Source organism: Streptomyces sp. NBC_01390, assembly GCF_045040105.1.
Taxonomy (GTDB): domain Bacteria; phylum Actinomycetota; class Actinomycetes; order Streptomycetales; family Streptomycetaceae; genus Streptomyces.
This window is the reverse complement of the sequence record NZ_CP109551.1, coordinates 4930193-5041211: the sequence shown is the minus strand read 5'-3', so window position 1 is coordinate 5041211 and position 111019 is coordinate 4930193. Positions and strand designations below refer to the sequence as shown.

General features: G+C 68.0%; 116 protein-coding genes, 4 tRNA genes and 1 riboswitch (2 of these 121 cut by a window edge). Of the genes, 76 read left to right on the top strand and 44 right to left on the bottom strand.

Translation table 11 applies throughout. The annotated features are described in order from the left end of the window. Nucleotides 1–91, bottom strand: the beginning of a protein-coding gene (locus OG241_RS22700) for a hypothetical protein (RefSeq protein ID WP_405817335.1). 551 nt of this gene lie to the left of the window's left edge; the window shows 91 of its 642 coding nt (coding positions 1–91); the start codon lies at nucleotides 89–91; its stop codon lies beyond the left edge, outside the window. A gap of 309 nt (nucleotides 92–400) precedes the next feature. On the opposite strand from OG241_RS22700, the gene recQ reads away from it, so the two are divergent. After that, complete coding sequence (gene recQ / locus OG241_RS22695) at nucleotides 401–2455, top strand: DNA helicase RecQ (RefSeq protein WP_405826372.1); 2055 nt, start codon at nucleotides 401–403, stop codon at nucleotides 2453–2455. 223 nt (nucleotides 2456–2678) lie between these two features. On the opposite strand, the gene fahA is transcribed toward recQ, so the two are convergent. Further along, complete coding sequence (gene fahA, locus OG241_RS22690; RefSeq protein WP_405817334.1) at nucleotides 2679–3893, bottom strand: fumarylacetoacetase; 1215 nt, start codon at nucleotides 3891–3893, stop codon at nucleotides 2679–2681. A 223-nt stretch (nucleotides 3894–4116) separates the two neighbouring features. Between fahA and OG241_RS22685 the strand changes: the two genes are divergently transcribed. The 3 genes from OG241_RS22685 to OG241_RS22675 all read left to right on the top strand — a co-directional run bounded on the left by OG241_RS22685 (nucleotide 4117) and on the right by OG241_RS22675 (nucleotide 7880). Continuing rightward, nucleotides 4117–5361, top strand: coding sequence for an ATP-grasp domain-containing protein (locus tag OG241_RS22685; protein ID WP_405817333.1), 1245 nt, complete (start codon nucleotides 4117–4119; stop codon nucleotides 5359–5361). A gap of 125 nt (nucleotides 5362–5486) precedes the next feature. Further along, the gene (locus OG241_RS22680) at nucleotides 5487–6821 is read left to right on the top strand and encodes an NAD(P)-binding domain-containing protein (RefSeq protein ID WP_405817332.1); all 1335 of its coding nucleotides are present in this window, start codon (nucleotides 5487–5489) and stop codon (nucleotides 6819–6821) included. 237 nt (nucleotides 6822–7058) lie between these two features. Beyond that, nucleotides 7059–7880, top strand: a complete 822-nt coding sequence (locus OG241_RS22675) for an HAD family hydrolase (protein WP_405817331.1) — start codon at nucleotides 7059–7061, stop codon at nucleotides 7878–7880. Between the two features lie 169 nt (nucleotides 7881–8049). On the opposite strand, the gene OG241_RS22670 is transcribed toward OG241_RS22675, so the two are convergent. Continuing rightward, nucleotides 8050–8541: a transglycosylase SLT domain-containing protein gene (locus OG241_RS22670; RefSeq protein ID WP_405817330.1), complete on the bottom strand. Its 492-nt coding sequence runs from the start codon at nucleotides 8539–8541 to the stop codon at nucleotides 8050–8052. A 3-nt stretch (nucleotides 8542–8544) separates the two neighbouring features. Beyond that, nucleotides 8545–8711: riboswitch (cyclic di-AMP (ydaO/yuaA leader) on the bottom strand. 651 nt (nucleotides 8712–9362) lie between these two features. Here OG241_RS22670 and OG241_RS22665 point away from each other — a divergent pair. The 4 genes from OG241_RS22665 (at nucleotide 9363) to OG241_RS22650 (ending at nucleotide 13931) form a co-directional block, all read left to right on the top strand. Then, on the top strand, nucleotides 9363–10373 hold the full coding sequence (locus OG241_RS22665) for a polyprenyl synthetase family protein (RefSeq protein ID WP_405817329.1): 1011 nt from the start codon (nucleotides 9363–9365) through the stop codon (nucleotides 10371–10373). Nucleotides 10374–10611: 238 nt separating this feature from the next. Continuing rightward, nucleotides 10612–11946: a LolA family protein gene (locus OG241_RS22660; RefSeq protein ID WP_405817328.1), complete on the top strand. Its 1335-nt coding sequence runs from the start codon at nucleotides 10612–10614 to the stop codon at nucleotides 11944–11946. Between the two features lie 46 nt (nucleotides 11947–11992). After that, nucleotides 11993–12976, top strand: coding sequence for an ATP-binding cassette domain-containing protein (locus OG241_RS22655; RefSeq protein WP_405817327.1), 984 nt, complete (start codon nucleotides 11993–11995; stop codon nucleotides 12974–12976). Continuing rightward, complete coding sequence (locus OG241_RS22650) at nucleotides 12963–13931, top strand: ABC transporter permease (protein ID WP_405817326.1); 969 nt, start codon at nucleotides 12963–12965, stop codon at nucleotides 13929–13931. Before OG241_RS22655 ends, OG241_RS22650 begins: the two co-directional genes overlap by 14 nt. Nucleotides 13932–13995: 64 nt before the next feature. Here the strand turns inward: OG241_RS22650 and OG241_RS22645 are convergent, their stop codons facing one another. Then, a complete protein-coding gene (locus OG241_RS22645) occupies nucleotides 13996–15435 on the bottom strand; it encodes a hypothetical protein (RefSeq protein ID WP_405817325.1) in 1440 nt (479 codons plus the stop codon). 145 nt (nucleotides 15436–15580) lie between these two features. Next, entirely contained in the window at nucleotides 15581–16564 is a 984-nt protein-coding gene (locus OG241_RS22640) for a M28 family metallopeptidase (RefSeq protein WP_405817324.1), read from the bottom strand. A gap of 305 nt (nucleotides 16565–16869) precedes the next feature. On the opposite strand from OG241_RS22640, the gene OG241_RS22635 reads away from it, so the two are divergent. The 6 genes from OG241_RS22635 to OG241_RS22610 all read left to right on the top strand — a co-directional run bounded on the left by OG241_RS22635 (nucleotide 16870) and on the right by OG241_RS22610 (nucleotide 23587). Further along, nucleotides 16870–18654: a recombinase family protein gene (locus tag OG241_RS22635; protein WP_405817323.1), complete on the top strand. Its 1785-nt coding sequence runs from the start codon at nucleotides 16870–16872 to the stop codon at nucleotides 18652–18654. A 694-nt stretch (nucleotides 18655–19348) separates the two neighbouring features. Next, on the top strand, nucleotides 19349–19696 hold the full coding sequence (locus tag OG241_RS22630; RefSeq protein WP_405817322.1) for an HNH endonuclease: 348 nt from the start codon (nucleotides 19349–19351) through the stop codon (nucleotides 19694–19696). A 98-nt stretch (nucleotides 19697–19794) separates the two neighbouring features. Continuing rightward, a complete protein-coding gene (locus tag OG241_RS22625) occupies nucleotides 19795–20292 on the top strand; it encodes a hypothetical protein (protein WP_405817321.1) in 498 nt (165 codons plus the stop codon). Nucleotides 20293–20339: 47 nt separating this feature from the next. After that, complete coding sequence (locus OG241_RS22620; protein ID WP_405817320.1) at nucleotides 20340–20600, top strand: HNH endonuclease; 261 nt, start codon at nucleotides 20340–20342, stop codon at nucleotides 20598–20600. Nucleotides 20601–21447: 847 nt separating this feature from the next. Continuing rightward, the gene (locus OG241_RS22615) at nucleotides 21448–21909 is read left to right on the top strand and encodes a phage terminase small subunit P27 family (protein ID WP_405826370.1); all 462 of its coding nucleotides are present in this window, start codon (nucleotides 21448–21450) and stop codon (nucleotides 21907–21909) included. 40 nt (nucleotides 21910–21949) lie between these two features. Next, complete coding sequence (locus OG241_RS22610) at nucleotides 21950–23587, top strand: terminase large subunit (RefSeq protein WP_405817319.1); 1638 nt, start codon at nucleotides 21950–21952, stop codon at nucleotides 23585–23587. Here OG241_RS22610 and OG241_RS22605 read toward each other — a convergent pair. After that, entirely contained in the window at nucleotides 23584–24201 is a 618-nt protein-coding gene (locus tag OG241_RS22605; RefSeq protein WP_405817318.1) for a hypothetical protein, read from the bottom strand. The two genes, OG241_RS22610 and OG241_RS22605, sit on opposite strands and share 4 nt — an antisense overlap. Before the next feature lie 188 nt (nucleotides 24202–24389). Here OG241_RS22605 and OG241_RS22600 point away from each other — a divergent pair, with 188 nt between their 5' ends. The 8 genes from OG241_RS22600 to OG241_RS22565 all read left to right on the top strand — a co-directional run bounded on the left by OG241_RS22600 (nucleotide 24390) and on the right by OG241_RS22565 (nucleotide 30132). Next, nucleotides 24390–25784, top strand: coding sequence for a phage portal protein (locus OG241_RS22600; RefSeq protein WP_405817317.1), 1395 nt, complete (start codon nucleotides 24390–24392; stop codon nucleotides 25782–25784). A 122-nt stretch (nucleotides 25785–25906) separates the two neighbouring features. Continuing rightward, entirely contained in the window at nucleotides 25907–26764 is an 858-nt protein-coding gene (locus OG241_RS22595; protein ID WP_405817316.1) for a hypothetical protein, read from the top strand. Nucleotides 26765–26775: 11 nt separating this feature from the next. Continuing rightward, a complete protein-coding gene (locus OG241_RS22590; RefSeq protein WP_405817315.1) occupies nucleotides 26776–27369 on the top strand; it encodes a hypothetical protein in 594 nt (197 codons plus the stop codon). A 76-nt stretch (nucleotides 27370–27445) separates the two neighbouring features. Then, complete coding sequence (locus tag OG241_RS22585) at nucleotides 27446–28402, top strand: major capsid protein (RefSeq protein ID WP_405817314.1); 957 nt, start codon at nucleotides 27446–27448, stop codon at nucleotides 28400–28402. A gap of 191 nt (nucleotides 28403–28593) precedes the next feature. Further along, nucleotides 28594–29127 carry a hypothetical protein gene (locus tag OG241_RS22580; protein WP_405817313.1) on the top strand — a complete coding sequence of 178 codons (534 nt, stop codon included), beginning with the start codon at nucleotides 28594–28596 and terminating at the stop codon, nucleotides 29125–29127. Continuing rightward, nucleotides 29124–29468, top strand: coding sequence for a hypothetical protein (locus tag OG241_RS22575; RefSeq protein ID WP_405817312.1), 345 nt, complete (start codon nucleotides 29124–29126; stop codon nucleotides 29466–29468). The genes OG241_RS22580 and OG241_RS22575 overlap by 4 nt, the downstream gene beginning before the upstream one ends. Continuing rightward, nucleotides 29465–29716 carry a hypothetical protein gene (locus tag OG241_RS22570; protein WP_405817311.1) on the top strand — a complete coding sequence of 84 codons (252 nt, stop codon included), beginning with the start codon at nucleotides 29465–29467 and terminating at the stop codon, nucleotides 29714–29716. Before OG241_RS22575 ends, OG241_RS22570 begins: the two co-directional genes overlap by 4 nt. 17 nt (nucleotides 29717–29733) lie before the next feature. Continuing rightward, nucleotides 29734–30132: a hypothetical protein gene (locus tag OG241_RS22565; protein ID WP_405817310.1), complete on the top strand. Its 399-nt coding sequence runs from the start codon at nucleotides 29734–29736 to the stop codon at nucleotides 30130–30132. Here OG241_RS22565 and OG241_RS22560 read toward each other — a convergent pair. After that, nucleotides 30122–30625: a hypothetical protein gene (locus OG241_RS22560; protein WP_405817309.1), complete on the bottom strand. Its 504-nt coding sequence runs from the start codon at nucleotides 30623–30625 to the stop codon at nucleotides 30122–30124. The genes OG241_RS22565 and OG241_RS22560 overlap by 11 nt on opposite strands. Before the next feature lie 89 nt (nucleotides 30626–30714). On the opposite strand from OG241_RS22560, the gene OG241_RS22555 reads away from it, so the two are divergent. The 7 genes from OG241_RS22555 to OG241_RS22525 all read left to right on the top strand — a co-directional run bounded on the left by OG241_RS22555 (nucleotide 30715) and on the right by OG241_RS22525 (nucleotide 37882). Further along, nucleotides 30715–31257, top strand: a complete 543-nt coding sequence (locus tag OG241_RS22555) for a hypothetical protein (RefSeq protein ID WP_405817308.1) — start codon at nucleotides 30715–30717, stop codon at nucleotides 31255–31257. Nucleotides 31258–31300: 43 nt separating this feature from the next. Further along, nucleotides 31301–31612, top strand: coding sequence for a hypothetical protein (locus tag OG241_RS22550; protein WP_405817307.1), 312 nt, complete (start codon nucleotides 31301–31303; stop codon nucleotides 31610–31612). 385 nt (nucleotides 31613–31997) lie between these two features. Next, nucleotides 31998–34385 (top strand): phage tail tape measure protein, encoded by a 2388-nt coding sequence (locus tag OG241_RS22545; RefSeq protein WP_405817306.1) that lies wholly within the window; start codon nucleotides 31998–32000, stop codon nucleotides 34383–34385. 90 nt (nucleotides 34386–34475) lie between these two features. After that, complete coding sequence (locus tag OG241_RS22540; protein WP_405817305.1) at nucleotides 34476–35204, top strand: hypothetical protein; 729 nt, start codon at nucleotides 34476–34478, stop codon at nucleotides 35202–35204. 73 nt (nucleotides 35205–35277) lie between these two features. Beyond that, the gene (locus OG241_RS22535) at nucleotides 35278–37443 is read left to right on the top strand and encodes a hypothetical protein (protein WP_405817304.1); all 2166 of its coding nucleotides are present in this window, start codon (nucleotides 35278–35280) and stop codon (nucleotides 37441–37443) included. A gap of 9 nt (nucleotides 37444–37452) precedes the next feature. Continuing rightward, a complete protein-coding gene (locus tag OG241_RS22530) occupies nucleotides 37453–37626 on the top strand; it encodes a hypothetical protein (RefSeq protein WP_405817303.1) in 174 nt (57 codons plus the stop codon). Beyond that, a complete protein-coding gene (locus tag OG241_RS22525; RefSeq protein WP_405817302.1) occupies nucleotides 37619–37882 on the top strand; it encodes a hypothetical protein in 264 nt (87 codons plus the stop codon). The genes OG241_RS22530 and OG241_RS22525 overlap by 8 nt, the downstream gene beginning before the upstream one ends. Nucleotides 37883–37892: 10 nt before the next feature. Here the strand turns inward: OG241_RS22525 and OG241_RS22520 are convergent, their stop codons facing one another. After that, complete coding sequence (locus tag OG241_RS22520) at nucleotides 37893–38279, bottom strand: hypothetical protein (protein WP_405817301.1); 387 nt, start codon at nucleotides 38277–38279, stop codon at nucleotides 37893–37895. Between the two features lie 201 nt (nucleotides 38280–38480). Here OG241_RS22520 and OG241_RS22515 point away from each other — a divergent pair, with 201 nt between their 5' ends. From OG241_RS22515 to OG241_RS22470, 10 genes are all read left to right on the top strand, one after another. Next, entirely contained in the window at nucleotides 38481–39239 is a 759-nt protein-coding gene (locus OG241_RS22515) for a peptidoglycan-binding protein (RefSeq protein WP_405817300.1), read from the top strand. Nucleotides 39240–39330: 91 nt separating this feature from the next. Beyond that, nucleotides 39331–39549, top strand: coding sequence for a hypothetical protein (locus OG241_RS22510; protein WP_405817299.1), 219 nt, complete (start codon nucleotides 39331–39333; stop codon nucleotides 39547–39549). Further along, nucleotides 39546–40127: a hypothetical protein gene (locus OG241_RS22505; RefSeq protein ID WP_405817298.1), complete on the top strand. Its 582-nt coding sequence runs from the start codon at nucleotides 39546–39548 to the stop codon at nucleotides 40125–40127. The genes OG241_RS22510 and OG241_RS22505 overlap by 4 nt, the downstream gene beginning before the upstream one ends. A gap of 146 nt (nucleotides 40128–40273) precedes the next feature. Next, nucleotides 40274–41107, top strand: coding sequence for a hypothetical protein (locus OG241_RS22500; RefSeq protein ID WP_405817297.1), 834 nt, complete (start codon nucleotides 40274–40276; stop codon nucleotides 41105–41107). A 76-nt stretch (nucleotides 41108–41183) separates the two neighbouring features. Continuing rightward, entirely contained in the window at nucleotides 41184–41882 is a 699-nt protein-coding gene (locus OG241_RS22495; protein WP_405817296.1) for a hypothetical protein, read from the top strand. 63 nt (nucleotides 41883–41945) lie between these two features. Next, nucleotides 41946–42458, top strand: a complete 513-nt coding sequence (locus tag OG241_RS22490) for a DNA cytosine methyltransferase (RefSeq protein ID WP_405826368.1) — start codon at nucleotides 41946–41948, stop codon at nucleotides 42456–42458. A 1034-nt stretch (nucleotides 42459–43492) separates the two neighbouring features. After that, the gene (locus OG241_RS22485) at nucleotides 43493–44044 is read left to right on the top strand and encodes a hypothetical protein (protein WP_405817295.1); all 552 of its coding nucleotides are present in this window, start codon (nucleotides 43493–43495) and stop codon (nucleotides 44042–44044) included. Continuing rightward, nucleotides 44031–46466, top strand: a complete 2436-nt coding sequence (locus OG241_RS22480; protein ID WP_405817294.1) for a phage/plasmid primase, P4 family — start codon at nucleotides 44031–44033, stop codon at nucleotides 46464–46466. The genes OG241_RS22485 and OG241_RS22480 overlap by 14 nt, the downstream gene beginning before the upstream one ends. 67 nt (nucleotides 46467–46533) lie before the next feature. Further along, nucleotides 46534–48381, top strand: coding sequence for a DNA polymerase (locus OG241_RS22475; RefSeq protein ID WP_405817293.1), 1848 nt, complete (start codon nucleotides 46534–46536; stop codon nucleotides 48379–48381). Nucleotides 48382–48845: 464 nt separating this feature from the next. Next, a complete protein-coding gene (locus OG241_RS22470) occupies nucleotides 48846–49649 on the top strand; it encodes a hypothetical protein (protein ID WP_405817292.1) in 804 nt (267 codons plus the stop codon). Between the two features lie 1153 nt (nucleotides 49650–50802). Here OG241_RS22470 and OG241_RS22465 read toward each other — a convergent pair. Both OG241_RS22465 and OG241_RS22460 read right to left on the bottom strand, forming a co-directional pair. Then, nucleotides 50803–51012: a DUF397 domain-containing protein gene (locus tag OG241_RS22465; RefSeq protein WP_405817291.1), complete on the bottom strand. Its 210-nt coding sequence runs from the start codon at nucleotides 51010–51012 to the stop codon at nucleotides 50803–50805. Continuing rightward, nucleotides 51009–51839 (bottom strand): helix-turn-helix domain-containing protein, encoded by an 831-nt coding sequence (locus tag OG241_RS22460; RefSeq protein WP_405817290.1) that lies wholly within the window; start codon nucleotides 51837–51839, stop codon nucleotides 51009–51011. Before OG241_RS22460 ends, OG241_RS22465 begins: the two co-directional genes overlap by 4 nt. A gap of 355 nt (nucleotides 51840–52194) precedes the next feature. On the opposite strand from OG241_RS22460, the gene OG241_RS22455 reads away from it, so the two are divergent. The 4 genes from OG241_RS22455 (at nucleotide 52195) to OG241_RS22440 (ending at nucleotide 55324) form a co-directional block, all read left to right on the top strand. After that, nucleotides 52195–52464: a hypothetical protein gene (locus tag OG241_RS22455; RefSeq protein WP_405817289.1), complete on the top strand. Its 270-nt coding sequence runs from the start codon at nucleotides 52195–52197 to the stop codon at nucleotides 52462–52464. Nucleotides 52465–53101: 637 nt separating this feature from the next. Beyond that, nucleotides 53102–53290, top strand: coding sequence for a hypothetical protein (locus OG241_RS22450; RefSeq protein ID WP_405817288.1), 189 nt, complete (start codon nucleotides 53102–53104; stop codon nucleotides 53288–53290). Beyond that, nucleotides 53287–54150, top strand: a complete 864-nt coding sequence (locus OG241_RS22445; RefSeq protein ID WP_405817287.1) for a radical SAM protein — start codon at nucleotides 53287–53289, stop codon at nucleotides 54148–54150. Before OG241_RS22450 ends, OG241_RS22445 begins: the two co-directional genes overlap by 4 nt. 292 nt (nucleotides 54151–54442) lie before the next feature. Further along, the gene (locus OG241_RS22440; protein WP_405817286.1) at nucleotides 54443–55324 is read left to right on the top strand and encodes a methyltransferase domain-containing protein; all 882 of its coding nucleotides are present in this window, start codon (nucleotides 54443–54445) and stop codon (nucleotides 55322–55324) included. A 504-nt stretch (nucleotides 55325–55828) separates the two neighbouring features. On the opposite strand, the gene OG241_RS22435 is transcribed toward OG241_RS22440, so the two are convergent. Further along, complete coding sequence (locus tag OG241_RS22435) at nucleotides 55829–56104, bottom strand: GntR family transcriptional regulator (RefSeq protein WP_405817285.1); 276 nt, start codon at nucleotides 56102–56104, stop codon at nucleotides 55829–55831. 182 nt (nucleotides 56105–56286) lie between these two features. Between OG241_RS22435 and OG241_RS22430 the strand changes: the two genes are divergently transcribed. Genes OG241_RS22430 through OG241_RS22420 form a run of 3 tightly spaced genes read left to right on the top strand, consistent with a single transcriptional unit; the run spans nucleotide 56287 to nucleotide 57294 of the window. Further along, complete coding sequence (locus OG241_RS22430; RefSeq protein ID WP_405817284.1) at nucleotides 56287–56598, top strand: hypothetical protein; 312 nt, start codon at nucleotides 56287–56289, stop codon at nucleotides 56596–56598. Next, entirely contained in the window at nucleotides 56595–56825 is a 231-nt protein-coding gene (locus OG241_RS22425; protein ID WP_405817283.1) for a hypothetical protein, read from the top strand. The genes OG241_RS22430 and OG241_RS22425 overlap by 4 nt, the downstream gene beginning before the upstream one ends. A gap of 37 nt (nucleotides 56826–56862) precedes the next feature. Continuing rightward, complete coding sequence (locus tag OG241_RS22420) at nucleotides 56863–57294, top strand: hypothetical protein (RefSeq protein ID WP_405817282.1); 432 nt, start codon at nucleotides 56863–56865, stop codon at nucleotides 57292–57294. A 72-nt stretch (nucleotides 57295–57366) separates the two neighbouring features. Here the strand turns inward: OG241_RS22420 and OG241_RS22415 are convergent, their stop codons facing one another. The 3 genes from OG241_RS22415 to OG241_RS22405 form a co-directional block, all read right to left on the bottom strand. Beyond that, the gene (locus OG241_RS22415; protein WP_405817281.1) at nucleotides 57367–57843 is read right to left on the bottom strand and encodes a VOC family protein; all 477 of its coding nucleotides are present in this window, start codon (nucleotides 57841–57843) and stop codon (nucleotides 57367–57369) included. A gap of 69 nt (nucleotides 57844–57912) precedes the next feature. Then, complete coding sequence (gene rarD, locus OG241_RS22410; RefSeq protein ID WP_405817280.1) at nucleotides 57913–58893, bottom strand: EamA family transporter RarD; 981 nt, start codon at nucleotides 58891–58893, stop codon at nucleotides 57913–57915. 176 nt (nucleotides 58894–59069) lie between these two features. After that, a complete protein-coding gene (locus OG241_RS22405; protein WP_405817279.1) occupies nucleotides 59070–59921 on the bottom strand; it encodes an NAD(P)H-binding protein in 852 nt (283 codons plus the stop codon). Between the two features lie 90 nt (nucleotides 59922–60011). On the opposite strand from OG241_RS22405, the gene OG241_RS22400 reads away from it, so the two are divergent. After that, complete coding sequence (locus OG241_RS22400) at nucleotides 60012–60419, top strand: winged helix-turn-helix transcriptional regulator (RefSeq protein ID WP_405817278.1); 408 nt, start codon at nucleotides 60012–60014, stop codon at nucleotides 60417–60419. Between the two features lie 21 nt (nucleotides 60420–60440). Here the strand turns inward: OG241_RS22400 and OG241_RS22395 are convergent, their stop codons facing one another. The 5 genes from OG241_RS22395 to OG241_RS22375 form a co-directional block, all read right to left on the bottom strand. Then, a complete protein-coding gene (locus OG241_RS22395) occupies nucleotides 60441–61526 on the bottom strand; it encodes a 2-oxoacid:ferredoxin oxidoreductase subunit beta (protein ID WP_405817277.1) in 1086 nt (361 codons plus the stop codon). Then, complete coding sequence (locus tag OG241_RS22390; RefSeq protein WP_405817276.1) at nucleotides 61519–63492, bottom strand: 2-oxoacid:acceptor oxidoreductase subunit alpha; 1974 nt, start codon at nucleotides 63490–63492, stop codon at nucleotides 61519–61521. The genes OG241_RS22395 and OG241_RS22390 overlap by 8 nt, the downstream gene beginning before the upstream one ends. A gap of 185 nt (nucleotides 63493–63677) precedes the next feature. Continuing rightward, nucleotides 63678–64337, bottom strand: coding sequence for a response regulator transcription factor (locus OG241_RS22385; protein ID WP_319090702.1), 660 nt, complete (start codon nucleotides 64335–64337; stop codon nucleotides 63678–63680). Nucleotides 64338–64599: 262 nt separating this feature from the next. Then, nucleotides 64600–65973: a sensor histidine kinase gene (locus tag OG241_RS22380; RefSeq protein WP_405817275.1), complete on the bottom strand. Its 1374-nt coding sequence runs from the start codon at nucleotides 65971–65973 to the stop codon at nucleotides 64600–64602. 170 nt (nucleotides 65974–66143) lie between these two features. Then, entirely contained in the window at nucleotides 66144–67355 is a 1212-nt protein-coding gene (locus OG241_RS22375; protein WP_405817274.1) for a sensor histidine kinase, read from the bottom strand. Between the two features lie 263 nt (nucleotides 67356–67618). Between OG241_RS22375 and OG241_RS22370 the strand changes: the two genes are divergently transcribed. The 13 genes from OG241_RS22370 to OG241_RS22310 all read left to right on the top strand — a co-directional run bounded on the left by OG241_RS22370 (nucleotide 67619) and on the right by OG241_RS22310 (nucleotide 79606). Then, a complete protein-coding gene (locus OG241_RS22370; RefSeq protein ID WP_405826366.1) occupies nucleotides 67619–68041 on the top strand; it encodes an NADH-quinone oxidoreductase subunit A in 423 nt (140 codons plus the stop codon). Further along, a complete protein-coding gene (locus OG241_RS22365; protein WP_405817273.1) occupies nucleotides 68032–68658 on the top strand; it encodes an NADH-quinone oxidoreductase subunit B in 627 nt (208 codons plus the stop codon). Before OG241_RS22370 ends, OG241_RS22365 begins: the two co-directional genes overlap by 10 nt. Then, on the top strand, nucleotides 68655–69803 hold the full coding sequence (locus OG241_RS22360) for an NADH-quinone oxidoreductase subunit C (protein WP_405817272.1): 1149 nt from the start codon (nucleotides 68655–68657) through the stop codon (nucleotides 69801–69803). Before OG241_RS22365 ends, OG241_RS22360 begins: the two co-directional genes overlap by 4 nt. Beyond that, nucleotides 69800–70768, top strand: a complete 969-nt coding sequence (locus OG241_RS22355; RefSeq protein ID WP_319289712.1) for a complex I subunit 1 family protein — start codon at nucleotides 69800–69802, stop codon at nucleotides 70766–70768. The genes OG241_RS22360 and OG241_RS22355 overlap by 4 nt, the downstream gene beginning before the upstream one ends. A gap of 2 nt (nucleotides 70769–70770) precedes the next feature. Further along, nucleotides 70771–71391, top strand: coding sequence for a NuoI/complex I 23 kDa subunit family protein (locus OG241_RS22350; RefSeq protein WP_405817271.1), 621 nt, complete (start codon nucleotides 70771–70773; stop codon nucleotides 71389–71391). Next, a complete protein-coding gene (locus OG241_RS22345) occupies nucleotides 71388–71993 on the top strand; it encodes an NADH-quinone oxidoreductase subunit J (protein WP_405817270.1) in 606 nt (201 codons plus the stop codon). The genes OG241_RS22350 and OG241_RS22345 overlap by 4 nt, the downstream gene beginning before the upstream one ends. Next, the gene (gene nuoK / locus OG241_RS22340) at nucleotides 71993–72385 is read left to right on the top strand and encodes an NADH-quinone oxidoreductase subunit NuoK (RefSeq protein WP_405817269.1); all 393 of its coding nucleotides are present in this window, start codon (nucleotides 71993–71995) and stop codon (nucleotides 72383–72385) included. The genes OG241_RS22345 and nuoK overlap by 1 nt, the downstream gene beginning before the upstream one ends. Continuing rightward, nucleotides 72382–74376, top strand: coding sequence for an NADH-quinone oxidoreductase subunit L (locus OG241_RS22335; RefSeq protein ID WP_405817268.1), 1995 nt, complete (start codon nucleotides 72382–72384; stop codon nucleotides 74374–74376). Before nuoK ends, OG241_RS22335 begins: the two co-directional genes overlap by 4 nt. 6 nt (nucleotides 74377–74382) lie before the next feature. Beyond that, a complete protein-coding gene (locus OG241_RS22330) occupies nucleotides 74383–75960 on the top strand; it encodes an NADH-quinone oxidoreductase subunit M (RefSeq protein WP_405817267.1) in 1578 nt (525 codons plus the stop codon). Continuing rightward, nucleotides 75957–77480, top strand: coding sequence for an NADH-quinone oxidoreductase subunit N (locus OG241_RS22325; protein ID WP_405817266.1), 1524 nt, complete (start codon nucleotides 75957–75959; stop codon nucleotides 77478–77480). The genes OG241_RS22330 and OG241_RS22325 overlap by 4 nt, the downstream gene beginning before the upstream one ends. 164 nt (nucleotides 77481–77644) lie before the next feature. Continuing rightward, nucleotides 77645–78508, top strand: a complete 864-nt coding sequence (gene htpX / locus OG241_RS22320; protein ID WP_405817265.1) for a zinc metalloprotease HtpX — start codon at nucleotides 77645–77647, stop codon at nucleotides 78506–78508. After that, on the top strand, nucleotides 78505–78900 hold the full coding sequence (locus OG241_RS22315) for a YccF domain-containing protein (protein WP_405817264.1): 396 nt from the start codon (nucleotides 78505–78507) through the stop codon (nucleotides 78898–78900). Before htpX ends, OG241_RS22315 begins: the two co-directional genes overlap by 4 nt. Nucleotides 78901–79027: 127 nt before the next feature. After that, a complete protein-coding gene (locus OG241_RS22310) occupies nucleotides 79028–79606 on the top strand; it encodes an SMI1/KNR4 family protein (RefSeq protein WP_405817263.1) in 579 nt (192 codons plus the stop codon). A 22-nt stretch (nucleotides 79607–79628) separates the two neighbouring features. Here OG241_RS22310 and OG241_RS22305 read toward each other — a convergent pair whose 3' ends face one another. Further along, on the bottom strand, nucleotides 79629–80909 hold the full coding sequence (locus tag OG241_RS22305; RefSeq protein WP_405817262.1) for an APC family permease: 1281 nt from the start codon (nucleotides 80907–80909) through the stop codon (nucleotides 79629–79631). A gap of 174 nt (nucleotides 80910–81083) precedes the next feature. On the opposite strand from OG241_RS22305, the gene OG241_RS22300 reads away from it, so the two are divergent. Continuing rightward, complete coding sequence (locus OG241_RS22300; protein WP_319090700.1) at nucleotides 81084–81350, top strand: GlsB/YeaQ/YmgE family stress response membrane protein; 267 nt, start codon at nucleotides 81084–81086, stop codon at nucleotides 81348–81350. Between the two features lie 78 nt (nucleotides 81351–81428). Here the strand turns inward: OG241_RS22300 and OG241_RS22295 are convergent, their stop codons facing one another. Then, complete coding sequence (locus OG241_RS22295; protein WP_319090444.1) at nucleotides 81429–81917, bottom strand: YajQ family cyclic di-GMP-binding protein; 489 nt, start codon at nucleotides 81915–81917, stop codon at nucleotides 81429–81431. A gap of 235 nt (nucleotides 81918–82152) precedes the next feature. Here OG241_RS22295 and OG241_RS22290 point away from each other — a divergent pair. After that, nucleotides 82153–82234 (top strand) — tRNA-Tyr (locus tag OG241_RS22290). Nucleotides 82235–82388: 154 nt separating this feature from the next. Here OG241_RS22290 and OG241_RS22285 read toward each other — a convergent pair. From OG241_RS22285 to OG241_RS22205, 17 genes are all read right to left on the bottom strand, one after another. After that, complete coding sequence (locus OG241_RS22285) at nucleotides 82389–83753, bottom strand: tyrosine-type recombinase/integrase (RefSeq protein ID WP_405817261.1); 1365 nt, start codon at nucleotides 83751–83753, stop codon at nucleotides 82389–82391. Beyond that, on the bottom strand, nucleotides 83750–83959 hold the full coding sequence (locus tag OG241_RS22280) for a helix-turn-helix transcriptional regulator (RefSeq protein WP_405817260.1): 210 nt from the start codon (nucleotides 83957–83959) through the stop codon (nucleotides 83750–83752). The genes OG241_RS22285 and OG241_RS22280 overlap by 4 nt, the downstream gene beginning before the upstream one ends. 289 nt (nucleotides 83960–84248) lie before the next feature. Next, the gene (locus OG241_RS22275; RefSeq protein WP_405817259.1) at nucleotides 84249–85793 is read right to left on the bottom strand and encodes a YfjI family protein; all 1545 of its coding nucleotides are present in this window, start codon (nucleotides 85791–85793) and stop codon (nucleotides 84249–84251) included. Next, nucleotides 85790–85954 (bottom strand): hypothetical protein, encoded by a 165-nt coding sequence (locus OG241_RS22270; protein ID WP_405817258.1) that lies wholly within the window; start codon nucleotides 85952–85954, stop codon nucleotides 85790–85792. Before OG241_RS22270 ends, OG241_RS22275 begins: the two co-directional genes overlap by 4 nt. Beyond that, on the bottom strand, nucleotides 85951–86847 hold the full coding sequence (locus OG241_RS22265) for a bifunctional DNA primase/polymerase (RefSeq protein ID WP_405826364.1): 897 nt from the start codon (nucleotides 86845–86847) through the stop codon (nucleotides 85951–85953). Before OG241_RS22265 ends, OG241_RS22270 begins: the two co-directional genes overlap by 4 nt. Before the next feature lie 107 nt (nucleotides 86848–86954). Further along, entirely contained in the window at nucleotides 86955–87344 is a 390-nt protein-coding gene (locus OG241_RS22260) for a hypothetical protein (RefSeq protein ID WP_405817257.1), read from the bottom strand. Nucleotides 87345–87361: 17 nt separating this feature from the next. After that, the gene (locus OG241_RS22255) at nucleotides 87362–87667 is read right to left on the bottom strand and encodes a hypothetical protein (protein WP_405817256.1); all 306 of its coding nucleotides are present in this window, start codon (nucleotides 87665–87667) and stop codon (nucleotides 87362–87364) included. Further along, nucleotides 87664–88272 carry a hypothetical protein gene (locus tag OG241_RS22250; RefSeq protein WP_405817255.1) on the bottom strand — a complete coding sequence of 203 codons (609 nt, stop codon included), beginning with the start codon at nucleotides 88270–88272 and terminating at the stop codon, nucleotides 87664–87666. The genes OG241_RS22255 and OG241_RS22250 overlap by 4 nt, the downstream gene beginning before the upstream one ends. A gap of 14 nt (nucleotides 88273–88286) precedes the next feature. Then, nucleotides 88287–88481 (bottom strand): hypothetical protein, encoded by a 195-nt coding sequence (locus OG241_RS22245; protein WP_405817254.1) that lies wholly within the window; start codon nucleotides 88479–88481, stop codon nucleotides 88287–88289. After that, nucleotides 88478–88753: a hypothetical protein gene (locus tag OG241_RS22240; protein ID WP_405817253.1), complete on the bottom strand. Its 276-nt coding sequence runs from the start codon at nucleotides 88751–88753 to the stop codon at nucleotides 88478–88480. The genes OG241_RS22245 and OG241_RS22240 overlap by 4 nt, the downstream gene beginning before the upstream one ends. A 140-nt stretch (nucleotides 88754–88893) precedes the next feature. Beyond that, nucleotides 88894–91155 carry a cell division protein FtsK gene (locus OG241_RS22235; RefSeq protein ID WP_405817252.1) on the bottom strand — a complete coding sequence of 754 codons (2262 nt, stop codon included), beginning with the start codon at nucleotides 91153–91155 and terminating at the stop codon, nucleotides 88894–88896. Nucleotides 91156–91341: 186 nt separating this feature from the next. Continuing rightward, entirely contained in the window at nucleotides 91342–91659 is a 318-nt protein-coding gene (locus tag OG241_RS22230; protein WP_405817251.1) for a hypothetical protein, read from the bottom strand. 2 nt (nucleotides 91660–91661) lie between these two features. Next, on the bottom strand, nucleotides 91662–92060 hold the full coding sequence (locus tag OG241_RS22225) for an RRQRL motif-containing zinc-binding protein (protein WP_405817250.1): 399 nt from the start codon (nucleotides 92058–92060) through the stop codon (nucleotides 91662–91664). Next, nucleotides 92057–92707, bottom strand: a complete 651-nt coding sequence (locus OG241_RS22220) for a GGDEF domain-containing protein (protein WP_405817249.1) — start codon at nucleotides 92705–92707, stop codon at nucleotides 92057–92059. Before OG241_RS22220 ends, OG241_RS22225 begins: the two co-directional genes overlap by 4 nt. Next, entirely contained in the window at nucleotides 92704–93726 is a 1023-nt protein-coding gene (locus OG241_RS22215; protein WP_405817248.1) for a DUF2637 domain-containing protein, read from the bottom strand. The genes OG241_RS22220 and OG241_RS22215 overlap by 4 nt, the downstream gene beginning before the upstream one ends. Then, on the bottom strand, nucleotides 93723–94013 hold the full coding sequence (locus OG241_RS22210; RefSeq protein ID WP_405817247.1) for a hypothetical protein: 291 nt from the start codon (nucleotides 94011–94013) through the stop codon (nucleotides 93723–93725). The genes OG241_RS22215 and OG241_RS22210 overlap by 4 nt, the downstream gene beginning before the upstream one ends. 550 nt (nucleotides 94014–94563) lie before the next feature. Then, nucleotides 94564–94713, bottom strand: coding sequence for a hypothetical protein (locus OG241_RS22205; protein ID WP_405817246.1), 150 nt, complete (start codon nucleotides 94711–94713; stop codon nucleotides 94564–94566). A 678-nt stretch (nucleotides 94714–95391) separates the two neighbouring features. On the opposite strand from OG241_RS22205, the gene OG241_RS22200 reads away from it, so the two are divergent. After that, entirely contained in the window at nucleotides 95392–96399 is a 1008-nt protein-coding gene (locus OG241_RS22200) for an XRE family transcriptional regulator (RefSeq protein ID WP_405817245.1), read from the top strand. On the opposite strand, the gene OG241_RS22195 is transcribed toward OG241_RS22200, so the two are convergent. Next, a complete protein-coding gene (locus OG241_RS22195; protein WP_405817244.1) occupies nucleotides 96383–97171 on the bottom strand; it encodes an NUDIX domain-containing protein in 789 nt (262 codons plus the stop codon). The two genes, OG241_RS22200 and OG241_RS22195, sit on opposite strands and share 17 nt — an antisense overlap. 352 nt (nucleotides 97172–97523) lie before the next feature. Here OG241_RS22195 and OG241_RS22190 point away from each other — a divergent pair, with 352 nt between their 5' ends. Continuing rightward, entirely contained in the window at nucleotides 97524–97766 is a 243-nt protein-coding gene (locus OG241_RS22190) for a hypothetical protein (protein WP_405817243.1), read from the top strand. Between the two features lie 13 nt (nucleotides 97767–97779). Here the strand turns inward: OG241_RS22190 and OG241_RS22185 are convergent, their stop codons facing one another. Together OG241_RS22185 and OG241_RS22180 are read right to left on the bottom strand one after the other, a co-directional pair. Beyond that, entirely contained in the window at nucleotides 97780–98436 is a 657-nt protein-coding gene (locus OG241_RS22185; protein ID WP_405817242.1) for an SDR family oxidoreductase, read from the bottom strand. Between the two features lie 115 nt (nucleotides 98437–98551). Further along, nucleotides 98552–99805: an amidohydrolase family protein gene (locus OG241_RS22180; protein WP_405817241.1), complete on the bottom strand. Its 1254-nt coding sequence runs from the start codon at nucleotides 99803–99805 to the stop codon at nucleotides 98552–98554. Between the two features lie 311 nt (nucleotides 99806–100116). On the opposite strand from OG241_RS22180, the gene OG241_RS22175 reads away from it, so the two are divergent. From OG241_RS22175 to OG241_RS22155, 5 genes are all read left to right on the top strand, one after another. Beyond that, nucleotides 100117–100189 (top strand) — tRNA-Thr (locus OG241_RS22175). Nucleotides 100190–100235: 46 nt separating this feature from the next. Continuing rightward, nucleotides 100236–100308: transfer RNA gene (locus tag OG241_RS22170), tRNA-Met, on the top strand. A gap of 88 nt (nucleotides 100309–100396) precedes the next feature. After that, nucleotides 100397–100561 carry a 50S ribosomal protein L33 gene (gene rpmG, locus OG241_RS22165; protein WP_003948671.1) on the top strand — a complete coding sequence of 55 codons (165 nt, stop codon included), beginning with the start codon at nucleotides 100397–100399 and terminating at the stop codon, nucleotides 100559–100561. Between the two features lie 140 nt (nucleotides 100562–100701). Then, nucleotides 100702–101154, top strand: coding sequence for a MaoC family dehydratase N-terminal domain-containing protein (locus tag OG241_RS22160; RefSeq protein WP_405817240.1), 453 nt, complete (start codon nucleotides 100702–100704; stop codon nucleotides 101152–101154). A 3-nt stretch (nucleotides 101155–101157) separates the two neighbouring features. Next, a complete protein-coding gene (locus OG241_RS22155) occupies nucleotides 101158–101607 on the top strand; it encodes a MaoC family dehydratase (protein WP_405817239.1) in 450 nt (149 codons plus the stop codon). Between the two features lie 49 nt (nucleotides 101608–101656). On the opposite strand, the gene OG241_RS22150 is transcribed toward OG241_RS22155, so the two are convergent. After that, nucleotides 101657–102928, bottom strand: coding sequence for an MFS transporter (locus OG241_RS22150; RefSeq protein ID WP_405817238.1), 1272 nt, complete (start codon nucleotides 102926–102928; stop codon nucleotides 101657–101659). A 38-nt stretch (nucleotides 102929–102966) separates the two neighbouring features. On the opposite strand from OG241_RS22150, the gene OG241_RS22145 reads away from it, so the two are divergent. The 4 genes from OG241_RS22145 (at nucleotide 102967) to OG241_RS22130 (ending at nucleotide 106988) form a co-directional block, all read left to right on the top strand. Beyond that, nucleotides 102967–103635, top strand: a complete 669-nt coding sequence (locus tag OG241_RS22145) for a CGNR zinc finger domain-containing protein (RefSeq protein ID WP_405817237.1) — start codon at nucleotides 102967–102969, stop codon at nucleotides 103633–103635. A 16-nt stretch (nucleotides 103636–103651) separates the two neighbouring features. Next, the gene (locus tag OG241_RS22140; protein ID WP_405817236.1) at nucleotides 103652–104212 is read left to right on the top strand and encodes a TetR/AcrR family transcriptional regulator; all 561 of its coding nucleotides are present in this window, start codon (nucleotides 103652–103654) and stop codon (nucleotides 104210–104212) included. Between the two features lie 219 nt (nucleotides 104213–104431). Further along, nucleotides 104432–105799, top strand: a complete 1368-nt coding sequence (locus OG241_RS22135; RefSeq protein ID WP_405826362.1) for a DHA2 family efflux MFS transporter permease subunit — start codon at nucleotides 104432–104434, stop codon at nucleotides 105797–105799. A 133-nt stretch (nucleotides 105800–105932) separates the two neighbouring features. Next, the gene (locus OG241_RS22130; protein WP_405817235.1) at nucleotides 105933–106988 is read left to right on the top strand and encodes a UDP-N-acetylmuramate dehydrogenase; all 1056 of its coding nucleotides are present in this window, start codon (nucleotides 105933–105935) and stop codon (nucleotides 106986–106988) included. Between the two features lie 19 nt (nucleotides 106989–107007). Here OG241_RS22130 and OG241_RS22125 read toward each other — a convergent pair whose 3' ends face one another. Then, nucleotides 107008–108039, bottom strand: coding sequence for an adenosine deaminase (locus OG241_RS22125; protein WP_405817234.1), 1032 nt, complete (start codon nucleotides 108037–108039; stop codon nucleotides 107008–107010). A 123-nt stretch (nucleotides 108040–108162) separates the two neighbouring features. Continuing rightward, nucleotides 108163–109389: a pyridoxal phosphate-dependent aminotransferase gene (locus OG241_RS22120; RefSeq protein WP_405817233.1), complete on the bottom strand. Its 1227-nt coding sequence runs from the start codon at nucleotides 109387–109389 to the stop codon at nucleotides 108163–108165. A 294-nt stretch (nucleotides 109390–109683) separates the two neighbouring features. Here OG241_RS22120 and OG241_RS22115 point away from each other — a divergent pair. The 3 genes from OG241_RS22115 to nusG form a co-directional block, all read left to right on the top strand. Beyond that, a tRNA-Trp gene (locus OG241_RS22115) sits at nucleotides 109684–109756 on the top strand. Nucleotides 109757–109865: 109 nt separating this feature from the next. Next, entirely contained in the window at nucleotides 109866–110153 is a 288-nt protein-coding gene (gene secE / locus OG241_RS22110) for a preprotein translocase subunit SecE (protein WP_405817232.1), read from the top strand. A gap of 77 nt (nucleotides 110154–110230) precedes the next feature. Next, nucleotides 110231–111019: the 5' portion of a transcription termination/antitermination protein NusG gene (nusG, locus tag OG241_RS22105; RefSeq protein ID WP_405817231.1), read on the top strand. 120 nt of this gene lie beyond the right edge of the window; only the first 789 of its 909 coding nucleotides appear in the window; its start codon is at nucleotides 110231–110233; its stop codon lies off the right edge, out of view.

The window sequence follows — 111019 nt, the reverse complement described above, 5'->3', positions numbered from 1 at the left end:
TCGGCGCCGAGTGTGCGGGCGCGACGGCCAGGGAGAGGGATGCGGCGGCCGTGGCGAGGGCGACGGTGAGCTTGAGTCGGCGGCGGGGCATGTGGGGACTCCTTGAGCGGGAGAGGCACCTGGAGGGGCGCCGGTCCGAGAGGCGCGCGAGGCGCCGGTCCGGTGTGCGGGCCTCCTCTCGTCCCGCCCGAGCAGCGTGTCCCGGGCCGTTCGGGGGCGCCACGCGAAGGGGCCCATTGGGCTGAGCACCCCGCTTCGGCCCAGGGGCCCGGCGACACGGACAAGGTGGGACGGGCGCGGCCTGTGGATAACTCCGGGGCTGTCGGTGCGGGCCCCTATGGTGGACGCAGTGGTCGAGGCGCGACGTACGGGGGACACGACGATGAGCGCGATGAGCGTGATGGGCGGGTCGGGTGTGATGACGGAAGCGGACGAGGGGCTGGGAGCAGTCGCGGTGTCGGCCGCGGCGGAGGACAGCGAGGCGCTGGCCACGCTGCACCGAGTCTTCGGGTACGACTCCTTCCGCGGTGAGCAGGCGGCCGTCATCGAGCATGTGGTGGCGGGCGGCGACGCGGTCGTTCTCATGCCGACCGGCGGCGGAAAGTCGCTGTGCTACCAGATTCCGTCCCTGGTCAGACCGGGTACGGGGATCGTCGTCTCGCCGCTCATCGCGCTGATGCAGGACCAGGTGGACGCACTGCGGGCGCTCGGCGTGCGGGCCGGGTTCATGAACTCCACGCAGGATTTCGACGAGCGGCGGGTGGTCGAGGCCGAGTTCCTCGCCGGTGAGCTGGACCTTCTGTACCTGGCTCCGGAGCGGCTGCGTCTGCAGTCGACCCTTGACCTGCTCTCCCGGGGGAAGATCGCTGTCTTCGCCATCGACGAGGCGCACTGTGTCTCGCAGTGGGGGCACGACTTCCGGCCCGACTACCTGGCGCTGTCGCTGCTGGGCGAGCGCTGGCCGGACGTTCCGCGGATCGCTCTCACGGCGACGGCCACGCACGCGACGCACCAGGAGATCACCGAGCGGCTGGGCATGCCGGACGCCCGTCACTTCGTGGCGAGCTTCGACCGGCCCAACATCCAGTACCGGATCGTGCCCAAGGCCGACCCCAAGAAGCAGCTGCTGTCCTTCCTGAAGGAGGAGCACGCGGGCGACGCCGGCATCGTCTACTGCCTCTCGCGCAACTCGGTGGAACGCACGGCGGAGTTCCTGTCCGCCAACGGTGTGCAGGCGGTGCCGTACCACGCGGGACTGGACGCGGGTACGCGCGCGGCGCACCAGTCTCGCTTCCTGCGGGAGGACGGTCTCGTCGTCGTCGCGACCATCGCCTTCGGGATGGGCATCGACAAACCCGACGTCCGGTTCGTCGCCCACTACGACCTGCCCAAGTCCGTCGAGGGCTACTACCAGGAGACGGGCCGCGCGGGGCGCGACGGACTGCCGTCCACGGCCTGGATGGCGTACGGACTGAACGACGTCATACAGCAACGGAAACTGATCCAGGGCAGTGAGGGTGACGAGGCCCATCGGCGCAGGTCCGCCGCGCACCTGGACGCGATGCTGGCACTGTGCGAGACGGTGCAGTGCCGGCGCAGTCAGCTGCTCGCCTACTTCGGCCAGGACCCGGAGCCGGGCGGCTGCGGCAACTGCGACACCTGCCTGGTGCCGCCCGACACCTGGGACGGCACGGTCGCCGCGCAGAAGGTGCTGTCGACGGTGTGGCGGCTGGAGCGTGAGCGGCGGCAGAAGTTCGGTGCGGTGCAGATCGTGGACATTCTGCTGGGCCGGCGCACCGCGAAGGTGATCCAGTTCGATCACGACCAGCTCTCCGTATTCGGCATCGGGGAGGAGCTGGCGGAAGGCGAATGGCGCGGGGTGGTCCGGCAGATGCTGGCGCAGGGACTCCTCGCGGTCGAGGGGGAGTACGGAACGCTGGTGCTGACCGAGGAGAGCGGGTCGGTACTGCGGCGCGAGCGGGACGTGCCGATGCGGAAGGAACCGAAGAAGACGGCGACCTCGCGGTCGGCCGGTGGCGGCGGCCGGGGTGAGCGGAAGGCGAAGGCGGCCGTGGTCGAGTTGCCCACGGAACTGCAGCCGGCGTTCGAGGCACTGCGGGCCTGGCGGGGTGAACAGGCCCGTGAGCAGGGCGTTCCGGCGTACGTCATCTTCCACGACGCCACGCTCAGGGAGATCGTCAGCGTGTGGCCCGAGTCGGTCGCTGAGCTGGGCGGAATCAGCGGGGTGGGCGAGAAGAAGCTCGTCACGTACGGGGAAGGCGTGCTGAAAACGCTCGCGGAGCTGGGCGGGGCGCCGGAGTTCGGGGCGGGGGCGGCACCCAGCTCCGCGGTCAGTGACGTCGAGGGCGTGAGATCCGGGCCGGGGCCGGACCGTACGGGCCCGGACGACTGGCCCGAGATGGAGATGGAGCCCGAGCCGGAGGACTGGATGTAAGGGGCGAGTCCAGGAGCTGGAGTCCTGGAGGGGCTGCGTGTAAGGGAGGAGACCAGGCGGGCTGCCGAGCCGGGACCGGCATCAGCCCGCGTTGGTTGTCGCCCCTTCGGGCGCCGACGTCTTGCGGGGCTGGGTGCGTCGGCTTCCTCCGGGTCGGCGGCAGGGTGGGTGTCCAGGTCAGCGTCGGACAGCGCGCCCCGCTCGCAGCTCCCCGGCGTTCCGCTCAGCTCGGCGGAGCGATCCTGCCTGTCACCTCGCCCAGGCCTACGCGGGTGCCGTCCGGGCCCGGGGCCCAGGCGGTGAGGGTGACCTCGTCGCCGTCCTCCAGGAAGGTGCGCTTGCCGGTGGGGAGGTCGAGGGGCCGGGTGCCGTTCCAGGTGAGTTCGAGGAGGGAGCCGCGTTCTCGTTCGGTGGGGCCGCTGACCGTGCCCGAGCCGTAGAGGTCACCGGTGCGCAGGGATGCACCGTTGACGGTCATGTGGGCGAGTTGCTGGGCGGCTGTCCAGTACATGGTGGAGAAGGGGGGCTCGGAGACGGTGTGGCCGTTCACGGCGACGGAGATACGCAGGTCGTAGCCGCCGGGCTCTTCCTCGGCGTCGTCGAGGTAGGGAAGCAGCGGGTGGGTGCGGGTGGGCGGGGAGAGCCGGGCATCCTCCAGGGCGTCCAGCGGGGTGATCCACGCCGAGACGGACGTGGCGAAGGACTTGCCGAGGAACGGGCCCAGAGGGACGTACTCCCAGGCCTGGATGTCGCGAGCGGACCAGTCGTTCAGGAGGCAGAGGCCGAAGACGTGGTCCCGGAAGGCGGACAGGGCCACGGGGTTGCCCATGGACGACGGCGTACCCACCACGAAACCGACCTCCGCCTCGATGTCCAGGCGGACCGACGGGCCGAAGAGCGGGGCCGGGTCGGTGGGGGCCTTGCGCTGACCCGAGGGGCGTACGACCTCGGTGCCGGAGACCACGACCGTGCCCGAGCGGCCGTGGTAACCGATCGGCAGGTGCTTCCAGTTGGGGGTCAGGGAGTCCGCGGCGTCGGGGCGGAAGATCTGGCCGACGTTCCGGGCGTGGTTCTCGGAGGCGTAGAAGTCGACGTAGTCCGCGACCTCGAAGGGGAGGTGCAGCGTCACCGAGGAGAGGGGGTGCAGGAGCGGGGCGACGGCGTCCTGGTGGGACGGGACGGTGACCCAGGCGGTGAGGGCACGTCGGATGTCGGACCAGGTCGTGCGGCCGGCGGCGAGAAGGGGGTTGAGAGTCGGGCGGGCCAGTACGGATACATAGGGGGAGCCGAGTGCGGCGGCTGCGGCACCCGCGTCGAGGACGTGGTCGCCGAGCCGGACGCCGACCCGGCGTTCCGTGGAGCCGGCCGGGGAGAACACACCGTACGGAAGGTTGTGCGGGCCGAAAGGGTCGCCCTCGGGGACATCGAAGGGGGGCATGGGGTGCTGCCTCGCTCTCGTGTGGCCATGTGGTCGCGCCACAGGTTACGGGTGAGTCGCCGACTCAGGGCAGTGTTCCCAGTGTCTAAAGAGTTCGTAATGTCCGGATAAGTGTTGTCCGGAGTCGATGATTCCGGCTTAGCGTCCTTTGGGGGGACACGGGCGGGGTGGGTCCGGTCCGTAGGGGGGACACGTGGGGGGACCCGTGGCCAGGAACAGCAGTGTGCCGTTTTCGGCCGACCATGCCGTGCCGGCGCTGATCGTGAAGTTCGGTGACTATCCACTGCACCACGGAGGCGTCGGGGCCATCCGCAGTCTGGGACGGCTGGGCGTTCCGATGTACGCGATCACCGAGGACCCTTACACGCCCGCGGCATCGTCGCGTTATCTGCGGCGTGCGTTCGTCTGGCCGACCACCGGGACCGAGGAACCGGAGCGGCTCGTCGAGGGGTTGCTGCGGATCGGGAAGCGGATCGGGCGTCCCGCTGTCCTCGTTCCCACGGACGAGGAGGCGGCCGTACTGATCGCCGAGCGGCAGGAGGAGCTCGGCGGCGCGTTTCTCTTCCCGCGCGTGGAGGCGGGGCTGCCGCGCCGGCTCGCCAGCAAGCAGGGGCTGCACGAGTTGTGCGTGGAGCACGGCATACCGACTCCGTCCGCCGCCTTTCCGCGGTCGTACGACGACATCGAGCGGTTCGCGCGGACGGCCAGGTTCCCGGTGGTGGCCAAGAACCGGGAGGCGTTCGTGCGGCGCGCCCGGCCTGCCGTCAACGGCACTACCCGCATCGCGAGCCGGGAGGCGCTGCTGTCCCTGGCCCGTGACTGGGGTGAGCGTCCCGGCGTGATCCTTCAGGAGTACCTGCCCCGGGAGGAGGCCGAGGACTGGATCGTCCACGCCTACTTCGACGCGGACTCGAATCCGCGGGCGCTGTTCACGGGGGTGAAGGTCCGTTCCTGGCCGCCGCACGCAGGAATGACGGCAAATGCGTACGTCGTCGACAATCCGGAACTCGCGGACCTCGCCGCACGTTTCATCAAACAGATCGGCTTCACCGGAATCATCGACCTCGACCTGCGCTTCGACCGGCGCGACGGACAGTACAAACTCCTCGACTTCAACCCGCGGATGGGCGCCCAGTTCCGGCTCTTCGAGAGCGAGTCGGGAGTGGACGTCGTGCGGGCCATGCATCTCGATCTGACCGGGCGTGCCGTTCCGGAGGGGGAACAGCGCGCCGGGCACCGGTACATCGTGGAGAACATCGACCTGCCCGCCCTCCTCGCCTACCGACGCAGCGGCTACACGACGCCGCACGCGCCGACCCGGGCGAGCGGGACGGAACTGGCCTGGCTCGCGGGTGACGACCCGCTGCCGTTCCTCACGATGCTCGCCCGGTTCGTGCGGCCGGGCGCGAAGCACCTGTACCAGCTGTGGCGGACCAGCCGCCGTGGCGTCGCCGGTGGCGTCGGCTGAGAGCCGGAGCTGCCGACGGGGGCCGGGGTGCCGGTGCGGTGCGGGCACGGGTGCGGTGCGGTGGCAGTGAGTACAGAACACAGAGCAACACGAAGTGGCGAAGCAGCGTCCTGGGGAGGGACTTCGTGAACCATCCAGTAGCGATTATCGGCGCGGGACCGTTCGGACTGTCCACGGCCGCGCATCTGCGGGCGCGTGGCATCCCGGTGCGGGTGTTCGGCGAGCCCATGGTGAGCTGGCGGGACCACATGCCCGCCGGGATGCTCCTGAAATCCACACCGTCGGCCTCCAGTATCGACGCCCCGCAGCGTGGTCACACCCTGGCGGACTACTGCGACGCGGTGGGGGCGCCCCGGCTGGTCACCGACGAGGACATCATCCCGGTGGAGACGTTCATCGCGTACGGCGAGTGGTTCCAGCAGCGGCTCGTGCCCGAGTTGGAGCGGGTGCGGGTGGTGTCCGTGGACCGGCGCCACAAGGGCACGGGCAGCGGGGGCGGCTTCGAACTCAAGCTGGACTCGGGCGAGTTGTTCACCGCACGGGCGGTCGTGGTGGCCACGGGGCTGTCAGGGCTCGCGCATCTGCCCCCGGAGCTGGCGGCCGCGGCGCCGGACGGGCCCTCGCCCACGGGACCGGTGTCCCACAGTTCGCAGCATCATGACCTGAGCCGATTCGCGGGCAGGGAGCTGATCGTCGTCGGGGCGGGCCAGTCCGCGCTGGAGACGGCGGTACTGGCGGCGGAGGCGGGGGCACGGGTACGGGTGGTGTCGCGGGGGAGCGGTCGCGTCGCCTTCGGTGCGCCCCCTTGGCGGCAGCCCAGGCTGCGACCCGAGTCGCCGTTCGGCAACGCGTGGTCGCTCTGGGCCCTCACCTACTATCCGCACCCCTACCGCTACCTCCCGGCCCGGGCCCGCCACTACCTGGTCCGCCGGGTTCTGGGACCGCTCGGTGCGTGGTGGCTGCGCGACCGGTTCGAGGGCAAGGTGCAGGTGAGCGAGGTCGCACGGATCGTCCGGGCGGGAGTCACCGGAGTAACGGGAGTAATGGGGGCTGTGGAGGTCGCGGGCTCGGCTGAGGCGGAGGGCGCGCAGGGCGCCAAGAGTGCGCCGAAGGGGGACGGTTCGGGGAGCGGGGTGGGCTTCGTCGGGGGGCACCCGGTGCTGACTGTCCAGGAACCCGGCGGCCGTACGCGGGAGTTGTCGGCCGACCATGTGATAGCCGCGACCGGCTACCGCGTCGACATCGCCGCGATGGACTTTCTCGGGCATGAACTGCGTACGGAGCTGGCGGTGAGCCGGGGGACGCCGAGGCTCGGTGCCGGGTATGTGTCCTCGGTGCCCGGGCTGTACTTCACCGGCTTGCCGGCGGCCGCTTCGTACGGCCCGGTGATGCGGTTCGTGTGCGGTACGGAGTTCGCGTCACCGCGGCTGGCGGGGCATCTGGCGGCGGCGCACGGGTAGGGCTCGGGTATGGCTCGGGTTTCTGGTCCCGTGGGTCAATGCGGGGCGCGCTCGATCTTGTGAACCGGCGGCTCGCCGTACCGCGTCGTCGTGTGGCTCCCGTCCCCCTGCGCCAATGCCCGCCCCGTGCCTGCGGCAGGAACTGGCGTAGGCACGGGGGGTGTTGCTGGAGAGAGGCCGAACGTCGTCCGGTTCGGACGGAGACCGATGGGCCGAACGATCCGTATTCTCTGGATCATGGCCGCTCCCACCGCATACGCACTTATCGCCACCGACCTGGACGGAACGCTTCTGCGTGCCGACGACACGCTCTCCGACCGGTCGCGCGCCGCGCTGGCGCTCGCCACGGCCGCCGGCGCCCGGCATCTGGTCGTGACGGGACGGCCGGCGCCGAGAGTCCGGCCGCTGCTCGACGACCTCGGTGCCGGGGGGCTCGCGGTGTGCGGGCAGGGGGCGCAGGTGTACGACGCCGGCGCGGACCGTCTGCTGTGGTCGGTGACCCTGGACCAGGAGCTGGCGGAGACCGCGCTCGGCAAGATCGAGGCCGAGGTCGGGCAGGTGTACGCCGCTGTCGATCAGGACGGTGTGGACGGGCTCACGCTCATCGAGCCGGGCTATCTGATGCCGCACCCGACGCTGCCCGCGGTACGGGTACGGCACCGGGACGACCTGTGGGCCGAGCCCATCAGCAAGGTACTGCTGCGCCACCCGTCCCTGTCCGACGACGAGTTGGCGTCGGCGGCGCGCGGAGCGGTCGGTTCCCTCGCGACGGTCACCATGTCGGGGCCGGGCACGGTCGAACTCCAGCCATGCGGCATCACCAAGGCGACGGGGCTCGCGCTGGCCGCCGAGTATCTCGGGCTGACCTCGGCCGCCACCATCGCCTTCGGTGACATGCCCAATGACATCCCGATGTTCGACTGGGCGGCCCACGGAGTCGCCATGGCCAACGCCCATCCCGAACTCAAGGCCGTGGCGGACGAGGTCACCCTCTCGAACGAGGACGACGGCATCGCGGTGGTGCTGGAGCGGTTGTTCGGGGGCGGGTCGGTCCGGTAGCGCCGGTAGCGCCGGTAGCGCCGGTAGCCCCGGTAGCCCCGGTAGCCCCGGTAGCCCCGGTAGCCCCGGTAGCCCCGGGGCTACCGCCCTCCGGTCCGCCCAGGCCCGGGTCTACCGGACCTGGGCCTGGGCGGCTACTGGTCTTCGGGCGAGCCGGCCCGGGGTCGGACTAGTAGGCCCCGAACACGTTGTCGATCGATCCGTAGCGAGCCGCCGCGTAGTTGCAGGCGGCGGTGATGTTCGCGATCGGGTCGTAGGGATCGAACGAGGTGCCGGCGACGTGGTACGCGGCGAAGGTCGGGTCGATGACCTGGAGGAGGCCCTTGGAGGGGGTGCCGGCTGCCGCGTTCGAGTCCCAGTTGTTGATGGCGTACGGGTTGCCCGACGACTCGCGCATGACGTTGCGGTAGATGCCGTCGTACGTTCCGGGGATGCCGTGCTGGGCCATGATGTCGAGCGACTCGCGGATCCAGCCGTCCAGGTTGTTCGCGTAGTACGTCGTCGTGGACGACGTGGCCGACGGGGCGGCCGATGCCGCCGTCGCGGTCAGGAAGGGGAGGGCCAGGGCTACGGCGGCCGTTCCGGTGATGGCGACGGTGCGCGTGAGCCTGAACGGGCGGCGTGCGGCTCTCGCGGGGTGGTGCTGACCTCGTACGGGCATGGTGGGTCCTCTCCGGCGCCTGCGAGGTGAGCTGTCGGGTTCGGGCGGGAGATGCCCGGCCGGGCGCGCGGTCGGCGCACGGCTTCACCCCGAGCCGGACCGGCGCGAACGCCCGGACCGGCGGCTTACCTGGGTCCCCCGCTCCTGCCTGCGTGAGTCATGTGTGTGGGTGGGTTTGCTGCTCTGCGGGCGGTGGCAGGATTCGGCGGTCCGCCCGGTGTGGCGCGAAACGTATGCGAGAGCACATGGATCGAACAAGGGGCAGAAATGCAGGACTTACCCATTTGGGGTGCTCATTACGGATAAAAGGGGCAAGTGGGAGATGGTGCCTGAGAGGCAACTTGCCTTTAGCGAATGGGTAGTTTGCGAAGTGCGGGCGAAGGGAGGTCGCCGTGGGCGTGACTCGAATCACGGGCCGGGGGTAGTCGTGACACGAGTGGGATGAGCAAGGGGTTTGGGGTATTTGATGCAGCTTGAAGGCTCATGTCCATTGCGTGGTACTGCGACATGTTGCGAGGCGTTGTGGGTGGCGGAACCTCTGGCGCGGTCCGTGACGTTGTTGTGGTGACGGTCGCGGTGAACGGTGGGGATGAGGTGACACATGCGCGTGAGAGCCCGTCGGCGGGGCGCGGGATGCTTATAAATGTCCATGCTTTGGACTGATCAAAAACATTCCGGTCGTGATCCGATAACGCCTGGCCTGGACGGGCGGGCGCTAGCGGTGATCGAAACGTGACCGGATACGCTGACTCGAGTGATGGCAGCGATCTATCGACACACCGTGTGACCGCCAGTAGACACCAGCAGACAGGAGATCCCTCGTGACCGTCGTCGGGCCGTTCGGGCTGAGCGTGCGGGACCAGGCTCTCGAAGCCGATGTCCAGGCCGGATTGGCGGCTGTCGAGGAAGGGTTGCTCGAAGCCACCAAGAGCGAGGTCCCCTTCATCACGGAGGCCGCGCAGCATCTCGTGCGTGCGGGCGGGAAGCGGTTCCGGCCACTCCTCGTGATGCTCGCGGCACAGTTCGGGGACCGGCACGCGCCGGGCATCGTGCCGTCCGCGGTGGTGGTGGAGCTGACCCACCTCGCGACGCTGTATCACGACGACGTCATGGACGAGGCCGAGGTTCGCCGAGGTGTGCCCAGCGCCAACACACGCTGGGGGAACTCCGTCGCGGTCCTCACCGGGGACTTCCTGTTCGCGCGGGCCTCGCACATCCTCGCCGACCTCGGGCCCGAGGCGGTTCGGGTGCAGGCGGAGGCGTTCGAGCGGCTGGTGACCGGGCAGATCCTGGAGACGGCGGGACCGTCGGACGGCCGGGACCCCGTCGAGCACTATCTGGACGTGCTGGGCGGGAAGACCGGGTCGCTGGTGGCCGTGGCCTGCCGGTTCGGGGCGATGATGTCCGGGGCCGACGACAGTGTCGTGGATGTGCTCACCCAGTACGGGGAGCGGCTCGGGGTCGCCTTCCAGCTCGCGGACGACGTGCTGGACATCGCGTCCGACTCCCACGAGTCGGGCAAGACGCCCGGGACGGATCTGCGGGAGGGCATTCCCACGATGCCCGTGCTGCGGTTGCGGGAGCGGGTGGCCCGGCTGGGGCTCGCCGAGGACATCGCGTTGTGCGAGTTGCTGGACTCCGACCTGAGTGACGACGCCCGGCACGCGGAGGCGCTGGCCCGGCTGCGGGCGCATCCGGCGCTGGAGCAGGCCCGGCGGGACACCGTGCGGTACGCGGAGGATGCCCGGGCCGCGTTGGCGCCGCTGGTGGAGTGCGACGCGAAGGCCGCCCTGGTGGAGATGTGCGACGCGGTGGTGCATCGGGCCGGCTGAGGAGTCGGGCCCCGTCGGCCCTCACCGAGCCCTGGCCCCCTAGGGGTCAGGGGAAGCTACGCCTCCTCATGTCATCCCGTAGCAGTACACGGAGTTGAGCCCAAGGTCTGACGATTCCTCCTCGTCGATTTGGTGAGATGGAAACCAACCACTCCTCACCGGTTCGGGTGAGAATGGCGGCTCAGGGTGGACAAGTGTGGGACGGACAGCCGCCGCCGACGACGGAGGTAAGGCACACATGGCACCGTACGAAGAGGCCAAGGCCGGTAACCGGATCGAGGCCGAGATCGAGGCCGAGGACGTGCCGTCCCGGCGCCGCAAGGCCGCGCGGTACGCCGCCCCGGCCGCGGTGATCGGTCTGACGGTCGCGACGATCGGGCTGGTACCGGCGTTCGCCGGCTCCGGTGACCCCGATCTGCCGAAGATCAGCGCGCAGCAGCTCATCGAGAAGATCGCCGCGTCGGACGTACAGCAGTTGTCCGGCACGGTGAAGATCAGTACGGATCTGGGACTGCCCGACCTCGGCGGCCTGGAGAGCGGCCTTCTGTCGGGCGGTGGCCTCGGCGGGGCTTCCGACGGCTCGGGGTCGGCCGCCGATCCGAGCGCCAAGCTCCTCGCACTGGCGTCCGGCACACACACGATCCGCGTCGCCGCGGACGGCCCCGACAAGCAGAAGCTGTCGCTGCTGGAGAAGGCCGCCGAGTACAGCGTGATCCACAACGGCGACGAGGTGTGGGCGTACGACAGCGCGTCGAACGAGGCCTACCACGCCACGGCCCCCGCGTCCGAGAGCGGCAAGGACAAGGGCGACAGCAAGGGCAAGGACCAGCTCCTGCCCGGTGACGACACGGGCGCCACGCCCGGGGAGCTCGCCCAGGAGGCACTGAAGGCGGTCGACGGCACGACCTCAGTGACCGTCGACGGCACCGCCCAGGTCGCCGGCCGTGACGCCTACAAGCTGGTCATCAAGCCGAAGGCGTCCGGGTCCACGGTCGGGGCGATCAGCATCGCGGTCGACTCGAAGACCGGGACCCCGCTGAAGTTCACGCTCACCCCGGCGAGCGGCGGTGCCGCTGTCGTGGACGCCGGTTTCGTCGACGTCGACTTCGCCAAGCCCGCCGCCTCGACCTTCGACTTCACCCCGCCCAAGGGCACGAAGGTCACCGAGGAGGGCGCGGGCAACGCCGAGGAGGCACCGAGCACGGAGCGCGGCAAGGAGTTCGGCAAGGGCTTCGGCAAGGAGTTCGACGGCGACCACAAGGGACCTGAGGGTCACGGGTCGGCGGACGGCCTCGAAGGCGATGGCGGCAAGGTCATCGGCGAGGGCTGGAACTCCATCCTCACGTTCGACTCGGGGGCCGAGAGCGGTGTGCCGTCGGGCGGCGGCTCGTCCGACGCCGGTGCCTTCGGCGGCTTCCTCGACTCCTTCGGCGACAAGGTCACCGGCGACTTCGGCTCGGGCACGGTCTACAAGACCCGCCTGATCAACGCCCTGGTGACGGACGACGGCAAGCTCTACGTCGGCGCCGTCACGAAGGACGCCCTGGTCAAGGCGGCGAACGCAGCCCAGTAACGCCCGTACGGGAACCGTCGTACGCGCTTGACGATTGAGGGAGCCCATGGAGGAACCGTCCGCCACGGAGCCGCAGGAGGTGCCCCCGGGTGACGACGCGGTCATCGTCACCCGGGCCCTCACCAAGCGCTACCGCGGCGGACAGCTCGCCGTCGACGCCCTCGACCTCACCGTGCCGGCGGGCAGCGTCTTCGGCTTCCTCGGGCCCAACGGCTCCGGCAAGACGACGACCATCCGCATGCTGATGGGCCTGATCGAGCCGACGTCGGGTACGGCGCGGGTGCTGGGGCGGCCGATGCCCCGCGCCACCCGCGCCGTCCTGCCCCACGTCGGCGCGCTCATCGAGGGTCCCGCGCTGTACGGCTTTCTCTCCGGCCGCGACAACCTCGTCCGGTACGACGCCGCCGACCCGACCGCCGATCCGCGCACCCGGCGAGCGCGCGTCGCGACGGCGCTGGACCGGGTGGGCCTGACGGCCGCCGCCGGCAAGAAGGCCAAGGCGTACTCGCTGGGCATGAAGCAGCGGCTCGGCCTCGCGGCGGCACTGCTCCAGCCGCGCCGACTGCTCGTCCTCGACGAGCCGACCAACGGGCTCGATCCGCAGGGGATGCGCGAAATCCGCTCCCTGGTACGGGAGCTGGCGTTGGACGGCACCACTGTCTTTCTCTCCTCCCATCTCCTCGACGAGATCGAGCAGGTCTGTACGCACGCGGCCGTGATGGCGCAGGGGCGGCTGATCACCCAGGGCGCGGTGGCCGAGTTGGCCGCCGGGGCCCGTGGCCGACTGGTCGTGACGACGCCCGATCCGGCGGACGCGGCCCGAGTACTCAAGGAACAGGGCGTCGGCGACGTGGTCGTGACCGACGACCGGGTGACCGGCGAGGTGCCGGAACGCGACCGTGAACTGGCCGAGCTGAACGCCGCACTGGTCGGGGCGGGCATCCGCGTCCGGGGCTTCGGTGTAGAACGGGCGTCCCTCGAAGACGCGTTCGTGGCGCTGACGGGGGAGGGCTTCGATGTCGCGGGCTGAGACCGAGACCGAAACCGGGACCGAAACCGGGACCGGGACCGGGACCGAGGCCGAGGCCGAAATCGAGGTGACGCCGCCGCGGGCGCAGAGGGCGCCGTCCCGGCCCAACCTCCTCTGGAGCCTGAGCCTGTTCCGCAGCGAGCTCGTCATCACCTTCCGGCGCTGGCGGACCCTCGCGCTGCTCGCCGTGCTCGCCGCCGTACCGATCGTCGTCGGTATCGCCGTGAAGATCGAGACGAGCGACGGTTCGTCAGCCGTCGGCGGCGGCCCCGGGGGCGGCGGGGGACCGGCATTCATCTCGCAGATCAGCAACAACGGTTTGTTCCTGGTGTTCACCGCACTGGCCGCGACCCTTCCCTTCTTCCTGCCGATGGCCATCGGAGTCATCGCGGGCGACGCGATCGCCGGCGAGTCGAGCGCGGGCACGCTCCGCTATCTCCTGGTCGCCCCGGCCGGCCGCACCCGCCTGCTGCTCACCAAGTACGCGACCACGATGACGTTCTGCCTGGTGGCGACGCTGGTGGTGGCGGTCTCGGCGTTCACGGTCGGCGCGGTCCTCTTCCCGCTCGGCGATGTGATGACGATCTCCGGTACGAGCATCAGCTTCTCGGAGGGACTCGGGCGGGCGCTGCTGATCGCGCTGGTCGTCGCCGCGTCACTGATCGGACTGGCGGCGCTCGGCCTGTTCGTCTCCACTCTGACGACCAGCGGCATCGCGGCGATGGCGACGACCGTCGGGCTGCTCATCACCGTCCAGATCCTCGACCAGATCCCCCAGCTGCACGCACTCCAGCCCTACTTCTTCTCCCACTACTGGCTGTCCTTCGCCGACCTCATGCGCGAACCGGTCTACTGGGACGACCTGGTGAAGAACCTCGGCATCCAGGCCGTGTACGCGGCGGTGTTCGGCTCGGCCGCCTGGGCACGCTTCACGACGAAGGACATCACGGCCTGAACCCCGGCCCCAAAACGTGGCAGACGCCCACGGGGGCGCCCGCCGCGCCGCCCCCTGACCGGGCTCAGCCCTCCACGCGGCCCGAGACCAGAATCCCGCCGCCCTGCATCCAGGTGAGGAAGACACCGGCGCCGGCCGGTGTGTACGCGGGTATCTCGGTCCCGGTCGGCAGGGCCTTCGGAGTGCCCGTCGAGGCCGGGATCTCGACGGCGACGCGCGGGTCCGAGCCGGGGACGGTTCCGTACGCCGTGCCGTCGTCGCGCACGGAGTCGATCACCATGTCCTTGCGACCCTCGTCCCCGCCCACACCCTTGGCGAGACAGGCCGCGCTGCCCTTCTGGATGTCGAAGAGCATCCAGCCGTAGGCGAGATAGCGGCCGCTGGGGGAGACGGACGTCAGGACACTGTCGCCGAGGACGGTGTCATCGCTGTCGAACGTCTGCGTGAGCGTGCGGTCACGGCACTCGGTGCGCAGCAGGACCTTGCCGGTCGCGGCGTCGTGCACGGTCCGCACAGTGTCCTCGGAACCGTCCTCGTTGGCGTCCCCCGAGGGAGCCCAGGAGGCGACCACCTTGCCGTCGGCGACCGTCTCGGCGGTGCCGTTGACCAGCTCAGTGCCGAAACCGCCGGACTGTTCGGCGGCGGCGCCCTCGGGAGCCACATCCCTGCTGGACCAGCCGCCGGGCACGCCGAACCCGCCGCCGGACGCGTTCGCCACGGGCCCCTGCCCGCTCACCCCGACGACTGTGCCCTTGTCGTCGTACGACGTGACCTTGCCGCTCGTGACATCGATCGCCGCGGAGTGGTGGTCGGAGCCGTCGGCCCAGCTGACGAGGGCCTGGCCCGCGCCGCCGTCACGGACGACGGCCTCGCCCTGGGCGGTGCCGTCGTTCGCCGTCACGGGGACGTCGACGGTACGCAGCGGCGCGACCGTGTTCCCGGAGGCGTCGGCCGGGTACACCACGGCCTGGACGATCTCCTTGCCGTCGTGCAACTCGTCCTTGCCGTCCAGCCCGTGTGCCCACGCGACGAAGTACTCGCGCCCGCCCGCGCCGACCGCGGTCACCGAAGCGGGGGCGATGGCTGCGGGGTCGTATCCCGCGGAGTCGTCCAGCGACCCCGGCGGGGTCCAGGGGGCGCTGGTCCACAGCACCTTGCCCGTGGTGACCTTGCGTACCTGCACATACATCTCCGCCTGGTCGGCGACCACGTACGCGACGGTCCCCGAACCGGGTGCGACGGCGACGGGCGCGGTCTCGGAGCCCTCTCGCACCCAGGACAGCTCCTGGTCCCAGCCACGGTCGGCGTCGTAGCCGGCGGGGACGGTCAACTCGACGAGCGAGCCGCCCGGTTGGGCGTCTCCCTCGGCATCACCGGAGCCGCCGGCTCGGTCGGCCCTCTCGGGCTGCGCCGACCCGCCGCAGCCGACGAGGACCAGCCCCGCCACGACGGCCGCGGCCGCAACTCTCGTACCCGTACGCGCACTCGCACGTGAAACGTGCATGGAACGTTCCTTCCCCCGTACCGAATCGACGACCTGCCGGCCTGCCGACCCGCTCACCGATCTTGCCGATCTTGACATCCGTACGATGCCATCGCCAGTGCGGTACGGGGGAGTTGGACCATGAACCATGTGCGCTTTACGCGCTTTACTCCGACAACTCCCACACGGCGTACGCGGCGGCGTCGCTGTTGCGGTCGAGGGCGGTGTCGTTGATGTTGGCCGAGGTGTCGCAGGACGAGTGGTAGCAGCGGTCGAACGCCAGGCCCGACGTACCGCCCCACTTGGTCGCCTGCGCCGCCGTCTTGATGTAGTCGGCGCCGCTGAACAGGCCACCGACGGGGATGCCCACGTTCTTGAAGGGCGCGTGGTCGGAGCGGCCGTCGCCCTCGGTCTCGATCTCGGTCGGGACGCCGATGCCCGCGTAGTAGTCCTTGAAGGTCTGCTCGATGGTCGGGTCGTCGTCGTAGACGAAGTAGCCGGGGTTCGGCGAGCCGATCATGTCGAAGTTCAGATAGCCCTTGATGCGCGAACGGTTCGCGGAGGAGAGGTTGTTGACGTAGTACTTGGACCCGAGCATGCCCAGTTCCTCCGCTCCCCACCAGGCGAATCGCAGGTGCTTGGTCGGCTGGTACTGGGCGCGGGAGACGGCGAGCGCGATCTCCAGAATGCCCGCCGAGCCGCTGCCGTTGTCGTTGATACCGGCGCCGGCGGTCACGCTGTCGAGGTGCGAGCCCGACATGATCACCTGGTTGGTGTCGCCGCCGGGCCAGTCGGCGATCAGGTTGTAGCCGGTACGGCTGGACGCGGTGAACTGCTGGATGGTCGTGGTGAACCCGGCCGCGTCCAGTTTGGCCTTCACGTAGTCGAGCGAGGCGCGGTAGCCGGTTCTGCCGTGCGCCCGGTTGCCGCCGTTGGCGGTGGCTATGGACTGCAACTGGGCCAGATGCGCCTTGACGTTGGCCACGGGCAGGTCGGGTGCGGCGGCGAGGGTGACGGCCGCTGCGGAGTTCGCGGAGTCGGGGGCGGAGACCGCGCCTGCTGCCGTGCCCGTGGTGAGGAGCGCGGTGGAGGCGAGCACGGTGACGGCGACAGCGGTGGCTGCGGCGCGTCCGGGAACCGAGAGCTTCATGTGGGGGGGCTCCGAATTCCTTTGGGAATCACAGGGATTCCACAGTGGATAGGTGCCTGGATGGTGAAGCTCTGGCTAACGGTTCGTCAAGAGCGCTATCTGGACAGCGAGTTCGCATATCGGATGAACATGGACATGACCAGTGTCATGATCGGTGGCATGACCAGCGACATGACTAGTGCACGCAGAATTCGTTCCCCTCCGGATCTCCCAACACTCCGTTCTAGCGGTTCTGGAGTGTCGGCATGGTGGCATCGGTCCTGGTCAAGCCCCGTAGCGGGGAACCGTCCGTCCCTACCGAGGGGATGACGACCACTCGCAACCCCCTAGCCGGGACGGTCTACACCGAGACGCTACGGGGCGTGCGGTGCGTCCGACTCTCGGTACTCACGGACGAGACCACCAGCCCCGAGCGGCAGCGCGAAGCCGACGACATAGCGGCGGGCTCGCTCAATATCGCGTTCGGCGAGGGTGACGGGCTCCGCGAAGCCGTGGACCTTGACGTGTCCGCGAGCAAGGTTTCCCCGTTCGACCGTCCCGCGCTCGGGCAGTGGCTCGCCCGTCCCGACGAGTTCGACGCGCTTGTCTGGTGGCGCTTCGACCGTGCCATCCGGTCCATGAGCGACATGCACGACCTAGCGAAGTGGGCGAAGCAACACCGAAAGATGCTCGTCTTTGCCGAGGGCATCGGCGGGGGTCGGCTGGTGTTCGACTTCCGCAACCCCATGGACCCCATGTCCGAACTCATGATGATGATGCTTGCCTTTGCCGCCCAAGTGGAGTCGCAGAGCATCAGCGACCGAGTAACCGGAGCCATGGCAGCCATGCGCCGGATGCCGCTTCGGTGGCGGGGTGGCGGCAAGCCCCCGTACGGCTGCATGCCCGCCCCCATGCCCAAGGAACACGGCGGGATCGGCTGGACGCTCGTGCCCGACCCGGACGCCGTACTGATCATTGAGCGAATCGTTCGAGAGCTGTTGGAAGGCAAGACCGCTTCCGCCGTGGCAATCGGGCTCAATGAGGACCAGGTCCCGAGCCCGCGTGATCACTGGGCAGTGAAGCAGAACCGTGCCAAGGGTGGACGGCCCGGCGGAGCCAAGGGACTCATCCGAGACGCGTTCAACTGGAACCCCACCGTGCTAACCCGGATGCTCAAGAACCCGACGTTGCTCGGGTGGAAGATGCACCAGGGCAAGCCCGTCCGGGACGACCAGGGCAACCCGATCATGAGCACCGAAACACCGATCATGACCCGCGAGGAGTTCGACCGTATCGGGGCGCTGCTCGGCTCCCGCAGCATCGAGAACGGGGACCGCACGGATACCGACGCGCTTCTGTTGCGCGTGATCCACTGCGACTCGTGCGGGGGCCGCATGTACCTGAACAAGCAGAAGAGCAAGAAGAACCAAGCCCCTGTCTACAAGTGCAACTTTCACGCGCGGGGCGGCAACTGCGACGCTCCCGCGCACATCCGGGGTGACTGGGTGGACGAGCACGTAACCGCCGAGTTCCTGCGACTGGTCGGACCGATCCAGACGAAACACGTAGTCGAGATTCCAGGCTATGACCCCGAGCCCGAGCTACGCGCCACCCTCGCCGAGTTCGAGGAACACCAGAAGCAAGAGGGACGCCAGAAGTCCCGGCACGCGCGGCAGGCATGGCAGGAACGTGCGGACGCGTTGGACAACCGCATAGCCGAGCTGGAGACCCGCGAAAAGGTAGAACCGCGACGCGTCGTGACCCCCACGGGCCGCACGTTCGCGGACGAGTGGACAGCCGCAGACACAGCGAGCCGGCGAGCCATGCTCATTGAAGCGGGGGCGCGGCTGGACGTCCGGCGCGGCACCCGTGGCGGATGGCGGAAGCTGGACACGTCCCGCGTGGACTTCACCATGACGGGCGAACTGGACCCCGCAGCGGAAGGCGTGGCCGTAGCCGCTGCGGACACCGAAGCCGAAGTCAACGGGACTGACGTTCTCCCGGTGCCCGGTTCCGTGGCACGGCTCGCGGAGACCACGGCCGAACCGGTGCACAGCCTCGCCGAGCCCGCTGCCGAGCTGGTGCCCGAGCGGGCTCCGGTCCTCGCGTAAGACCCCTGTACTGCCCTGAGTCAGCCCCGGCAGTCCATGTGACCGCCGGGGCTGACTTGTGCCCGCACTCGGACGCTCGGGGCTCGGGACGGGCAGCGCGACCAGCGGACAGCCCATGACGGTATGACGGATAGACCTACTTTTTTGAATGCACATAGAAAAATAGAGAGAAAACCAAAACGGCATCCGAACCGTCATCCCGTCATAGCCCCGAACGGCGCGGGGAGACCTTCCGTCCTTACTACTCCCGGAAGCAAGTGGACGAGCGGGACCAACGCCCCGAGGGCGGGAGACCTTCCGTCCCTACTACTTCCGAGAGAGGGACCAGGGACTACCGCGCACCCCGCTAGCCCGGAAACGGCGGACCGAGTGCCCACCCTCACCAACAGCTCTGCCCGTGCACCACGCACCCGTTCGGGGTGGCCGCAGGGGTCGTGAGGCAGAGCGCGGGGAGATCACACCGCCCATGAGTAACCGGCTCGTCCGCGAGTCGCTGAAACGGGTTGTAAGCCCGTGTGGTCTCCCCACCTTGTCCGGACCGGTCTCGCCGGCGAGGACGACCAGCCCACTGACCCAACGGTAGAGGTGCGCGGTACCGGCCCCGGATCGGGGATGTCGGCCGCAGAGTTCCCCGGTTCAAGTCCGGGGGTGGGCACGCAACGACGAGCACCAGGACGACGACCAGGGGGTGAGCATGCGGTGTGTTGACTGCACCGAGCCCGCCACTCACCGGGGCCGCTGCGAGGGTCACCACCAGATCTACGAACGGCGTGCTTCGGTACGTGCTCGGCGGGTCCGTCGCGCGGTGCTGGTCCGGGTGTTCTCGGGGGCCGCTCGGCTCCGTGCTCTGGTCGGTGCCCGTGGTGGTGCCCGATGTGCCCGGTGCGGGTCGCTCGTCCTCGCGGACGTGGTGGACGTGGACCATGTACAGCCGCTCGCCCTCGGTGGCGAGGACACGGACACGAACGTTCAACCCCTTTGCCACGGATGCCACTTGGCCAAGACCCGTGAGGACTTCGGGGTCACGTCGCCCCCGTTCTGACACTGCGCCGGATCGCACCGCGATGGAGGCTCGCCCTAACTCCTCAGCACGTGATACGACTTCCGCCCGAAGACCGAGTCTCAAAGGTGGGGGCACACATGAGTACCGCAGCACAGGAAGTGCCATGGACCAGCGTGGTACTTGCCGCAGTGGGGGTGTCCACACTCGTCTCCACACTGGTGGCGCTGTCCTGGCAGTTCGTCATGTGGAGATGGTCCGGGGCGCGCATCGTCCCGACACTGACTCCGCTTACCGCCTACCAAATCGGCGCGAAGCCTGTTCCTGTGATCTCCATTCAGGCAGCCAACAGAGGCCGCGGAGCGTGCGAGGTCACACAGTGGTACTTGGAAGATGGCTCCGACAAGGGCATGGTCATTCTCAATCACGTGATCGGTTCGGCGGAACTTCCGGTGAAGCTGGAAGGGCTGCATTCGCGCTCATGGATGGTGCAGCAAGTGCCCGTCGTTAAGGCACTGAGAGAGGGTGGGAAAGACCGTGTCCGACCGGTTGTGATCATTGGTTCGGGTAAGAGATTCAAGGGTAAATGGGTGGCTGTCAGTGACTTCAAGGAAGTCGATACGGCAACGACAGCTTGATTCCGAGCGCATCAGCCCCGGCTAGTAATGGTAGTCGGGGCTTTTGTGTGCCCACCCCATGCCGCTGGGAAGTGATCCCCCATGCCCCGGAAGCCTCGCCCCCCTTGCTCTGTCCCCGGCTGCCCCGAACTCACCACGGGTGCCCGCTGTGTGCACAGTGCGGGTCGCTCGTCCTCGCCGACGGGGTCGACGTGGACCATGTGCGGCCCCTCGCGATGGGAGGGACCGACACGGACGGCAACGTTCAAGTGCTGTGCCGGGGGTGCCACCAGCTCAAGACCGCAACGGAGTTCGGGCGCGCGGTCTAGCGCTGTACCCACCACATTCCCGCTGACCCGCCGGCTGTGGTGACCAGGGTGACGAGCCACCCGGGGATGCGCTGAACGGTCAATTGCAACACGCCAACACGAAGTTCGAGCGCTGGACGGGGGTCAATCTCGGATTTCATGACGTCCTCTCTCACTGGTCTTGGTCTGACTAAAGCGCAATTCCCTGCATTGTGCAATTTTCTGCATAAAGGTTGCAATGCATCGTGCAATTTTCTGCATAAAGGTTGCAATGGAAGAAGACAATTTCCGGAGGTGTATTAATGCCTCATAAACCCCGCCCCCCGTGCTCGGTACCCGGGTGCCCCGAGTTGACCCGAGCCGGCGGGCGCTGCCCGAAGCACCAGAGGGAAGCGGACAAGGATCGGGCGTCACGTGGTGGCGCTGTCTACACCACGCGGTGGCAGCGCATCCGGAAGGCGTACCTGTACGCCAACCCGTGGTGTGTGCTGTGCGGTCGCGCGGCGAACGTGGCGGACCACTTCCCGCTGTCCCGACGCGAGTTGATTGCGAGGGGCGAGGCGAACCCGGATGCGGCGAGGCATCTTCGCCCTCTGTGCGTGACGTGCCACAACGGCGAGACCGCACGGAACCAGCCCGGTGGGTTCGCTGCTGAGGCTCGGTCTCGGCGTGAGTCGTTCGAGCGTCCGCCGTTCTGACCAGGGGGTGACCCCCGCCCCCTCCGCTAGCTGAGCGGCAGGGAGGCAAAAAACTCGCGCCGCAGCTACCGCCCTTTGCGCGGGGCTCTGCGCTGCCCACATGACCAGCTCACGACCCATGGGAGGGGTGAGGAATGGCAGACCCAACGCGTAAGACACCGCCGTTGCAGGTGATCCGCGAGGGGAACCCCGGCAAGCGCCCCGTTTCCGAGGGGGTGCGGGTTCCGCCCGCCGAGCTGTCCGAGCCCGATTGGCTGGACACGTTCGGGGATGCTGGTGGAGATCAGCGCGCGGTGAACGCCCGGTGCCGGGAAGTCGCTTCCCGCGAGTGGCAACGCGTCGTCCCCGTGCTGGAGTTCACGGCCGGTATCGGCACCGTGGACACCGCCACGCTTACGGACTACTGCATTTGCGTCGCCCGTATCGACCAGTGCGAGCGCGAGATTTCCGCGAACGGGATTCTCATGCAGGGCGAGCGCGGGATGCAGAAGAACGGCGCTACCACGATCGTCGGGCAGTACCGCACTCAGCTTGCCCGGTACATCGGGGAACTCGGCTTGTCCCCGTCGGCCCGTGGCCGGCTGACACCGCCGGATGACCGCGGGGGCGAGGATGACGGGATCTTCGACTGACGCTCTTCCCGTCCCGCTGGACGCTCTGCACGAACTCGGCTTGTCCGAGGACGAGATAGCCGAAGCGCTGGAGTCCCGCCCGCTGGTCGTTGCTCACCAGGCAGCCGACGCACCGGGCGCGTATTTCGACGTGGCAGCCGCTCGGCGAGCCATCGACGCTATCCAGTCGTTCAAGCACACCAAAGGCCGTTGGGGTAACGCGAGGCTGCGGCTAGCACCCTGGCAAGTGGTGTGGGTGATCGCTCCGATCTTCGGTTGGCTCGCCTACGACCCCGAATTGGGGCGCGCGGTGCGGGTCATCCGCTCGGCGTGGATCGAGGTTCCGCGGAAGAACGGCAAGTCCACCTTGTCCAGCGGCATCGGTCTGGTGCTGTTGCTCGCGGATCGGGAGATCGGGGCGGAGGTATACGCGGCTGCCGGATCGCTTCCACAAGCCGAACGTGTCTTTGACGACGCTAAGCGCATGGCGCTGACGTCCCGCGCTGTACGGGGCCGCGTAGAGGTTCTGCGGGGGCTCATCCGTGTTCCGCGGACCGGCGGCATTTTTCGTGCGCTGTCCAAGATTGCCGAGACTGCCCACGGGTTGAACGTGTCCGGGGCGATCGTCGACGAGGTCCACGTGCACAAGCGCCGGGACCTTATCGACGCCATCGAGACCGGTACCGGCGCGCGTGATCAGCCGCTCGTCATCTACATCACGACCGCTGATGAGGGCACCGAAGGCAGCATCTACGACGAGAAACACACGTACACCCGCCGCTGTGCGGACGGCATCGTGTCCGACCCCGGTCACTACGGGGTCATCTGGGCAGCGGAGGAGGCAGACGATCCGTTTGCCGAGAGCACGTGGCGTAAGGCCAACCCCGGATTGGGTGCCTCTCCGTCGCTTGCGTACATGCGCCGTGAGGCCAACAAGGCCCGGAGCACGCCGAGTTACTTCCCCACGTTCTGCCGCTTGTCCCTCAATCGGCGGATGCGGGCCGCTTCACGGTGGCTGCCGCTGTCGCTGTGGGACGAGAACAACGGACGAGTCAACGACACGTCGTTTCGGTACCGCCGGGCATGGGGCGGGGTCGACCTCTCCGCAGTGTCCGACCTGTCTGCGTGGGTGCTCGCGGTCGAATCCCGTGTGCCCGGTGTCGAGTTGGAACTGATCTCGCGGTTCTGGCTGCCCGAGGAACGCGCGGACGAGTTGGAACAACAGCTACAGGTTCCCATCCGGCAGTGGGCTGCCGATGGTCTACTCACCCTCACCGAGGGCGACGCCATCGACTATGACGCCATCGAGAAACAGATCATTGCCGACTGCCGCCGGCTGGACGTCCAGCGCATCAGTTATGACCGGATGTTCGCCGGGCAGCTCGTCCAGCGCATCGAGGCCAAGACGCGCGGGGTCGACGTGGTTCCGATCGCGCAGACCTACTTGGGCATGTCGCCGGGCTGCAAGGAACTTGAACGGCTCTTGCGCGAGGGGCAGATACGTCACGGCGGTAACCCGGTGCTCCGCTGGAACGCGTCAGTGGTGGAGGTCTACCGGGACGGCAACGACAACATGCGACCGGTCAAGCCGGACCGCGGGAAGTCATCCGCCCGTATCGACGGCATCGCCGCTGCGGTGATGGCGCTGGACGGTTACGTACGAAGACCGCTGAAACGTCCTCGTGCTGCGAGTGCCTAAAATTCCGATGGCAGTGCTAAATAGAGAGCGCTACCTAGATCCATGAATACGCTTGACAGCGGAAGCACAGTTATTGTGCGTCCCGGTGGCGGCGCATCCAGGGAGATAATTGGGTCATTCTCTACCATCCACATGACGCGCATAAAATTGGAGGTCGGACTAGGGGGAAGACTCCTTTGTGCGCGTTGAAATGCAGACTCCGCGTCCCTAACTCGGCGCGCGGCTGACCAGCCGTCTTCACCAATTCCTACATAGAGCGCTGCCGCGAGCATGGAAAGGTCAGCCTCTTCCGAAGCCCGTGCACCGTTGCGTGCAGAAATGCGGGCTTCTTCGACTATGGGCATCACAATAGTGAACTTGCTGACGAGTGCAGCCCGACTGCGCACGCAGCCCGCGTCCTGCATTAGTGCCCGTATGGTGTCACGGCGGTCGCGGTTTACCTGCTCTACTGCAGTGGCGGCCGCAGGGGCTATCAGAGCCTGTCCAACCCGAGTAACCAATTGCTGGTTGAACTGCCCCTGCCGCCTGCGATTTTTGAATATTCCGGCGGCCGTGTTGGCTGCCGAGAAAAGTGACTTGGCGATGGCGATAGCCGCAGGTAGAACAAGACTCATGCGCTCAGGGTGACCGACTCGCTAGATTAATTCCAGCCCGGGATCGACCCTTGTTACAAACGGTTACATTCACCTGCGCCCCAATAGTCACAAGTAACTCGAACATGCCACCATGTCAACTTCATGTTGATGCACGTGTTTCGCTAGAGAGGGTCGAGGTGAGTGGAGTTAGTGAGAAGCCGCTACAGATGACGGTCCGGCTCCGCGCGAAGATCGAACGGCGCAAAAACGAAGCCCGCAAGTGGTCGGACGCGTACGAGGGTAGACGGCCGCTGCTGTTCGCGAGTCCCGAGTTCAACGCCCAAGCCGGGGAGCTGTTCAAGGACTTTTCCGATAACTGGTGCGCGACCGTACCGGACGCCACCGTTGAACGGCTTATGCCGATCGGCTTCCGGCTGGAAGACGGGTCCATTGATCATGCTGCGGGGAAGGCGTGGCGACGCTCGGAATGTGATGTTGAGATCGGTCTAGCGCTGTTGGAAGCGCTGATTACCGGTCGGTCCTATGCCCTGGTGTGGAAGCCGGACGGCATCAACACAGAGATCACGTTCGAGCATGCCGCGAATGCGATTGTCGAGTATGTGCCTGGTCGTCGTCGGCTCCGCTCGGCGGGTCTCAAGACGTGGCGTGACGGGCAATGGGAGTTCGCAACGCTGTTCACCCCGGACATGGTGTACCGGTGGCAGCGGCGGGGACGTAGTCAGGAGTGGACGGGCCGCACCGTGGGACTGTCCCGCGGCGAGCCGTCGCACATTCCCAACCGGCTCGGCGTGGTGCCGCTGGTCGAACTCCCCAACCGGGCACGGCTGCACGGAAACCCGCGCTCCGAGCTTGTGACGGTGCTGCCGCTACAGGATGCGGTCAACACCTTGTGGGCCCACCTGATGACCGCGAGCGACTACCTAGCGCTTCCGGCTCGCGCTGTGCTCGGCATGGACCGACCCGTACGGGAGATCGTTGACCCGGAGTCCGGCGAAGTCGTCGGCGAGGAGGACGAGCCGCTAGACCGGTTCCGTTCGGACCGTCTGCTGTGGCTGGAGAAGGACACCGCGCGAATCGCGGAGTTCTCTGCCGCTGATCTCGGCAACTACCTCAAGGTCATTGACGCTGCGGTTGAACACATCGCTTCGCAGACTCGCACCCCCGCCACTTACCTGACGGGGCAGCTCGTCAACGTCTCGGCGGACGCTCTCGCGGCTTCCGAAGCCGGTCTAGTCGCAAAGGTCATGGAGCGCCAACGGCACTTCGGTGCGGGACTCCGCGAGATCATGCGGCTTGAAGCGCTGGCAGCCGGCGAGGACAAGCGCGCGGCTTCCCTCGCGCTCGGCTCTGTGGTGTGGCGTGACCCTCAGTTCCGTTCGGACTCGCAGTACTCGGATGCCCTGGTCAAGTTGAAGTCCATCGGGGTCCCGGACGAAGCGCTGTGGGAGCGGATTCCCGGTGTCACCCCGGACGAGATCGACCGGTGGAAGCGGATGCGCAACGACCAGGCCGCGGCAATTCTCGGCGGAAGCATCGCCGATCTGTACGGCCCGAAGCGCGACCAGGACGAGCCCGCGGACGAGCTGCCGGACGCCGCGTAATGAGCCGTGCGGCAGAGCTAGCGGCAGCCCGGTACGTGGAGACGCAGAGCATTGCGCGGAGCGTTGTGGCAGCCGTGCAAGCCCTTTGGCGGGACGTGACTCCGGACCGCATCTTGTCCGCCATGCAGGGCGAGACCGGACGGCAGATCCTCGCCGCTGTCATGGCGGGGCAGCTCTCCGCAGCACAAGGGGCGCAAGCCTTTGTCACGGCGTCCATGCTCGCCCAAGGTGCGGCAGCCGGACCGGTCGCCATGCTCAATCCGGGGGCTCTGGTCGGTATCGCGTCGGACGCTCGTCCGCTCGCAACTCTGCTGTACCTTCCGGCGATTCGCACCGCGCAAGCCCTCGCGGCGGGACAGTCCGCGGAAGTCGCTTCGCTTGCCGGGCTGAATCAGATCGCAACCATGGTGGGGACGCAGATAGCGGACACCGCGAGGGCGGCAACGTTCGTGTCCATGGCTGCCGAGCCCCGGTGTATCTCGTATGTGCGGGTGGTGAAGCTGCCCGCGTGCGTCCGGTGCATTCTGCTGTCCGGTCGTCAGTACAGCTACTCAACAGGCTTCAAGAGGCATCCCCGCTGTGACTGCGGTATGGAGCCCATGACGGATGCCGAGTGGAAGCAGACGAGCACCCCGGAAGCTCTGGTGCGGCAGATGAGCCCCGAGGAACAGCGGAAGCGGCTCGGACCCGCAGGGGTCAAAGCCCTTGAATCCGGGGCGGACTTGGGGCAGATAGTCAATGCCCGCCGAGGAATGGCTACGGCTGTCACCGGACGGGGACCGCTAAAGGTCACCACGGAAGGCACCACGAAACGCGGGATCGGCGGCAAAGCGCTCAACTCGGGTTTTGAAAAGACCCCCGGCAACCGATACGAGCGGGCTAAGGAAGCCCGGTTGATGCCGGAAACCATCTTCAAACTCGCTGGTGACAACCGCGAGCACCAAATAGCCATGTTGAAGAAACACGGATACATCACATAGGAGGGGCACCCATGCCCAACGACCCGAACCCGAACGGTCCGGAGCCGAAGCCCGGCGAGGGCGACCAGGGCGAGCCCAAGAACGACCAGGGCACCAAGCCCGGCGACCAGGGCGAGCCGAAGCCGAGCGACCAGGGCGGGGACGAGCTGTCCGCCGAGCGCACCGCGCGAACGGCTGCCGAGAAGCGCGCCGAGACCGCCGAAGCGGAAGCAACTCGGCTCCGCCGGTCGAACGCTGCACAGAAGCCGGGCGACCTTGACGCGCTCCGCGAGGAGATCCGAACCGAGTTCACCGGGCAGCTCGTCCGCGCCGAGATTCGAGCGGCTGCCGCTGGTCGGCTCCGTGATCCTGCGGACGCTCTTGCCCTGGTGGACGTGGCCGGACTGGTCGGCGAGGGCGGGGACGTGGACACCGCCGCGGTAACTGCCGCGCTGGACCAGCTCGTCAAGGACAAGCCCTACCTTGCGCTCGCTGCGGACACCGCATCGACGAGCCCGGCCCCGTGGGGTGACGTGGGCTCGGGGCAGCGCGAGAGCACCGAAGCGAAGGACGAGCCCGCCACCCCGTTTGACCGGCTCCGGAACGCGTATGGCGCGGCCGGCTGACCCCGCACCACACCTATTCCAAGGGTCACACGCAACGTGTGCCTCTTTTTTTCATGCCCAAATGGAGGGGTAATCCATGGCGCTTTCGCTCGCCGAGTCCGCCAAGCTCAGCACCACAGATCTTCAGCGCGGTGTCATCGAGACGTTCGTGCAGGAGTCCAGCATTCTGGACCGTATCCCGCTGATGCCGATCGAGGGCAACAGCTACAGCTACAACGAAGAGGCCACGTTGCCGGGCGTGGCTTTCCGAAGCGTCAATGAGGCGTACACCGAGAGCACCGGCACGGTAAACCAGAAGTCGGAAAGCCTGGTCATTCTCGGCGGGGACGCCGACGTTGACCGTTTCATCGTCCAGACCCGCGGCAACCTGAACGACCAGCGAGCCGTACAGACCCGCATGAAGGTCAAGGCAGCCGCGTACAAGTTCCAGGACACGTTTTTCAACGGTGACGTGGCGACGGACGCCAAGTCCTTTGACGGTCTGCGTAAGCGGCTGACCGGTGCTCAGGTTGTCTCCGCGGGCACGAACGGCGCTCCGATCATCGGTGCGGGGGCCGAGGACTCGCACAAGTTCTTCGACCTGATGGACGGTCTCGTTGCCGCTGTGCCTGGTCTGAACAGCTCCAACGGTGCCATCTACGCCAACCGGCTGGTGATCGCCAAGGTACGTTCCGCGGCTCGTCGCATCGGCGGCTTCGAGATGGTCAAGGAAGCGCTGACCGGAAAGCTGGTCGCCACGTACAACGGCATTGCGCTGCTCGACCCCGGCCAGAATGCGGCGGGTGCGGACATCCTTCCGCAGACCGAGACGCAGGGCTCGGCAACGGACGCGTCCAGCATCTACGCCGTGCGCTTCGGCCAGACCGAGGACGACCAGGCCGTGACCGGTCTCACCAACGGCGGGGTCATGGTCGATGACCTCGGGCAGCTTGAGACCAAGCCCGCGTACCGCACCCGCATCGAGTTCTATTGCGGGCTCGCGGTGTTCGGCGGCAAGGGTGCCGCGCGCCTTAACGGCGTTCTCGCCAAGTAGCCGGAAGGGGTTCGGAATTGCCGCCGCGTAAGCGTGCCGCAGCGTCCGCCCCGAAGATCCCGCACACGGATTCGTGCAGCGCCCCGACCCGGATCGAGAGCTTCCCGGTTCTCGACTCGGACGGGGTGGCACGGACCGTCACGCGGTGTCTGGCGTGCGCCGCTCAGACAGTCAAGTAAGAGGGGGCCGGTATGGAACTGCCCGCCCTCGCCACGTCGGACCAGTTGGCCGCGTGGATGCAACGCGAGCCGGACGAGCTGCCCGCGTCGGCTCCGATGGTGCTGGACGTGGCGTCCGCCATCGTGCGCCGCGAAGCCCGGCAGTCGTTCACCAGGGGCACCAGCTCGGCACTGCTGTACCCGCGCGAGGGGTGGGCGGTACTTCCGCAACGTCCCGTGGTCTCCGTACAGGGGGTCACGGTTGCCGGTAAGCCGCTCGCCCCGGACCGGTGGCAGCTCGTCCGGGACCGGTTGCGTGTGCCCGACGACCTACCCGTGACCGTCACCTACACGCACGGGTATGCAGCCGTGCCCGGTGACGTCCTCGCGGTCGTGCTCACCCTCGCCGGCCGAGTGCTCACGAACCCCGCCGATCTCCGTCAAGAGTCGGTCGGCTCCGCGAGCGTCACCTACTCCGCCGAGACCATAGGGGCATCCCTCGCCCCCGCGGACCGGGACCTACTCGCCCGGTACCGCAAGCGCGTATCGGTGGTGGGGCTCCGGTGAGCGTCCACTACTCCCAAACCGTCGTGCTCGTACGCGCGCCGTTCCTGGTGGACCGGTACGGCAACACCACGTCCGTACGTGATTGGGCGAACGCCACCAGGACGACCGTCCGGCGGGTTGCTGTCCAGCCCGATGCGTCCACCGAGGACGGCGGAGATCGCTCCGTTGTGGTCTCCGGATGGCGACTGATCACCCGCCGCGGAGTCGACGTCGACCTAGCACCAGGGGACCGGGTGGTTGCGCTCGGGCGGTTGCTGGACGTGGACGGAGATGTTGCCCGCTGGACGCTCTCGGGCCGACACCACCACACCGAAGCCCGCCTAAAGGAGGTGTCCGGATGAGTCGACGCTTTCGCCCGAACCGGTCCGGGATCAACAGCCTTATGCGCACGCCCGAAACAGGGGCCGAAGTGCGCCGTATCGCCGAGCGCATCGCAGAGTCTGCGGGCTCGGACGGGGGCGACTTCCGCACCGACTCGGCACTAGGCACTCGCCGTTGGCGTGCTGCCGTGATCGGCAACTACGAGAAACAGAACGACGCGGAAGGCACTCGGCGGGCACTGCTCCGCGGGTTGGACGGTGCCGATTGAGCCGCCCCGTCATCGTCATGCCCGACGCCGTGGCCGTGGTGACGGGTTATCTCCGCTCTGCCCTCGCGGCAGCCGGCGACCCCGTCCCCGTGGTGTCCCGCATTCCCTCGCCCCGTCCCTCGCGGTTCGTCCGCGTGGAACGGCTCGGCGGGCTGCAACAGACGGTTGTGTCGGACCGTGCCCGGCTGGACTTCCACGCGTGGGCAGCCACCGAATCGGACGCGCACGACCTTTGCGCCCTGGTGCGCGCCCTGGTCCACGTCATCCCCGGAGTGCGCGGCGGGGTCACGGTCTACCGCGCAACCGAAGTAGGCGGCCCGCAGTGGCTACCAGACGACGAGACTTCACAGCCGCGCTATGCGTGCGCCGCTGAAATCCATATGCGCGGTCGCGTGCACGAAATTCCTATCTCCTGAACCGGCGCCTTGATCCGTCATCGTCTAGGGCTGACTGAGCAGCACTCATGAAGTCCGCAAGGTGCTGAAAAATTTTCTCATTCACATCCGTAACCCATCTGTGAGGGGTTTCGAAATTTGCCTTCGCGCGCTCTCTCACAGTGACCTTGTAAAGGGCGCTCTCGTAATACAGTTTGTCGGCTGGTTTGGCGACCCTTGCGGGGCCTGCTAGCGCTACGTCCACGTACGCTTTCTGAATTCTTAGCAAATATGGTTCCAGCTCCGCATCTTGATTCGGCTCGTCATCGTAGTACTCCCATTCGGCTAAAGCAAGCGCCGCATCAATAAGTTCCTTGTATGCGGCTTGACGGGGATCGCGGCGATTCTTTCGATGCTCTGCTCGGGCCGCGATTTCCGCGCCAGCCCTCTGAGCACGTCCGGCAGCGAAAGCCGCGCCCATAGTCCCTACAGAACCCGCCAACGCGCCGAGAACTGCGGCCATTCCTGCATCCATAGCGGGGACTCTACAGCCACCAGCCAGGCGCCGCGGCTCTTCCACCAAATTACTCCGAGGGGACACCCATGCCTCTAAACGCTAACGCCGTGCGCGTTGCGATTACCGGTGCCGCGTACGTGGCTCCGCTTACCTCCGTCAAGCCGACCGACGCAACAACCGCATGGCCGAGCACCGCAACCGATATCGGCTGGATCTCGGATGACGGAATTACCGAGTCCAACTCTGCCGACACCACGGAAATCAAGGGATGGCAGGGCGGGCAGACCGTCCGAAAGGTCATCAGCTCGTCCGAGATGACTTTTCAGTTCACCGCCATCGAGACGAGCAAGACCGTACTTGAGCTGTACCACAAGGGTTCCAAGGTGGTCACCACGTCCGGCAAGTCCGTGCTTGCGGTCAAGGCACCGGGACCGGACCGGCGACAGTTCGGATTCGACGTGATCGACGGCAATTCGCACGTCCGCATTGTTGTACCGGATGGCGAGGTTACCGAGACCGGCGATATCACGTACAAGGGTGACGAAGCCATTGCGTACGAGCTGACCATTACCGCCTATCCGGGTGCGGATGGCGTGGTGGCAATCAAGTACAGCGATGACCCGTCCTGGGGTGCGGAACCCGAAGCGTAAGCAACCCGCCGAAACGTTCCTTTACCCGTAGGAGAAAAGCACAGTGAGCGACACTTTCAACCTTGACGTATGGATCAGTGAGGCTCGGCGCGAGCCTTTCCGGTTCGAGGTTTCCGGCCGTACCTTCGCGCTTACCCCGGCGGGTGAACTGGACAAGAGCATTCTTAAGAGTGTCAACGTCAGTGCACCGAGCCCCGAGGACATTGAGTCCTTGCTTACGGCGGGTCTCGGTGACCAGTGGGCCCGCTTCGATGAACTGCCCCTTCCCCTCGCTGCACTCGGTGAGCTGTTCCGGCAGTGGCAGAACCATGAGGGTGCCCCGGTGGGGGAATCGCTGGCCTCTGCCGACTCCTGACAGAGCACGGGGAGGCCATAGAAGCCGACTTCCAACGCTACTACCGCACCGATATTCGGGACCTGTTTCGGTCCGATTCCGGGCTCACATGGCGGCGGGTGCGCGCCCTGGTGGTGAACCTTCCCGCCGAGTCTGCTCTAGGTCGGGAAATGGCCGGAGAAGATTCCGGCTGGACCCTGGAAACACAGCTACTCGCCGCGCTGCATGACCGGCTCGCCGAAGCAAATTGGCAGCGAGGGAATGCCGGGGTTAAGTCCCCGAGCCGTCGCCCCCTGCCGATTCCGCGGCCCGGTATCCGTTCTGATCGCATCGGCCGGACCACGCGAAGCCCCCAGGAAGTTGCCGCATATCTCGTGCAGTTCCAGCCGGGAACGGGGGGTGACTAATGGCTGTGGAAGTCGGAATGGGCTATGTGTCGCTCGTTCCGGAAGTGCAGGGATTCGCCGGGGAGCTGCAAAGGCAGGTAACCGGCCCGTCCGAAGCGGCGGGACAAGAGGGCGGGCAGTCAGCCGGCGAGGGCTTCACCGGGAAAATGGGTGGAGTCCTAAAGGGCGGTCTTGCTGCCGTAGGTATCGCCGCTGCGGCAGTCCTCGCAAAAGGGTTCATGGATGCGCTGGACCAGACAGCCATTAACGGCAAGATCCAGGCATCCCTAGGCAGCACACCAGCCGAAGCGAAACGTTACGGCGAAGCCGCGGGACAGCTGTACGCCCATGGCATCACAGATTCCGTGGAGGATGCCGCGGCGGCGGTCTCCGGAATCATGCGAGCGGGCATCCTACCGCCGGAAGCGACTAACGCCCAAATCGAGGAAATCACCGGCAAGGTGTCCAACCTCGCCGACACCTTCGAACTGGACCTAGGGCAGACCAGTAATGCCGTCGGGCAGATCCTTAAGAACGGTCTGGCAAAGGACGGCACGGAAGCCCTGGATATCCTCACGGCGGGGATGCAAAAGATGGGTCCGCGTGCCGATGACATGGCGGACACGTTCAACGAGTACAGCACCAAATTCCGTGATCTCGGGTTGTCCGCTGCGGATGCCGTGGGGCTCATGTCCCAAGGAATGCAGGCGGGTGCGCGGGATACGGATACGATCGCTGACTCGCTGAAGGAATTTCAGATCCGGGCGACGGATGGCAGCGCGTCCAGCACGGCGGCATACGAGGCAATCGGACTTAGTGCCGAGGAAATGACCCGCAAGATAGCCGCGGGTGGTCCCGGTGCCCGCGAGGGATTGCAGCAATTCCTAGACGGCATCAAAGCCATAAAGGACCCCGCCGAAAAGAATGCGGCGGCCGTTGGGCTTTTTGGAACGAAAGCCGAGGATCTTGGGCAAGCCCTTTTTGCTCTGGACCCGTCCACTGCTGTCAAGGCAATGGGTGAAACCGCCGGGGCTGCCGACCGAATGGGTGACGCGCTACACAACAACGCGTCAGCCAAGATTGAACAATTCAAGCGGACTGCCCAAGTTGCTCTGTCGAATTTCATCGGCAACGAAGTATTGCCGCCGCTCATATCCTTTGCGACGACCGCCAGAGATGTACTAGGACCCGCTCTCAGCACCGCAAAGGATGTGGTCGGGGGTTTCCTCGGCTCGTTCGCTTCGGGTGCCGGGGGTGCGTCCATAGCCGGGCTCGGACAGACGGTCATGGGACTCGGTATCTCCATTCGCGATACTCTCGCACCGAGCGTGTCCGCGCTGGTAACGCAATTCCAAACCAGCGTTCTCCCCGCTCTACAGGGCGTTTGGTCCGTCGTGTCCGGGCAGATTATCCCGGCAGTCATGGCACTTTACGGGGCCATTTACGGGGCGCTCGCACCGGTCTTTACGAACCTCGCCCTGATCTTCACACAGTACCTTTACCCCGCCGCTATGCGGATCTATACGGCGATCCTGGAAAACCTACAGCCGATCCTTGTGGCACTGGCCAAATTCGTGACCACACGGGTTGTGCCCGCCGTGCAGATGATCGGCCAGAAGCTTTCTGATCTCGTACAGAAAGCACAGCCCGTCATTGCCGTGATGGCCACGATCATTACGTGGGTCGCACAGCTCGCGGCCAAAATTCTTGGGGCCGCTATTCCGGTCCTGCTGCGGCTCGCCGGCCCGGTGTTCTCAGCGTTGTTCACAGCGTTGGGCACCGGTATCGACTGGATCGGCAACGTCATCGGGTTCGTTGGAAAGCTCGGCACGGCGTTCGTCGACAGCGTTCGTTTCATTGCCGAGTTCGGACGGCAGTCCCGTAAGAAGATCGGGGAGTTCACGGACTATATGCGCGGTCTGCCGGGCCGGATCGGAAAAGCGCTCGGCAGCTTCGGGCGACTCCTGGTCGACCAGGGCGCGGACCTGGTGCGCGGTCTGTGGGAAGGCGTCCGCAACATGGGCGGATGGCTCCGGGACAAGCTGATCTCTTGGGCCAAGTCTTCCATCCCCGGACCGATCGCCGACGCACTTGGAATCAACTCTCCGTCCACGCTCATGCGGGACCAGATCGGAAAGTGGATTCCCGCGGGTGTCATCGACGGAATCGACCAGGGGCAGCGGAAATTGGACGCTCGCGTTCGCATGATGGTGCAAGCCCCGAGCCACTTCCGCGTGCCGAAGTGGACAGCCCCCGCACCGAAGTACGACCCCACGCAGCATGAAGATTTCTGGGACTTCCTGACAGAGGTCAAGAAGCTGAATATGCGGGACATCGTGTTGCGCGTCGGGGAGCAGGAACTAGCCCGCGTTGCGGCGCTCGGAAAACGTCAACTCGACAGGAGGTGAAGGCAGTTGAGTATGTGGATCGGTCGTCCCGGAAGTCTGCGTGAGATCCGGGACGGCGCGTCCAGGTTCGAGCGTTCGCCCGATCTCGGGGTGTCTGAGTTCCGGGCGCTGGGCGGGAGTGTGACCACATGGGTTGCGCCCGTCAAGCCCCGGCGGCTGGTGCTGTCCTGGTCGGCCATGGAAGGGGACGACGTGGCGCACCTTGACCGGCTCGCCCGGCGGATCGGCGGGAACGGTCCGATAGCCGTGCTGGACCCGCTCGCCGCGAATCTGTTCAAGCCCGCTCAGGCGGACGCCACTACGGACGCGTTGATCACGGCGTGGTTCCTGGCGTCCGCTGCGGGAACGGGCTCGGTCGCATTCGACCCCGGGGCGCTGGTGTTCACGTTCAAGCCCACCACGGCAGACGGGTCGGTCGGATGGGCGGGGACCGTGTTCGGCAACTATCCGGCTGCCCCCGGCATGCGGGTCAGTCTCGCGGCTCCGCCCGCCTTTCCTGCCACGTCCGCAGTCAAGATCGATTGGAAGACGAAGAGCGGAACCTACGTCGCCACGTCGTCGGCAGTCGGACGGGTGCTGAACGCGGTTGCCCCCGCGGGGGTGGGCTCGTTCACGCCCGTGGTGGTGCCCGGAGCCGTAGGGACGTACTCGCTCGCGGGTGCGTGTCTGGCCGTCGACAGTACGGCCGTGGCGGGCCGACCGGGCGAGGGCTGCCCCGCCTACAGCATTACCGACTACACCCATGCGGCAACACCGGGGAACGGCGCTTACCGGGACATCGGGCTGACTCTGGTGGAGGTGACCGGTGCGGCCGGCTGACAGTGCACTGATCGCCGCGTTGAAGACGGGCGAGCGGCAGCTAGCACAGCAGACGCGATTGGGCGGCAAGGACATGTCCGCGCAAGTCCAGTCGTGGTCTTTGGAACAGAGCTACGGCACCGATCTGCCCGACGCGATGCGCGCATTCAGCGGCTCGTCCAGCGCGTCACTGTCGCTGACGCTCGCCGGGACCGACACCACCAGTGCACCCGCGCTGTACGGGCCGTGGGCTCCGCGCTCGTCGGGGGATGCGGTGCGCCCGGGACAGTCGGTCGTCCATCGTTGGGGACTCGGGGGCAGCACGATTCCGGGCTTCCGTGGCAGTCTCCGGGCCCGCTCGGCACAGTCCGGATCGGACGCCGTACAGGTGTCTGCGCTGGACGGAGCCGAGCGGCTACGGATGCCCGCACAGCTTCCACGCCCCTCGGGCGGCATCGACTCAGACACGCCGTTCGGGGCGTCAACCAACTGGGTTGCCAGTCCCGGATGGTGCGTGGACCACCTGCTACGCAACGCGGGAATTCACACGTGCCCGCCCCCGCGTACGGGTGCACTGCTGTACGCGAGTCTGCACGGGGGTGCAGCGGCCAACGTCGGCTATCTCAAGAGCCTTTCGGGCGACTGGTCGCAGTGGACCAAGACGAACGCACCGTGGGAGTGCGCCGTACAGGGCTCGTCCGCCGGGACGACCAAGGCGGAGTATGCGCCGCTGGTGCGGGCGGTCAACCGCAACCACACGGACGGCTTCTGGTACGAGGTGTGGATAGACAACACCGGTGTCACGTCCGGAGACCGCAGCATCGACCTTTCTCTGTCGTGGGTGCCCGCCAGCCTGACCCCCGTTTACACCACGCTCCGAGCCGACTTCGCCGCTGGAACGGTGACGTTCTTCAACGGCACCAACGCCACCCCGGCAAGCAACTCGTCAACGACCTGGACGGTTTCCGCGCTGACACAGCAGTCCGGGCGCTGGCACTTCGGAATGTGGCTCACGTTCTCGTCCACGGGCGTTCCCACCGTTGAAGGGACGGTGCAGTACCCGAACGGCAGCGGTCTCATCCTGCTGCCGGGAACCATTGGCAGCGCCGTGCCCGCGGGCACCATGGGAAACGTGATCCTGCGTATCGGCGGGATGCGGGTGGAAGCCCTACAGGTCTCGCAGTTGGCCGCGAAGCCGGCGACGCGTGACGAGATCATGCAGAACGGGACGTGGAAGAAAACGGCGACGCTCGATGCGCCGGACATCCCGTTGCGCGTGGTTCCCGTGATCAGCGGAAGTGCGTGGGAAGCGATCACGTCGATTGCTCGGGCCACGCTGTCCACGGCGGAGTTCGACGGGGACGGCATCTTTCGGTGGCGTAGCCGTAGCCGCTGGTCGACCGCCCCGAGCGCGGAGAACCTCACGGTGACGTCGGAACGCGAGTTGGCGTCACTGACGATCACGGAGGAGATTGACGCGTGCCGTAACCACTGCTCGGTGAAGTGGGCGAACTGGTCCAAGGTCAAGGCCAACAAGTCATGGACCAAGGCAGCCGCGAACGTCGTTCAGATTCCCGCCGGGGGCTCGTTCAGCATCGCGTGGAGCATCGGGGACGACGAGTTGGACACTCCGCCCCCGTTCACGTACACCGATGCACTGCCCGACTGCATCCGGTTCGTCAACGCCAACACCGACACCGCGGCCATGGTCTATGGGGCGGTGGAAGTGGGGACGCGTCGGGAGAACGGCACGCTTGTGCTCTCGATGCGCAACCGCAGTGCGTCCGCGGTGTGGCTGCGGGGAGCGACCAGCGGCGGGGCTTCGGTCGTGCTGCTGACACCGGGCATCGACAGCGGGCAGGCTCCTGCGGACAACTGGTCCGCAGCGTGGAACACGACCAGCCAACAGGTGTACGGGGTGCAGGCATTCGAGCACGACCCCGGCGGTTGGGTGCAGGACTCGGCTTCGGCCGCATCCCTTGCCACGGCGTTGCGCACGGCGGGGGCGTATCCGTATCCGCTGCTCGGCAACGTCGAGATCCTGCCGGACCCCCGGCTACAGCTCGGGGACGTGGTGCGCGTGGTCGACACGACCGGGGCCGCGCTGAACACCCTTGCGTGGGTGATCGGGATACGGACAGCCGGCGAGGGGACCACCGTGCGGCAGACGCTGACGCTGCGGGCAACCGCGTACAACGGGGTTCCCGTGGATGCCGGGCTGACCCCGGACCCGCCCGTTGATCCGGCGGTGACTGTGTAAGGGGGATGGATGACAGAGGAAGAGATAGAGGCACTGGCCCGGCAGATTGCCGCGTTGCTGCCCGGCTATCTGCTGTACCGGGACCCGCCGCAAGTGGCGGTGGGCTCGCCGGAATCGGAAGTTGGGGCGGGTTCCACGGAGATCACGGCCGTGGCCGTGGACCAGGTGGCGCCCGATGAGTGACGACCAGGACGAGCCGCTAGGGGTCCGGATCGGTGCGCGTGAGATCTATGACGAAGTGGTGGGGCTCCGCGAGGACGTGCGTTCTCTCGGGCAGGCAGGGGAGAACGTGACCGAGACGCTAGAGGATCACGAGACGCGGATTCGGGACCTGGAGTCCGAGCGGGGGAAGTTCGTTCTTCCCGTCGCTGTGGTGACCGCCGTTGCGACCGTGGTTGCGGCCGGTCTGACCGTCGCAAAGGCAACCGGCAAGGGCTAGGCAGAGCCCATCATGGAGTGGTGTTCTTCGCTTGACCATTATTTCCGTTCGATGGCCCAATACACGCCAAGATAATCACGTGAATAATTCCCGCGAAGGGCATTACGATCAATCCGGCGATGCTCCAGCATGCATTGGTATTAGATGGCGAGCCCGTAAATAGTGCTCGGAGGCATGCAATTTCCCCTCCGATAGCGGCACCAAGAGTGATTAGCGGAGCAAGCGCCCCGAAGAGAATGACCCACCACAAGTGCGTATTGGCCTTGTGTTTATCAACCATCATTTGGAGAGCATCGATGGCTTTCATGCTGAAGAGATAGGCAATTAGCAGCAGCGGGATGACGCCCGCTGTAGCGAGATAATACTCAACGGTTCCATTTTCGGAGACTGCATTCACTTGGATTCCCCTCACGTGAAAGACGCTCTCCGATCTTTCCGGACCTCGATGTCTTGATCGTTTAGGCGCGCATGCGATTACCGCGCTTGAGTGAACAGTGTGGGCTATTTGGCTCGCATGTCCATCGTTATTCAATACGAACGCAGCCCCGTTCGGGCGATATCCGGGCGGGGCCTTTTTTCATGCCCTGGAGGGGACAGCATGGCCAAGTTTTCGGGTGCCACGTGGCGACCGATTCCCATCAACTACACCGAGGGCGGACAGAGTTCGGTCCGTGGCCTGGTGGTGCACATCATGGCGGGCACCCTCGCCGGAACCGACTTGTGGTTCCGCAACGCCGAGGCGCGCGCGTCCAGCCACTTCGGCACCGGTAAGGCGGGTGCGCTCTATCAGTGGGTGGACACCGCGGACCGGGCTTGGGCTCAGGCGGGCGGCAACACGTCGTGGCTGTCCATCGAGAACGAGGGGCAGGGCGGGGACGCGCTGACGTCCGCGCAGATGGACCGGATTGCGGCGGTGTTCGCATGGGTCCACAAGACGTACGGCGTGCCGCTTCAGGTGGCGTCCGGCCCGAACGGCAAGGGGCTCGGCTACCACGCCATGGGCGGTTCCGCATGGGGCAGTCACCCGAGCTGCCCCGGTAGCCGGATCGTCGCTCAGCTTCCCGAGATCGTGACGCGCGCCAAGCGCATTGCCGCCCCCGCGGCCCCGACGCTCGCCGCGTTCCCCGGTGCTGCGTTCTTCAAGAATGCGCCCCGTTCGGCGCTGATCACGGCCATGGGCAAGCGGCTGGTGGCCGAGGGGTGCGGCAAGTACGCGACCGGTCCCGGTCCGCAGTGGACCGAAGCCGACCGGAAGTCGTACGCGGCTTGGCAGCGCGAGCGCGGGTTCACCGGCTCGGCTGCCGATGGCTGGCCCGGCAAGACCACGTGGGACGCACTGCGGGTTCCGCGCGGCTGACAACTCCCCGTGAGCGGTGCCCCGTCCGGCGGGGACCAGCTCGGGAACGCAAATCCAAAACGTTCACGCACAGCAACAACAGGGGGAACCCATGCCGCAGTTCATCAAGACCCATCCGGCCCGTATCTACGCCGTGTTCGTCGCCGGGCTCGCGCTCGTCGTCCACTACGCGCCGGATCTCCCGTCCGCGCTGATTCTCGGTCTCGCCGCTGCGGTGCTCGGTACCGGTGAGGCTGTCCAGCGCACCGAGGACGCCAAGACCGCCACGGCCGGCGAGCACCAGGACGACGACCAGGCGACCGCCGAGTGACCTACCGCCATGTAGCGCTCATGGGCCGGGCGGGCTCCGGTAAGGACGCCGTGGGGGCTCGGCTCGTCTCGCGGTTCGTGTTCGCTCGCATCGCGTTCGCGGACCCGTTGCGGGACATGGCTCTGTCCGTGGACCCGTTCATTGGTTACGAGCCCACGGGTTACGGGCCACTGCCGATCTGGCTGTCTGACGACGTGCGCCGCCATGGGTGGGACCGAGCCAAGCAACGGCCCGAAGTGCGACGCACGTTGCAGCGGCTCGGGCAGTCCGTCCGGGACCAGGACGAGGATTTTTGGCTTCGGCTCGCCCTCGCGAAAGTGGACGTGGCCGAGCGCTGGAACCTGCCCGTGGTCGTGACGGACTGCCGGTACGAGAACGAAGCCGAAGCGCTCACCGCTCGCGGGTTCCTTCTGGTCCGCGTGGACCGTCCGGGCGAGCACGGACCAGCCGGCGAGGACGAGCGGCAGCACACCAGCGAGACCGAGCTAGCCGACTATCCGGCGGACGCCGTGCTCACCAACGGGGGCACCCTCGCCGAGCTGCACGCACTCGCGGACCAACTCGCAGTTCCCCGCTGACACCAGCGCGAGGGATGACGGGATGACGCTCCGACCCCCTCTTTGGTTTTCTCTCTATTTTTTTAGACGCATACCAAAAAAGGGTCCTAACCGTCATCCGTCATCCCTCGCCGATCACCCACCAGAACGATTACGAGGGGACAGCCATGCCCGGAGCCATCCGGACTATCAAGCGCGGGGGCTCGCGCTTCTACATAAGCCCCGAGACCGCCGAAAAAGTGCCGGGCGTAACGTCCGTGGTCGGAATGCTTCCCAAGCCGTTCCTGACCTTCTGGGCGGCTCGCATGACCGCAGAAACGGCAGTCGAGAACCTGGACGCCGTACGGGCTATCGCCGAGCGTGACCCCGCCGGGGCTGTTGACTTCCTGCGGAACAGTCACACCCGATACACCAATCTGCGGGCAAAGGTCGGCTCGGATGCGCACGACCTTTTCGAGCGCATGATCCGGCTGGAGGAGATCGGCCGAGTCCATCCGGACATGGAGCCGTACCGGCTCGGTTTCGCCGAGTTCCTGCTAGCTGTGCGCCCCGAGCTGATCAGAGCCGAAGACGTGTGCTGGTCGGACGAGCACGGCTACGCGGGCAGCTTTGACGCAATCATTCGGCTACGGCTCGGCGAGGACGGAAAGCCCGACCACGAAAACGGCGAATGGCACACGCTGTTGGTGGACTGGAAGACGAGCAAGAGCGCATATCCGGACGTGGCACTACAGCTCTCCGCGTACGCCCATGCCGACCGGGTCATTTCTGCGGACGGACAGTCCGAGCCCATGCCCAAGGTGGACGGCGCGGCGGTTCTCCACATCACACCGGACGGTTGGGTTTTCAAGCCCGTTCGCATTGACGAGGAAATCTTTAACGTGTTCCTCACGCTGCGGCACGTGTTCCAGTGGGACCGCGAGATCTCCAAGACCGTGTTCGGCAGCCCGATTGCGCAGAGCGTCCGACGACTCATCACGGGAACACAGCGGCGCGGCTAAGACCTACACCAGCACCAGGACGAGCAATCAAACGGCTCGTCCTTTTTTATGCCCAAAATCAGGAGGAATTCACAGTATGGCTATTCGCATCTTCGAGACCGACCCGGACGCACTGCCGAAGGGCACGTTTTCGGATGACACTGTGGGCCGATTCCACTCGGGCCGATCGGTCAACGGTATTCCGGAAGCTCTCGCCGACTGGAAGGTGACGACCGGTGACCCGGACGTTGCCGCGGCTATCGCTCAGCTCATGGGCGGGCAGCCGGAAGAGACGGACAACACGTCGGAAAACTACATCGAGATTCTGACGGGTACGAACCGCGTCAAGGTGGTTCTGTCCGGGGCTTCGGCGGTCTCGTCCGATATGAAGCTCTGGAACGGCAACGTCCTTATCCACCACTGTGACGGGGTGGAGTTCCTTTCCCCGGAGACCGACATGGGTAAGCCGTGCGGTTGCCCGCCGCTCATGGAGGACCGGAAGGCGGCTCACAAGGCAAAGCGGGGTCCGGGGCCGAGCATTTCGGTTCTGTTCCGGCTCGCCGAGGATTACGACCTTGGCCTTTTCCGGTTCCAGACGGGTTCGTGGAAGCTCGCCGAGGTCCTGCACGAAATCGCGAACTCGCTGGACAAGGTGGGCGGTGAAGCCCTCGCCGAACTGTCCATTGAGCTGGTGGAGTACACCACCAAGAAGGGGCGGGACGTCTCGTACTTCAAGCCGGTAATCAAGGTTCTGAAGTCCTGGAACGACGCCATTGCCGAGCCCAAGACGCTCTGACCGGGCGGCCGGCTAGGGGGCTCCGGGACGTTCTCGGGGCCCCTTCAATGGGGGAGAAATCACATAGCAATTCTAGAACTGTGCGCCGGTTACGGCGGGATCGGTCGGGCTGTCGAGGCTCTGACCGGCGACAGGATCAAATACGTTGCGGAAATCGACCCGTACGCGTCCCTGATCCTCGTGACCCGCTACCCGCATGCACCGAACATCGGGGACATTACCGAATTCGACTGGTCCACCCTCGCGGGAAAGGTGGATATCATCACGGCGGGGTTTCCCTGCCAGGACATCAGCAATGCAGGGAAGCGGGCGGGGATTCATGGCGAGAGGTCGGGTATTTGGGAAAGCGTCCTCGGGGCCGTTCGCGTTCTTCGACCACGGCTCCTTTTCTTGGAGAACGTATCCGCCATCCGAAACCGGGGCTTGGCGCACGTACTCGCGGGATTGGCCGCGAGCGGGTACGACGCGCGATGGTGTTGCTTCCGCGCGTCCGCAACTGGAGCCGCCCACCATAGAGATCGATGGTTCTGCATCGCTACCCCTTCTGCCGACTCCGTTGGCATCCGACGCGTCTAAGGGTCCGGATTTCGCGCGAGACGCGAGACAGGGAAGCGGCGGGCAGGATCTCGTTACCGCAGTGGCGAGGCTTTTCGACAAGGACCGTGCAACACGGCTTTTCAAGACACCCACAGCCAATTTGGGAACCAATGGAGCCCCACAGCATCCGGACAAGCGCCGCGAAGGTGGGCACGGGCCGACACTCGATGACGAGGTTTCATTCCTTCTGCCCGTTGACCCGGAAGTTGCCGAGGAAACCCCAGGGGCTTTCCATTCCCCGCCGGAATGGTGGGCCGAGTTTGGGCCCGCAGTACACCGCTGGGAAACCCTCATGGGCTCGCCGGCTCCGATTCCGGTGGAGTTCGGCCCCCGTGGCGGTCGTCGGCTCTCATCTGTTTTCGCGGAATGGCTCATGGGATTGCCGCGGGGCTGGATCACACACATTCCGGGACTCAACCGTGCCAGGCAGCTAAAGGCAGCCGGTAACGGTGTCGTGTCGCAACAGGCTTTCACGGCGTATCTGCATTTGCTGAATCACAAGGAGGGAAAGACAGATGGGTAAGCGGGGGGTCGTTACCGATTACGCGGGCGAGGAGGTTTACCGGGGTGACCTGGTGGCCTACGCGGCACGGCAGGGAAACCGCGTGCGGCTTACGGATGCCGTGGTTGACAAGGTGACTACGCGGCTTGTGGACGGACGCTTGCGCGCCATGCTGCGAGTCCAGCCGACCGGAGTGGAGTCGGGTTTCACCAAGCGTCGCTCTCTCCGTAAGGAGTGGATTTCCGCCGAACACGTCCGGCTCATCATTCCGAGCGTGACGGACGAGCGCGTTTAAGCAACAGACCAGGCGAGGGCCGGGCGACCGATACGGGTTGTCCGGCCCTTTGCTGTGTGGGGGGACCAATGGAACTTGAGATAACTGCCGACCGTGCCCCGGCACTTGGGGACGTGCGGCAGCTCGGGCGGGGCGACACGCTTCGACTCCGGGCCGGATGGATGACTCGGGCGGACTGGCTGCGCTACCTCGCGGCAGCCGCTCACGCCGTGGCACGTGGTGCACGCGTCCACCAGGGGGCCGACCATGGCTAACCCGAACAAGGCGCGCGGGACCATGTGGGAATCCGCCGTGCGGAACTTCCTTAACGCGTTCCTTGACCTGGTCGACAACAACGGGGTGTTCCGCGACCCGTTCGACGGCATGAACGTCCGCAGACCCGCGCAGGAAGGCGCACGCGATATCGGGGACGTGCACGCTGCCCCGTTCATTCTCGAATGTAAGGACGTGCGGAGCCCCGCCGTACCGACGTGGCTTCGGCAAGCCCGAGTGGAAGCCGTGCATGCGGGCTTCCCGTATGGCGTGGTCGTGCACAAGGTGCGCGGGCTCGGTGTCCGCTCGGGACGTGTGCATTTTGACGTACGTACGTGGACCCGGACACGTACAGCGCTCGGGCTGTCCTCGCGGGACATGCACGACCGGTACGGGTTCACCGCTTCGCTGCGGGGTCTCGACTCGGGCCGCTGGTATCTGACGACCGATGTTGAGCGGTTCGCGCGGCTACTCGCCGACATACGGGCGGGGGTGGCTGGTCGTGCTGTTCAATGATCTACTCTCGCGCTTCGGCTCCGCCGACGAGCACCAGGACGGCGGATACTCCGCGCTCTGCCCCGGACACCAGGACTCGCGCCCGAGCTTGCGGATATGGCGCGGCGAGGACAACAAGGTTCGGATCACGTGCCGGGCCGGCTGCCGCACCGAGGACGTCATCACAGCGGTACGGCTGTCCTGGTCCGATCTGTTCGACGTGACCGGCCCCGGTGCCACGGTGTCCGCCGAGCGTCCCGAGCTGGTCCCCGCGCGACTGGTCGCCGGTCTCGCCGCGTACACCGACCGAACGTCGGAAGCTCTCGGGGACTACTCCGCCGAGTGGGCCGGGAAAGCTCGGGCCTACCTCGCCGACCGGTTCGGGCTCGACCTGGAGACCGCCGCAGAGCTTCGGATCGGCGTGGACCCCGGCGACCAGGGCGACGGCTTCCCCTACCTCTCTCGCCAGTACCGGGCACACCCTCGCGTGACCGTGCCCCTGTACGGGTTCGACGGGATAGCGCGAGGGCTACAGGGACGGGACCTTTCCGGGCAGTGCCCGGCACGGTGGCTGTCTCTGATCAATCCACGCGGTCACCGCTGGTCCCCGTTCGGGGTGTTCCGCGGTGCTGGTGGATACGGGACGGTCCTGGTCTGCGAGGGACCGGGGGACGCGCTCACCGCTGTTGCGTGCGGCTACGACGCCGTGGCGATTCGCGGGGCTGCCCTCGCCGGCTCGCCCGAGCTGGTTGCCGAACTCGCCGAGGGTCTGCGGGGCTCGCTCGTCATCCTCGCCGGGGACGCCGATACGGCGGGCAACGGCTTCTCTGCTCGGCTCGCTGCGGGTCTGGCCGAACACGGCGTGCACGCGCTACGGCTCGAACTGCCCCGCGAGGGCGACGACTTGACCGCATGGCGCGAGCGTGACCCCGAGCGGTTCGCGCCCGAGCTGCACCGTGCAGTCAAGGCAGCAAAGCCCGTCCGGGACACCGCCGATGCGGAAGCCGAAGCACGCTCCGCCGAGCTTGCCGAGCGCACCGGGGCCGACACCGTCACGCGCGACCAGGGGGCCGAAGCCGCGGAGATCCTTGCCCGCCTGGTGGGACAGCTCGGCGAGTCCGACGCGATGAACGCTCACGCGCTCGTCGCCTGGTGCGGGGGCCGCATCCGCTACGCCCCGGGGCTCGGCTTCTATTCGTGGGACGGCTCGGTGTGGGTGCGCTCAGACACCCGCGTACGGCAGGAAATCCACCGTATGGGGGCCGCGCTCGTCCTCGCCGGGCAGACGCAAGCCGCCCGCGGGTTCACCATGACGAGCCGAATCGACGCGCTCATGACGGAACTTCGGTCGGTGCCCATGGTCCGTGTGGAAGCCGTGGATTTCGACAACCGGCCCGATCTGCTCGCGTTCCGCAACGGCGTGGTTGATCTCCGCACGGGGCACGTCCGCCCGCACGACATGCGCGACATGCTCACGTACGGACTGGATATCGACTACCGGCCCGAAGCCGCGTGCCCGCGGTGGGAATCCTTCCTCGCCGAGATCTTCCCCGGCATGCCGGACATGCCCGCCTACATTCAGCGGCTCATCGGCTACGGCATCACCGGGCATGTCACGGAACAAGCCTTTGCGGTCATGTGGGGGAAAGGGGCGAACGGTAAGAGCGTTCTGGTGGACACGCTCACGGCCGTGTTCCGGGCTATCAGCAAGACCACGCCGTTCGCCACGTTCGAGGCCAAAGCGAGCGGCGGAATTCCGAACGATATTGCGTCGCTCCGCGGTGCCCGGCTCGTCATGGCGTCCGAGGGTGAGAGCGGGGCACCCATGTCCGAAGCAATCTTGAAGCGGGTCACCGGTAAGGACATGATCAGTGCCCGCTATCTCCGCCGTGAGTTCTTCGAGTTCAAGCCGAGCTTTCTTCTGTTGCTCGCCACGAACCACAAGCCCAAGTTCAAGTCACAGGACGAGGGGCTTTGGCGACGCGTCAAGTTGCTGCCGTTCGTGCGTTTTTTCGCACCCCATGAGCGGGACCACTCGCTAGACGTGCGCCTGTTGGCGGAAGCCGAGGGCATCGCAGCGTGGGCCGTACGCGGCTCCGTCCAATGGTACGCGGGCGGGCTGCAAGACCCGCAGGTCATCACGAGTGCAAGCCGCGAGTACCGCGAGACGTCGGACCAGCTCGCCGGCTTCTTTCCGGGAGTGTTGGAGCGCACCGACGACGACCAGGTGATGAACGGGACCGAAGCGTTTAACACCTATTTGGAGTGGTGCGAAGCCGAGAACCTTCCGGCTCGCGAGCGCTGGACTCGGCGCACCTTTTACGACGCCATGGAAGAGCGCGGGGTGTCCCGAAGAAAGACCATGCGGGGAATCTCTTTGGTCGGTCTCCGCGCTGCCGACGAAAGCCCCGACGTCGCCGGTCCGGGAATCTTCGGAAGCTGATCACTGACCATTAACACGGGTCGTCCACCTATTCCGGTGGGCGGCCCGTTTTGCTTTAGGGGGAGGAATGCGCGAGTTTCGCCATGACATAGCCGGCGAGCGGGTCACGGTCCACGTTCCCGAGGACACCGAGGACCTGAACAAGTTTTGGGAATGGCTGTACCAGGCGCGAGAGCGGGGACCGATCGCGCTGGACACCGAGACAACCGGGCTGGATATCTACTCGCCCGGCTACAGGCTCCGGACCGTCCAGTTCGGGGACGCACACGATGCGTGGGTTCTGCTGTATGAGCGCGGGGGTTACTTCGCGTCGTACGCGCGAGACGCTATCCAGCGTTGCCGTCAAGCGCTCATCCATAACGCCGCGTTCGACTGGTTGGTTTTGGATCGGCACGCGGGCATTCCGCTGGAAGATCTCGCACCGTGGACGGTTGACACCCGCATCTTGGCAAGCCTGGTGGACCCGCGGCAGCCCCAAGAGGGCGGCATAGGAACGGGGTTGAAGCCGCTTTCCGCTCACTGGGTTGACGCTGCGGCCCCGGACACACAGAGCGGGCTCACAGCAGTGTTCCGCTCCCTCGGGCTCACCAAAGAGACAGGGTGGGCGGGCATCCCGCTCACAGAGCCGACGTACCTCCTGTACGCGGGGCTGGACGTGATCCTGACGGCTCGTCTCGAACCGGTGCTACGGCGAGAGCTTGCCCGGCTGGAAGTGCGGGACCAGCTCGTCACATACGAGCACGAGATAGCTCGGCTCTGCGCCGTGATGATGCGCACGGGCCTGGTGCTCGATACGGAGTACACAGCAGACCTTGACCGCCGGCTCGGCGAGGACGCGAGCACGTACGCGGACCGGGCCCGGCGGTACGGAGTCGAGAACGTCAACAGCACGGCCCAACTCGCCGAAGCGTTCGCGGGCATGGGGGAAGTACTCACCGAGCACACCGCGAGCGGGTCCGTGAAGGTGGACAAGAACGTCTTGCTCGCCCTCGCGGACATGTCGTTGCAGTGGCAGCCGCTCGACACCCGCACGCCCAACCCGCTCGCCCTCGCCGTGCTCCGCAGCAAGCGGGCCGGGAAGTGGCGCAAGGCGTACACACGGACGTTCCTGGAGACCGTGGACGGCTCGGGCCGGGTTCACCCGTTCATCAACTCGCTACAGGCGAGGACGGGCCGCATGTCGATCACCCGCCCCGCACTCCAGACCCTTCCGAGTTCCGATTTCATGATCCGTCGGTGTCTGCTCGCCGACCCCGGACACGTGATCGTTTCAACGGACTTCAAGGCTGTTGAAATGCGGGTTCTCGCCGCTCTCGCTGACGTCCGGCGCATGAAAGAGGCAATCGGCAAGGGTGAGGACTTGCATGACTTCACTGCGCGGCTCGTTTTCGGCGAGGGCTTCACCAAGGCTCATCGCAAGCTCTGTAAGGGCGTCGGTCTGTCGAAAATCTACGGTGGCGGAGCCGAGACGACTGCCCGGCAGACGGGTGCACCCATTGAGGACGTGCGAAGCGCGTTCCGGGCGTACGACCGGGTGTATCCGGAGATTCGCCGGGCGGCTTCCCGGTGGCAGCGCGAAGCCTTCCAAACGGGAATGGTGCTGGTGTCTGTCACCGGTCGCCGGCTGCCGTTGGACCGGGACCGCACGTACGCGGTGACGAACTACCTGTGCCAGAGCACCGCGCGGGATGTCCTTGGGCAATCCATGCTGAACATGGAATCGGCCGGTCTGCTCGAATACTGCCGCTTGCCTATTCACGATGAAGTGTTGGCGTCGGTGCCCGAGCGAGAATCCAAAGAGTTTGCCCGCGAGTTCGAGCAAGCTATGACGTTCCCGATCTTCGGAGTCCCGATCGATGCGGAATCTGAGATAGGGGGCCGGTCGTGGGGTTCGCTGTATGGGGCCGACCACTAGTAACACCCCGTGATTTTCCCACGCAGAGTAATCGAGAAAAACCGGCAAGCGACGCGCCCGTTTCCATTTAGTTGCACGCGCATGAATCACGGGAGGGTCACGGTATCCGCGATCCCTTCACAGTCGCGCACTCAGTGCAACCAATTCGAGTAACGGACTGGCCGAGCGTTACGAAACGTTGCGTCTGGTGCGCCAATATCCCAAGTAAGTGCCGATACGAGTAGATACACCCGCCTTATGTGCATTGTTGTGCCGCTGGCATATCCATAAGTTCGTTGCCATGCAGTGATTTGGCAATGCGCAAGCCCCGTCCTGCTTATCCGGGACGGGGCATTTTCATGCCCTTTTGCAAGGCGCATTGCATTCGAGCCGTAGGGCCCTTTGGTGACCCCTCGCGCTCCGTTCCGGGAGACCCTCCGTCCCTACGGAGGGGCAACCAAATCTTCCACCCGGAACGGTGCCCCTTGACTCAGCTCACCCATGACCAGATTTCCGCCGCGAAGGAAAACGACCTTGACGCGGTGACGGCAGTAATACGCGAGACCGAAGCGCTGGTTTCCGCCCGAGGGCGGAAGGTGGCCGGAATAAACGGCGACAGCGATTTGATTGATGATCTGACCCAAACCGGGCGCATCACGGTGTGGCAGGCAATAGGCACCTTTACCGGAACCGAACCTGCACAGTTCATGGCACACATTGACCGTGCCGTAACTCGGTCCATGGAAGATGCCCGACGTGAAGCCATTCGCCCCGGTGTTGCCACTCGCGTTTCCAAGGCTTTCGAGGACGCCATTACAAAGGCTGGTGGTGACCCGTACGACGCCGAGCGAATAGCGACCACGGATGCCATGGGAAGCGACAAGATGAGCCCCGAGCTTGCGCGAGCGGCACGGCTTTCCTGGCTCGGTCTCGATTCGTTGGACCGGCCGTTCAGTGGCCCCCTGTTGGGTCCGGGCGTGACGCTCGGGGACGTGGTGGCGGGCGAGATGGAAGCCCCCGCCGAGTTGGTGAGCGCGTCCGATGTGGCATCGCACCGCCGGGAGGTGATCCGGGACCAGGTGCACCGCTCGTTGGGTCTGCTGTCCGAACGGCAGCGCCACGTACTCAAGGCGGACCACGGCATAACTCCCGTCCCCCACTTCGGGGACGGTCCGGATGCGCTACTTGCCGACGACATGGGTGTGACCGTTGACCAGGTCAAGAAAACCCGTTTCAAGGGCAAGACTCGGTTTGCCGAGCTGTACCGAGCTGGTGCGCGCACATGGTGACCATGACGACCGGCGACGGGGGCACCGTGACCGTGACTCGCTGCGGTGAGCTGGTGGACATCCACGTTCGAGACAGCTCGGGACGGACCGTCGCGACCGTGACCCGCCGAGCCGGCGAGGCTGCGCTACTACTCTCAGGCTCTCGCAGAGAACCCCAAAACCGGCCGATCCCGTGAACGTGTACATGCCCACGGACGGTCACGACTCCGCGCTTCGGAGGGGGCGCCGCCGCGCCCTCCAATATGATTGAGCGACGCAAGTAATGGTTCGCATCGCGGGGCGACCACAACCAAATCGGTGGTCAACGCGTCGCAGTGGGGGCAGAGTTGGCCAAAGTGACGATGTGAACCGACCGGTAGTTTGCCCTTCCTATGCTCGAACGGCTGTACTAATGTGACTACATGGTTACGCACAGCAAGGAGTTCTACGTACGGACGACTGTGATCGTTCCCATGCTTGAGGGGAACAACGGCGGGTGGATGGCTTGTCCTGAGCTGCCCGACGTGTTGGGGGAAGACACCGTGCGGTCATGTGACGACCTGCGGTTGATCGTGGAAACGCAAGGGGGCGTCGTGGCGCGACTGCTACGCGTAATAGCGCAGTACACCGGGTTTCGACTGTTGGTCCGAGACCGCCGCACGGGGGCACTCGCCGGCTCCGTCGAATGGGTACGCAACGACGCAGGGGTATGGGTCCAGTGGGACGAACCCGTGACCGCGTGTGCCTACGGACAGCACCGCCCTCCGGTGCTGCTCGCCGCATGAGTACGAGTGCCCGCAGATTTGTGGACAGCCGCGAGGAACGCGCAGACGCTGACGCGCTTGCCGTCCGCATGGCTGCCGTACTCGTCCGGGCCCAACTCACCGAGCGGTTCGGCGTGTTCGTGCCGCGCATCCCCGTTGCGCGTCTTGAGGAAGGCTGGGGGGTCTACCTCACGGACCGCATGCCCGACCAGGAACCACCCGCAGGGCTGACGTTTCGTGCCCCTACGCGCGTAGTGTCCGACCGCGCTGCCTAACCGCGATAGTTGCCCCGCCATACCTTCCGATCCGGGGGTGTGGCGGGGCTTTCGCCGTTGCTGCGAGAGAACAGCGAAGCCCCACCATGCCGAGCACGATGGGGCTGCCTTGACCGGATCGGGCGGACCGACTTGTCAGACGGCCCCGAACTCTCCAGCTTTGACGCTCGCCACGAAGGAAGCGAACGAGCCGGCGGGGAAATCCAGTACCGGACCAGTCGGGTTCTTGGAGTCACGGACGGGGACCACGCCGCACGTGGCGACGAGGTTTGCGGCGACCTCGATGCACTGGCCGCCGTTGCTGCTGTACGAGGACGTGAACCACTGCGAGTCTTCGGTCGTCACGGGGTGCCCTTTCGTAACTGTTCGATCATGGCCACGGACACCGCCTGTGAAGCGGCTTCGGCCTGTAGCTGATGGTAGGCGGTCAGCATGGGCTGTACGAACCGCATATCCCGCTCTAGTCGCCCTTGCTGGGCAGATTCCGAGTACGCGATTTGGGACCGGTCCGGGAGCGTCAGGAGGGTAACCGGCAGGTCGAACGACCGTCGCTCTCCAAGATCGAACGGGGCGACCTGGAGCACGGTGTTCGGCAGCTCGGCGAAGGCAGCAAGCTTGTCCAACTGGGCGTCCATGGCTTTCGGGCCACCGACGGACCGACGGATGCAACTTTCGTCCAACACGGCGTAGACGAACGGCGGGGGTGTCCGTACTAGCGACGCTTGCCGCTCGGCAAGAAGAGTTAGCCGTTCTTCTGCCTGTTGCTCCGTGATCGCCCCACGCCGTACGGCACCCCGCGCGATAGCTGCCGCGTACTCCGGTGTCTGGAGCAAGCCCGGAACGATCCCGAGTTCAAAGAGTCTGATCTCTGTGGCTCGTACCTCTTGCCTCACGTACTCCGGGAACCCCTCCAGCAGGGCGGTGTTTTGTAGGGCGTGCACCATGCGTTGGAACATGTCGCCCGTCCCGAACGCTCTGTCAGCACTCGTCGCGAAGCGCTCAGTTGGAGGGCGCCGACCAGTTTCGACCGCAGAAATATGCGTCCCGGTGCAGCCCATGCGCGTCCCTAGCTCGTCCTGCGTCCACCCGCGTTCGTCGCGAAGCTGCCGTAGACGCTGGCCGAAGCGTGCGGAGGGGGATTCCTCGGGGTCGAGTTCCTTCCGGTTCACCATGCAGATTCCTAACTCTCCGAGCAAAACGCGCAAGTTGAAGACAGCGCGACACTAGGCCACGCTGGGCCGCCCGAGTAGCCGAAGCGCTACGGAGAGGAGCGGCGGTGTCTGCGCAGAACGTTCCCACAGATGGGCCGGAACCCGTCCACGTTCCAGAGCCCGGCACGCTCATGGTGGACACGCAGGGCCGGATCGGCGAGTTTCGCGGCGCGTGGTGCGGGCTCTGGTCCCTTCGGCCGGTCACGGGCGGTACCGAATGGACCGTGAGCCCTGCGGACGTGGAGCCGGCGGGTCCCCGTCAGCGCTTGCGGGCCGAGACCTCCCGGGCCAACGCGCGAAGCCGGGGTGAGCGGTTGTGACCACTGCGACCGCTCGCCTGTTTCGGCTCGTCCAGTGGACGTTACGCCCCGACCAGGACGACGACGCCCCACCGCTCACGTACGCATTCAGGTGTCTCACTCTTGGAGATGACGACACCAACTGTGGTGCGCGGTCGGAGCGGAGCACGGACCCGATCAACTCGCAGGACTGGGCGTTTGCCCATATGCGCGAGTACCCCGAGCACACCAGCTACGCGGAAGTGATCGAACGCCCGTGGGTGATGTGGCGGGAGGGTTCGACGTGAGAACACCGGTGCTGGCGGACTACCGGTGCGAAGTGCTCGCCGCAGGGCTTGTGTACGGCAAGGGCTTCGAAATGCCCTACGTCTTAGCCGCCTTCCAGACCATTTCACCCGTGCTGGCGCTTCGGTGGCTCCGCGGCGAAGCACTACACATCGCGGACCGACTCGACCCCGACCCGACGCGTTCGGCGTGGGTACAGCCGACCATGCGTCAAGATTCGACGCTCGCCCCGGACTGCCCGACAGAACTCCGCTTCTGGTGCGCAAGCCGTGAACAGCAACGAGCCGCCCGCGAGCGGATCAAGAGTGGCGACCCGTTGTTCGTCGTCGTCCCCGACATGGACTGTCGATTCACGTTTTCTGTGTGGCCTGTCCGGGTGACCCCGCCGGAAAGTTCTCCCCACCAGCCCTCGCCCTGGTCGTACGAGCTATCCAAGGACCGTGCGTGCGGTCTGGCTCCCTCCCCTTCTGCGACCAGGGCGGGTCACCTCTGCGGGGCTCCGCCGCTTTGAGACTCCGCCTCCTGCCATTGACTCGCGCTCTGGGGCAGGAGGCGGGCACTACCCCGGTCGGCTGTCTGTATGACGGCGGCAGCCGGCCGGGCGGTACCAACTCACACCAGCAGACGGAGAACTGAGCCATGGGCAAGGGCAGGACCACCGTTGCCGCTGCAACGGCAGCCATCAAGCGAGACACCGTCAAGAATCCGGCACCCCGCCCCGACCAGACGCAGGGGGCGTTAGCGGATCGCCACATCCGCCATCACACCCCGGACAGCCTGTATGGCGACGACTCGGCAACCGACAACCAGAAGGGAACCGACGCATGACCACGATCATCGAACCGCCCGCCGTATCCCCGCTCGCCGGAATCCAGTCCCTTGAACTGGAGATCACCGGAAAGTGCCAACTCACGTGCACGCACTGTCTGTCCGAGTCCAGCCCGCAAGCCACGCATGGGGTGATGACTCCCGCAGACTGGCGAGCGGTCATCATCGACGCTGCCGGACTCGGCATCCGAACCATCCAGCTCATTGGCGGAGAGCCGACCGTCCACCCGCAGTGGCGCACGTTCGCTGACCTGGCGCTCACGCTCGGGCTGCGTGTGGAGATCTACAGCAACCTTTTCCACGTGCGCGAGGAATGGTGGGACTTGTTCGTTCGCGACGGGGTGACGCTCGCGACGAGCTACTACAGCGACGACCCCGCCGAACACGACGCGATCACCAAACGGGCGGGCAGCTACGTGCGGACCCGGTGCAACATCCGGGAAGCGGTGAACCGTGGGGTCACGCTGCGGGCCGGAATCGTGGACATCCTGCCGGGACAGCGGGTAGCCGAAGCCCGCGCCGAGCTGGAATCCATGGGGGTTCACCGCATCAATACGGACCGGGTGCGGGCGGTCGGTCGGGCCGCATTGCCTGGATGGAAGCCGACCCTTGACGAGATGTGCGGGCGGTGCACGCGGGGGCGAGCGGCAATCCTGCCTAACGGAGATCTCGCCGGCTGCGTGCTCTCGCGTGACTTCCCGGTGGGCAACGTGCGGGAAACCCGGCTTGCTGACCTACTCGGCGGGGACTCTTGGATGCAGCTCGCCGCGAGTGTCCCGCTCCCGGTACAAAATGCGTGCCCGCCCGATGACAGCGGCGATTGCGACCCCGCGAACACACCATCGTGCGACCCGCAGTGACCCCGCGCACTCACAGAAAGGTTGTCGGATGGATTGGCAACAGCATGCGGTACGCCTCGCAGAGCAAGTGACCGACCCGGATTCCCGGTGGCTCACGCCGGTAGCGGCAACCCCACGCCATGAGCTGGTGCCCCGCTGGTGGGTACGGGACGGGTCGGGAGGGTGGCGTTTGCGGGACGGGGCTACCGACCACGCAGCGTGGATGGAAGCCGCGTACTCAGACCGCTCTCTGATCACCCGTGTTGGTCCGCACCATGCCGACCATGCAGAGCCCGGCGACCAGCCAAGCGGGATGCCCACGTCTTCCGCCACGCTGCCTAGCCTGGTGGTGCGGATGCTTCGGCATGGGCGGCTCGGGGACGGTCTGTCCTTCCTGGACTTGGGTACCGGAGCGGGCGGGCTCACCGCGTACGCGGCACGGCGCATCGGGGACCGGAACGTGACGAGCCTGGACGTGGACCCCTATCTGACCAGTGCGGCACAAGACCGGCTCGCGCGGCTCGGACTGCACCCCAAGTTCGTCACCGCGGACGCCACCGATCATGTGCCCGGCAGATACGACCGGATCGTTTCCACGGTCGGGCTGCCCGCCGGTCCGGGGCTCGCTCCCATCGTTGCCGCTCTCGCACCAGGCGGACGGATCGCCACCACCATCGGGCGTACGTGTCTGATCCTCACGGGGTGGAAGCGCGCCAACGGTGACGTGGTCGGGCAGGTGGAACGTGACACCGCCGGGTTCATGCTCACCCGTTCCGGGGACGACTACCCGCCCGCCCTCGCCGAACTGTTCACGCTTGCCCGTGACGGGAAGGGCGAGGACATCAGCACGGGCAACTATCCCGTGGTGGACCTGTCGAACGCATGGGAGTTGAGTTCCATGCTCCAAGTCACGACACCAGGTGTGGAACTCGACTACGAACAGCGCGACCAGACCCGTACCGCCTACATGGTCCATCCGGACGGTTCATGGGCCCGAGCATCCGCCGATGGGACCAACCCGCCAGAAGTCCACCAGGGCGGACCGCAACGTCTGTGGACTGCGCTAGAGCGCATCCGCCACCGGCTCAACGCGGAAGGCTTGTTGCCGTTGCTCGGCGCGCGGGTTCGCATCACGCCCGATGGTGTGTGCCATCTGTCCCGCGGACAGTGGCGCGGGTCCCTGGGCGCGCGATAGTCCACGTGCGCTGAACGTCCCCCCGACCGTTCGGCGCACTTTCCCGGCGACGTCCACGAGCGTCGCCGCCCGCCCCGCTCGTGCGCTGCCCCCTGTGGCGCATGGGCGGGGCTCCCTCTTTTTCTCCCCCTGCCAAGGAAGACCCCGCATGTTGCAGTGCACGGCCGTTGCCGTCATACCGCCCCCGCCTGTCTTTGCCGGAGACCGCTCGGAACCTTCCTATGTCTCGTGTGAGCTTGCGGAAGAGCACGACGAGATGCACGCCAGTTTCTTAGACGACATAGACGGATCGGCAGTGTGGTTCGTGTGGCGGAGTCTCTGCGGGCGGTTTCTGCTCATGCCCTGGTGCGAGGCACCAGCCGAGAACGGCGACGCGTGCACGTTGTACCGAGACCACCCCGCGGGGCACTCGTGGGAAGTGACTGACCCGACGATTGATGCGCTGTGCGACGAGTTGGCGCGCCAACACCCGCACTTGTTCCCCGACCGGGAGACGAACGAGGACTAGCCGTCCTGGTTATTGCCGTCGCCGGACACCGAGCGTTCCACCACGAACGAACCCTTCCCCCACACGGTTTCGACGAGCCCCCGTTCCCGGAGCACCCGCACAGCTCGGCGGGCAGTCTCGCGGGCTACGCCGAACCGCTTGCACAGCTCGGCATCGGACGGGATCGGTTCGCCCGGCCCATATTCCCCCGCCCTGATTTCTGCGGTGAGCGCGTCCAGAACCCGCATGTAGGGGGCGTGCGGGGTGTGCGGGTCAGTCGGTCGCTCAGACATGAGGCAGAGCGTAGACAAGCGGCCAAACTTGGGCGACTTAGACGTGCAGACCAGTTAGACAGGTAGACGAGTTAGACGTGTTGGCTTAGCGTCGTCCCTGAAACAAGAAACGCCCCGACAAACCGCGTAGGACCGGTTCGCCGGGGCTCCGACCGAACAGCTATCTAGGAGCTGAACGACGTATGCGTGACTCTATCGCCCGCGCCCTGGTGTGGGCCCTGCGGCTGCTACTGCCTGCCCGCGGACGCCACAGGACAGCACAGCCCGCCCCTGCGTCCGTCACCGAGCCCGCCCCTACGGAAAACCCGTGGATGAAGCCGTGGACCGGACCGAGTTCCGCCGAAGTCCGCGAGATCTTCCGGGCGGAAGAGACTATGCGGCTCACCCCCGTGCAGCGCGAACGGTCCTGGGCTGCCGAGTTCGCAGCACGCGGAGTTGACTACGACTACCGGTATCCCGGCGACCACTTCGCACAGTTCGGGGTGTCGGCATGACCGCCGAGGAACTGTTCCCGGAAGTCTCGCCCACCCCCTCGGGGGCTCTGTGCTGCCACTGCGGCCGTTGGTCAGTAGCTGCCGTGGCGTGCCGTCATATCGAGCGCGTGAGCGGCCCCGGGGTGACCCTGTACGCCTGCCCCGAGTGTCTGCCGGTCGTCGGCGTAGGCCCCACGGGCAACGACGTGATCCACGGCATCCCATCGCTGCGCAAGCGCACGGCGTGATAGGCAAGTCATGATCGAGACCCTTGGGAGGGGCCGCATGAAGCGGAAGACATGGATCATCACGGGCGTTGCCGTCCTCGCGTTCGGCGGGATGCTCTCGCTGTTCAAGGACGAGCCCGACAAGGCTTCGGCCGAGAACGCGAAGCCGACCGCTACGGCATCGGCAACACAGGACGCGAAGCCGTCGACCAGCACGCCCGAACCGAGTTCGGCGATTCCCTCGCCCGACGCAGCACAGACCGCAACACTCATCCGAGCGTTGAACGCCATAGATCCGGGGTTGGCCGCGAAGGAAGAGAGAGCCGTTAACCGGTCCCGCAACGTGTGCTTAGACGTCAAGGGCGGCAAGGAAGCCGCAACCGTCCAGAGCAACGCCAAAGCCCGTTTCGAGGGTGGCACGGTGCCGAGCCTCACCGACGACCAGGCGGCGGACATCGTGACCGCCGTAAAGTCGTCGTTCTGCAACTGACCAGACAGCAAAACGCCCCGTGCGGCCCAAGTGCCGTGCGGGGCTTCTGTGTTCTCTGACGTGCGCGTATGCTCAGAACTGGTAGTTAGCAGTGTTGGGGTCGGTCATCACCGTCCACTCGCCGCCGGCCTCCCGCACCTCCCGCAGTACGCTCGCCCCCAGCCCCGTCAGCCGCTCGACCTCGGCCGCACGCCGGTCCGGCCCCGGGTGCAGATCGAGATGGAGCCGGTTCTTGCCCGCCTTCGGCTCCGGCACGCGCTGGAACAGCAGCCGCCGCCCGAGCCCGGCCCCGCTCTCCTCCTGGTACGGGTCACCGGGATGCCGTACGGCGGCCAGGTCCCGCCAGGCACGGCGGCCGTGCGACTCGACGGTCAGCTCGGCCGGCACGGCACCGAGGCCCAGCAGACGTTCGACCAGCGCACTGTGGTCCTCGACCGTGTAGGCGAGCGCGTCCGCCCAGAAGCCGGCCTGCGCGTGCGGGTCCGCGCAGTCGATGACCAGCTTCCAGTGCACGGGGGTGGGGGCCTGTTGTGCGGGTGTCTGTGTCATGGAAACCACTTATAACGTGCCGCACTGACAGCGGCCCGCTCCACGCCCGCTCCAAGCCCGCTCCACCGGTCAGTGGCGTACGTCCTCCGTGGCCTCCGCCATGGGCGGTACGAGGACCGGGTCGGCCCCCGCCCTGAGTGCCCGGGCCCCCCGCCGGGCCCCCCGCCGGGCCGCCCGCAGCGCGTCCCACGTCAGCAGGACCAGGGCGAGCCACACCAGCGCGAACCCGGCCCAGCGCTCCGGAGGCATGGGCTCGTGGAAGTAGAAGACGCCCAGGAGGAACTGGAAGACGGGGGCCAGGTACTGGAGCAGGCCCAGCGTCGACAGCGGGACCCGGATCGCCGCCGCGCCGAAGCAGACCAGCGGGAGGGCGGTCACGATGCCGGTCGCCGCGAGCAGGGCCGCGTGCCCGGCGCCGTGTGCGCCGAAGGTCGCGTCGCCCCGGCCGCCCAGCCACAGCAGATACGCCAGCGCGGGCAGGAACTGGACCGCGGTCTCGGCGGCCAGCGACTCCACCCCGCCGAGGTTGACCTTCTTCTTGACCAGGCCGTACGTGGCGAAGGAGAAGGCCAGGCAGAGGGAGATCCAGGGCGGCCGGCCGTAGCCGATCGTCAGGACGAGTACCGCGGTCAGGCAGACGCCGACCGCCGTCCACTGCACCGGCCGCAGTCGTTCCTTCAGCAGGAGTACACCCATGGCGATGGTGACGAGCGGGTTGATGAAGTAGCCGAGCGAGGCCTCGACCACGTGCCCGCTGTTCACGGCCCAGATGTAGACGCCCCAGTTGACCGTGATGAACGCCGCGGCGACCGTGATCAGTGCCAGCCGGCGTGGCTGCCGCAGCAGCTCGCCCGCCCAGGCCCAGCGGCGCAGCGCCAGCAGGGCGACGCCGACGAAGGCCAGGGACCACACCATCCGGTGGGCCAGGATCTCGACCGCTCCGGCCGGCTTCAGCAGCGGCCAGAAGAGCGGGACGAGGCCCCACATCCCGTATGCCGCGAAACCGTTCAGCAGACCTGTGCGCTGCTCGTTCGTCGGCCTGCCGGACACCCGTGTCTCCCCTCGTACCAGCACATCGGCATATGGACGTGCGTCCACGACGGTAACGCCGAGCGCCCCCGCCTGTCATGCTCGTATCGCCATACGGTCATGACAGACGGGGGCGGGCGTCCTCGGGGGCGTGACGGGGGAGTGCGCGCCCCCGAGGGGTATGGGTGGGTCGGGGGTCAGGCCTTGAGCGCGGCGGCGATCGACTCGGCGATCGGCGTGGTGGGGCGGCCGGTCAGGCGGGACAGGTCACCCGGGGTGCCGGCCAGCTGGCCCTGCTCGATGGACACGTCCACGCCCGCGAGGATGGTGGCGAAGCCCTCGGGCAGGCCGACGCCGGTCAGGATGCCGATCAGGACCTCGGCGGAGACGGCGTTGTAGGCGACGTCCTTGCCGGACTGCTTGGACACCTCGGCCGCGTACTCGGCGAAGCTCCAGTTGGTGTCGCCGCTCAGCTCGTACGTCGTGTTCTCGTGGCCCTCGCCGGTCAGCACCGCGACAGCGGCGGCGGCGTAGTCGGCGCGAGAGGCGGAGGCGACGCGGCCCTCGCCGGCGGCCTGGGTGACGCCGTGCTCGAGGGCGACGGCGAGCTGCTCGGTGTAGTTCTCGTTGTACCAGCCGTTGCGCAGCAGCGAGTACGGGACGCCGGACTCGAGGATCGCCGCCTCGGTGCCCTTGTGGTCGTCGGCGAGCGCGGCCGTCAGGGTGCCCGGGGCGCTGGTGTACGCGAGCAGCGCGGCGCCCGCGGCCTTGGCGGCGTCGAGGACGACCTTGTGCTGGCCGACGCGGCCCTTGTCGAACTCGTTGCCGGAGATGAGCAGCACCTTGTCGCCGGCGGCTATGACACCGTCGAAGGTCTCCGGCTGGTTGTAGTCGGCGACCGCGATCTTCACGCCGCGGGCCGCGAAGCCGGAGGCCTTCTCCGCGTCGCGCACGACGGCGGTGATCTGGTCGGCCGGAACCTTCTCCAGCAGCTGCTCGACTACGTGACGACCGAGTTGGCCGGTGGCTCCGGTGACGATGATGCTCATTGCGTATCTCCTAGTGGGGTGCGGGCTGGCACTAACCATAGGGGAAGCGCTAACTTCACGAAAGTACCCACTTTCAGGTAAGGTACTTACATGGGAGTAAGCATGGTAGGAAGCGCGGCAGCGAGCAGGGTCGACGCCGAGGGCATGTGCCCGCACCGCCTGGTCATGGAGCACGTCACGAGCCGTTGGGGTGTGCTCGTGCTCATGGAGCTGCTGGAGCGCCCGTACCGCTTCAGTGAGCTGCGCCGGGCCATCGGCAGGGTCAGCGAGAAGATGCTGACGCAGACCCTCCAGACGCTGGAGCGCGACGGCCTGGTCCACCGGGACGCGAAGCCGGTCATCCCGCCCCGCGTCGACTACTCGCTCACCGACCTCGGCCGTGAGGCCGCCGCCCAGGTCAAGGCCCTGTCCGCCTGGACGACGGAGCGCATGGAGGACGTGGAGGAGGCCCGCCGGGCGTACGACTCGGCCCGGGCTGAAAAGGCCCGGGCCGAGTAGTCACACCCTCGTACGTACCGTTTATCCGACGACGGTCCAGGTGTCCCCGCCGGCGAGCAGCGCGCCGAGGTCGCCCTTGCCGTTCTGGACGATCGCCGTGTCGAGCTGCTCGGCCATCTGTGTGTCGTAGACGGGCCGGTCGACGGAGCGGAAGACGCCGATGGGCGTGTGGTGGAGGGTGTCCGGGTCGGCGAGCCGGGACAGCGCGAACGCCGTGGTCGGGGACGCGGAGCGCGCGTCGTGCACGAGCACCTCGCCCTCGTTCTCGGCGGTGACGGCGACCACCTTCAGGTCGCCGGTCACCCGGTCCCGTACGACCCCCTTGGCACCGTCGGCCCCGAACCGGATCGGCTGCCCGTGCTCCAGCCGGATCACCGCCTCCTCGGCCTGCTGCCTGTCCTTGAGGACCTCGAAGGCGCCGTCGTTGAAGATGTTGCAGTTCTGGTAGATCTCGACAAGCGCCGTACCGGGGTGGGCGGCGGCCTCGCGCAGCACGCTGGTGAGGTGCTTGCGGTCGGAGTCGACGGTCCGGGCGACGAAGGAGGCCTCGGCGCCGATCGCCAGAGAGACGGGGTTGAAGGGCGCGTCCAGCGACCCCATGGGCGTCGACTTGGTGATCTTGCCGACCTCGCTGGTGGGCGAGTACTGGCCCTTGGTCAGCCCGTAGATCCGGTTGTTGAAGAGCAGGATCTTGAGGTTGACGTTGCGTCGCAGGGCGTGGATGAGGTGGTTGCCGCCGATGGAGAGGGCGTCACCGTCACCCGTGACGACCCACACGCTCAGGTCACGCCGGCTGGAGGCGAGCCCGGTGGCGATGGCCGGGGCGCGGCCGTGGATGGAGTGCATCCCGTAGGTGTTCATGTAGTACGGGAAGCGGGAGGAGCACCCGATCCCGGACACGAAGACGATGTTCTCCTTCGCCAGCCCCAGTTCGGGCATGAAGCCCTGCACGGCGGAGAGGACCGCGTAGTCCCCGCAGCCGGGGCACCAGCGCACTTCCTGATCGGACTTGAAGTCCTTCATGGACTGCCTGGCCTCGGCCTTGGGCACCAGAGTGAGTGCCTCGATCGAGCCGGCAGTGGCGCCTTCCGTGGACGTCTCAGCCATCGATGGCCTCCTTGAGAGCCGTGGCGAGCTGTTCGGCCTTGAACGGCATACCGTTGACCTGGTTGTACGAATGGGCGTCCACCAGGTACTTCGCCCGGATCAGCGTGGCGAGCTGGCCGAGGTTCATCTCGGGGATCACGACCTTGTCGTAGCGCCGCAGCACCTCGCCGAGATTCCGGGGGAACGGGTTGAGGTGGCGCAGATGGGCCTGCGCGATCGGCTGCCCGGCCGCCCGCAGCCGGCGTACCGCCGCGGTGATCGGCCCGTAGGTGGAACCCCAGCCCAGAACAAGGGTGTTGGCCGCCCCGGACGGCTCGTCGACCACCAGATCCGGTACGTCGATGCCGTCGATCTTGGCCTGACGGGTACGGACCATCAGGTCGTGGTTGGCCGGGTCGTAGGAGATGTTGCCCGTGCCGTCCTGCTTCTCGATGCCACCGATGCGGTGTTCGAGCCCGGGGGTGCCGGGGATGGCCCAGGGCCGGGCGAGGGTCTGCGGGTCCCGCTTGTAGGGCCAGAAGACCTCGGTGCCGTCGTCGAGGGTGTGATTGGGTCCCTGGGCGAACCGCACCCGCAGGTCGGGGAGTTCGTCGACCTCGGGGACACGCCAGGGCTCGGAGCCGTTGGCGAGGTACCCGTCGGAGAGCAGGAAGACCGGGGTGCGGTAGGTGAGGGCGATCCGTGCCGCTTCCAGCGCCGCGTCGAAGCAGTCGCCGGGGGTGCACGGGGCCACGATCGGGACCGGGGCCTCGCCGTTGCGGCCGAACATGGCCTGCAGCAGATCGGCCTGCTCGGTCTTGGTCGGCAGACCGGTCGAGGGTCCGCCGCGCTGGATGTCGATGACCAGCAACGGCAGTTCCAGCGACACCGCCAGCCCGATCGCCTCGGACTTCAGGGCCACGCCCGGCCCCGAGGTGGTGGTGACGGCCAGCGACCCGCCGAAGGCGGCGCCCAACGCGGCCCCGATACCGGCGATTTCGTCCTCGGCCTGGAAGGTGCGGACACCGAAGTTCTTGTGTCTGCTCAGCTCGTGCAGGATGTCCGAGGCCGGCGTGATCGGGTAGGACCCCAAGTACAGGGGCAGATCGGCCTGTTGGCCGGCCGCGATCAGCCCGTACGAGAGCGCCAGGTTCCCCGAGATGTTGCGATAGGTGCCGGTGGGGAACGCGGTCGAGGCCGGCGCGACCTCGTAACTGACCGCGAAGTCCTCGGTCGTCTCCCCGAAGTTCCAACCGGCCCTGAAAGCCGTCAGGTTGGCGGCGGCGATCTCGGGCTTCTTGGCGAACTTGGTGGCCAGGAACTTCTCGGTGCCCTCGGTCGGCCGGTGGTACATCCAGCTCAACAGGCCCAGCGCGAACATGTTCTTGCTGCGCTCGGCCTCCTTGCGGGAGAGCGAGAAGTCCTTGAGGGCCTCGACGGTCAGGGTGGTCAACGGCACCGGATGCAGGCTGTACCCGTCGAGCGACCCGTCCTCCAGCGGCGAGTCCGCGTACCCCACCTTCTGCATCGCCCGCTTGGTGAACTCGTCCGTGTTGACGATGATCTCCGCGCCGCGCGGCACATCGGCGATGTTCGCCTTCAGCGCGGCCGGATTCATCGCGACAAGCACGTTGGGCGCGTCCCCGGGCGTGAGGATGTCGTGGTCGGCGAAATGCAGCTGGAACGAAGAAACGCCCGGCAGGGTTCCTGCGGGCGCTCGGATCTCGGCGGGGAAGTTCGGCAGTGTGGACAGATCGTTCCCGAAGGACGCCGTCTCGGAGGTGAAGCGGTCCCCCGTGAGCTGCATACCGTCCCCGGAGTCCCCCGCGAACCGAATAATCACCCGATCGAGGCGTCTTACGTCCTTTACGCCCGCCGAATTGCGCTGTTCTCCGACGACGGTTCCGACAGCTCCGATGTCTGAGCCGGCCTTCTCCGCTGAACCGTTCGCTGAGCTGTCCGCTGGACTGCTGACCTGGCTGGTCACTGAACTGGACCTCCTTCGAGGCGGCGGCCTGGGAGCGGCCCTCCCGCGGACCTTCCCAGCATCAACAGTACGTCGGTAAGGGTGGCCTTCCCTGGGCCGATCGCATGATGGACGCCATTTTGAGACGGTTCGACGCCCTGACTTGTCATGATTTCCTGCCCCGACGCTGACAGGGTGACAGGCGGTCAGGTGTTGAGGTAGGTCAGAACGGCCAGAACACGCCGGTGATCGCCGTCGCTGGGGGAGAGCCCCAGCTTCAGGAATATGTTGCTGACGTGCTTCTCCACGGCTCCGTCACTCACGACGAGCTGCCGTGCGATGGCCGAATTGGTCCGGCCCTCCGCCATGAGCCCCAGCACCTCACGCTCCCGGGGAGTGAGCCCGGCCAGCACGTCCTGCTTACGGCTCCGGCCCAGCAGCTGGGCCACGACCTCCGGATCGAGCGCGGTACCCCCCTGGGCCACCCGCACCACGGCGTCCACGAACTCCCGCACCTCGGCGACCCGGTCCTTCAGCAGGTACCCGACGCCCCGGCTCGACCCGGCGAGCAGCTCGGTCGCGTACCGCTCCTCCACGTACTGCGACAGCACGAGCACACCGAGTTCCGGATGCGACTTCCGCAGCTGTACGGCGGCCCGGACCCCTTCGTCGGTATGGGTGGGCGGCATCCGCACATCCGCGACGACGACATCCGGGAGCTCGTCCTGCTCAGCGAGCTCGGTGATGGTCTTGACCAGCGCGACCCCGTCCCCCACCCCGGCGACGACATCATGCCCACGGTCGGTCAACAACCGGGTCAGGCCCTCTCTCAGCAGCACTGAATCCTCGGCAATGACCACCCGCACCCTGTCCTCCACGATTCCCGGCTCCCCACCCCGTCCGAACACCAGGCTCCAGCATCCCAGTATTCGGACGAGGAAGGGGGTTGTTGTCGAGCGATTCCCGACAGCCGGCACCTTTCCGGCGCTGGCCCGCTCTTTCAGCCCGTCCGGCGATTGCGGACAAGGCCCGTTCAGGGCCGGAGGGGGGCCTGGGGGCGCAGCCCCCAGATACAGGATGGGACGGGTAGGGGCGGCGGGGGCGAGAAAAACCCACCCCCCACCCGCCTCACCCCCGCCAGGGCAACTCCGCGGTAACCCGAGTAGGCCCACCCACCGGCGAATCCACCACCAGAATCCCGTCCACCGCATCGAGCCGCCCCGCCAACCCCGCCAACCCCGACCCGCCGGAGGCATCCGCACCCCCCACCCCGTCATCCACAACCTGCAGCATCAGCCGGTTCTCCACCCGCCACACATCCACCGACGCCCCCGTCGCCCGCGCATGCTTGCTGATGTTCTGCAGCAGCTCCGACACCGTGAAGTACGCGATCCCCTCGATCGCCGCCGCCGGCCGCTCCACCAGGTCCACCTCCACCCGCACCGGCACCACACACCGGGACGCCACCGCCGACAGCGCCGCGTCCAGCCCCCGGTCCGTCAGCACCGCCGGGTGAATCCCGCGCGCCAGATCCCGCAGCTCCTGCAGCGCCGTCTTCACCTCACCGTGCGCCTCGTCCACCATCCGCGCCGCGGCCTGCGGGTCCTCCGTGAGCTTCTCCTTCGCGAGCCCCAGATCCATGGCCAGCGCCACCAGCCGCGCCTGCGCCCCGTCATGCAGATCCCGCTCGATCCGCCGCAGATCGGCCGCGGCGGTGTCGACGACGACCCCCCGGTCGGACTCCAGCTCGACGACGCGCGTCGCCAGCCGCGTCGGTCCGAGCAGCCCCCGCACCATCACCCGGTCCACGAGGGTCAGCGCCCGCACGATCCAGGGCGTGGCCATGGTGAACAACAGTCCGACCAGCGCGGTCACGACGATCTCGAACGGGTTGTCGAGGTAGATGCTGTGGGTCTCGTCGCCGTACAGCTGGAGGCCGTCCTGCCCGCCGTACATCGGGAAGAGCCAGAACCACAGCGGGTACGTCAGCAGCGCCCACCCGTACACCCAGAAGATCACCGAGACCCCGAACGAGAACACCGCCCACGGCAGATGCAGCACCGAGTACAGCAGGTGCCGCCACGAGGTGCCGCTCTTGAGCACGGCCCCCATCCAGGCCGCCGCCCCCGGCTTCCGTCCCCGCGCCGGCTCCGGCTCGGCCACGTCGAGCCCGAGCAGCCCACGCGCCATCTTCCGCTCCAGCACCCCGAACCCCCGGCATCCCGCCAGGCCCACGGCCAGCACCGGAATCCCGAGGAAGGTGACCAGGAGACCCGCGCCGGCGGAGGCCATGGTGACCGCGTACGAGAACACCAGCACGCTCATCGGCAGGCTCAGCAGCACATACCCGAACTCCCGCCAACTGCGCGCCTCGACAGGCGCCCGCAACGCGGCCGGCAACCGATGCCGCCGCCCCCGGCCGGTCCCCCCGTCGGCCGTCGGGTGGAATCCGGCCCCGGGGCCGCCCTGCTGCCCGTACCCCTGTCCGTACTCCATGGCCATCGTTCCGTCCGTTCCAGTAGTCGGCTCGTCGGTTCATGAGCTCGTCGGTCTGTCTTCCATCAGCCTGCTCGCACCGAACCGCTCGGACCATGGAGCACGTAGGCGTCTTCCCCCGGGGGTTTTCCCTACCTGAACCCTGGTGTCCGCACCTAGGTACTGCGGCTCGGCACCTACGCCTCGGTCCGTTCCCGCCAGGGCAGTTCGGCCGTGACGGTCGTGGGGCCGCCCTCCGGCGAGTCGATGACGAACAGCCCGTCCACCGCGTCCAGCCGGTCCGCGAGCCCCGCCATCCCCGTACCGCCGTCGAGCCGCGCACCGCCGCGTCCGTCGTCCCAGACCTGGATCAGCAGCCGGTTCTCGGTGCGCCAGACCTCGACCGAGGCGTTCCGCGCCCCGCTGTGCTTGCTGATGTTCTGGAGCAGCTCGGAGACCGTGAAGTAGGCGATGCCCTCGATGGCGGCGGCAGGCCTGGCCGGCAGGTCGGCGGTCACCTTCACCGGCACCGTGCACCGGGACGCCACCGACGACAGCGCCGCGTCCAGCCCGCGGTCGGTCAGGACGGCCGGATGGATCCCGCGCGCCAGATCGCGCAGCTCCTGAAGCGCGAGCTTCACCTCGCCGTGCGCCTCCTCGACCATCGCCGCCACCACGTCGTCGGCCTGGCCTTCCAGAAGCTTCTCCTTGGCCAGCCCGAGCCCCATCGCGAGGTTCACGAGCCGGGCCTGTGCCCCGTCGTGCAGATCGCGCTCGATGCGGCGAAGATCGGCGGCAGCCGTGTCGACCACGACCCCCCGGTCGGACTCCAGTTCGGCGATACGGCGTTCCAACTCGTCGGAGGGGGACAGCAGCCCGCGCACCATCACCCGGTCCACGTTCGTGAGCCCCCGTGCCAGGAACGGCAGCACCGGCCACAGCACGAACAGCGACATGAGCACGACGGAGAAGGTGAAGACACCCCAGGGCAGCCGGATGAGGTCGTACAGGATGGTGCGCCAGCCGACCGGATCCTTCACCGCCAGCATCAACCTGCCGAGGAACCCGAGCTTCTGGCCATGGGCGCCCCGGCTGTCACCCCGAGGCAGCGGACTCGGCTCGTCCACCCGTACCCCGAGCAGCGCCCTGGCCCGCGCCCGCTCGAACCGGCCCAACAGGCGTGCGCCCATCAGCCCGAGGGCGAGAACCGGAAGGCCGATCACCGTGATCGCGAGGCCGGAACCCACGCTCACCACGGTCACGACGTACACGAAACCGAACAACGCCATCGGCAGGTTGGCCAGGAGATGGGCGATCTCCTTCCAGGTGTGCGGTTCGAGGGCGAAACGGACAGGGGGCAGTCGGTCGCCCTCGGTTTCCGCGCTGGTGGCGGCGATACGTGCGGTCATGCCCGCCAGCCTGCCCGGCCGCGCGCCACGACGCCATGAGGTGGACCGCCCGGCGACCCGGGGGAAAACCCCACCATGTGCGGGAACTCGGACATGGCCATGCGTGACGGGCTGCTTACGGTCTCTTTAGCAGGCCCTAGACTCCCGTCCGTACAGATCGCCGAAGACCAGGGGCGAGATCCCACGAGGCCAGGGAGCGAGGGACGGACGTGCCGGTACCGACCGCCGTAGCCGCGACTGCCGTGACATCCGCGACGGAGCGCATCGCGGAGTCGAACGCAGCCGCGTCGAACATCGCAGCGTCGAACATCGCGGCGTCCGATTACTTCCAGTCCTACTCCGTCGTCGGACTGCTCGCCGTCGTCGGCGTGCTCTTCGTCGCGGTCGCCTTCGGAGCGGGCCGCCTGCTGCGCCCCGTGGTCCCGACCCCCGAGAAGCTCCTGACGTACGAGTGCGGTGTCGACCCCGTCGGCGAGGGCTGGGCCCACACCCAGGTCCGCTACTACGTCTACGCCTTCCTCTACGTCATCTTCGCCGTCGACTCGATCTTCCTGTTCCCCTGGGCGACCGTCTTCGCGGCCCCCGGCTACGGCGCGACCACCCTCGTCGAGATGTTCGTCTTCCTCGGCTTCCTGGCCGTGGGCCTGCTCTACGCATACAAGAAGGGCGTCCTGACATGGACGTGACGCCAGAAACGCATCCGTCGCCCACGGCACCCGCACCCGTGCTGTTGCCGGAGCCGAAACGCCTGGGCGCCCTCGCCCGCCTGGCCCCCGAGCCGATGAAGGTGGTCCTGAACTGGGGCCGCCGCTACTCGCTCTGGGTCTTCAACTTCGGCCTCGCCTGCTGCGCGATCGAGTTCATCGCCGCGTCCATGGCCCGCCACGACTTCATCCGCCTCGGCGTGATCCCCTTCGCCCCGGGGCCGCGCCAGGCCGACCTGATGGTGGTCTCGGGCACGGTCACGGACAAGATGGCCCCGGCCGTGCGGCGCCTGTACGAACAGATGCCCGAGCCGAAGTACGTCATCTCCTTCGGCGCGTGCAGCAACTGCGGCGGCCCGTACTGGGACTCCTACTCCGTGACGAAGGGCGTCGACCAGATCATCCCGGTCGACGTGTACGTTCCCGGCTGCCCGCCGCGCCCCGAAGCGCTGCTCCAGGGCATCCTCAAGCTCCAGGAGAAGATCGCCCGGGAGTCCCTGGGCGAGCGCTACGCGTCGGGACAGGCGGCGCGCCCCTCACCGGCCGCGCTCCAGAGCCCCCTGGTACAGCCGCCGACCGCCGGGGAGGGCCGGAGATGACGACAACCGGCTGGCTGCCCGCCCCCACCGAGGACCTCTTCGGTACGGAGGCCACGGCCGAGGAGTCGTACGACGTCCTGACCGTCGACGTACCCCCCACGTCCTGGACCGCGGCGCTGGAGACAGCACGCGACCGCCTCCACTGCACCTACTTCGACTGGCTCAGCGCGGTCGACGAACCGGGCACCGGCTTCCGCGTCGCCGCCCACGTGGTCGCCCTGTCCCCGGTCCGCCGCCTCCTCGTACGGACGACAGTCCCGCACGAGTCCGCCGTACTGCCCTCCCTCGTGGACGTCTACGCGGGCGCCGCCTGGCACGAGCGCGAGACGCACGAAATGTTCGGCGTACTTTTCGAGGGCCACCCGGGCCTGGACCACCTCCTCCTCCCGGAAACCTTCGAGGGCCACCCCCTCCGCAAGGACTTTGTGCTGGCGGCCCGTGTGGCCAAGGCCTGGCCGGGCGCGAAGGAGCCGGGGGAGTCGGAGCACGGGGGACCGAAGCGCCGCCAGATGCTCCCGCCCGGCGTCCCCGACCCCAACGAATGGGGCCCCCTGAAGGGCCAGCTCCCCCCGGCTCCGACCCGCCCGGCCCGAGCCGCCGCCGGCCGCGCGACCGGCGACCGCCCGGTACGCCGCGCCCGCACGGCATCGGAGGGCTCGGCAAGCCAGCTCCCGGGAAGCGAGACCCCGCAAGGCCGGACCCCGGCACCGGAGAGCACCCCCGCCGAGGCCTCGCCGACCCCGCCCACCACACCCCGCCGAACGCGCAGCGCAAGCCAGGGCTCGGCATCGCAGCACCCGCGGACACCGGCGCAGGAGGCACCCCAACCAGGCACGCCGGAAGCGACACGATCACCGGCGACTGAGGCGGCAGGCCCCCAGTCTCCAGACCCACAGTCGCCAGGCCCACAGGCGACGGAGGCGGAAACAGCCGCCGCCGACCCCGCCCCCAAGCCGCCGACCACGGCCCCCCGCGCCACGGACGCCCCCTGGCACCACGCCCGCCCCACCTTCGACGAACCCACGCCGAACGCCGCTGCACCGACCGAACCCCCCGCCCCGGAAGCCCCGACACCGGAAGCCTCACCGCGCGAAGACGCCACCCCCGACGCGCCCGACGACCACCCCACAGGAGGCTCGCAGTGAACGACGCGCTGGACGTCGCCCTGCGGCTCCTGATCGTCTTCGTCGTCTTCCTCACCTTCCCGCTGATCGTCGGTCAGACCGAGCACAAGGTGATGGCCCACATGCAGGGCCGCCTCGGCCCGATGTATGCCGGCGGCTTCCACGGCTGGGCCCAACTGGTCGCGGACGGCGTCAAGTTCGCGCAGAAGGAAGACATCGTCCCGGCCGGAGCCGACCGCCGTATCTTCCAACTCGCCCCCGCGGTGGCCCTCCTCCCGTACCTCCTCGTCCTCCTCGCCATCCCGATCGGCCCGAGCGAGGGCGCAGTCGGCGAGGTCGTCGACGCGGGCATCTTCTTCGTCCTCGCCGTCATGGGCGTCGGCGTCCTCGGCTCGCTCATGGCCGGCTGGGCGTCGGCCAACAAGTTCTCCCTCCTCGGCGGCCTGCGCACCGCCGCCCAACTCCTCGCCTACGAACTCCCGATGCTCCTCACCGCCGCCTCGGTCGCGATGGCGGCGGGCACGGTCTCGCTCCCCGGCATCCTCGACGCCTTCGAGTGGTGGTGGCTGCCCTGGCAGATCGTCGGCGCGATCGTGTTCTTCGTGGCCGGCCTCGCCGAACTCCAACGGCCCCCCTTCGACATGCCGGTGGCCGACTCGGAGATCATCTTCGGCGCCTACACCGAGTACACCGGCCTCCGCTTCGCCCTCTTCCTCCTCGCCGAGTACGCCGGGATCGTCGTCCTGTGCGGTCTGACCACCGTCCTCTTCCTGGGCGGCTGGCACGGACCCTGGGCCGCCGACGGCTTCGGCTGGGTCTGGACCCTCCTGAAGACGGCAGCGCTGGCCTTCGTGGTGATCTGGCTGCGCGTCACCTATCCCCGCCTGCGCGAGGACCAGCTCCAGAAGCTCTCCTGGACCCTCCTCGTCCCCCTCTCCCTCGCCCAGATCGCCCTCACCGGCATCGTGAAGGTGGTGATCTCGTAACCATGGCTGAGCCCCTCCCGCCCACCGGGCCCCGTATCCCCGGCATTGGCCTGGCCAAGGGCCTGGCCGTCACCCTCCGCACGATGACGAAGAAGACCGTCACCGCGCAGTACCCGGACGCCCAGCCCGACCTTCCGCCCCGCAGCCGCGGAGTCATCGGCCTCTTCGAGGAGAACTGCACGGTCTGCATGCTGTGCGCCCGCGAGTGCCCGGACTGGTGCATCTACATCGACTCCCACAAGGAGACGATCCCGGCCGCCGCCCCCGGCGGGCGCGAGCGCAGCCGCAACGTCCTCGACCGCTTCGCCATCGACTTCTCCCTCTGCATGTACTGCGGTATCTGCATCGAGGTGTGCCCCTTCGACGCCCTCTTCTGGTCCCCGGAGTTCGAGTACGCCGAGACCGACATCCACGAACTCACCCACGAACGCGACAAGCTCCGCGAGTGGATGTGGACGGTCCCGGCCCCGCCCGCCCTCGACCCCGCCGCCGAGGAACCGAAGGAGATCGCCGCCGCCCGCAAGACGGCGGAGAAACTTGCGGCCGCCCAGACCGAACCGAACAAACCCCCGGTGTCCCCCGTGTCCCCGGCGGACACCGAGCCGCAGGAGGGAACGTCGTGAGCCTCGCCGCCGCAAGCCCCGGCTTCCTCTCCCCGACCGGCGTCGAGATCGCCTTCCTCCTCGTCGGCCTCGTCACCTTCGGCGCCGCGCTCGTCACCGTCACCACCCGGCAACTGGTGCACGCCGCCCTGTGGCTGGTGGTGACTCTCGGCGGCCTCGCCGTCGAATACCTCCTCCTCACAGCCGAGTTCATCGCCTGGGTACAGGTCCTCATCTACGTCGGCTCCGTCGTCGTCCTCCTCCTCTTCGGCCTGATGCTCACCCGGGCCCCCATCGGCCGCTCCCCGGACGCCGACTCCGGCAACCGGTGGGCCGCCCTCGGCGTGGCCCTCGCCTCGGCCGTCGCCCTGGTCTGGGTCGTCGTCGACGCCTTCCGCACGACCTGGATCGACCTGGACGGCGCCGCCGCGGGCTCCACCGCCGTCACCGGCGCCAGCCTCTTCCAGAACTGGGTCCTCCCCTTCGAGGCCCTCTCCGTCCTCCTCCTCGCCGCCCTGGTCGGCGCGATCGTCCTCTCCCGCAAGGCGAAGGCGAACGCGGCCACGACCAACACCCCGAACATCCCGGGCGCCACCAAGCCCGGCAAGGAAGGTGCCCTCTGATGCACCTCGCCTATCCCGCCGTACTCTCCGCCCTCCTCTTCTGCACCGGCCTCTACGGCGTCCTGGCCCGCCGCAATGCGATCCTGGTCCTGATGTCCGTCGAGCTGATGCTCAACGCCGTCAACCTCAACCTCGTCGCCTTCGACGTCTGGCTCAGCAGGACGGCCCGCGACACCCTGCACTCCGGCCAGGCCCTCACCCTGTTCACCATCGCCATCGCCGCCGCCGAGATCGGCATCGGCCTGGCGATCGTCCTCGCCGTCCACCGCAACCGCGGCACCGCGGACATCGACAAGCTCCGCGACACCGCCGAGCCGCACGGCCCTGACGAAGCCACCGATTCCACCGGGGCCACCCTCACGGAAGACGAGAAGGCTGAGGCCACCGCGTGACCACGACCACCCTCGCCGTCCTCGTCCCCCTCCTCCCGTTCCTGGGCGCTGCGGCCGGCCTGCTCCTGGGCCGCACGGCCCCCGGCTTCGTACGCCCCCTCGCCGTACTGCCGCCCCTCGCGGCGCTGGTCCTCGCAGTGGTCGTCGCCGTACGCCAGGGCGGCGGCCGGGCCGTCGACGCCGCCACCGAGCTCACGCCCACCGGCTCGGTCCCCGTCGAACTCGCCCTGCACATCGACGGCTTCGCCGCCCTCGTCGCCGTCCTGGTCGCCCTGGTCGCGACCTGCGTGCAGATCTACTCGACGGCCTATCTGCGCGACGACCCGCGCTACCCCTCGTACGCCGCTCTCGTCTCCCTCTTCACCTCCGCGATGCTGCTCGTCGTCTACTCCGGCGACCTGATGGTGCTGCTGGTCGGCTGGGAGATCATGGGCATCTGCTCGTACTTCCTGGTCGGCCACTACTGGGAGACCCCGGAAGCCCGCGCCGCCTCCCTCAAGGCCTTCCTCGTCACCAAACTCGGTGATGTCCCTTTCCTGATCGGCCTGTTCGCGCTCGCCACCGACGCCGGGTCCTTCCGGATCACGAAGATCCTCGGCACCGTCGCAAGCGGCGGGCTCGACCACCCGACGCTGGTCGCCCTGCTGCTCCTGGCCGGCGTGGCAGGCAAGTCCGCGCAGTTCCCGCTGCACACCTGGCTCCCCGACGCGATGGCGGGCCCCACGCCCGTCTCCGCGCTGATCCACGCCGCGACGATGGTCGCCGCCGGTGTCTACTTCGTCGCCCGGCTCCTCCCGGTCTTCGCGGCCTCCTCGGCCGCCCTGGTCGTCCTCGCCGTCATGGCCGCCGTCACGATGACCGGCTCCGCCCTGGCCGCCCTCGCCCAGGACGACATCAAACGCGTCCTCGCCTACTCGACGATCGGCCAGCTCGGCTACATGACCGGCGCCCTCGCCGTCGGCGACCGCGGTGCCGCCGTCTTCCACCTCCTCACCCACGGCGCCTTCAAGGCGCTGCTCTTCCTCGCGGCCGGCGTGGTCATCCACGCCGCCGGCACCAACTCACTGGCGGCCATGTCCCGCATGGGCAACCTGCACGCCCGCATCCCCGATGCCTACTGGACGATGACCGTGGCGCTCCTCGCGCTCGCCGCGATCCCGCCGTTCAGCGGCTTCTTCTCCAAGGAGTCCGTCCTCGGAGCCGCCGAGCACGTCACCACCGGCCACACCGAGGGCATCCCCGGTGCCGCCGGCTGGATCGTCCTCGTCGCCGGCCTGGTATCGGCCCTTCTCACCGCCGCCTACGCGACCCGCCTGTGGCTGCTCGCCTTCCGGGGCCGAGGCGCCGACGCCCCCGACCACGGCAGGCAGCCCGTCGCGATGACCACGGTGCTCTGGGTGCTCGCGGTCCCCTCCCTCGCCCTCGGCGGCCTTGCCTACGGCCGACTGCCCGGCTGGTTCGACGGCCACGACCTGAACCCGACGCTCACCACCTCCGTCCTCGGCACGGGAGTGGCCCTCGTCGGCGGCCTCGTCACTTACGGAGCCTGGCGCCACACCACCGCCCTGGCGACCCGCGTTCCGATGGGCGCCGTCGCGGCCCACCCGGACGCCGACGGCGGTGTCGTCGAGGCCGAGGCCATCGCCACCCACACCCCCGCCTACGGAGACATGGCCACCGCACCCGACCCGGCGGACCCCGGCCGGCTCCTGCTCGGCCCGCTGCACCGGCACGCGGCCGTCGGCTTCCACCTGGACGCCCTGTACACGACGCTGTTCGTCCGCCCGGTCCAGGCCGGCGCCACCCTCGTCCGGTTCCTCGACCGTGAGGTCGTCGACACCTACGTACGCGGCGCGAGCGCCGTGCCCCGCCTGCTGGGCGACGCCGTACGGCGCGCTCAGACCGGCAACGTGCAGACCTATGTGAGCGCGCTGCTCGCCGGCACCGTCGTCCTGGTGGTCGCCGTCCTCCTCGTCGCCACGGGAGCGTGAGCAGGCGTGATCGATATCAACGAGTCAGTGATGCAGTTCCTTCTGGCATTCCTCGTCGTGGGCCCGCTGATCGGCGCTGTCGCCGCTCTCCTGCCGGCCCCGCCCGGGCTGAAGGGGAAGTCGCCCGACCAGGCCGTGCTGCGACACGGCGTGACCGTCACCGGCGTCGTGCTCATCGCCGCGATCACCCTCGCGCTCGGCTTCGACCACGACCATCCGTCGAAGATGCAGGCCACGACGGACATCAGCTGGATCCCCGCACTCGACGTGCGGATCCACCTCGGCGTCGACGGCATTTCCCTCCCCCTTCTGGTCCTGAGCGCGCTCCTGACCTTCCTCTGCGCGCTCTACTCCTACTTCAAGCTGCCCGCCGGCCCCTCCCCGAAGGCCTTCGTCGCACTTCTCCTCGTCCTGGAGTCCGGCACCCTCGCGACCTTCGCCGTCCTCGATCTGCTGCTGTTCTTCCTCGCCTTCGAGATGGTGCTCATCCCGATGTACTTCCTCATCGCCCGCTGGGGCGGTGAGCAACGGACCCGGGCGGCCTGGAAGTTCATCCTCTTCACCCTGCTCGGATCCGTCGTCATGCTGCTGGGCCTGCTCCTGATCGGGATCAAAGCGGGCACGTTCGACATCATGGCACTCGCCACTGACAACGGCTCGGGCCTGACCACATCCGTGCAGGTCACCGCCGTTCTGGCGATCGGGATCGGGCTCGCGGTGAAGACGCCGATGTGGCCGCTGCACAGCTGGCTGCCGGACGCCCACACCGCCGCCCCGACCGTCGGCTCGGTCCTGCTGGCGGGCGTCCTGCTCAAGATGGGCACGTACGGGTTCGTGCGCATCCTGTTGCCGGTCACGCCCGACGGATTCCGGACGTTCGCGCCCTACCTCGGCGCGTTCGCCGTCGTCGGGATCATCTACGGCTCCCTGGCCTGTCTGGCCCTCGCCCGGCAGGGCGCGAAGGGCGACCTCAAGCGGCTCATCGCCTACTCCTCCGTCGGCCACATGGGCTTCGTGCTGCTCGGTATCTCGACCATGACCCCGACCGGCGTCAACGGCGCGCTGTTCGCCAACATCGCCCACGGCCTCATCACCGGCCTCCTCTTCTTCCTGGTCGGCGCGCTGAAGGACCGCACGGGCACCACCGATCTCGACACCCTCGCCGACCGCACGGGCGCCGCCCTCTACGGCCGGGCCCCGCGCCTCGGCGGCCTCGTGGCCTTCGCCGCCGTCGCCTCGCTCGGACTGCCGGGCCTCGCCGGGTTCTGGGGCGAGATGCTGGCCCTGTTCGGAGCGTTCGACCCCGCCGACGACCTCAGCCGCCCCGCCTTCCTCACCTTCACGGCGATCGCAGCGTTCGGCACCCTGCTCACCGCCGCGTACATGCTCGTCGTCGTACGCCGTGTCTGCATGGGCGCCGCCCCTCAGCCGGACGCCCCCCAACTCGCCGACGTACAGACGTACGAATTCGCGGCCTGGACCCCGCTCGTCGCCCTCACCGTCATCGCCGGGCTGTGGCCGAGGGCCCTCCTCGGCCTGACCGACCCGGCCGTGCAGCAGCTCCTCTCAGGAGGCCCCCGATGAGCTCCCCGGCCCAGTCCGCAGCTCAGTCCGTCGTCCAGTCGGTCGACTGGCTCGCCATCGCGCCGCCCACCCTCACCGCCGTCGTGGGACTCGTCGTACTGGTCGCCGACCTGTTCATCGGCGACAACAGGAAGGCGCTCCTCGGCTGGATCTCGGTCGCGGGCCTCGCCGCGTCCGGACTCCTGCTGCTGCCCCTCATCCACGGCGAGCGCTCCACCTTCTGTCTGACCGGCAGCACGGACGTCTGCAGCTACACGGCCGACCGATTCACCCTCGTCATCCAGTTCCTCGTGCTCGGCGGCGCGCTCCTCGCCGCCCTCCTCTCGGTCACCGCCCTCAAGGACGCAGACCGAGGACTCCCCGAAGGGGAGTACTGGTTCCTGCTGCTGTCCTCCGCCGCCGGAGCGGCCCTCCTGCCCGCCTCGCGCGACCTCGCGACCCTGATCGTCGCCCTGGAGGTCGCCTCCCTGCCCGCCTTCGCCCTTGTAGGCATCCGGCACGGCGACCGGAAGTCCTCCGAAGCGGCCCTGAAGTTCTTCCTGTCGTCCGTGACGGCGACCGCTGTCGGCCTCATGGGCATCAGCTTCGTGTACGCGTCCACGGGCACCCTCTACCTCACCGAGATCGCCGACCGGATCCAGCACGTCGACCCACAGCTCCACACCCTCGCCCAGGCCGGCGTCGTCCTCAGCCTCATCGGCTTCGCCTTCAAGACAGCCGCCGTGCCCTTCCACTTCTGGGTGCCCGACACCTACGTGGGCGCGCCCCTGCCGATCGCCGCCTATCTGTCGGTAGTCGGCAAGGCCGTCGGCTTCTCCGGCCTGATCCTCGTCACCGTCGTCGCCTTCCCGTCGTACGCCGACGTCTGGGGCCCGGCACTGGCAGCCCTGGCCGCGCTCACCATGACCGTCGGCAACGTCGGCGCCCTCCGCCAGCGGACCACGCGCGCGTACAGCGCGGTACGCCTGCTCGCCTGGTCCTCCGTCGGCCAGGCCGGCTACCTCCTCGTACCGATCGCCGCCGCCGCGTACTCCGACGACGCCCGCAAGTCGATCGGCTCCACCGTCGCGTACGCCCTCATGTACGCCGCCGTGAACCTCGGCGCCTTCGCGGTGGCGGCCCTGGTGGCCCGTACGAAGCCCTTGAACCGCGTCAGCGACTACAGAGGCCTGTACGCCACCCGACCCCTCGCAGCGCTCGTCCTGGGCTTCTTCCTGCTGTGCCTCGCCGGGTTGCCACCGGGCATCATCGGCCTCTTCGCGAAGGTCACCGTCTTCTCCGCGGCCGTCGACGCCGGACTCGGCTGGCTGGCCGTGATCATGGCCGTCAACGTGGTGATCGCCCTCTTCTACTACCTCCAGTGGACGGCCCTGCTGTTCGGCACCCCCGAAGGGGCCGAGGCTCACCACCGCGCCCCGGCCCCCCTCACGGCCGCGATCGCCCTGACCGCCGTCCTCGGTATCGCCCTGTCCGGCGCACCCCAACTGGTGCTGCGCTTCGCCGACACCGGCCTCTTCTGACCCTCCGCGGCGGGCACGCGCGCGTGGACCCCCACCCGGACGGCCCACGCGCGCCCGAGCGCGCGCAAGGGAACTGCGAACCCCCGCCTGGCGTTGACCAGTGCAGAAGGGTCCACTTGACCTGACACCAGGGTTCCCCTGCCGCACCACTAGGAGGGCGTACCGTGCACCGCCGGCACAACGGGCTCAGGACAGCCCTGCTCCTCGGGGGACTGTCCGCACTCATCATCGTCATCGGCAGCTTCTTCGGCCGTATGGGCCTCCTGGTCGCACTCGTCATCGCGATCGGCACAAACGCGTACGCGTACTGGAACAGCGACAAGCTGGCTCTACGCGCGATGCGCGCCCGCCCGGTGAGCGAATTCGAGGCCCCGGCCCTGTATCGCATGGTCCGTGACCTCTCGACCCAGGCCCGTCAGCCGATGCCGCGCCTGTACATCTCGCCGACCGAAGCGCCGAACGCGTTCGCGACGGGCCGCAACCCGCGCAACGCAGCCGTGTGCTGCACCGACGGCATCCTGCGCATCCTGGACGAGCGCGAACTGCGCGGCGTCATCGGCCATGAGCTGAGCCATGTCTACAACCGCGACATCCTCATCTCGTCGGTCGCCGGCGCCCTGGCCTCCGTGATCATGTTCCTGGTCAACTTCGCCTGGCTGATCCCGATCGGCCGCTCCAACGACGACGACGGCCCCGGCATCCTCGGCATGCTGATGATCATGATTCTGGGTCCCCTTGCGGCCAGCCTCATCCAACTCGCCATCAGTCGCTCCAGGGAGTACGAGGCCGACGCGTCGGGCGCCCAGCTCACCGGCGATCCGCTGGCCCTCGCGAGCGCCCTGCGCAAACTGGAAGCGGGCACGAAGCAACTGCCGCTGCCCCCCGAGCCGCGTATCGAGACCGCGAGCCACATGATGATCGCGAACCCCTTCCGCCCGGGCCAGGGACTCTCCAAGATGTTCTCTACGCACCCGCCGATGGCGGAGCGCATCGCCCGGCTCGAAAAGATGGCAGGTCGCCAGCAGTGAAAACAATTCTCAACGTCATTTGGCTCGTCCTGAGCGGCTTCTGGCTGTTCCTCGCCTATCTGGCCGCAGGCGTACTGCTCTGCATCACGATTATCGGAATTCCGTTCGGTATTGCTTCGTTCCGTATCGGCGCGTACGCCCTGTGGCCCTTCGGCCGTACGACGGTCGAGCGGCGCGACGCGGGCGCCCCCTCCTGCATCGGCAACGTTCTGTGGCTGGTTCTCGCAGGCTGGTGGCTCGCCCTGGCCCACGTCGTCACCGGCGTTCTGCTGTGCGTCACGATCATCGGCATTCCGTTCGGCATCGCCAACTTCAAGCTCATCCCCGTCTCGCTGCTGCCGCTGGGCCGGGAAATCGTGCCGACGGACCAGCCGTTCAGCTCACGCTGGTAGGCGGATAAGGGGCGTCCTCGCGCCCGCCCGACTGTTTGTCCACAGCCCGTGGGCGGGATTCATGTCCCCGCCCGCGGGTTATCCACAGGCCGCCGCGATTGTCAGTGGCGGCCTGCATCATGAATCCATGACCGAGACCGAGCAGGTGCTGACACGGGTGGCCTTCGCGGCGCGCAACACCCGTCCGTGGGGCTGGCCTTCACTCCCCGCCCCCGTGGACGCGGCGACGCTCGACCGCGCCGAGACCGCCCTCGGCTTCACCTTGCCACCGCTCCTCGCCGAGCTGTATCTCCGGATAGGAGACGGTGGATTCGGCCCGTCCTACGGCCTGTTGCCCCTACTCGAAGGCCGGCCCGCAGGCGAGCCGCCCGTCGTCGGCCAGTACCTCGCCAACCGCGAGGAGGGCCGCAGGGATCCGGACTGGCCCTGGCCCGAGGGCATCCTGCCGATATCCCACTGGGGCTGCGGGATGTACGCGTGCGTGGACTGCCGTACACCGGAAGGCGCCGTCCTGCTCTTCGAGCCGAACGCCGACGACGCCGAGCACGCGTGGTACACCGACGCCCCCGGCCTCGCGGAGTGGCTGAACACCTGGCTCGACGGCACGGGCTGGTACGAGGAGTCCAACGACGGCCAGGACCTGGAACCCTGGCCCGAATTCCGCATACGTACGGCGACAACGCCGCCGCCGGTCCAAAGCACGTGACGGACGCGACGCTCACGCCCTGTCAGTCGTGAGGCCCGGCTGCCGACCGCGAAGCCGACCACCATCGCCGCACGCCGTACGCGACGGCCCCCACGCCCAGCACGCCCGTGCCTACGACCACCGACACCCCCGGAAGTGCGAACGCCAGCGTCACACAGCCGAGGAGCCCCACCGCCGGCACCACCCGGGGCACCGGAGCCGAACTCAGAGTCCAGGCGGAGGCGTTGGCCACCGCGTAGTAAGCCAGAACCCCGAAGGAGGAGAAACTGATAGCGCCCCGCACATCCACCGTCGCGGCCAGCACCGCGACCACCGCACCCACGGCCAGCTCGGCCCGGTGCGGTACCTGGAAGCGCGGATGCACGGCGGCCAGAGCACCGGGCAGATGACGGTCACGGGCCATGGCCAGCGTCGTCCGTGAGACGCCCAGGATCAGGGCGAGCAGCGAGCCGAGCGCGGCCACGGCGGCACCGGCCCGGACGACAGGCACCAGCCCCGGCACGCCCGCCGCCCGGACCGCGTCGGCCAACGGGGCACTCGCCTGCCCGAGCCCACCCGACCCCAGCACGGAAAGGACAGCCACCGACACCGCCGCGTACACCACCAGCGCGATGCCCAGGGCCGACGGGATCGCGCGCGGAATGGTGCGCGCCGGATCCCGTACCTCCTCACCAAGGGTCGCGATCCGGGCGTACCCGGCGAACGCGAAGAACAGCAGCCCGGCCGCCTGAAGCACTCCGCCCACGCCCCCGGAGGCCCCGACCTCCAGCCGGCCGGCGTCAGAGACATCGGAGCCCAGGCACACCACCACCACGGAAGCGAGGACAGCGAGGACCACTGCCACGATCGCCCGCGTCAGCCAGGCGGACTTCTGGACGCCGCCGTAGTTCACCGCGGTCAGCGCCACCACGGCCGCGACTGCCACGGCATGGGCCTGACCCGGCCAGACGTACGTTCCCACAGTGAGCGCCATCGCCGCGCAGGAGGCGGTTTTCCCGACGACGAACGACCAGCCGGCGAGGTACCCCCAGAAGTGGCCGAGCCGTTCACGCCCGTACACGTAGGTGCCGCCGGAGGCGGGATAGAGGGCGGCAAGTCTGGCGGACGACATGGCGTTGCAGTAGGCGACCACGGCTGCCACGCCGAGCCCGAGGAGCAGCGCGGACCCGGCCGCGCGTGCCGCGGGTCCCAGGGCTGCGAAGACACCGGCTCCGATCATGGAACCGAGCCCGATGACCACGGCGTCCCCGACGCCGAGGGTGCGCCGCAGTTCAGCGTGCGATTCCGCACCGGGCTGTGTCATGCGACGCACCCTACTGACCGGTGCAACCGCCAGGCACCGCGTTGACGTCGTGTACGGCAACACCGAACCAACAACGCACAATTCGAACGCACCGGCATGAGCGTGACCGTCACGACGTCGCAGATCACAGTGCCGGGACAGTTCGAGCACAGCACAGAGGGGCAGGTTCAGGGCATGAGCATCATCGGCTGGATCATCCTGGGGCTGTTGGCCGGGGCCATCGCCAAGTTCCTGCTGCCGGGGCGAGACCCGGGCGGTTTCATCGGCACGACCGTCATCGGCGTCGCCGGAGCGTTCCTCGGCGGCTGGATCTCGGCGCGCTTCCTCGACCACCCCATCAGCAAACAGTTCTACGACGGCACCACCTGGGCGGCCGCGATCGGCGGCTCGCTGGTGCTGCTGATCGCGTATCGCATCCTGTTCGGCAATTCGCGCGACTGAGCGCGTACCTGATCAGCAGCCGGCAGAAGGGAGGGGCGCCCGCCGCGGGGCGCCCCTCCCTCGTCGACAACAGGTGGGCTACCGGTAGTTCACGAACTGCAGCGCGAACTCGAAGTCCTTGCCCTTGAGGAGGGCGATGACGGCCTGAAGATCGTCGCGGTTCTTCGAGCTGACGCGCAGCTCCTCGCCCTGGACCTGAGCCTTCACGCCCTTCGGGCCCTCGTCGCGGATGATCTTCGCGACCTTCTTCGCGTTCTCCTGGGAGATGCCCTCCTCGATCGAGGCGAAGAGCTTGTACTCCTTGCCGGAGAGCTGCGGCTCACCCGCGTCCAGGGACTTCAGCGAGATACCCCGCTTGATCAACTTGGTCTCGAACACATCGAGGACCGCCTTGACCCGGTCCTCGGAGTTCGCCTCCATGAGGATCTTCTCGCCGGACCACGAGATCGAGGCGCCCACGCCCTTGAAGTCGTAGCGCTGGGAGATCTCCTTGGCGGTCTGGTTGAGGGCGTTGTCGACCTCCTGCCGCTCGACCTTCGAGACGATGTCGAAACTGGAGTCGGCCATGTCCTGTGGCTCCTTGTATGGGGTGCTTGTCGGAATCTGCGAGCTGTGTATCGGCATGCGTGACGACAGCAGCCGAGCCCGGCGTACGTCCCGGGCCGCATCCGCATAAGCCTAGCCACCCCCTCCCGTCCGGGCGCCGCTCAATCGGGTGGCGAAGCACCCCGGTCCATCAGGTATCGTTTACGTCGTTGCCAAGGAGGACCGCCGAAAAGCGGTTCGAAGGGCAGTAACCCCAGGCGGTGTGCCCGAGCGGCCAAAGGGAGCAGACTGTAAATCTGCCGGCTCAGCCTACCCAGGTTCGAACCCTGGCGCCGCCACAGGAAAAATGAAGGGCCCGTGACCTGCTGTCATCGCAGGTCACGGGCCCTTTGTCATGCGTCCGTGAGATCAGTGCACTGTCTCGCTCTGTCTCGTGTTCGAACGTTCTCTCTCGGATTTCGCGGACGGGGCGCGGACGGCGGCCGTGGGCCCTCAGCCATGTCGCCCCAAGCGTTCGGAGATCTTGGCGTTCGCGGCCTCATCCCCGTCGCTGAGAAACTTGGCGTATACGCGCAGCAGCACCGCGACGCTGTGGCCGGCGCGCTTCGCCACGAGCTGTGGTTCCACCCCGGAACTGAGCCAGGTGGAAACCGCTGTGTGGCGAAGATCATAAGGACGCTTGGCGAGCGTCGACCCGTACTCGGCAGGAGTCAGGGCACGCGACCGAGCCTCAGCCCAGACTTCGCCGTAGCCGGTGTCCTGGATCAGTCCACCGCGCTGCGTCTGGAAGAGCCGACCATCGGGAGCAGTGCCGTACGCGGTGACGTGCCATCGCAGCAGGGCCACCAGTTCGGGTGGGATCGGGACCGGTCGCACCGCCTTTCGCGGCCGGTGTTTCAGCCCCCGCTTCTCGTGCGGCTTGCCGCTGTCTGTCCATGCTGAGCCCGAACGAGGGCGCGTTTCCCGAATGCGGAGCATGCCCCACCCCCGGCGCGGCAGGTCGCAGTCTGAGAGGTGCAACCCTATGACCTCCGCCGGCCGTGCAGCCGCGTAGTACATGCACCCAAAGAACGCCACCAGACGTCGCCCACGGGGGCTCTGGTCCCGTACGGCGGACAGGAGTTTCGCAGCCTGTCCCGGATTCGGTACACAGGCAGGGTCCACCTCCTCTCCCACCTGCTCCGGGGCTTTCCACTTGATTCGGGTGAGCGGGTTCTCGGTGAGGAGTTCGGCATCCACCGCGTATTCAAGGGAGTTGTGGAAGATGGCGCGCTTCCGCTGGATCGTTGCGGCCGCTGCGGTCTTGCCGTCCAGCTTCTTGGACAGGGCTTTCAGGGCGGCCCGTACGAGCAGACGTTCGGCGAGTGAGGACGTGGGCAGCGACTTCCGCTCGAACCAGTCCAGCACCTTGGCGACATCAGCCGGAATCTCCTCCGTCCAACGGTTCTTGTTGAATGCCCAGCTGTAGAGGGCGGTACGGACGGCGCGCGTGTCGGGCATGCCCTTGGTGTCCTTCACCAGTGCGGGCGTCACGGTCGCCATGGCTTCGGCCAGGGTCCGCCGTGTGGAGCCCGGGGCGTCGTCCCACTTCATCTCGATGTAGTTGCGGGCGTGCTCGTACCAGGTGATGTCCCGTTCCTTGACGACCAGGGACTTGGGGAGCCCGCTTTCCATGTCGAACGGTTCACCTGCGTTGGCTGCGGTGATGAGTTGGGCTTCGAAGCTCTTTGCGAGACCAGATGTGAGGAACGATTCTGAGTGTGAACTCGTGCCCACGAACCAGCGGAGTTGGTACGGCTTGCGGTAGTCGCGCTTCCGGATGGTCCAGAACTTGACGGTGTAGCTCCACTCGGTCACGCAATTTCCATTTCGTCTTTGAACGCGTCCAGGACACTTCGGCGCACACAGATGCGGCCGGACTGCGTGCGGCGCGCTTCCGGCCCGTAGCCGCGATCACGCCACCGGTACCAGGTCGGGCGGGTGATGCCGAGTTCCACCAGGACGTCACTCAGGGGCAACAGTTCGTCTTTCGGCGCGCGGCGCCGATGGGAAGTGGCGGGCATGGGGGTCTCCTTGGAACAGCGAGGGGCGCCACAGAAACCACGAAATACACAGAAACCCTGGATTGGTGGGCTGACCTGCGGCGATGCCGCATGGTGGGGGCTGCCACAGAAATCGCGGGAAGTTCCACAGAAATAGGCGGCCGGACCGGTGGGGTCGGTGCCGGGTTATTTCTGTGGCTTCTCGGTTCGTTTCTGTGGCAGCACACCGTGAGCCCCTGACGCGGCTGTCTGTGCTGGTCAGGGGCTTGCCGGGGGTATTTCTGTGATTCTGTGGTTTCTGTGGCGGGGGTCAGGCGGTCGGGTCGGTCAGGCGGGGGTGGACCAGGTAGCGGGGCGAGGGCGGTCGGCCGCGTCCTCCGGTGCGGTGGACGGTTTGGGCGCGCACGTAGCCGTGGTCTTCGAGCAGGGCCAACACGGGGCCGAGGTCGTTGGCGGTGCGGAACTCGGAGCGGGAGAGCTTGACCATGAGGTCCCGCTTGCTGACCTCTCGCCACCCGTGAGTGCGCAGGGCTTCCAGGACGCTGCGGGCGCGTTCGGCGATGCGGTCGGCGCCCATGGAGTCGAATGCGGCGAGGCTGTGACTGATGAAGTACTCAGCCAGCGCGATCGCGTCGCGCATCGTCGCTTCCGCCACGGGCACCGTGTGCCCTTTGGTGAGGTGTTCGGCGAGGTGCAGCAGGGCCGCCATACGGGCGGCGGCGCCGACCAGCTTGCCGCCCCAGTCGCCGATCTGGCCCATGATGCCGCCGCGCGCTTCCAGCATCGGTTCCACCCGGGCCTGAAAGGCGGTGAGGGCTGCGACGGCTTCGGGGGTGAGCTGGATAACGGCGGGATCGGTCCACTCGGCGAGGAACAGCGTCAGGTCGAGGACGTGGAGCCGGTAGGTCTCCATTACCTGCTCCGGGATGGGGTCCGGTTCAATCTTGCGGCGGCCTACCAGGGACTCGGGAACCGAGTAGAGGAAGCGTCCGAGCAGGCCGCGGCCCTTGAATCCGTCCTGCTTCCCGATGTCGTCCAAGACTTGCGGCTGGACGCACAGGCCCATGGTGAGGGCGGGGTGTTCGATGTATTCCTCTCGGGTCTGCCGGTCGACCTTGAGACGGTCCCCGGCATGGCCTTTGAGGAAGACACCCAGGTTGGGCCCTTTGGAGTAGCGTCCGGCGATGATGTCGAAGATGTCGCCCTCGGCGGACATGACGGCGATCCGGCCGCCCTGTTCCGCCATCCGTGAGGTGACGGTCTCGGCGGTGGTGTCGTCGGCGAGCAGCTGCGGTTTGGCCGGCACCGTGACGCTGTCCGCGGTCTGCGCCAGCGCGATCGCGGTGGCGACCAGTTGATCCCGCTCGTCCCCGCCCGCGGATGACGCTTTGGTGGTGGCCTTGTCGGCGGCTTCCTTGGCGAGGCGGGCGGTCATCTCGGCTTCGACGATGGCCGGTTGAACGAGGGTGCGCAGTTGCTGTTCGGCCTCGTACAGCGGATCGGTGAGCAGGCCGAACACAGCGGATTTGCGGTTGGCGGGCGGGAGCGAGACGACGACGTAGAGGTTGGTCGGCTCGCGCCAGTGCCCGCGCACCTGCACCACCGACCGGCCGCCGGCGGCGGTGGCGAGGACGGACAGGGCGATGCATCCGGCGAGGTCGACGGGGGTCTGTGTCTCCTCGGCGACCGCGGCCACGAACTCCCGCAGCCACCCCGGAAGCGAGCCGACAGGAAAGGCGGTGAGCTTGCGGGGTCCGGCGAGGGGAACGGGGTCTTCCCACACGGGTGCAGGCAGTTCGTCCAGGGAGGGCAGTCCGGCCCACAGGTCGGGACTGTCCACAGGCTGTGGGGTCATGAGACCGCCCTGCCTTCGGTGGGGGCGTCGGTCTGCGGGTAAGGGCCAAGCGCAGTGCGGACGCCTTCGGCGACGTCCTTTCGAACGCCTACGATGCCCTGCGGTGCGGCCTGTGCAGCGTTCTGAGGCTGTTTCAGGGGATTGAAGGGGTTGTAGGTCATGCGGCGCCCCTCTCGGCCGCGCTGAGGCCGTTGGTGACCGCGCGGTGGGCGTAGGGCTCGGGGACACCGACGGAGACGGCTGCGGCGACGATCTGCCGTCCGAGGGTGTCCAGTCCGCACGGTCCGGGGCAGTGCGCGTGCTGCGCTGCCAGGAACCGGGCGACACCGAACGCCTGTGATCCGGCGCCGGATTCAGCGCGGGCGCGTACGAGGGTGAGGCCGCGGTCCAGGCCGGTGCGTACGTACTGCTCGGTGTGGCGGCATCCGGTGGCAACGGTCCGGTCCCAGGTGGCGCGTTCGGGGAGGGAAGAGACCACCTTCCCCCGGGCGGGGGTGGTCTCTTCCCTCACGACCAGGGCGAGGACGGCGGGCGGCAGTGCGGTCATGGTGCCGGTGCCGGGTCCGAGCCAGCGGGCGTACTGCATGAGCGACTTGACGTCGACGTCAGGCCGTACGGCGTTCGCGGACTGCATGGTGCCCTGGTAGATCCAGTGTTCGCCGCGGGTGGTGGGCACGGTCCGGGTGCGGGGCAGTGTGGTCCGGGCCCAGGTGACCGCGTCCGTGTTGTCGAGGTCGACGACGGTCAGTCCGGCGCCGCCGGGGTGGTAGCCGACGGCAGCAGCCTGACGCCATGCCGCGGCCCATGCGGGCGAGTTGATGATGTTCGGGTCGGTGGTCGCGGCGGCCCACGCGTGGCACACCGAGGGGCAGCGGCAGGGACCCGGGCTCTTCATGTTCGGCCGCCCGCCGCAGATGTTCTTGGCGCATGCGCGGCAGTTCCCGAACGGGAGCTTCCCGCCGCGCAGCGGCAGCACCGGCACGCCTGCGGCGGTGAGATCCAGGGCGGTGGCGAAGTGCGGGTTCCCGGCCGGATACACGCCGTATGGCGGCATGGTCGTGCGGTCAGGTGTCATGCTGGGAGTTCTCCTAGTTCTGTTGGAGGGACGTGGAGAACCGGGGCGGCGCGGTCTTGTGGTGAGAGGCGCCGCCCCGGGCACAGCTACAGGTCGTCGTCGGTGTCGTCGATCGGGCCGCAGTAGCCGAGGGGGTTGGCGGCGCTGTGGGCGCGTTCGAGGGCTGCGGTCATCGCGGTGGCGTGCTGCTCGGCTTCGCGCAGGGCCACGGAGACCGCGTCGGTGTGCTGGGTGGGGGTGCCGTGGTCGGCGGTGAGGTGTCCGGCCTGGTGGAGGTCGGCCAGCGCGGTGCCGGTCTGGTCGAAGGCCTGCGGAAGCCGGTGCGCGAGTGTGGCGAACGCGGCGAGCGTCCGGTAGATCGTGCCGGGGTAGGCGAGGGGTGAGTTCCCCCTGCGCAGGGTGGCGCGGTTGAACGCACGGACGGCTTCCGCGGCCTTGTTCGCGTGCTGTACCGGGTCGGTGGTGCGGGCGGGCATGAGGGGTTCCTCTCGGGTCAGAAGGGGGGTTCGTCGCTGTAGCCGCCGGCGCCCCACGGGTCGCGGCCGGTCTCCCGGCGGCCCAGCCGACGGGGCCGACGCGGCAGGGGCAGCAGGACCCAGCGCCGGTCCTCGTTCCAGCAGTCGCAGGGCTCCCATTCGGTGCCCGCGTACTCGCCGTTGTGGTCCCCGTAGTCGTGACCGTGGCCGCCCTCCCCGCCGCAACGCGGGCAGTCGGGACGGGGCGTGTCGGTAAGGATCAGCGTGCGGCGGGTCCAGCCGGTGACCTGGATACGCAGGCGGGGCAGGGTGCGGCGGGTCATACGGTGCCGTCCCTCGTGTCGGCTGCGGGCAGCGCGGGCAGGCCTGCGGATTCCAGGGCGCGCGGGTCGAAGTCGGGGAGGGTGGCGCGGGTGACGAGTGCCTGGGCGAGGGCTTCGGCGTAGGCGGCGCCGCTGCGGGCCACCTCGATCTGTGTCGTGCTGCGGAGGGTTTCGACGCGTTCGACGTGCGCGTACTCCTCGCGCCGCTCGGTCGTGTCCCGTTGGTGGGTGAGGTGTTCGCGGCGGTCGGTGCGCCAGTAGCGGGCGGCGAGGGTGTAGGCGCCGGCGGTGGCCAGCGACCACAGCAGCAGCGGCAGCGGCAGACCGTCGGTGTATCCGGCGACCCCCGCGAAGGCGAGGGCACCGGACGCGGCGAACGCCGTTCCCACGATCACCGTGTCTCCGGTGCTGTTGCCCGCGGCCACCCCTGCGGCGGCGGCACCGAGGGACAGCGCGGTCATCAACGCGGCGTTGCCGACGCTGTGTTCTGCCCCGTTGGCGTTCCAGATCCGGGCCAGCGCGAGCACGGTGGTGGTGGCCAGCGCGGGCGCCGCCTTGGGCGCCACGATGGCGAGCCAGTGCCGGGCGACGATGGGCTCGTTCACGGCGGGTTCTCCTCTCAGTTGCCGAGCTGGGACAGGAAGCGGGCGAAGGATGCGACCAGGTCGTGAATCGGGTCGTAGGCGCCGGTCCCGGCGGTGAAGAACCCGAACAGGAACAGCAGCAGCGCGGCGCCCGCGCCGGTCGACCTGGTCTTGACGGCGACGATGGAGGCGATGCCGAACAGCAGCACCGCGGAGAACGTCAGGGTCATCGCGAACCCTCCGGGCGCGGGGTGTCGACGCCGGCGCGGTAGATGCGGGCCCACCGGTTGTAGAGCCAGCGGCCGACGCGGATGCGCTTGCCGGTCGCCTTGCAGCGACGGCAGTCCTTGCCGCGCTTCTGACGGCCCTTGCGGTCGGTCTTCATCTGGAAGCCCCATCCGTTGCACTTGCGGCAGTTGCCGAACGGCGAGGCAGCACACACAGCGACGTAACACAGAGTAACGCCGAGAAGGAGGGTGATAGCGAGCAGGACAGGGGTCATGAGGGGCCCTCCGGGCCGGTTTCAGGGGTTTGCGCAGGTGGGCCGCTAACTTCTAGCGGCCTGATCAACCATGGTTTGGGGTGCTAGCGGAGCCTCTAGCGCTAGAAGGGCTCACCTCTAGCGCTAGAGGCTCCGACCGGTCAGCTCGCGTCCCGCTTTCCGTCACGCTCCGCAATCGCGGTAGTGATGTGGGCGCGGGTGAAGCCGGTGCGGTTGACGGTCTTGCCGCTGATGCGGCGCCCCACCTGCCCGGTGCTCACGCCGTACGGCTTGAGCGCCGTGGTCAGCTGCGCGGCCCGCTCGGCGGGTTCCAGTTCGGCCCACGGGCCGTAGACCTCCGGGCGCAGTTCGGCGAGCCGGTCGACCGTGACGTCGTTCCACGGCCGGATCTCCTTCTCGGCCACCACGGCGAGGATGTCGGCGAGCAGGTCGTAGCCGGGCCCGGTCACGGACTCCGGTTCCTCCCCGAGCGCGTGCCCGGACAGCAGTCCGGCCGCCTCGCGTGCCTTGCGGGCGCGGGCGGCGATGCTGTCCGCGCCCGGCCCGTCCACGTACACCGAGCCCACGATCCGCGCGTCCGAGCCCTCACCGATGAAGTAGTGAATGCCCTTGTCACCCCAGCTGAACATGGTTGCCCGGACCCCGCGCTTGTACGCGGACGTGCCCAGCACCATGTCGTTCTCCAGTTGGCCCATGACTTTCAGGCACCAACGGGCCGACGCGTTCGCGGAGATGCCCGTGGGCAGTGCCTTGGCGTCGGGTCGCTGGGTGGCGAGCAGCAGCACGATGCCGGTGGCCGGGCCGCGCTTGACCAGGTCGGTGGCGATCTCCTCGAACTCGTCTTTGTGCTTGGGGTGTTCGAACAGGACCTGGCACTCGTCGACCCCGATCACGATCGGGTGCAGACCCAGCGAGCGCTTGTCGGCGAGTTCGCTGGTCACCTTCGACTCCGGGCAGATGTCCCGGGGCAGCGAGCGGATCACCTTGGTACGCCGGCGCAGTTCCTCGCGCAGGGCCCGGAAGTCGGCGAGGGTGTACTCGATGGCTTCGTCGTCGTCACCGGCGGCGTGCCGGTGGGAGACGGCGTTGCCGACCGGGTCCAGGTCGCCGGTGCCCTTCATGTCGTAGGTGTGCAGTTCCGCGCGCGGGTCCAACGCCGCGATCAGGAGCAGCAGACGCAGGAGGAAGGTCTTGCCCATGCGCGGGATGGCGCCGATGATGCCCGCGATGTACATCAGGGTGACCTCGATCCAGCGTCCGCGCTGGTCGGTGCCGTAGGCGACGGGCTTGAACAGGTTCACCGAACCGCTGGTCATCAGCGGCCACTTGGGCTTCTTCGCCGTCGACATGTCCTGGTCACCGACCCACAGCACGAGGTGCCCGGTGTGCTCGTTCGGCACCGCTTCCGGCCACACACAGCCCAGCGGGCGGCGCAGACCGGACGCGAGCCGGTCCCGGCGCTCGATCACGTCCGTCACGGTCACGCCGTAGGGGAGGTTGCCCTCCGCACGCCATCCGGGACCGTCGCGGGTGATCGGGGCGGTGAACTCGAACCCGTCCCGCCCCTTGCCCTGCGCCTGATTGATCGCGGGGATGCCGAGCGCACCGAGGGCGCGCAGCACGATGTCACTGGTGAGCTTGACCGCCTTGGGCAGTTCCACCGCCCGATGCACGACCGGAGCGTCCGCCTTACGGCCGGCGCCCCCGAGCGCCATCACGACCGCGCCGACCGAGACGGCCTGAAGCCAGTCGGGGGCGAGGACGTACAGGGCGAGCGCGGAACCGAGTCCGATGAACATGCCGAGCACGGCCACGAGGGTGCGCATGCGGACCCGTCCGTCTCGCTGCCGCGACAGCTTCAAGTACTCGGCCGCGTCCTCGCGCCGGACCGCGGCGAGCCGGACCGGTTCGCCCTCGCGGTCGGCCACCCACCGCAGCGTGCCGCCCACGAACCGCGCGGCACCGGTCGGCGCCTGGAAGGTGAGGCGAGCGGCGTAGACCGGGGAGCGCAGCGCGTGGTAGCCGACCGCATGGGCGTAGTGCCGGGCCACCCACGCAGACGCGGTGCGCAGTTCCGCCACCGACGTCAGCCAGAGCGGAACGACCGGGCGGCGCTTGGCGGCGAGGAGACGACCGAGGTAGCCCGGACCGGCCGCCTTCACCGTCGGCTGGTCGACCATCCGGCGGGCGGTCGGGTCGCCCGACTCCGTAGCCGACCCATCCGACGCGGAGTCGGGCGACGGGTCGGGGGCGGGTCGGGTGGCCGGGTCGGCCGACTCGATGCGGGCCGACCGTGCCTTGTCGAGGTCGACCACGTCGCCCCCCGAGTCGGCCGACGGGTCGGCGGTCATTTCGGCTTCGAGTCGGTGGAAGAGTTCGTTGTCGTCGTCGGGGTGCTTCACTGAATGTTCCTTCCAAGTCTGTCTGTGGGAGGTGGCCCGGCCGGACGCTGTAGGAGGTGAGCGGCCGGGCCGTTCGTGCGTGCCCCGGGCCGGATCCGATCCGGCGCCCTCACGGCAGAGATGCCGGGGCGGAATGCCGCAGCTACGCGGCAAGAGTGCGGGCGGGGCCGGCGGCCGGTCGGGGCGTCACCACCAACCGGACGACTTCTTCGCCGCCTTGGCCGCGGCGGCCTCGTTCACGATCCGCTGCCGCTCCTTCTCGAACGCGGCGATCTCCGCCATGAGCCGGGTCGCGGCCGAACTCCACGCGGTCTCCAGCTTCCGTTCGGCGCGCGTGGTGCTGAGGCCACGCACGACGCGGACGCTGCCGCCGACCGTGGCACGGATGATCGCGCGCCGTTCCGAGCCGGTCAGCGGCCACATCTCGAACTCACGGACCGCCGTGAGCTTGCGGGTGGCCAGCTGGATTTCGCGGTCAACGCGGCGGGTGTTGGGCTTGCCCATGGTCAGGTGCTCCTCGGGGAATCGCAGGGGGCAGGGTCGGGGTAGGCGCAGGGCACGCAGATGCCGAGCGAGGTGGGGATGACGTATCCGGCATCCGTGCGGCACTGCGGGCAGGTACGGCGAGCACGGTTGGCCTTGTCGAGCGCGGCCCGCTTGGCGGGCGTCATGGGCCGTACCGGCTTGGCCCGGTCGACGCGGTAGAGGTAGGCGACCAGCGGCCCGCGCCGGTAGCGCGGGCGCAGCACCTGCGCCGCTACGGGCTGACCGCCCGGCCGCAGCCCGGCCGCACGCAACTGCCGGCGGGTGGCATAGCCCTCCGGGGCCAGCCGCCACGGGAACGTGGGCACCCCGTGCTGCGTGCCGTTCGGGTCGTAGCACTTGGCGAACGTCAGAGACGTCATGCCGCCACTCCCACAACCGGCACATCGGCACGGGCGCCGCGCCGTCCGGACCGGCGCCCGGCGACGGTGGCGAACAACCTGCCGATCCCCGCCCGGCGCGTCCCGGCACGGCCCTGCTTCGCCGCGTACATCGCCTCATCGGCCCGCCGCAACAGGCCGGACAGATCGTCGGCGGGGAAGTCCGCGGCGCGGGCCCAGCCGAGCGAGACGGTGGTGTGGACGTCCGGGTTCTGACCGTCAACGGGGCGGGCGAGGACGCCGTGCAGTACGGCGAGCAGGTCGGCGGCCGTGCCGTGGGTGTCGAGCAGGACGGCGGCGAACTCATCGCCCCCGAGCCGCCCGGCCACCCCCGTGCGGCCGACGTGGTGGGCGAGCCGGTCCGCGGTCGCCTTCAACAGCACGTCCCCGGCGGCATGCCCGAAGGTGTCGTTGATGTGCTTGAAGCGGTCGACGTCGGCGAGGACGACGACCGCGCGCGGGTCCTTGAGCAGAGCCGTGGCCCGCTGGGTGAACCCGTCGCGGGTCCGTAACCCAGTGAGCGGGTCACGCCGCGCCGTGTTCAGGCAGGCGCGCAGCCACCACACATGGGCCGCCCAACCGGCGGCCAACGGCAGTGCGGACAGCAGGACCGTGGCGAGCGTGTTCATGCCGCCACCCCCGCGCCGCCCTCAGCGTCACCGTCGCCCTCGCCGTCGCCCTCGATGGGGTGCAGGTGCGGGCCGTCGGCGCGTTCGGCAAGCAACAGGTCCCGCAGCACACGGGAGTTGGCCGCCGAGCAGCGCAGCGCGGTACGGAGGGCTTCGGCGTTGACCGCAGCATCCGTCCAATCGGCCGTGACTGTACGGGCTTCGGCGAGCAGCTCCGCAGGAGTCCGCGCCGCCCGTCCGGTCTTGCTCTTGGACGTCTGGGGAGCGCGCTTGCGCGGCGCCTTGGGCGCCTCCTGCTTCGGCTTCTCATGACGGTCGGTCGGGGGCACGGGCGGGAGGTCCTCGCCCTGCGGGGTGAGTTCCCCCAGCTTCAACAGGACCCGCTCGGGGCGCGGGGTCTTGGAACGCCACCGGCGCCCGTGCCGCTCGCGCAGCTGCGCGCGGGCCAACTGCCGCTCCCGCTCACGCCCCAGCGCATCCGCGTAAGAGGTGATCTCCCACAGCGTCATGCGACGCCACAGCGCGAAGGTGGAAGGGAAGGCGAGCAGCCAGCGGGAGAACCGGATCTTCTCCATCCGGCGGCCGGTGGCCGCACCGATCCGCACGGCGTAGACGTGCGCGCCGATCTCGGAGAACACCACCCACAGCAGCGGCATCGTGCCGTGGGCGACCTTCGCCCACATGCCCTGTCCGGCGGCGACGTTGAGTCCGCAGGTGATCAGGGTGAGCAGCCAGGGCACGAACCGCACCCACGCCAACGCCATGTCCATCCGGATCAGCAGCAGGTTGGCCAGCGTGAACACGGGGATAGCCGTGTCGATACCGACGGGCAGCATCCACGGCTCACCAAAACCCCAGCGGGCCGCCGCGGCCGACACCGCGTCGAACGATGCGATCAGTCCCAGCGCACCGACCCCGGCCGCGGCAACCGCACCGAACCCAGCAAGCCCCATCTCCGGGCGCGTGAGCGGCGGCACCCCCGCACGCTCCGCGACGGTCGTCGTCTGCGTGGTGCTCATGCCGCCACTCCCTTCCGGGAGGACCGGCGGCGCCCGGCCGGACGGGCCAGCGGGACGACGTCGAACAGGTCGGGATTGTCCTCGATGATCCGTGCGGCGACGCGGACCAGGTCGTCGGGAAGGTCCGGGTTCTCGGCGAGGATGTCGCGCGCCGCGGCCTCACGGGCGGCGCGTTCGTCGTCGCTCTCGCCGTCGACCCCGAGCCACAGCTCAGGCGGGGTACCGAGCGCGAGTTCCGCGAAGTCAGCGGAGGAAATGGCCTGTTGGCGGCCGATGTAGGTACGCATGAGAAACGCTCCTGAGATGGAGGGACAGGGAGAACCGGCGCGGTCGCGGTAGGCGGTGAGAGGCGACCGAACCGGAGTGCAGAAAGATCCCGGTGCCGTGGTGCGGCAGCGGGCGAGGGTGAGTGCCCCGGCCGGGAGTCGAACCCGGCCTACGACCATCGGGGCGGTTGGTTGTTCAGCGGCCGGTCAGACCGTGTGCGGGTGAGGACGCGGCGGGCGTACCGGGAGCGGAGGCTTGGTCTTCCCGTGCTCGTCGCCGGCCATCAACGGCCGCCCCGGGCACGGGTGTTGTCCTCGCTGCGCTTGTTCGCCTCAGCGGTCTTGCGGGCCAGTTCGGCCCGTTCCGCGTCTGTCAGACTGGTGACCACAGGTGCCTCCACATCAGGCGTCTGTCTGCGGTCCCCCGGGGTACGACCCGGGGGACCGCCCTGGTTTCAGACCGCCCGCAGACTGCGGACAGCCGCGACACTCCCCGACGGGAAGCGCGCCGTGCCCCGGCCGGGAGTCGAACCCAGCCCGTAGACCGTCGGGGCGATGGTGCGAGGGGCGGTCAGCCGTTGCGGCCGTAGGCCTCGTTCAGCTCCGCCACCGCGTCCGTGCACTCGCCGGACGTGATGCGGTCGTAGACCTCCTGACCGCGCTGTACGGACTCGGGGGAGGTCAGGTCGGTGGTGGATTCCTGCGACTTCATGCCGAACATGTGAGGGCTCCTGAGGTGTCGTAGGTGGTGGGCCGTGCCGAACGGATCGGCGGGCCGCGTGCCCCTGCCTGCTTTGCTGCGTACGCCCGTGGCGGCCGGGCAGGGGCTGAGTGATCTCTTTCGGGGACGCGGCTGCCGGATCAAGGAACAGCTCGCTAGGGCCCCGTTGTAGGCAGAGACCTAGACCTCTCGGTCTGCCATCCGGACTGCCAAGGGATCGCCCGCCGTGAAGCGAACGACTGTCCGGTGCCCTCCCCCCGTCCTGTGCGGGGCTCCTGGTCGTGCTTGCACACGGTGAATCGGGAGAGGCTCCGTCATCTGGTGCGCACCAGAAGGAAAGCATCTGGTGCGCACCAGAGTCAAGGACTCTGTCGATTCGGGCGGTGGTTGTCCGCCCTGGTGCATCTCCAGAAGACCCCGCCGGATGGGGGTGCCGGTAGCCAACAGCGCTTCACAGCAGGCCTGTTAAGGAGCTTGTTAAGGCCTGTTGACCTGCGGCGATATGAGGCATGCTGAGTAAGGTCAGTGGGCGGACCCAACGTCGGGCGGTGGCCTGTGAGTTCAGGACTTAAGAGCGCGCGAACGGCGCGTGGTTGGTCTCAGGAGCGACTGGTTCGCGAGATCGAGCAGTACGCCCGACAGCACGTCACCGACGTTGCGACGACCGCGAGTTTGCGGGTGTACGTGTCCGAGTGGGAGAACGGCAAGCGCACCCTGTCGGACCGCTACGCGGCGATACTCCGGCAGCTTCTCGGGGTCACCGACAGCGAGTTGAGGGGTGCCTCGCTCGCCGCCCCTCCGCCGATGGCCGACGGGTACGACGAACTGTTGAGCAGGATCGATTCAGCCACCGCGGTCAGTCAGTCCATGGTGAAGACGTTCAACGACCAGACCGAGATACTGCGCACCATGGACCGCCAGATGGGCGCGGCCGGTCTCGTCGACCAGATGACGGGGCATCTCGCGCGCCTGGAAGACGCGCTGAACTTCGCGGTGCTTCCCACCGCACGCCGGCCGGTGGCACTCGCGCTCGCGGGGGCGTCAACCTTGGCCGCATGGCAGGCGATCGACTCGGGGGCGGTCGAGCGGGCTTGGCGGCACTACGAACTCGCGAAGCATGCCGCCCGCGATGCTGAGGCTCCGATGTACCTAGCTCACGCGATGGCGGAACAGGCATACGTGTTGTGCGAGGCTGGCCGGGCGTCCCTCGGTGTCGACCTGGTACGTGATGCCCAACGCACCGTTGGACAGGCAGGGTCGCCCCGTCTCCGGGCATGGTTGTACGCGGCTGAGGCTGAGATGTGCGCTCACGCTGGAATGCCGGACGATTGCCGGCGCGCCCTCGATGCGGCCCTGGCGAGCATCCCGCCCGGCTCTGAGGACCGAGACCCGGACATGTTGAGCATCTTCCTCAACAGCGCCCACCTCGCTCGGTGGCACGGCAACGTTCTCGCCTTGCTTGGTGACGGCGACGCGGTGACGAGTCTGTACGACGCGTTGGACGTGGTGGACCCCACCTTTGTCCGAGCGCAGGCCGGTCTACACAGCGATCTCGCGCAAGCGCACCTCGCGCGCGCTGAATACGACGATGCGCACACTCATCTGAGGCAGGCACGGCTGTTGGCGAGCCGCACCGGTTCGGTGCGGCAGCGCCGCCGCGTCGACCTGCTCAGTGCGCGGCTGTAAGCCCTTGGTTGCCGCGGCTCGCCAGGATGTGGAGCAGGGCAACGAGGGTGCCGGAACCCATGAGTTCACCGCGCGCCATCAGCCCCGGGACGTCTGCCAACGGCACCCACTCGATGTGGCCAGCCTCTTCGAGATCCGTTGGTGCACCGACCTGGTCGGCCCCGTGGCCTACGAAGATCTCATGCGGCGAGTCGACCATGCCGACCATGGGTTGATAGGTGACCAGGTGCTCGACTGACTTGGGTCGCCATCCGGTCTCTTCGACGACTTCCCGGAGTGCCGTGGTCGCGGGGGTCTCCCCTTTGTCCACGATCCCGCCGGGCAACTCCCAACCCCACTGCTGCGGTACGAAGCGGTACCGCCACATCATCAACACGCGGTCCTGGTCGTCCAAGACAGCAGTGATGGCGACGTGTTGGAGCTTCACCACGTGGTGTTCGAAGCGCTCCACTCCGGGCGGTTCGACGTCCCAGAGTTGGAGCTTCACCCACTCGTTGTCGTAGACGTCACGCTCGCCGTGGATACGCCAGGGCTCCAGCCCCTCGGGGGCCGTGACGCTCACCGCGCCCGGGACGCGGTACGAACTCCGCCCCCGCACTTCCAGCGCGCCCTCGGCTACCAGACGGGCCAGCACTTGCCGAAGCGCGGTCCGGCCGATGCCCAGCTCGTCTACGAGCGTTCGCTCTGACGGAAGTTTGTCGCCGGGGGAGTACTCGCCGGCGGCGAGTCGGGCGCGAAGCGTTTCGTAGACCTTGGCCGTCTTTGGTCCCATTCGCCGGGCACTCTCCGTTCTCAGGTGATGCATCCCAGCGTAGCGGGCAGAGGTCATGCAGACTCCGGTCATGTCTCGGTGGAACCCAGTGGACTCGGCTCGTTCTTGCAAGATGCCGGACGACACACGGACGGGATTCACGCCTTCCGCCCTCAGGTCACGCAAAATGCCAGGTCAGAGGGCCCGCAGGTGCGCGATCTTGAGGGGACTGTAAATCTGCCGGCTCAGCCTACCCAGGTTCGAACCCTGGCGCCGCCACATTGGGGAGGCCCTCTTTTCTCTGCGATTTCGCAGGGGAAAGGGGGCCTTTTTGTTGTGGGCGGACATGGTGGCCATGGGGGAGAGTGGCCCCATGTCATCGCTGTCGCGGTCGTCGTTCGTGTCGTCGTCCCGTCGCCGGAGCTGTCCTGAGTGCCGGCGTGAGATCGCTGTCGTCGCCGGGAGGTTCGCGCGGCACGATCCGCAGGGGGCCCGGGGGAGTGGTGAACTCGTCTCGTGTCCGGGGTCACGGCGGCAGGCGGAACTCGGGGCGGCCCAGCCGTCGTTGGACGGGTACGTCCAACCCGAATTTCCCGGCCAGCTGCCCCTCTTCTAGGCCCGCGGTTGCCCTAGTTCCCCGCCACCGACTTCACCGCCACCGAAACCGGAGTCGAGCCGCTGATCAGCTCCAGTGTCAGGCCCGCGGTCGCCGGAGTGTCCAGGAGCTCCATGAGTACCGCGGCCACGTCGTCGCGGGGGACGGCGCCGCGCCCCGTGTCGGCCTCCAGGCGTACCCGGCCCGTGCCGGCGTCGTTCGTGAGGGCGCCGGGGCGCAGGATCGTCCAGTCGAGCGCGTCCAGGCCGCTGACGTAGGCGTCCGCCTCGCCCTTCGCCCGCTGGTAGACGTCGAACACGCCGTCACCCGGGTGGGCCGGATCGGCGCCCATCGACGACACGACCACATGCCTGCGTACCCCCGCCCGAACCGCCGCGTCGGCGAACAGCACCGCCGCTCCCCGGTCGACCGTGTCCTTGCGGGCCGTGCCGCTGTTCGGGCCCGCGCCCGCCGCGAAGACCGCGGCGTCGGCGCCCCGCAGCAGCGCCGCGACCTCGTCCACCGAGGCCGACTCCAGGTCGCACACGACCGGCTCCGCGCCCGCCGCCCGCAGGTCGTCGCCCTGTTCGGCGCGGCGGATGATGCCCGCGACCTCGTCACCGCGTGCGGCGAGCAGACGCTCCAGCCGCAGCGCGATCTGACCATGTCCTCCAGCGATGACAATGCGCATGCCTTCGACCGTACGCCCCGCCGCACCCGTCCGCCGCACCCGTCCGTCACACCTCTCCGGCGCACAGCCCCCACGACGTCCGCGCGCTCTGCCGACGCGTCACGCCTCCCTCACCTCACGACAGCTCCGTACGCCCCTGTCGCGGCAGGTCCGGCGCTCCCGCCGCAGGGGTGTCGCAGTACTCACGTACCGCGCTCGTACGTGCCACAACGCGCCCCCTGTGCACCACGATCCGGCTGTAGGCGAGCGACAGCGCGCCGGCCAGACGGTCGCCCCGGACCGCAAGCAGCTCCGCCGGGAAGCCCGCCTCCACCCGTACCTCCGGCAGGCCCAGCGCCGCCCGCGCCGACGTGCTCACCGCGTCGTAGGCATCCTCCGAGCGCAGGCCGTGGCGGGAGGCGAGCAGATACGCCGCCTCCAGGGGGTCCCCACGGCCCACCGGGTTCGACACGTCCCGCAGCGCGCCGCTGCCCGCCGCCACCCGCACCCCGGCCGCCCGCAGCAGCCGTACCGGAGCCGTGGCGCGGCGTTCCGCGCCGCCGCAGCCGCCCTGGGGGAGGCAGGTGACCGTCACACCCGCCGCCGCGAGCTGGTCGGCGGCCCGGGAGGCGACCTCGGCGGGCAGGCGGCCGAGGCCGCCGCAGGGGCCGATGGTCACACCGGGGCGCAGACCGCCCGCCATCGCCGCGAGGCGGGCCAGCCGGGCCGGGTCGTCACCGTCCGTGTGCAGGTCGACGGGGCAGCCGTGCTCCGAGGCGACCTCCAGGACCGCCTCCACGTATCCGGTCGGATCGGGGTCGCGGTCCGGGCAGCCGCCCACCACCGACGCGCCCATCTTCACCGCGTCCCGCAGCATCGCCAGCCCGTCCGCCCCGGCGGCCCCGGTCAGCACGCGCGGCATCGCCACCGCCGTCAGCTCGGCGAGGCCGCGCAGCGCCCGCCGGGCCTGCAGTACGGCGGCCAGGGCACCCAGCCCAGGTACATCGCCGATCCGGACGTGCGAGCGCAACGCGGTGGCCCCGTGGCCGAGTTGGAGCAGAGCGGCCTCGGTGGCCCGGCGCTGGACGTCCTGGGGGTCGTAGGAGAGCGGCCCGTCGGTGTCGGCGGACAGGGCCGTGTCGCCATGGGCGTGCGGTTCGGCGGGGGCCGGCAGGAGGAGGTAGCCGCTGAGGTCCACGCGGGTGGCGTACGCACCGAGGCTGCCGACCGTGCCCACCGCCTCGATACGACCGCCACCCAGCCGTACGTCCACGGTCCGGCCGTCGGTGAGCCGCGCCCCGCAGAGCAGGAGGGCGGCCGGGTCCCCGGAGGAATCGGGTGACGACGAGGCGGACGACGAGTGGGGCGGCTGCGGCTGGCTGTCGGGCATCGCGCTCCTGTGGTCGGGGGCGGCTGCGCGGCAAGCGGGGACACAAGATCACGCAGAGTGAGACGAGCCTAGGGCGGCCGTCCACCCCTGTTGCGGAGGAGCGCAATAGTCGTACCGGTGTGGTCCGCCGGATGAGAAAGATCGCTGGCGAGGGGGTGTGAGAGCGGTTGCGGGAGGGGACTTCGAGGCCGCTGGGGGAGGGGATTTCGAGGTGCGGGCGGAGTGCGGAACGAGGGCCGGAACAGGCCGCGGCGGCTGCCGCGAAACGGATTTGGGTGAGGGCGGCCGAGCGTGTAATGTCTTCATCGCTCGCCCCAATAGCTCAGTCGGTAGAGCGTCTCCATGGTAAGGAGAAGGTCTACGGTTCGATTCCGTATTGGGGCTCTGGTGTGAGAGGTCCCCGTCGCAAGACGGGGCCCGATCGCATCGCAGCGGTGTAGCTCAGTCGGTAGAGCAAGCGGCTCATAATCGCTGTGTCACCGGTTCAAGTCCGGTCACCGCTACTGACAGTAGCCGATTGCGGGGTCGGTCCTTCGATCGGCTACTCTGTTATGCGTTCAACGTCCCATCCGTTCGTCAAGGAGCACTCCTGTGGCTGCCACCGACGTCCGCCCGAAGATCACGCTGGCCTGCGTGGAGTGCAAGGAGCGGAACTACATCACCAAGAAGAACCGGCGTAACAACCCGGACCGACTGGAGATGAAGAAGCACTGCCCGCGTTGCAATGCGCACACCGCGCATCGCGAAACGCGATAATTCAGGCTCGTACGTCGAGGCCGTCCCCTGTTGGTTGGGGGGCGGCCTCGCGTCGTTGCCCAGCACACCAGCTGTGAACCACGCGGTCGCGTGACCAGTGCGACTTGCGACTCAGGTGCGATTCAGGAGGTTGCGAGCCCATGGCGCTCGACCAGTCCTTCGTGGGGCGGTCCTATCCGCCCACCGAGCCCTATGAGGTCGGCCGGGAGAAGATCCGCGAGTTCGCGGAGGCGGTGGGGGACACCAACCCCGCGTACACCGACCCCGAGGCCGCCAAGGCCTTCGGTCACGCCGATGTGATCGCCCCGCCCACCTTTGTGTTCGCGATCACATTCAAGGCGGCGGGAGACGTGGTGGCGGACCCGCGGCTCGGCCTGGACTACAGCCGAGTCGTGCACGGCGACCAGAAGTTCGCCTACGTCCGCCCCGTCCGCGCGGGCGACCGGCTCAGCGTCACCTCGACCATCGAGGCCATCAAGTCCATGGCGGGCAACGAGATCATCGACATCCGCGGCGAGGTCCACGACGAGGCCGGCGAGCACGTCGTGACCGCCTGGACCAAGCTCGTCGCCCGCGCGGCCGAGGAGGGCTGACCCATGACGGCCAAATCCGCGAACGATTCCGCGAGGATCACCTACGCCGACGTGGAGGTGGGCACCGAGCTGCCCGCCCAGACCTTTCCCGTGACCCGTGCCACGCTCGTCCAGTACGCGGGCGCCTCCGGGGACTTCAACCCCATCCACTGGAACGAGAAGTTCGCGGTCGAGGTGGGACTGCCCGACGTCATCGCGCACGGCATGTTCACGATGGCCGAGGCGATCCGCGTCGTCACCGACTGGGTCGGCGACCCGGGAGCGGTCGTCGAGTACGGCGTCCGCTTCACCAAGCCGGTCGTCGTCCCCAACGACGGCCAGGGCGCCACCATCGAGGTCAGCGGCAAGGTCGGGGCCAAGCTTGCCGACAACACGGTCCGCGTCGACCTCCTCGCGATGTGCGCGGGACAGAAGGTGCTGGGCATGTCCCGGGCCGTTGTCCGCCTGAGCTGAGAACGCAGGTACACGCGGGTAAGGGGCGTTCGCCAATTGCGAGCGCCCCTTACTCGACTTCTTCTTCAAGAAGGAACAGCCTCCGTTCTTCAACAGGGACTTCAAGTAGGACTTCAAGTAGGACTTCAACAGGGACTTCAAGAAGGAACAGCCTCGGTACGAGCGTGAAGAAGGCCAGCACCGCCAGCAGCTCCACGCCTGCCGCCGTCAGCAGCGCCCCCGGCAGGGACCACGCAGTCAGTGGTCCGGCGAGTCCTGCGCCCACCGCGAACCCGGTGATCTTCAGACTGGCCCCCGTCGTGAAGATCTGCCCGCGCAGCCGCTCCGGCGCCTCCCGGTGACGTACCGCGAACAGAGCGGTGAGCTGCGGCCCCTCGCCGACTCCGGCGAGCAGTACGGCGGCCAGGACGAGGAACGGTCGACCGGTCGCCGCCAGGGCCAGTGCCGCCGCCTGGAGCAGGGCCCCGGCCCAGACGAGCGTGTCCGGCGTGCAGCGGGGCGGGAAACGGGCCAGTACGGCGTTCGTGGCGAGCGCCGAGACGGCTGTGCAGGACAGCAGCATCGTGCCGTGGGCGGCGCCACCGAGCACCCGTTCCCCGAGCAGCGGAACGCAGACGATCAGCATGCCCTGGCCCGTGCAGGAGACGACCGAGGTGAGAGTCACCCGGGCGAGCGGCCGGCTACGAAGGATGTGGCGCGCGCCTGCCAGGAGGTCGGCGGTCACCGAGCCCTCGGTCGCCGCCGCTGATCCGGGGACCGCCGGCAGCCCCCACGCCACCGGCAGCGCCAGCCCGATCAGCGCGACGGACACTGCCAACCCCGTCGGCGGACCAAACAACTGTGCGGCCACTCCGGCCAGCGCGGGTCCGGTGAGGCCGGCGACGCCGTACGTCATCGCGTCGAGGGCGTTCGCGCGGGGCAGGGTCCCGGACGGGGCCACCCGGGGAAGCTGGGCCGTCCAGCCGCCCGACAGCGCCGGTCCGAGGAGGCCCGTGGTCACCGCGACCAGGACGACGAACGGCAGCGGCATCCGGCCCAGCACGGCCAGGACCGTCACCAGGCCGGTCGCGTAGAGGGCCAGCGCGACGGCCAGCAGGCGGCCCGGTCGTACCGCGCGGTCCAGGAGCGCCCCTACCGGCGGGCCGCCGACCGCCGCCGCGATCGTGATGCCCGCGAGCAGCGCCGACGCCTCGGCGGCCGACCCCGTGATCGCGTACCCGGCCAGCAGCAGCGCCGGACCCGACATCTCGTCCCCGGTGCGGGCGGCCGTCGCCCCGGCCAGATACGCCGCTGTCGGCCTGGTCGCGTAAAGCCTCTTCATCCCAGCGACGTTAGGTAGGTAACTCAAAACTCCGCAATATGCGTTACATTCCAGGCGTGCCCGCTCCCGTCTCGCCCCCTGCCGACGCCTCCGATGTCCCCGATGCCTCCGGCGTCTCCGGTGGCCGGTCCACTCGGCACTCCGTACTGGCCAACGCCCGCCGAGCCGCCGCCCTGGTCAACGCCCTGACCAGCGGTGGTCCGGCGTCCCCGGATGCGATCGGCGCCGTGCTCCGGGCGCACGGCGAGCCGGGCCCCCTCGACCTCACCGCCCATGACGTAGGCGAGATGCGTGAGGCGGCGCTCCTCCTTCGTGAGGTCTTCGGTGCCGGGGACGTGGACCGGGCCGCCGGCCTGTTGAACCGGCTGCTGCTCGATCGTGCCGGGCCGCTGCGGCTGACCTCGCACGAAGGCCGCGCGCCCTGGCATCCGCATGTCGACCGGGACGACGACGGGCCCTGGGGGGAGTGGTTTCTCGGCTCCTCCTGTCTCGCGCTGGCAGTGCTCGTCTGGGAGTACCAGCGTCCGCCGGGAGCTGTCTGTGCGTCGATGAGCTGCGAGAACGTGTTCGTCACCCAGGGGCGTGGGCCCGAACGGCACTACTGTTCGCGCCGTTGTGCGACCCGTGAGCGGGTGGCCGCCCATCGCCGGGCCCGTTCCGGGGGCGCGGAGGGTGGGGACGGACCTCTTGACGTAGTTAGTGATTGAGCACTAACTTAGTCGTATGGTCAGGATGAGCGCAGAAGAGCGACGTGAGAGCGTCATTCGTGCGGCGATCGCGGAGTTCGCGCAGAGGGGCTACTACGGCACCTCCACCGAGGCGATCGCCAAGCGGGTGGGTGTCTCGCAGCCGTACCTCTTCCGGCTCTTCCCGGGCAAGAAGGCGATCTTCGCCGCCGCCGCCCAGCGGTGCATGAGCGATGTGTGCCGGGTCCTGGAGGAGGCCGCCGAGGGGCTGGAGGGTGAGCAGGCCCTGCAGTCCATGGCGGACGCGTACGCACGGTTGATCAGTGAGCACCCCGAGCGGCTGCAGATGCAGATGCAGACCTACGTGGCCGTCGCGGCCGCCGAGGCCGAGGGTGACCATGAGTTCGGCGAGGCCGTGCGGGCCGGCTGGATGAAGCTCCAGGACGCTGTCGAGGTGCCCGTCGGGGAGGAGACGACGACCTTCCTGGCGTACGGGATGCTCATCAACACCCTTGCGGCCATGGGGTTTCCGCCCGGGCATCGGGTGTGGGGCGGGATGTGGCCGTCGGCACAGATCAAGAGGCAGGGTGAAGTCTGAGGGTTCCCGAGCGGAGGCTGTGGCTTTCGCATGACCGTCAAAGTTAGTGATCAATAACTAAACGAACATCGAAATCACCGGTAGCGATCATCCCCAGGGGGAGCGATGTCACAGCGGCAGGGCAAGCAGAGCGAGCAGAGCCAACAGAGCGAACAGCGCAAGGTGGGCACACGCGGCGGAGCCGTCTGGGCCTTGGTCATCACCAGCGTCGCCGGATTCATGGCGGCCCTCGACAACCTCGTCGTCACCACCGCGCTGCCCTCCATCCGCAAGGACCTTGGGGGAGCGCTGGACGACCTGGAATGGACCGTGAGCGCCTACACGCTCACCTTCGCCGTCCTGCTGATGTTCGGCGCGGCCCTCGGCGACCGCTTCGGCCGGCGCCGGCTCTTCCTCGCCGGGCTCACCGTCTTCACCGGCGCCTCCGCCGCCGCGGCCATGGCACCCGGCATCGACTCGCTGATCGCGGCCCGCGCGGTCCAGGGCGTCGGCGCGGCCATCATGATGCCGCTGACGCTGACCCTGCTCACCGCAGCGGTCCCGGCCGCCAAACGCGGGATGGCGTTCGGCATCTGGGGCGCCGTCAACGGGCTCGCAGTGGCCTCCGGGCCGCTCATCGGAGGCAGCCTCACCGAGCACATCTCCTGGCACTGGATCTTCTGGCTGAACGTGCCGCTGGGCCTCGCCCTGCTGCCGCTCGCCCGGCTGCGCCTCGCCGAGTCGCACGGCACCGGTGCCCCGCTCGACATCACCGGCACCCTGCTGGCCAGTGGCGGTCTGTTCGGCATCGTCTACGGGCTCGTGCGCGGGCCGGCCGACGGCTGGACCAGCTCCTACGTCCTGACCGGCCTGCTCACGGGCGGCGCGCTCCTCGTCGCCTTCGTCGTCCACGGCACCCGGGCGAAGAACCCGATGCTGCCCATGCGGCTCTTCCGCTCCCGCGCCTTCGCCGGGATCAACGCGGCCTCCCTGCTGATGTTCCTCGGCATGTTCGGGTCGATCTTCCTGCTCAGCCAGTACATGCAGGGCGTGCTCGGCTACTCGCCCACCGAGGCGGGCCTGCGGATGCTGCCCTGGACCGGTATGCCGATGCTCGTCGCCCCGATCGCCGGCATCCTCTCCGACCGGATCGGCGGTCGGCCGGTCGTCGCCGCCGGCCTCTTCCTCCAGGCCGCCGGCCTCGGCTACCTGGCCTTCGTGGTCACCGCGGACGCCTCCTACGCCATCCAGCTGCCCGGCCTGATCATCAGCGGCATCGGCATGGCCCTGTTCTTCGCCCCGGCCGCCAACCTGGTGATGTCCGGCGTCCGCCCGAGCGAACAGGGCATCGCCTCCGGCGCCAACAACGCCCTGCGCGAGGTCGGCGGCGCCCTCGGAATCGCCGTCATGGGATCGATCTTCGCGGCGCAGGGCGGCTACGAGAGCGGCCAGACCTTCGTCGACGGTCTCCGGCCCGCCTTGGTGGTCGGCTCGGCGGTGGTCGCCCTCGCCGGCCTCGCGGCCCTGCTGATCCCGGCCGCCCGCCGCCCCGCCGCGGTGACGGAGTCCGCGGAGCCGGCGCCGGTGCTGGAGACGGCCGCCCACTGAACCCCGTAGGACCACCGCACGCGCGCGTACGGCCCCGATCCTCACCGGCGGGGCCGTACGCGCGCGTGCTGCTTGTCGTCGTGCCGTCGCGTTGCCGGCCGGGGCTGTCAGTGGGGTCTCGTAGTCTTGGCGCGTGCAGGAAATCCACGACGCTCCCCTCGCCCCGCTGACCACCTTCCGGCTCGGCGGTCCCGCGGACCGGCTGATCACGGCGACGACCGACGCCGAGGTGATCGCCGCCGTCCGCGAGGCCGACGACTCCGGGACCCCGCTGCTGGTCATCGGCGGTGGCTCGAACCTGGTCATCGGCGACAAGGGGTTCGCGGGGACGGCTCTGCGGATCGCCACGACCGGAGTCGACCTCGACGGCACGGGCGTGGAGCTGGCCGCCGGCGAGGTGTGGAGCGACGCCGTCGCACGCACGGTCGAGGCCGGCCTCGCCGGGATCGAGTGCCTCGCCGGGATCCCCGGCTCCGCGGGGGCGACGCCCATCCAGAACGTGGGGGCGTATGGGCAGGAGGTGTCCTCGACGATCACCGAGGTCGTCGCCTACGACCGGATCACCCGCGAGACGGTCACCCTTGCCGGCGCCGAGTGCGACTTCTCGTACCGCCACAGCCGCTTCAAGGCCGACCCCGAGCGACATGTCGTCCTGCGCGTCCGCTTCGCCCTGGAGGACGCGGACGGGCTGTCGGCGCCTCTGAAGTACGCCGAGACGGCCCGCGCCCTCGGTGTCGAGCCCGGCGACCGGGTGCCGCTGGACGCGGCCCGCGAAACCGTGCTGAAACTGCGCGCGGGCAAGGGCATGGTCCTGGACCCCGAGGACCACGACACCTGGTCCGCCGGGTCCTTCTTCACCAACCCGATCCTTGACGACGCCGAGTTCGCCGCGTTCCACGCGCGCGTGGCGCAGCGGCTCGGCGCCGATGCCGTACCGCCCGCCTATCCGGCCGGAGAGGGCCGCACCAAGACCTCGGCGGCCTGGCTGATCGACAAGGCCGGCTTCACCAAGGGGTACGGCACCGGCCCCGCCCGGATCTCCACCAAGCACACCCTGGCCCTCACCAACCGCGGCCGGGCCACCACGGAGGACCTGCTCGCCCTCGCCCGCGAGGTCGTCGCCGGTGTCCAGGACGCCTTCGGGGTCACCCTGGTCAACGAACCGGTGACGGTCGGCGTCAGCCTCTGAGGCAACCGGCCGAGACCGCTCAGGCGGCCAGCCAGTCGTCGATCCCCGCCAGCAGCTTCGCCCGCACGTCCTCCGGCGCCGCCGAACCCCGCACCGACTGCCGGGCCAGTTCGGCCAGTTCCGCGTCCGTGAAGGCGTGGTACTCGCGGGCGATCTCGTACTGGGCGGCCAGACGGGAACCGAAGAGGAGCGGGTCGTCGGCGCCCAGCGCCAGCGGGACACCCGCCTCGAAGAGCTTGCGCAGCGGCACGTCCTCGGGCTTCTCGTACACCCCCAGGGCGACGTTCGAGGCCGGGCACACCTCGCACGTGATCTGACGGTCCGCGAGGCGCTTCAACAGGCGTGGGTCCTCGGCAGCCCGCACACCGTGACCGATCCGGGACGCGTGCAGGTCGTCCAGACAGTCGCGGACCGACGACGGGCCCGTCAGCTCACCGCCGTGCGGGGCCGACAGCAGACCGCCCTCACGCGCGATGGCAAAGGCCCGGTCGAAGTCCCGGGCCATACCCCGCCGTTCGTCGTTGGAGAGCCCGAAGCCCACCACCCCCCGGTCCGCGTACCGCACGGCCAGGCGGGCCAGCGTGCGTGCGTCCAGAGGGTGCTTCATACGGTTCGCGGCCACCAGGACCCGCATCCCGATCCCGGTCTCCCGGCCGGCCGTCTCCACCGCGTCCAGGATGATCTCCAGCGCCGGGATGAGACCGCCCAGACGGGGGGCGTACGACGTCGGGTCGACCTGGATCTCCAGCCAGCCGGAGCCGTCCTTCGCATCCTCCTCGGCGGCCTCGCGGACCAGCCGCTGGATGTCCTCGGGCTCCCGCAGACAGGACCGGGCCGCGTCGTACAGGCGCTGGAAACGGAACCAGCCCCGCTCGTCGGTCGCCCTGAGTTTCGGCGGCTCGCCACTGGTGAGAGCGTCGGTCAGCGCCTCGGGCAGCCGCACACCGTACTTGTCGGCCAGTTCCAGCAGGGTCGCTGACCGCATCGACCCGGTGAAGTGCAGATGCAGATGGGCTTTCGGCAGTTCAGAGACATCACGTACGTGCTCCATTCTCGGATCCTGCCGTACGTCCGGCTCGTATCGGTAGCGCTTTCCCTGAACGTGGTCTTGCTCGCACTGAGAGACGAAAGAGGCCGCTTCCCTTCGGGAAGCGGCCTCTTGGTGTCGCAGGGGTCAGTCCTTCGCCTCGGCCAGCAGCTTCTGTACGCGGCTGATGCCCTCGACGAGGTCCTCGTCGCCCAGCGCGTACGACAGGCGCAGGTAGCCCGGTGTGCCGAACGCCTCACCGGGGACGACGGCCACCTCGACCTCGTCCAGGATCAGGGCGGCCAGCTCGACCGAGTCCTGCGGGCGCTTGCCGCGGATCTCCTTGCCCAGCAGCGCCTTCACCGACGGGTAGACGTAGAAGGCGCCCTCGGGCTCCGGGCAGACCACGCCGTCGATCTCGTTGAGCATGCGCACGATCGTGTGGCGGCGGCGGTCGAAGGCCACACGCATCTCCGCGACGGCGTCCAGGTTCCCCGAGACGGCGGCGAGGGCGGCGATCTGCGCCACGTTCGACACGTTGGACGTGGCGTGCGACTGGAGGTTGGTCGCGGCCTTGACGACGTCCTTCGGGCCGATGATCCAGCCGACCCGCCAGCCCGTCATGGCGTACGTCTTCGCGACGCCGTTGACCACGATGCACTTGTCGCGCAGCTCGGGGAGGATCGCGGGCAGCGAGGTGAACTTCGCGTCGCCGTAGACGAGGTGCTCGTAGATCTCGTCCGTCAGCACCCACAGGCCGTGCTCCACGGCCCAGCGGCCGATCGCCTCGGTGTCCTCGGGGCTGTAGACCGCGCCGGTCGGGTTGGACGGGGAGACGAACAGGACGACCTTCGTCCGCTCGGTGCGGGCCGCCTCCAGCTGCTCCACGCTGACCCGGTAGCCGGTGGTCTCGTCCGCGACGACCTCGACCGGGACACCGCCGGCGAGACGGATGGACTCCGGGTACGTGGTCCAGTACGGGGCCGGGACGATGACCTCGTCGCCCGGGTCGAGGATCGCGGCGAACGCCTCGTAGATGGCCTGCTTGCCGCCGTTGGTCACCAGGACCTGGGAGGCGTCCACCTCGTAGTTCGAGTCGCGGAGCGTCTTGGCGACGATCGCGGCCTTCAGCTCGGGCAGACCGCCGGCGGGCGTGTAGCGGTGGTACTTCGGGTTGGAGCAGGCCTCGATGGCGGCCTGGACGATGTAGTCCGGGGTGGGGAAGTCCGGCTCACCGGCGCCGAAGCCGATCACCGGGCGCCCGGCGGCCTTCAGGGCCTTGGCCTTGGCGTCCACGGCGAGGGTGGCGGACTCGGAGATCGCGCCGACTCGGGCGGAGACCCGGCGCGCGGTGGAAGGGGTTGCAGCGCTCATGGGGCCCATCGTTTCAGACCGGAAACGTCCCCGGCACACGGGTTTCACCCATTGGTCAGACCGGACCGCGGGAAGGGCGTCGGACGGGCACCCTGCCGACGGACGGCTGAACAAGCGTCCGGATCCGGCGCCTGGGCTGGGCGATCTTCCGTCGACAACGGTCCAGCGGCCGCTTTCTGTTCGACGACCGGCTCCGGAGCACGTACACTCTCACCTCGTTGGCCTTCAGCGGCCCGCGCTTATCCGGTGCACACCGAGCATCCGGACGAGTACGGTACGTTGGAGTAACCACAAAGGGTCGTAGCTCAATTGGTAGAGCACTGGTCTCCAAAACCAGCGGTTGGGGGTTCAAGTCCCTCCGGCCCTGCTACACACGGCTGTCACCAGGCTGTGTGCGCATGTACGTACTGCAATGCACCGCCGTGCGGCTCGGACCGGGCGCGGCACGGCCACGACCCGGGAACAGGTGAGGACGAATGGCGGATGCCGTGGGCTCCATCGATATGCCTGATGCCCAGGATGAGGCGCCCGAGTCGGACAAGAAGACTCGTAAGGGCGGTAAGCGCGCCAAGAAGGGCCCGCTGAAGCGTCTCGCGGTTTTCTACCGTCAGATCGTCGCGGAGCTCCGCAAGGTCGTCTGGCCGACGCGTAACCAGCTGACGACGTACACGAGCGTGGTGATCGTCTTTGTGATCGTCATGATCGGCCTGGTGACTGTGATTGACTTTGGACTCAACAAAGCCGCCAAGTACGTCTTCGGCTGAGCCAAGAGCGAAGGGCGCCGGGTGCGGCGCCCCTTTCGCATGTTCCACCCACATGTATCCAGGAAGAAGCAGCCACCGTGTCTGACCCGAACCTGAACGACGCCATCGTGCCGGACGAGTCCGTCGATGACGAGCTCGACATCGTCGAGGGCGTTGACGAGGTCGAGGACGAGGTCGACGCTGCGGACGCCGCCGTGGGAGAGCCCGCCGAGGAAGACGCCATCCACATCGAGGACGATGAGGATGAGGACGGCGATGTGGTCGAGGCCGACGCCGACACCGACGAGGACGAAGAACTCGTCGAGGACGACGTCGAAGCCGAGGCTGACGCCGAGGTCGAGGAAGCCGAAGAAGAGGCCGCCGAGCCCGTCGACCCCGTCGAGGCCCTCCGCGAGGAACTGCGCACGCTCCCCGGTGAGTGGTACGTCATCCACACGTACGCCGGTTACGAGAACCGTGTGAAGACCAACCTCGAACAGCGTGCCGTTTCTCTGAACGTCGAGGACTTCATCTTCGCGGCCGAGGTGCCGCAGGAAGAGGTCGCGCAGATCAAGAACGGCGAGCGCAAGACGGTCCGTCAGAACAAGCTTCCCGGGTACGTTCTCGTCCGCATGGACCTGACGAACGAGTCCTGGGGCGTCGTCCGCAACACCCCCGGTGTCACCGGCTTCGTGGGCAACGCGTACGACCCGTACCCGCTGACCCTGGACGAGATCGTCAAGATGCTCGCTCCGGAGGCCGAGGAGAAGGCCGCCCGTGAGCTCGCCGAGGCCGAGGGCAGGCCGGCTCCGGCCCGCAAGCTCGAGGTCCAGGTGCTGGACTTCGAGGTCGGCGACTCGGTCACCGTCACCGACGGCCCGTTCGCG

Excerpts from the sequence above, each read along its gene's own strand:
- OG241_RS22360 (WP_405817272.1), top strand. The coding sequence starts at position 68,655 with ATGACGACAACCGGCTGGCTGCCCGCCCCCACCGAGGACCTCTTCGGT.
- OG241_RS22445 (WP_405817287.1), top strand. The coding sequence starts at position 53,287 with ATGACCACGATCATCGAACCGCCCGCCGTATCCCCGCTCGCCGGAATC.
- OG241_RS22210 (WP_405817247.1), bottom strand. The coding sequence starts at position 94,013 with ATGCGTACCTACATCGGCCGCCAACAGGCCATTTCCTCCGCTGACTTC.
- OG241_RS22630 (WP_405817322.1), top strand. The coding sequence starts at position 19,349 with ATGCGGTGTGTTGACTGCACCGAGCCCGCCACTCACCGGGGCCGCTGC.
- OG241_RS22145 (WP_405817237.1), top strand. The coding sequence starts at position 102,967 with ATGCGTTACATTCCAGGCGTGCCCGCTCCCGTCTCGCCCCCTGCCGAC.
- OG241_RS22300 (WP_319090700.1), top strand. The coding sequence starts at position 81,084 with ATGAGCATCATCGGCTGGATCATCCTGGGGCTGTTGGCCGGGGCCATC.
- OG241_RS22240 (WP_405817253.1), bottom strand. The coding sequence starts at position 88,753 with ATGACCCCTGTCCTGCTCGCTATCACCCTCCTTCTCGGCGTTACTCTG.
- OG241_RS22310 (WP_405817263.1), top strand. The coding sequence starts at position 79,028 with ATGACCGAGACCGAGCAGGTGCTGACACGGGTGGCCTTCGCGGCGCGC.
- OG241_RS22640 (WP_405817324.1), bottom strand. The coding sequence starts at position 16,564 with ATGAAGCTCTCGGTTCCCGGACGCGCCGCAGCCACCGCTGTCGCCGTC.
- OG241_RS22185 (WP_405817242.1), bottom strand. The coding sequence starts at position 98,436 with ATGCGCATTGTCATCGCTGGAGGACATGGTCAGATCGCGCTGCGGCTG.
- OG241_RS22305 (WP_405817262.1), bottom strand. The coding sequence starts at position 80,909 with ATGACACAGCCCGGTGCGGAATCGCACGCTGAACTGCGGCGCACCCTC.
- OG241_RS22515 (WP_405817300.1), top strand. The coding sequence starts at position 38,481 with ATGGCCAAGTTTTCGGGTGCCACGTGGCGACCGATTCCCATCAACTAC.
- fahA (WP_405817334.1), bottom strand. The coding sequence starts at position 3,893 with ATGCCCCCCTTCGATGTCCCCGAGGGCGACCCTTTCGGCCCGCACAAC.
- OG241_RS22545 (WP_405817306.1), top strand. The coding sequence starts at position 31,998 with ATGGCTGTGGAAGTCGGAATGGGCTATGTGTCGCTCGTTCCGGAAGTG.
- OG241_RS22160 (WP_405817240.1), top strand. The coding sequence starts at position 100,702 with ATGGCGCTCGACCAGTCCTTCGTGGGGCGGTCCTATCCGCCCACCGAG.
- OG241_RS22180 (WP_405817241.1), bottom strand. The coding sequence starts at position 99,805 with ATGCCCGACAGCCAGCCGCAGCCGCCCCACTCGTCGTCCGCCTCGTCG.
- OG241_RS22190 (WP_405817243.1), top strand. The coding sequence starts at position 97,524 with ATGTCATCGCTGTCGCGGTCGTCGTTCGTGTCGTCGTCCCGTCGCCGG.
- OG241_RS22140 (WP_405817236.1), top strand. The coding sequence starts at position 103,652 with ATGGTCAGGATGAGCGCAGAAGAGCGACGTGAGAGCGTCATTCGTGCG.
- OG241_RS22525 (WP_405817302.1), top strand. The coding sequence starts at position 37,619 with ATGAGTGACGACCAGGACGAGCCGCTAGGGGTCCGGATCGGTGCGCGT.
- OG241_RS22560 (WP_405817309.1), bottom strand. The coding sequence starts at position 30,625 with ATGGATGCAGGAATGGCCGCAGTTCTCGGCGCGTTGGCGGGTTCTGTA.
- OG241_RS22205 (WP_405817246.1), bottom strand. The coding sequence starts at position 94,713 with ATGTTCGGCATGAAGTCGCAGGAATCCACCACCGACCTGACCTCCCCC.
- OG241_RS22635 (WP_405817323.1), top strand. The coding sequence starts at position 16,870 with ATGACGACCACTCGCAACCCCCTAGCCGGGACGGTCTACACCGAGACG.
- OG241_RS22510 (WP_405817299.1), top strand. The coding sequence starts at position 39,331 with ATGCCGCAGTTCATCAAGACCCATCCGGCCCGTATCTACGCCGTGTTC.
- OG241_RS22245 (WP_405817254.1), bottom strand. The coding sequence starts at position 88,481 with ATGACCCTGACGTTCTCCGCGGTGCTGCTGTTCGGCATCGCCTCCATC.
- OG241_RS22255 (WP_405817256.1), bottom strand. The coding sequence starts at position 87,667 with ATGACCCGCCGCACCCTGCCCCGCCTGCGTATCCAGGTCACCGGCTGG.
- OG241_RS22605 (WP_405817318.1), bottom strand. The coding sequence starts at position 24,201 with ATGAGTCTTGTTCTACCTGCGGCTATCGCCATCGCCAAGTCACTTTTC.
- OG241_RS22365 (WP_405817273.1), top strand. The coding sequence starts at position 68,032 with ATGGACGTGACGCCAGAAACGCATCCGTCGCCCACGGCACCCGCACCC.
- recQ (WP_405826372.1), top strand. The coding sequence starts at position 401 with ATGGGCGGGTCGGGTGTGATGACGGAAGCGGACGAGGGGCTGGGAGCA.
- OG241_RS22600 (WP_405817317.1), top strand. The coding sequence starts at position 24,390 with ATGACGGTCCGGCTCCGCGCGAAGATCGAACGGCGCAAAAACGAAGCC.
- OG241_RS22400 (WP_405817278.1), top strand. The coding sequence starts at position 60,012 with ATGGGAGTAAGCATGGTAGGAAGCGCGGCAGCGAGCAGGGTCGACGCC.
- OG241_RS22155 (WP_405817239.1), top strand. The coding sequence starts at position 101,158 with ATGACGGCCAAATCCGCGAACGATTCCGCGAGGATCACCTACGCCGAC.
- OG241_RS22595 (WP_405817316.1), top strand. The coding sequence starts at position 25,907 with ATGCAGGGCGAGACCGGACGGCAGATCCTCGCCGCTGTCATGGCGGGG.
- OG241_RS22625 (WP_405817321.1), top strand. The coding sequence starts at position 19,795 with ATGAGTACCGCAGCACAGGAAGTGCCATGGACCAGCGTGGTACTTGCC.
- secE (WP_405817232.1), top strand. The coding sequence starts at position 109,866 with ATGGCGGATGCCGTGGGCTCCATCGATATGCCTGATGCCCAGGATGAG.
- OG241_RS22660 (WP_405817328.1), top strand. The coding sequence starts at position 10,612 with ATGGCACCGTACGAAGAGGCCAAGGCCGGTAACCGGATCGAGGCCGAG.
- OG241_RS22655 (WP_405817327.1), top strand. The coding sequence starts at position 11,993 with ATGGAGGAACCGTCCGCCACGGAGCCGCAGGAGGTGCCCCCGGGTGAC.
- OG241_RS22475 (WP_405817293.1), top strand. The coding sequence starts at position 46,534 with ATGCGCGAGTTTCGCCATGACATAGCCGGCGAGCGGGTCACGGTCCAC.
- OG241_RS22280 (WP_405817260.1), bottom strand. The coding sequence starts at position 83,959 with ATGCCCGCCACTTCCCATCGGCGCCGCGCGCCGAAAGACGAACTGTTG.
- nuoK (WP_405817269.1), top strand. The coding sequence starts at position 71,993 with ATGCACCTCGCCTATCCCGCCGTACTCTCCGCCCTCCTCTTCTGCACC.
- OG241_RS22675 (WP_405817331.1), top strand. The coding sequence starts at position 7,059 with ATGGCCGCTCCCACCGCATACGCACTTATCGCCACCGACCTGGACGGA.
- OG241_RS22265 (WP_405826364.1), bottom strand. The coding sequence starts at position 86,847 with ATGCCGCCATACGGCGTGTATCCGGCCGGGAACCCGCACTTCGCCACC.
- OG241_RS22440 (WP_405817286.1), top strand. The coding sequence starts at position 54,443 with ATGCCCACGTCTTCCGCCACGCTGCCTAGCCTGGTGGTGCGGATGCTT.
- OG241_RS22125 (WP_405817234.1), bottom strand. The coding sequence starts at position 108,039 with ATGGAGCACGTACGTGATGTCTCTGAACTGCCGAAAGCCCATCTGCAT.
- OG241_RS22260 (WP_405817257.1), bottom strand. The coding sequence starts at position 87,344 with ATGCCCGCCCGCACCACCGACCCGGTACAGCACGCGAACAAGGCCGCG.
- OG241_RS22220 (WP_405817249.1), bottom strand. The coding sequence starts at position 92,707 with ATGAACACGCTCGCCACGGTCCTGCTGTCCGCACTGCCGTTGGCCGCC.
- OG241_RS22195 (WP_405817244.1), bottom strand. The coding sequence starts at position 97,171 with ATGGGACCAAAGACGGCCAAGGTCTACGAAACGCTTCGCGCCCGACTC.
- OG241_RS22350 (WP_405817271.1), top strand. The coding sequence starts at position 70,771 with ATGGCTGAGCCCCTCCCGCCCACCGGGCCCCGTATCCCCGGCATTGGC.
- OG241_RS22435 (WP_405817285.1), bottom strand. The coding sequence starts at position 56,104 with ATGTCTGAGCGACCGACTGACCCGCACACCCCGCACGCCCCCTACATG.
- OG241_RS22230 (WP_405817251.1), bottom strand. The coding sequence starts at position 91,659 with ATGGGCAAGCCCAACACCCGCCGCGTTGACCGCGAAATCCAGCTGGCC.
- OG241_RS22120 (WP_405817233.1), bottom strand. The coding sequence starts at position 109,389 with ATGAGCGCTGCAACCCCTTCCACCGCGCGCCGGGTCTCCGCCCGAGTC.
- OG241_RS22135 (WP_405826362.1), top strand. The coding sequence starts at position 104,432 with ATGGCGGCCCTCGACAACCTCGTCGTCACCACCGCGCTGCCCTCCATC.
- OG241_RS22325 (WP_405817266.1), top strand. The coding sequence starts at position 75,957 with ATGAGCTCCCCGGCCCAGTCCGCAGCTCAGTCCGTCGTCCAGTCGGTC.
- OG241_RS22275 (WP_405817259.1), bottom strand. The coding sequence starts at position 85,793 with ATGACCCCACAGCCTGTGGACAGTCCCGACCTGTGGGCCGGACTGCCC.
- OG241_RS22425 (WP_405817283.1), top strand. The coding sequence starts at position 56,595 with ATGACCGCCGAGGAACTGTTCCCGGAAGTCTCGCCCACCCCCTCGGGG.
- OG241_RS22380 (WP_405817275.1), bottom strand. The coding sequence starts at position 65,973 with ATGGCCATGGAGTACGGACAGGGGTACGGGCAGCAGGGCGGCCCCGGG.
- OG241_RS22565 (WP_405817310.1), top strand. The coding sequence starts at position 29,734 with ATGCCCGACGCCGTGGCCGTGGTGACGGGTTATCTCCGCTCTGCCCTC.
- OG241_RS22495 (WP_405817296.1), top strand. The coding sequence starts at position 41,184 with ATGGCTATTCGCATCTTCGAGACCGACCCGGACGCACTGCCGAAGGGC.
- OG241_RS22405 (WP_405817279.1), bottom strand. The coding sequence starts at position 59,921 with ATGAGCATCATCGTCACCGGAGCCACCGGCCAACTCGGTCGTCACGTA.
- OG241_RS22645 (WP_405817325.1), bottom strand. The coding sequence starts at position 15,435 with ATGCACGTTTCACGTGCGAGTGCGCGTACGGGTACGAGAGTTGCGGCC.
- OG241_RS22395 (WP_405817277.1), bottom strand. The coding sequence starts at position 61,526 with ATGGCTGAGACGTCCACGGAAGGCGCCACTGCCGGCTCGATCGAGGCA.
- OG241_RS22430 (WP_405817284.1), top strand. The coding sequence starts at position 56,287 with ATGCGTGACTCTATCGCCCGCGCCCTGGTGTGGGCCCTGCGGCTGCTA.
- OG241_RS22580 (WP_405817313.1), top strand. The coding sequence starts at position 28,594 with ATGGAACTGCCCGCCCTCGCCACGTCGGACCAGTTGGCCGCGTGGATG.
- OG241_RS22590 (WP_405817315.1), top strand. The coding sequence starts at position 26,776 with ATGCCCAACGACCCGAACCCGAACGGTCCGGAGCCGAAGCCCGGCGAG.
- OG241_RS22420 (WP_405817282.1), top strand. The coding sequence starts at position 56,863 with ATGAAGCGGAAGACATGGATCATCACGGGCGTTGCCGTCCTCGCGTTC.
- OG241_RS22415 (WP_405817281.1), bottom strand. The coding sequence starts at position 57,843 with ATGACACAGACACCCGCACAACAGGCCCCCACCCCCGTGCACTGGAAG.
- OG241_RS22460 (WP_405817290.1), bottom strand. The coding sequence starts at position 51,839 with ATGGTGAACCGGAAGGAACTCGACCCCGAGGAATCCCCCTCCGCACGC.
- OG241_RS22670 (WP_405817330.1), bottom strand. The coding sequence starts at position 8,541 with ATGCCCGTACGAGGTCAGCACCACCCCGCGAGAGCCGCACGCCGCCCG.
- OG241_RS22215 (WP_405817248.1), bottom strand. The coding sequence starts at position 93,726 with ATGAGCACCACGCAGACGACGACCGTCGCGGAGCGTGCGGGGGTGCCG.
- OG241_RS22500 (WP_405817297.1), top strand. The coding sequence starts at position 40,274 with ATGCCCGGAGCCATCCGGACTATCAAGCGCGGGGGCTCGCGCTTCTAC.
- OG241_RS22570 (WP_405817311.1), top strand. The coding sequence starts at position 29,465 with ATGAGTCGACGCTTTCGCCCGAACCGGTCCGGGATCAACAGCCTTATG.
- OG241_RS22585 (WP_405817314.1), top strand. The coding sequence starts at position 27,446 with ATGGCGCTTTCGCTCGCCGAGTCCGCCAAGCTCAGCACCACAGATCTT.
- OG241_RS22375 (WP_405817274.1), bottom strand. The coding sequence starts at position 67,355 with ATGACCGCACGTATCGCCGCCACCAGCGCGGAAACCGAGGGCGACCGA.
- OG241_RS22650 (WP_405817326.1), top strand. The coding sequence starts at position 12,963 with ATGTCGCGGGCTGAGACCGAGACCGAAACCGGGACCGAAACCGGGACC.
- OG241_RS22270 (WP_405817258.1), bottom strand. The coding sequence starts at position 85,954 with ATGACCTACAACCCCTTCAATCCCCTGAAACAGCCTCAGAACGCTGCA.
- OG241_RS22535 (WP_405817304.1), top strand. The coding sequence starts at position 35,278 with ATGTCCGCGCAAGTCCAGTCGTGGTCTTTGGAACAGAGCTACGGCACC.
- OG241_RS22295 (WP_319090444.1), bottom strand. The coding sequence starts at position 81,917 with ATGGCCGACTCCAGTTTCGACATCGTCTCGAAGGTCGAGCGGCAGGAG.
- OG241_RS22530 (WP_405817303.1), top strand. The coding sequence starts at position 37,453 with ATGACAGAGGAAGAGATAGAGGCACTGGCCCGGCAGATTGCCGCGTTG.
- OG241_RS22450 (WP_405817288.1), top strand. The coding sequence starts at position 53,102 with ATGGGCAAGGGCAGGACCACCGTTGCCGCTGCAACGGCAGCCATCAAG.
- OG241_RS22150 (WP_405817238.1), bottom strand. The coding sequence starts at position 102,928 with ATGAAGAGGCTTTACGCGACCAGGCCGACAGCGGCGTATCTGGCCGGG.
- OG241_RS22225 (WP_405817250.1), bottom strand. The coding sequence starts at position 92,060 with ATGACGTCTCTGACGTTCGCCAAGTGCTACGACCCGAACGGCACGCAG.